The organism is Corynebacterium sp. CCUG 71335 (assembly GCF_024454075.1).
Taxonomy (GTDB): Bacteria; Actinomycetota; Actinomycetes; order Mycobacteriales; family Mycobacteriaceae; genus Corynebacterium; species Corynebacterium genitalium.
On the sequence record NZ_JAGPYY010000003.1, the window covers coordinates 1 to 115,343 of the forward strand.

Annotated in this window: 106 protein-coding genes, 3 tRNA genes and 2 pseudogenes (1 of these 111 running past the window's edge); 80 read left to right on the forward strand and 31 right to left on the reverse strand. The window is 62.3% G+C overall.

Annotated elements, in window-relative coordinates; all coding sequences use genetic code 11:
* Positions 1–77: 77 nt before the first annotated feature.
* Positions 78–839 (reverse strand): annotated as a pseudogene (locus tag KBX19_RS02765) (DDE-type integrase/transposase/recombinase); the annotation flags it as partial.
* A 226-nt stretch (positions 840–1,065) separates the two neighbouring features.
* On the opposite strand from KBX19_RS02765, the gene KBX19_RS02770 reads away from it, so the two are divergent.
* Together KBX19_RS02770 and KBX19_RS02775 are read left to right on the forward strand one after the other, a co-directional pair.
* Positions 1,066–1,455: a CPBP family intramembrane glutamic endopeptidase gene (locus KBX19_RS02770; protein ID WP_255997287.1), complete on the forward strand. Its 390-nt coding sequence runs from the start codon at positions 1,066–1,068 to the stop codon at positions 1,453–1,455.
* Between the two features lie 131 nt (positions 1,456–1,586).
* Positions 1,587–2,336, forward strand: coding sequence for a hypothetical protein (locus tag KBX19_RS02775; RefSeq protein ID WP_255997288.1), 750 nt, complete (start codon positions 1,587–1,589; stop codon positions 2,334–2,336).
* A 7-nt stretch (positions 2,337–2,343) separates the two neighbouring features.
* Here the strand turns inward: KBX19_RS02775 and KBX19_RS02780 are convergent, their stop codons facing one another.
* The 6 genes from KBX19_RS02780 to KBX19_RS02805 all read right to left on the reverse strand — a co-directional run bounded on the left by KBX19_RS02780 (position 2,344) and on the right by KBX19_RS02805 (position 9,656).
* The gene (locus tag KBX19_RS02780) at positions 2,344–3,027 is read right to left on the reverse strand and encodes a type 1 glutamine amidotransferase domain-containing protein (RefSeq protein WP_255997290.1); all 684 of its coding nucleotides are present in this window, start codon (positions 3,025–3,027) and stop codon (positions 2,344–2,346) included.
* A gap of 1 nt (position 3,028) precedes the next feature.
* Positions 3,029–4,645, reverse strand: coding sequence for an alpha/beta fold hydrolase (locus tag KBX19_RS02785; RefSeq protein ID WP_255995933.1), 1,617 nt, complete (start codon positions 4,643–4,645; stop codon positions 3,029–3,031).
* A gap of 165 nt (positions 4,646–4,810) precedes the next feature.
* Positions 4,811–5,458, reverse strand: a complete 648-nt coding sequence (locus KBX19_RS02790; protein WP_255997291.1) for an LUD domain-containing protein — start codon at positions 5,456–5,458, stop codon at positions 4,811–4,813.
* A complete protein-coding gene (locus KBX19_RS02795; protein WP_255997292.1) occupies positions 5,445–7,049 on the reverse strand; it encodes a LutB/LldF family L-lactate oxidation iron-sulfur protein in 1,605 nt (534 codons plus the stop codon). Before KBX19_RS02795 ends, KBX19_RS02790 begins: the two co-directional genes overlap by 14 nt.
* Positions 7,046–7,831, reverse strand: coding sequence for a (Fe-S)-binding protein (locus tag KBX19_RS02800; protein WP_255995938.1), 786 nt, complete (start codon positions 7,829–7,831; stop codon positions 7,046–7,048). Before KBX19_RS02800 ends, KBX19_RS02795 begins: the two co-directional genes overlap by 4 nt.
* Positions 7,832–7,886: 55 nt before the next feature.
* Positions 7,887–9,656: an L-lactate permease gene (locus tag KBX19_RS02805; protein ID WP_255997293.1), complete on the reverse strand. Its 1,770-nt coding sequence runs from the start codon at positions 9,654–9,656 to the stop codon at positions 7,887–7,889.
* Between the two features lie 172 nt (positions 9,657–9,828).
* Here KBX19_RS02805 and argS point away from each other — a divergent pair, with 172 nt between their 5' ends.
* From argS to thrB, 4 genes are read left to right on the forward strand one after another with little or no spacing between them, the layout of a single operon-like run.
* Positions 9,829–11,499 (forward strand): arginine--tRNA ligase, encoded by a 1,671-nt coding sequence (gene argS, locus KBX19_RS02810; RefSeq protein ID WP_040423776.1) that lies wholly within the window; start codon positions 9,829–9,831, stop codon positions 11,497–11,499.
* Positions 11,500–11,557: 58 nt separating this feature from the next.
* Positions 11,558–12,904, forward strand: a complete 1,347-nt coding sequence (gene lysA, locus KBX19_RS02815) for a diaminopimelate decarboxylase (RefSeq protein ID WP_255997529.1) — start codon at positions 11,558–11,560, stop codon at positions 12,902–12,904.
* 11 nt (positions 12,905–12,915) lie between these two features.
* A complete protein-coding gene (locus KBX19_RS02820) occupies positions 12,916–14,292 on the forward strand; it encodes a homoserine dehydrogenase (protein ID WP_255995943.1) in 1,377 nt (458 codons plus the stop codon).
* A 2-nt stretch (positions 14,293–14,294) separates the two neighbouring features.
* Positions 14,295–15,224 carry a homoserine kinase gene (thrB, locus tag KBX19_RS02825; RefSeq protein ID WP_255997294.1) on the forward strand — a complete coding sequence of 310 codons (930 nt, stop codon included), beginning with the start codon at positions 14,295–14,297 and terminating at the stop codon, positions 15,222–15,224.
* A gap of 266 nt (positions 15,225–15,490) precedes the next feature.
* Here the strand turns inward: thrB and KBX19_RS02830 are convergent, their stop codons facing one another.
* Both KBX19_RS02830 and KBX19_RS02835 read right to left on the reverse strand, forming a co-directional pair.
* A complete protein-coding gene (locus KBX19_RS02830) occupies positions 15,491–16,636 on the reverse strand; it encodes a glycerol dehydrogenase (RefSeq protein WP_255997297.1) in 1,146 nt (381 codons plus the stop codon).
* A 19-nt stretch (positions 16,637–16,655) separates the two neighbouring features.
* Positions 16,656–18,395: a long-chain fatty-acid--CoA ligase gene (locus tag KBX19_RS02835; protein WP_255997298.1), complete on the reverse strand. Its 1,740-nt coding sequence runs from the start codon at positions 18,393–18,395 to the stop codon at positions 16,656–16,658.
* A gap of 256 nt (positions 18,396–18,651) precedes the next feature.
* On the opposite strand from KBX19_RS02835, the gene rho reads away from it, so the two are divergent.
* The 21 genes from rho (at position 18,652) to KBX19_RS02940 (ending at position 41,055) form a co-directional block, all read left to right on the forward strand.
* Positions 18,652–20,502, forward strand: a complete 1,851-nt coding sequence (rho, locus tag KBX19_RS02840; RefSeq protein ID WP_255997299.1) for a transcription termination factor Rho — start codon at positions 18,652–18,654, stop codon at positions 20,500–20,502.
* Entirely contained in the window at positions 20,503–21,585 is a 1,083-nt protein-coding gene (gene prfA, locus KBX19_RS02845) for a peptide chain release factor 1 (protein WP_255997300.1), read from the forward strand.
* A gap of 11 nt (positions 21,586–21,596) precedes the next feature.
* Positions 21,597–22,532 carry a HemK/PrmC family methyltransferase gene (locus KBX19_RS02850; protein WP_255997301.1) on the forward strand — a complete coding sequence of 312 codons (936 nt, stop codon included), beginning with the start codon at positions 21,597–21,599 and terminating at the stop codon, positions 22,530–22,532.
* Between the two features lie 13 nt (positions 22,533–22,545).
* Positions 22,546–23,211 carry an L-threonylcarbamoyladenylate synthase gene (locus KBX19_RS02855; protein ID WP_255995955.1) on the forward strand — a complete coding sequence of 222 codons (666 nt, stop codon included), beginning with the start codon at positions 22,546–22,548 and terminating at the stop codon, positions 23,209–23,211.
* On the forward strand, positions 23,212–24,357 hold the full coding sequence (locus KBX19_RS02860; RefSeq protein WP_255997309.1) for an MraY family glycosyltransferase: 1,146 nt from the start codon (positions 23,212–23,214) through the stop codon (positions 24,355–24,357).
* 288 nt (positions 24,358–24,645) lie between these two features.
* A complete protein-coding gene (locus KBX19_RS02865) occupies positions 24,646–28,650 on the forward strand; it encodes a Pls/PosA family non-ribosomal peptide synthetase (RefSeq protein ID WP_255997310.1) in 4,005 nt (1,334 codons plus the stop codon).
* A gap of 164 nt (positions 28,651–28,814) precedes the next feature.
* On the forward strand, positions 28,815–30,116 hold the full coding sequence (locus tag KBX19_RS02870) for a heparan-alpha-glucosaminide N-acetyltransferase domain-containing protein (RefSeq protein ID WP_255997311.1): 1,302 nt from the start codon (positions 28,815–28,817) through the stop codon (positions 30,114–30,116).
* Positions 30,117–30,268: 152 nt separating this feature from the next.
* The gene (locus KBX19_RS02875; RefSeq protein ID WP_255997312.1) at positions 30,269–30,997 is read left to right on the forward strand and encodes a hypothetical protein; all 729 of its coding nucleotides are present in this window, start codon (positions 30,269–30,271) and stop codon (positions 30,995–30,997) included.
* 47 nt (positions 30,998–31,044) lie between these two features.
* Entirely contained in the window at positions 31,045–31,497 is a 453-nt protein-coding gene (locus tag KBX19_RS02880; protein ID WP_255997313.1) for a hypothetical protein, read from the forward strand.
* Positions 31,498–31,832: 335 nt separating this feature from the next.
* Positions 31,833–32,639 (forward strand): F0F1 ATP synthase subunit A, encoded by an 807-nt coding sequence (gene atpB, locus KBX19_RS02885; RefSeq protein WP_005290553.1) that lies wholly within the window; start codon positions 31,833–31,835, stop codon positions 32,637–32,639.
* A gap of 101 nt (positions 32,640–32,740) precedes the next feature.
* Positions 32,741–32,980: an ATP synthase F0 subunit C gene (locus KBX19_RS02890; RefSeq protein WP_255997314.1), complete on the forward strand. Its 240-nt coding sequence runs from the start codon at positions 32,741–32,743 to the stop codon at positions 32,978–32,980.
* Positions 32,981–33,034: 54 nt separating this feature from the next.
* Positions 33,035–33,631 carry a F0F1 ATP synthase subunit B gene (locus tag KBX19_RS02895; protein ID WP_255997316.1) on the forward strand — a complete coding sequence of 199 codons (597 nt, stop codon included), beginning with the start codon at positions 33,035–33,037 and terminating at the stop codon, positions 33,629–33,631.
* Between the two features lie 7 nt (positions 33,632–33,638).
* Positions 33,639–34,481, forward strand: coding sequence for a F0F1 ATP synthase subunit delta (locus KBX19_RS02900; protein ID WP_255997317.1), 843 nt, complete (start codon positions 33,639–33,641; stop codon positions 34,479–34,481).
* A gap of 41 nt (positions 34,482–34,522) precedes the next feature.
* Positions 34,523–36,169, forward strand: coding sequence for a F0F1 ATP synthase subunit alpha (atpA, locus tag KBX19_RS02905; RefSeq protein WP_005290544.1), 1,647 nt, complete (start codon positions 34,523–34,525; stop codon positions 36,167–36,169).
* A 71-nt stretch (positions 36,170–36,240) separates the two neighbouring features.
* Positions 36,241–37,215, forward strand: coding sequence for a F0F1 ATP synthase subunit gamma (locus tag KBX19_RS02910; RefSeq protein WP_005290542.1), 975 nt, complete (start codon positions 36,241–36,243; stop codon positions 37,213–37,215).
* Positions 37,216–37,218: 3 nt separating this feature from the next.
* Positions 37,219–38,742, forward strand: a complete 1,524-nt coding sequence (gene atpD, locus KBX19_RS02915) for a F0F1 ATP synthase subunit beta (RefSeq protein WP_005290540.1) — start codon at positions 37,219–37,221, stop codon at positions 38,740–38,742.
* A gap of 9 nt (positions 38,743–38,751) precedes the next feature.
* Positions 38,752–39,114, forward strand: coding sequence for a F0F1 ATP synthase subunit epsilon (locus tag KBX19_RS02920; RefSeq protein WP_005290538.1), 363 nt, complete (start codon positions 38,752–38,754; stop codon positions 39,112–39,114).
* A gap of 133 nt (positions 39,115–39,247) precedes the next feature.
* Positions 39,248–39,706, forward strand: a complete 459-nt coding sequence (locus KBX19_RS02925; RefSeq protein ID WP_005290537.1) for a DUF2550 domain-containing protein — start codon at positions 39,248–39,250, stop codon at positions 39,704–39,706.
* Between the two features lie 19 nt (positions 39,707–39,725).
* On the forward strand, positions 39,726–40,418 hold the full coding sequence (nucS, locus tag KBX19_RS02930; RefSeq protein WP_005290536.1) for an endonuclease NucS: 693 nt from the start codon (positions 39,726–39,728) through the stop codon (positions 40,416–40,418).
* A 23-nt stretch (positions 40,419–40,441) separates the two neighbouring features.
* Positions 40,442–40,726 carry a hypothetical protein gene (locus KBX19_RS02935; RefSeq protein ID WP_255997319.1) on the forward strand — a complete coding sequence of 95 codons (285 nt, stop codon included), beginning with the start codon at positions 40,442–40,444 and terminating at the stop codon, positions 40,724–40,726.
* A gap of 23 nt (positions 40,727–40,749) precedes the next feature.
* Entirely contained in the window at positions 40,750–41,055 is a 306-nt protein-coding gene (locus KBX19_RS02940; RefSeq protein WP_005290533.1) for a thiamine-binding protein, read from the forward strand.
* Positions 41,056–41,089: 34 nt separating this feature from the next.
* On the opposite strand, the gene glgB is transcribed toward KBX19_RS02940, so the two are convergent.
* Both glgB and KBX19_RS02950 read right to left on the reverse strand, forming a co-directional pair.
* Entirely contained in the window at positions 41,090–43,282 is a 2,193-nt protein-coding gene (gene glgB, locus KBX19_RS02945; protein ID WP_255997321.1) for a 1,4-alpha-glucan branching protein GlgB, read from the reverse strand.
* Positions 43,283–43,309: 27 nt separating this feature from the next.
* A complete protein-coding gene (locus KBX19_RS02950) occupies positions 43,310–45,334 on the reverse strand; it encodes a maltotransferase domain-containing protein (protein ID WP_255997323.1) in 2,025 nt (674 codons plus the stop codon).
* Positions 45,335–45,398: 64 nt separating this feature from the next.
* Here KBX19_RS02950 and KBX19_RS02955 point away from each other — a divergent pair, with 64 nt between their 5' ends.
* The 7 genes from KBX19_RS02955 to KBX19_RS02985 all read left to right on the forward strand — a co-directional run bounded on the left by KBX19_RS02955 (position 45,399) and on the right by KBX19_RS02985 (position 52,262).
* On the forward strand, positions 45,399–46,256 hold the full coding sequence (locus KBX19_RS02955; RefSeq protein ID WP_255997325.1) for an ABC transporter ATP-binding protein: 858 nt from the start codon (positions 45,399–45,401) through the stop codon (positions 46,254–46,256).
* On the forward strand, positions 46,256–47,083 hold the full coding sequence (locus KBX19_RS02960) for an NUDIX hydrolase (RefSeq protein WP_005290527.1): 828 nt from the start codon (positions 46,256–46,258) through the stop codon (positions 47,081–47,083). The genes KBX19_RS02955 and KBX19_RS02960 overlap by 1 nt, the downstream gene beginning before the upstream one ends.
* Positions 47,073–48,269 (forward strand): hypothetical protein, encoded by a 1,197-nt coding sequence (locus KBX19_RS02965; RefSeq protein WP_005290525.1) that lies wholly within the window; start codon positions 47,073–47,075, stop codon positions 48,267–48,269. Before KBX19_RS02960 ends, KBX19_RS02965 begins: the two co-directional genes overlap by 11 nt.
* A gap of 10 nt (positions 48,270–48,279) precedes the next feature.
* Positions 48,280–49,053 (forward strand): electron transfer flavoprotein subunit beta/FixA family protein, encoded by a 774-nt coding sequence (locus KBX19_RS02970; protein ID WP_255997334.1) that lies wholly within the window; start codon positions 48,280–48,282, stop codon positions 49,051–49,053.
* 9 nt (positions 49,054–49,062) lie between these two features.
* On the forward strand, positions 49,063–50,028 hold the full coding sequence (locus KBX19_RS02975; RefSeq protein ID WP_040423771.1) for an electron transfer flavoprotein subunit alpha/FixB family protein: 966 nt from the start codon (positions 49,063–49,065) through the stop codon (positions 50,026–50,028).
* The gene (locus tag KBX19_RS02980; RefSeq protein WP_005290520.1) at positions 50,012–51,118 is read left to right on the forward strand and encodes a cysteine desulfurase family protein; all 1,107 of its coding nucleotides are present in this window, start codon (positions 50,012–50,014) and stop codon (positions 51,116–51,118) included. The genes KBX19_RS02975 and KBX19_RS02980 overlap by 17 nt, the downstream gene beginning before the upstream one ends.
* 70 nt (positions 51,119–51,188) lie before the next feature.
* Positions 51,189–52,262 (forward strand): glycoside hydrolase family 25 protein, encoded by a 1,074-nt coding sequence (locus KBX19_RS02985; protein ID WP_005290518.1) that lies wholly within the window; start codon positions 51,189–51,191, stop codon positions 52,260–52,262.
* On the opposite strand, the gene KBX19_RS02990 is transcribed toward KBX19_RS02985, so the two are convergent.
* The 6 genes from KBX19_RS02990 to KBX19_RS03015 form a co-directional block, all read right to left on the reverse strand.
* Positions 52,252–53,046, reverse strand: coding sequence for a spermidine synthase (locus KBX19_RS02990; protein ID WP_255997337.1), 795 nt, complete (start codon positions 53,044–53,046; stop codon positions 52,252–52,254). The two genes, KBX19_RS02985 and KBX19_RS02990, sit on opposite strands and share 11 nt — an antisense overlap.
* Positions 53,047–53,057: 11 nt before the next feature.
* Positions 53,058–53,807 carry an ABC transporter permease gene (locus tag KBX19_RS02995; RefSeq protein WP_005290513.1) on the reverse strand — a complete coding sequence of 250 codons (750 nt, stop codon included), beginning with the start codon at positions 53,805–53,807 and terminating at the stop codon, positions 53,058–53,060.
* Between the two features lie 2 nt (positions 53,808–53,809).
* Positions 53,810–54,556: an ABC transporter permease gene (locus KBX19_RS03000; protein ID WP_005290510.1), complete on the reverse strand. Its 747-nt coding sequence runs from the start codon at positions 54,554–54,556 to the stop codon at positions 53,810–53,812.
* Positions 54,553–55,470: an ABC transporter ATP-binding protein gene (locus KBX19_RS03005; RefSeq protein WP_005290508.1), complete on the reverse strand. Its 918-nt coding sequence runs from the start codon at positions 55,468–55,470 to the stop codon at positions 54,553–54,555. The genes KBX19_RS03000 and KBX19_RS03005 overlap by 4 nt, the downstream gene beginning before the upstream one ends.
* 81 nt (positions 55,471–55,551) lie before the next feature.
* Entirely contained in the window at positions 55,552–56,238 is a 687-nt protein-coding gene (locus KBX19_RS03010) for a response regulator transcription factor (protein WP_255997340.1), read from the reverse strand.
* Positions 56,238–57,365, reverse strand: a complete 1,128-nt coding sequence (locus tag KBX19_RS03015; RefSeq protein ID WP_255997341.1) for a sensor histidine kinase — start codon at positions 57,363–57,365, stop codon at positions 56,238–56,240. Before KBX19_RS03015 ends, KBX19_RS03010 begins: the two co-directional genes overlap by 1 nt.
* A gap of 107 nt (positions 57,366–57,472) precedes the next feature.
* Between KBX19_RS03015 and mnmA the strand changes: the two genes are divergently transcribed.
* The 4 genes from mnmA to KBX19_RS03035 all read left to right on the forward strand — a co-directional run bounded on the left by mnmA (position 57,473) and on the right by KBX19_RS03035 (position 60,486).
* Entirely contained in the window at positions 57,473–58,576 is a 1,104-nt protein-coding gene (gene mnmA, locus KBX19_RS03020; RefSeq protein WP_255997342.1) for a tRNA 2-thiouridine(34) synthase MnmA, read from the forward strand.
* A 32-nt stretch (positions 58,577–58,608) separates the two neighbouring features.
* Positions 58,609–59,106: a hypothetical protein gene (locus KBX19_RS03025; RefSeq protein WP_005290498.1), complete on the forward strand. Its 498-nt coding sequence runs from the start codon at positions 58,609–58,611 to the stop codon at positions 59,104–59,106.
* Complete coding sequence (locus tag KBX19_RS03030) at positions 59,099–59,989, forward strand: hypothetical protein (RefSeq protein ID WP_005290497.1); 891 nt, start codon at positions 59,099–59,101, stop codon at positions 59,987–59,989. The genes KBX19_RS03025 and KBX19_RS03030 overlap by 8 nt, the downstream gene beginning before the upstream one ends.
* Before the next feature lie 110 nt (positions 59,990–60,099).
* The gene (locus KBX19_RS03035; RefSeq protein ID WP_005290495.1) at positions 60,100–60,486 is read left to right on the forward strand and encodes a hypothetical protein; all 387 of its coding nucleotides are present in this window, start codon (positions 60,100–60,102) and stop codon (positions 60,484–60,486) included.
* Here the strand turns inward: KBX19_RS03035 and KBX19_RS03040 are convergent.
* Complete coding sequence (locus tag KBX19_RS03040) at positions 60,483–61,163, reverse strand: 3'-5' exonuclease (protein WP_255997343.1); 681 nt, start codon at positions 61,161–61,163, stop codon at positions 60,483–60,485. The genes KBX19_RS03035 and KBX19_RS03040 overlap by 4 nt on opposite strands.
* Positions 61,164–61,234: 71 nt before the next feature.
* Between KBX19_RS03040 and KBX19_RS03045 the strand changes: the two genes are divergently transcribed.
* The 5 genes from KBX19_RS03045 (at position 61,235) to KBX19_RS03065 (ending at position 65,691) form a co-directional block, all read left to right on the forward strand.
* Positions 61,235–61,993, forward strand: a complete 759-nt coding sequence (locus KBX19_RS03045) for a MerR family transcriptional regulator (protein WP_255997344.1) — start codon at positions 61,235–61,237, stop codon at positions 61,991–61,993.
* A gap of 22 nt (positions 61,994–62,015) precedes the next feature.
* A complete protein-coding gene (gene ligA, locus KBX19_RS03050; protein ID WP_255997345.1) occupies positions 62,016–64,040 on the forward strand; it encodes an NAD-dependent DNA ligase LigA in 2,025 nt (674 codons plus the stop codon).
* 72 nt (positions 64,041–64,112) lie between these two features.
* Positions 64,113–64,511 carry a hypothetical protein gene (locus KBX19_RS03055; RefSeq protein WP_156774838.1) on the forward strand — a complete coding sequence of 133 codons (399 nt, stop codon included), beginning with the start codon at positions 64,113–64,115 and terminating at the stop codon, positions 64,509–64,511.
* A 198-nt stretch (positions 64,512–64,709) separates the two neighbouring features.
* Positions 64,710–65,189 carry a hypothetical protein gene (locus tag KBX19_RS03060; protein ID WP_255997346.1) on the forward strand — a complete coding sequence of 160 codons (480 nt, stop codon included), beginning with the start codon at positions 64,710–64,712 and terminating at the stop codon, positions 65,187–65,189.
* 328 nt (positions 65,190–65,517) lie between these two features.
* Positions 65,518–65,691 (forward strand): hypothetical protein, encoded by a 174-nt coding sequence (locus KBX19_RS03065; protein ID WP_156774837.1) that lies wholly within the window; start codon positions 65,518–65,520, stop codon positions 65,689–65,691.
* 283 nt (positions 65,692–65,974) lie between these two features.
* Here KBX19_RS03065 and KBX19_RS03070 read toward each other — a convergent pair whose 3' ends face one another.
* Positions 65,975–66,649 (reverse strand): amino acid-binding ACT domain protein, encoded by a 675-nt coding sequence (locus KBX19_RS03070; protein WP_255997348.1) that lies wholly within the window; start codon positions 66,647–66,649, stop codon positions 65,975–65,977.
* Positions 66,650–66,732: 83 nt separating this feature from the next.
* On the opposite strand from KBX19_RS03070, the gene KBX19_RS03075 reads away from it, so the two are divergent.
* From KBX19_RS03075 to KBX19_RS03105, 7 genes are all read left to right on the forward strand, one after another.
* Positions 66,733–67,872: a cytochrome P450 gene (locus KBX19_RS03075; RefSeq protein ID WP_255995161.1), complete on the forward strand. Its 1,140-nt coding sequence runs from the start codon at positions 66,733–66,735 to the stop codon at positions 67,870–67,872.
* Positions 67,873–67,939: 67 nt separating this feature from the next.
* Positions 67,940–68,245: an Asp-tRNA(Asn)/Glu-tRNA(Gln) amidotransferase subunit GatC gene (gatC, locus tag KBX19_RS03080; protein WP_255995163.1), complete on the forward strand. Its 306-nt coding sequence runs from the start codon at positions 67,940–67,942 to the stop codon at positions 68,243–68,245.
* A 3-nt stretch (positions 68,246–68,248) separates the two neighbouring features.
* The gene (gene gatA, locus KBX19_RS03085; protein WP_255997350.1) at positions 68,249–69,703 is read left to right on the forward strand and encodes an Asp-tRNA(Asn)/Glu-tRNA(Gln) amidotransferase subunit GatA; all 1,455 of its coding nucleotides are present in this window, start codon (positions 68,249–68,251) and stop codon (positions 69,701–69,703) included.
* Positions 69,704–69,708: 5 nt separating this feature from the next.
* Positions 69,709–71,010 carry an MFS transporter gene (locus KBX19_RS03090; protein ID WP_255997352.1) on the forward strand — a complete coding sequence of 434 codons (1,302 nt, stop codon included), beginning with the start codon at positions 69,709–69,711 and terminating at the stop codon, positions 71,008–71,010.
* A gap of 10 nt (positions 71,011–71,020) precedes the next feature.
* On the forward strand, positions 71,021–72,052 hold the full coding sequence (locus KBX19_RS03095; RefSeq protein ID WP_255995166.1) for a 6-phosphofructokinase: 1,032 nt from the start codon (positions 71,021–71,023) through the stop codon (positions 72,050–72,052).
* A 20-nt stretch (positions 72,053–72,072) separates the two neighbouring features.
* Positions 72,073–73,002, forward strand: coding sequence for an NAD-dependent epimerase/dehydratase family protein (locus KBX19_RS03100; protein ID WP_255995167.1), 930 nt, complete (start codon positions 72,073–72,075; stop codon positions 73,000–73,002).
* Positions 72,999–73,580: a GNAT family N-acetyltransferase gene (locus tag KBX19_RS03105; protein WP_255997354.1), complete on the forward strand. Its 582-nt coding sequence runs from the start codon at positions 72,999–73,001 to the stop codon at positions 73,578–73,580. Before KBX19_RS03100 ends, KBX19_RS03105 begins: the two co-directional genes overlap by 4 nt.
* Here the strand turns inward: KBX19_RS03105 and KBX19_RS03110 are convergent.
* The 4 genes from KBX19_RS03110 to nadA are packed head-to-tail and all read right to left on the reverse strand — an operon-like array spanning position 73,577 to position 76,900.
* Positions 73,577–74,491 carry a PrsW family glutamic-type intramembrane protease gene (locus KBX19_RS03110; protein ID WP_005290463.1) on the reverse strand — a complete coding sequence of 305 codons (915 nt, stop codon included), beginning with the start codon at positions 74,489–74,491 and terminating at the stop codon, positions 73,577–73,579. The two genes, KBX19_RS03105 and KBX19_RS03110, sit on opposite strands and share 4 nt — an antisense overlap.
* A complete protein-coding gene (locus KBX19_RS03115; protein ID WP_156774835.1) occupies positions 74,491–75,051 on the reverse strand; it encodes a hypothetical protein in 561 nt (186 codons plus the stop codon). The genes KBX19_RS03110 and KBX19_RS03115 overlap by 1 nt, the downstream gene beginning before the upstream one ends.
* Before the next feature lie 36 nt (positions 75,052–75,087).
* A complete protein-coding gene (nadC, locus tag KBX19_RS03120; RefSeq protein ID WP_005290458.1) occupies positions 75,088–75,939 on the reverse strand; it encodes a carboxylating nicotinate-nucleotide diphosphorylase in 852 nt (283 codons plus the stop codon).
* Between the two features lie 7 nt (positions 75,940–75,946).
* On the reverse strand, positions 75,947–76,900 hold the full coding sequence (gene nadA, locus KBX19_RS03125; RefSeq protein ID WP_255995169.1) for a quinolinate synthase NadA: 954 nt from the start codon (positions 76,898–76,900) through the stop codon (positions 75,947–75,949).
* A gap of 63 nt (positions 76,901–76,963) precedes the next feature.
* On the opposite strand from nadA, the gene KBX19_RS03130 reads away from it, so the two are divergent.
* The 4 genes from KBX19_RS03130 to KBX19_RS03145 are packed head-to-tail and all read left to right on the forward strand — an operon-like array spanning position 76,964 to position 80,699.
* On the forward strand, positions 76,964–77,476 hold the full coding sequence (locus KBX19_RS03130) for a mismatch-specific DNA-glycosylase (protein WP_255997356.1): 513 nt from the start codon (positions 76,964–76,966) through the stop codon (positions 77,474–77,476).
* A 46-nt stretch (positions 77,477–77,522) separates the two neighbouring features.
* Positions 77,523–78,518 carry a bile acid:sodium symporter family protein gene (locus KBX19_RS03135; protein WP_050748818.1) on the forward strand — a complete coding sequence of 332 codons (996 nt, stop codon included), beginning with the start codon at positions 77,523–77,525 and terminating at the stop codon, positions 78,516–78,518.
* 49 nt (positions 78,519–78,567) lie between these two features.
* On the forward strand, positions 78,568–80,067 hold the full coding sequence (gene gatB, locus KBX19_RS03140; protein ID WP_255997358.1) for an Asp-tRNA(Asn)/Glu-tRNA(Gln) amidotransferase subunit GatB: 1,500 nt from the start codon (positions 78,568–78,570) through the stop codon (positions 80,065–80,067).
* Positions 80,068–80,069: 2 nt separating this feature from the next.
* Entirely contained in the window at positions 80,070–80,699 is a 630-nt protein-coding gene (locus KBX19_RS03145; RefSeq protein ID WP_255997360.1) for a DUF6226 family protein, read from the forward strand.
* Positions 80,700–80,741: 42 nt separating this feature from the next.
* Here KBX19_RS03145 and KBX19_RS03150 read toward each other — a convergent pair whose 3' ends face one another.
* Positions 80,742–82,145, reverse strand: coding sequence for a hypothetical protein (locus KBX19_RS03150; protein ID WP_255997362.1), 1,404 nt, complete (start codon positions 82,143–82,145; stop codon positions 80,742–80,744).
* A gap of 69 nt (positions 82,146–82,214) precedes the next feature.
* Between KBX19_RS03150 and mgrA the strand changes: the two genes are divergently transcribed.
* Together mgrA and KBX19_RS03160 are read left to right on the forward strand one after the other, a co-directional pair.
* Positions 82,215–83,282: an L-glyceraldehyde 3-phosphate reductase gene (gene mgrA, locus KBX19_RS03155; protein ID WP_255997364.1), complete on the forward strand. Its 1,068-nt coding sequence runs from the start codon at positions 82,215–82,217 to the stop codon at positions 83,280–83,282.
* A 41-nt stretch (positions 83,283–83,323) separates the two neighbouring features.
* Positions 83,324–84,151 carry a DoxX family protein gene (locus KBX19_RS03160; RefSeq protein ID WP_255997366.1) on the forward strand — a complete coding sequence of 276 codons (828 nt, stop codon included), beginning with the start codon at positions 83,324–83,326 and terminating at the stop codon, positions 84,149–84,151.
* 264 nt (positions 84,152–84,415) lie between these two features.
* Here the strand turns inward: KBX19_RS03160 and KBX19_RS03165 are convergent.
* The 4 genes and pseudogenes from KBX19_RS03165 to KBX19_RS03180 all read right to left on the reverse strand — a co-directional run.
* Positions 84,416–85,258 (reverse strand): annotated as a pseudogene (locus tag KBX19_RS03165) (glycosyltransferase 87 family protein); the annotation flags it as partial.
* A 1-nt stretch (position 85,259) separates the two neighbouring features.
* Positions 85,260–87,113, reverse strand: coding sequence for a dihydroxy-acid dehydratase (gene ilvD, locus KBX19_RS03170; protein ID WP_255997368.1), 1,854 nt, complete (start codon positions 87,111–87,113; stop codon positions 85,260–85,262).
* A gap of 12 nt (positions 87,114–87,125) precedes the next feature.
* On the reverse strand, positions 87,126–87,611 hold the full coding sequence (locus KBX19_RS03175) for a PH domain-containing protein (protein WP_255997369.1): 486 nt from the start codon (positions 87,609–87,611) through the stop codon (positions 87,126–87,128).
* 64 nt (positions 87,612–87,675) lie between these two features.
* Positions 87,676–89,145: a mechanosensitive ion channel family protein gene (locus tag KBX19_RS03180; protein WP_255997371.1), complete on the reverse strand. Its 1,470-nt coding sequence runs from the start codon at positions 89,143–89,145 to the stop codon at positions 87,676–87,678.
* 254 nt (positions 89,146–89,399) lie between these two features.
* Here KBX19_RS03180 and KBX19_RS03185 point away from each other — a divergent pair, with 254 nt between their 5' ends.
* The 3 genes from KBX19_RS03185 (at position 89,400) to ilvC (ending at position 92,801) form a co-directional block, all read left to right on the forward strand.
* The gene (locus tag KBX19_RS03185; protein ID WP_370686990.1) at positions 89,400–91,193 is read left to right on the forward strand and encodes an acetolactate synthase large subunit; all 1,794 of its coding nucleotides are present in this window, start codon (positions 89,400–89,402) and stop codon (positions 91,191–91,193) included.
* Between the two features lie 2 nt (positions 91,194–91,195).
* Complete coding sequence (gene ilvN, locus KBX19_RS03190) at positions 91,196–91,723, forward strand: acetolactate synthase small subunit (protein ID WP_005290434.1); 528 nt, start codon at positions 91,196–91,198, stop codon at positions 91,721–91,723.
* Positions 91,724–91,784: 61 nt separating this feature from the next.
* Entirely contained in the window at positions 91,785–92,801 is a 1,017-nt protein-coding gene (gene ilvC / locus KBX19_RS03195; RefSeq protein WP_255997374.1) for a ketol-acid reductoisomerase, read from the forward strand.
* A gap of 129 nt (positions 92,802–92,930) precedes the next feature.
* Here the strand turns inward: ilvC and KBX19_RS03200 are convergent, their stop codons facing one another.
* On the reverse strand, positions 92,931–93,530 hold the full coding sequence (locus KBX19_RS03200) for a hypothetical protein (protein ID WP_255997376.1): 600 nt from the start codon (positions 93,528–93,530) through the stop codon (positions 92,931–92,933).
* A gap of 273 nt (positions 93,531–93,803) precedes the next feature.
* Here KBX19_RS03200 and KBX19_RS03205 point away from each other — a divergent pair, with 273 nt between their 5' ends.
* The 11 genes from KBX19_RS03205 to KBX19_RS03255 all read left to right on the forward strand — a co-directional run bounded on the left by KBX19_RS03205 (position 93,804) and on the right by KBX19_RS03255 (position 107,488).
* Complete coding sequence (locus tag KBX19_RS03205) at positions 93,804–94,667, forward strand: cation diffusion facilitator family transporter (RefSeq protein ID WP_255997531.1); 864 nt, start codon at positions 93,804–93,806, stop codon at positions 94,665–94,667.
* A gap of 15 nt (positions 94,668–94,682) precedes the next feature.
* The gene (locus tag KBX19_RS03210) at positions 94,683–96,431 is read left to right on the forward strand and encodes a DUF262 domain-containing protein (protein WP_255997378.1); all 1,749 of its coding nucleotides are present in this window, start codon (positions 94,683–94,685) and stop codon (positions 96,429–96,431) included.
* The gene (locus KBX19_RS03215) at positions 96,428–97,345 is read left to right on the forward strand and encodes a hypothetical protein (RefSeq protein WP_255997380.1); all 918 of its coding nucleotides are present in this window, start codon (positions 96,428–96,430) and stop codon (positions 97,343–97,345) included. The genes KBX19_RS03210 and KBX19_RS03215 overlap by 4 nt, the downstream gene beginning before the upstream one ends.
* Positions 97,346–97,386: 41 nt before the next feature.
* A complete protein-coding gene (gene serA, locus KBX19_RS03220; protein WP_255997381.1) occupies positions 97,387–98,970 on the forward strand; it encodes a phosphoglycerate dehydrogenase in 1,584 nt (527 codons plus the stop codon).
* Positions 98,971–99,184: 214 nt separating this feature from the next.
* Positions 99,185–101,440, forward strand: a complete 2,256-nt coding sequence (locus KBX19_RS03225; protein ID WP_370686991.1) for a carbon starvation CstA family protein — start codon at positions 99,185–99,187, stop codon at positions 101,438–101,440.
* Positions 101,440–101,643, forward strand: coding sequence for a YbdD/YjiX family protein (locus tag KBX19_RS03230; protein ID WP_255995177.1), 204 nt, complete (start codon positions 101,440–101,442; stop codon positions 101,641–101,643). Before KBX19_RS03225 ends, KBX19_RS03230 begins: the two co-directional genes overlap by 1 nt.
* A gap of 10 nt (positions 101,644–101,653) precedes the next feature.
* Positions 101,654–102,670, forward strand: a complete 1,017-nt coding sequence (locus tag KBX19_RS03235) for a 3-isopropylmalate dehydrogenase (RefSeq protein ID WP_255997385.1) — start codon at positions 101,654–101,656, stop codon at positions 102,668–102,670.
* Between the two features lie 10 nt (positions 102,671–102,680).
* Positions 102,681–104,180, forward strand: coding sequence for a cell wall-binding repeat-containing protein (locus KBX19_RS03240; protein ID WP_255997391.1), 1,500 nt, complete (start codon positions 102,681–102,683; stop codon positions 104,178–104,180).
* Positions 104,181–104,226: 46 nt separating this feature from the next.
* Entirely contained in the window at positions 104,227–106,077 is a 1,851-nt protein-coding gene (locus tag KBX19_RS03245) for a DUF294 nucleotidyltransferase-like domain-containing protein (protein ID WP_255997393.1), read from the forward strand.
* Positions 106,078–106,662 carry an exonuclease domain-containing protein gene (locus tag KBX19_RS03250; protein WP_255997394.1) on the forward strand — a complete coding sequence of 195 codons (585 nt, stop codon included), beginning with the start codon at positions 106,078–106,080 and terminating at the stop codon, positions 106,660–106,662.
* Positions 106,663–106,696: 34 nt separating this feature from the next.
* Positions 106,697–107,488: a fumarylacetoacetate hydrolase family protein gene (locus KBX19_RS03255; RefSeq protein WP_255997396.1), complete on the forward strand. Its 792-nt coding sequence runs from the start codon at positions 106,697–106,699 to the stop codon at positions 107,486–107,488.
* Between the two features lie 16 nt (positions 107,489–107,504).
* On the opposite strand, the gene KBX19_RS03260 is transcribed toward KBX19_RS03255, so the two are convergent.
* Positions 107,505–108,620 (reverse strand): isochorismate synthase MenF, encoded by a 1,116-nt coding sequence (locus KBX19_RS03260; RefSeq protein ID WP_040423755.1) that lies wholly within the window; start codon positions 108,618–108,620, stop codon positions 107,505–107,507.
* A gap of 249 nt (positions 108,621–108,869) precedes the next feature.
* Between KBX19_RS03260 and gltX the strand changes: the two genes are divergently transcribed.
* The 8 genes from gltX (at position 108,870) to KBX19_RS03300 (ending at position 113,525) form a co-directional block, all read left to right on the forward strand.
* Positions 108,870–110,357, forward strand: coding sequence for a glutamate--tRNA ligase (gene gltX, locus KBX19_RS03265; protein ID WP_255997397.1), 1,488 nt, complete (start codon positions 108,870–108,872; stop codon positions 110,355–110,357).
* A gap of 118 nt (positions 110,358–110,475) precedes the next feature.
* Positions 110,476–110,547, forward strand: a tRNA-Gln gene (locus KBX19_RS03270).
* Between the two features lie 47 nt (positions 110,548–110,594).
* Positions 110,595–110,667 (forward strand) — tRNA-Glu (locus tag KBX19_RS03275).
* Between the two features lie 244 nt (positions 110,668–110,911).
* Entirely contained in the window at positions 110,912–111,100 is a 189-nt protein-coding gene (locus tag KBX19_RS03280) for a hypothetical protein (RefSeq protein ID WP_255997398.1), read from the forward strand.
* 88 nt (positions 111,101–111,188) lie between these two features.
* Positions 111,189–111,261 (forward strand) — tRNA-Glu (locus KBX19_RS03285).
* Between the two features lie 452 nt (positions 111,262–111,713).
* Positions 111,714–112,283, forward strand: a complete 570-nt coding sequence (locus KBX19_RS03290) for a DUF6230 family protein (RefSeq protein ID WP_255997399.1) — start codon at positions 111,714–111,716, stop codon at positions 112,281–112,283.
* A complete protein-coding gene (locus KBX19_RS03295; RefSeq protein ID WP_005290396.1) occupies positions 112,273–112,752 on the forward strand; it encodes a DUF6114 domain-containing protein in 480 nt (159 codons plus the stop codon). Before KBX19_RS03290 ends, KBX19_RS03295 begins: the two co-directional genes overlap by 11 nt.
* A 173-nt stretch (positions 112,753–112,925) precedes the next feature.
* Positions 112,926–113,525, forward strand: coding sequence for a hypothetical protein (locus tag KBX19_RS03300; RefSeq protein ID WP_255997400.1), 600 nt, complete (start codon positions 112,926–112,928; stop codon positions 113,523–113,525).
* Here KBX19_RS03300 and KBX19_RS03305 read toward each other — a convergent pair.
* Positions 113,522–113,926, reverse strand: coding sequence for a carboxymuconolactone decarboxylase family protein (locus tag KBX19_RS03305; RefSeq protein WP_255997401.1), 405 nt, complete (start codon positions 113,924–113,926; stop codon positions 113,522–113,524). The genes KBX19_RS03300 and KBX19_RS03305 overlap by 4 nt on opposite strands.
* Positions 113,927–113,969: 43 nt before the next feature.
* Between KBX19_RS03305 and KBX19_RS03310 the strand changes: the two genes are divergently transcribed.
* A complete protein-coding gene (locus tag KBX19_RS03310) occupies positions 113,970–114,929 on the forward strand; it encodes a pyridoxal-phosphate dependent enzyme (protein WP_255997402.1) in 960 nt (319 codons plus the stop codon).
* Positions 114,922–115,343 carry the start of an FAD/NAD(P)-binding protein gene (locus tag KBX19_RS03315; protein WP_255997403.1) on the forward strand. It continues 2,308 nt past the right edge of the window, so 422 of the gene's 2,730 nt are visible here — the first part of the coding sequence; the start codon lies at positions 114,922–114,924; its stop codon lies off the right edge, out of view. Before KBX19_RS03310 ends, KBX19_RS03315 begins: the two co-directional genes overlap by 8 nt.

Here is a 115,343-nt window from a genome sequence, read left to right on the forward strand (position 1 = left end):
GGAAGACGCCTACTATCAACAATCACACGCCCACCCGTTGGGCGTTCAATAAGCGGAACGAAAACCAGGACGCTTCATGTTTGGTGGAAGCGTTCGATTTTGCCTTGGGTTTGTGGGTGGCCTGGCCGGCCGTTTTTCTGCTGGATACGGTTGTCGTTAAGTGTTTTCTCGAATGCGTTTCTGCCGCCTTTGCGTCCGGCTAGTCGGGCGGTGAACACCAGCCCGTTGTCAGTGAGTGTGGATGCCGGTGGGCCGTAGGTGTCGATGAGGCGCTGTAGTTCTGCTGCGACAGCTGGCCCTGTAAATGCTGGCCGGGCGGTGATCGATAGCAGGTAGCGGGAGTGGTCGTCGATGAAGTCGAGGACTTCTACGCGCCTGCCGTCGATGAGGAAGAGGTAGGTGATGTCGGCCTGCCAGCATTCGTTGGGCATGGCCGCTTCAAACCTGATGTAGGAGCTGCGTGGTTTCTTTTGCGGTTGCGGGGCAACAAGTCCGGCTTCAGTGATGATCCGGCGGATCGTCGATGTTGACGGCACACGCAGGCCTTGTTGTCCTAAGTGGAAAGCGATGGTGTCGGGCCCTGCGTCGAAACCTGCTTTGGTGAGTTCTTTGCGCATGTCGATGATGTGGTTGCGCAGGGTCTCCGGCACGGCATTGGGGTGGGTGTGCGGCGCGCGCGATTTGGGGGCGATGGCTTGTTCGCCTCCGGCGTCGAACTCGGAGAGGATCTTGTAGATGCGTTGGCGGGAGATGCCGAATCGTTTGGCGACTTTGGTGACTGGTTCGCCTTGATCGCGGACGGCTTTGACGATGGCGAGATTTCGGTTCGGGCTGTTCATCTGTCAACGATGTCCCGACTGATACCAGCACCGTCACTAAACACGCGGGGGTGGCGGGAGGTGTCAATGATGTCGCGACTGAGGTGTCAACCATCACCCCAGATTGTTTCTACCCCCTAAGTGTCAACAATGTCGCGACTGACCTGTCAACCATCAGGAATGCTGTCCCAGGCACGCCGTGTCAACTATGTCATGACTTCAGACAATCATCATCAGCGCCGGCATTGTGACTTCGATCTTGGGGCCGCTCCTTGGGCTGAACAATGCAGAGGACACGTCGGTCTTGGAAGAAGTGGGTGTCGGGCGTGCTCTTCCCATCATTGTCACTTTGGCGGCCTACTTGCTCGTAGGGCCGTTCCTGGAAGAGCTGGTCTTCCGCCGGGTTCTCATGGGGTACTTCGATACGCTCATGCCTGCCGCGCTGAGCGTGATCCTCAGTTCGGTGATCTTCGGGATCGCCCACGTAAGCCCACCGGCAATTCTGTACACGACCTTCTTTGGTCTCGGGTGCGCCCTTGTCACCCGCTGGCACGGCACCTTATGGGCTGGCTTGATCGCGCACGTTGCAAATAATGCGTTGATCCAGCTCACCACGCTGGCTGTGCTCCTAGGGTGAGTGGGGCCAGCGGTGCCAGAACGGCGTAGCTAAATGGAATCTTCTTTGTAAAAGCTTGCCTCAATCTAAGATTGAGAACTACCCGTCCCGCAGAGCTGTAAGAACACCGAATCACACGAAAAGGAAGCACCATGTTGACATCACGCGCACTGAAAACGATTGGGGCGTCCGTCGCTGCGTCCACGCTGCTGCTAGTGGCCGGGTGCAGCTCGGACGAGCAGGGCAATGCAGAAGGGCCGGCCACGGAAACCCAGGGGGAGAGTGCTGAAGCAGCCCCGTCCGAAGAAACGGCGGCTGAGAACTCCGAGTCGGCCGAGGTGAAAGATCTCTCCCAGTTGTTCGATGGCGTCACCTTCAAGAGCGAGCAGGTGGTCACGCAATCACCGGAGCAGATCAAGGACTTGCTCCAGGTGATGAAGGACGTGCAAGCGGCGGATATGTTCGAGTTCGATCCCCCTGAGTGCGGCGAGGAGTTCCAGAGGAACCAAGACGACTTCAACGATGAAGACGTTTCGCCGGAGACCTTCACTGCGGGTGACGTTCAAACCGACGGTTTCGCAGTGGTTGCCTATGACCTAAGCGTGACCAAGGATCCGGAGCGCGATAGAACGACGCCGGACTTAGAAAAGTGCGGAAACTACTCGTTCACGTCGCCCGCCGGCGCAATGAGCGTCGCGGCTGAGGAGCTCCCCTTCACTGCAGATGCGGATGGGGGCTACGCCGTCATCCAGCGGACCGACTCCGAAATGGAGCAGATGTCCACTTACAACACTGTGGCCGAGAAAAACGGCACGCTCGTCAGCTTGAGCGTCAATGATCCCAGCGAGGAAAACATCAAGGCGGCCGAGGAAACACTGGGCATGATCCTCGACCGCCTGTAGGCGGGATTTAGGAGTCCAGCAGCTCCAGCACAGCCTCGCCGACACCGGCTGCGCTCATCGGGTTCTGCCCGGTGACCAGCTTGCCGTCCACGACGACATGCTTCGTCATGGGCAGCTTAGCGGTGGTGTACTCGCCGGCTTGCTCCTTCAGCTTCTCCTCGAGGCTGAAAGGGACTTCGGCTGTGCGCTGAGCCAGTTTCTCTTCGGCCCAGGAGTAGCCGGTGACGTTGCGGCCGTCGAGAAGCGAAGAACCGTCTGCGAGGGTGACGTCGAGCAAACCGACCGGACCGTGGCACACAGCCGAGACAATCTTGTCGGCGTCGGCGAAGTGGGCCACAGCGGCGGTGACTTCCTCGTTAGTGAAGTCGAACATCGTGCCGTGGCCGCCGATCAAGTAGATCCCGTTATAGGAGTCGAGGTCGACGTCGGTGATGGCGGGGGTGTCGTCGAGAAGCGCCATGAACTCCGGGTCCTTGTAACGCTTGTTCGTGCCGCCCATCTGGATCACCGGGGTTTTCAGGCTCACCGGGTCAATGGGGACAGCGCCGCCATCGACGCTGGCAAGGTCGACCTCGTGGCCGGCCTTGGTCATGACGTCGTAAAAGTGCGTGAATTCTCCGAGCCACATTCCGGTGTGAATACCGGAGCTCTGGTAGCGGTGGACGCTGGTCGACAGTGCGAGGAACTTCATTCTATTGTCCTTGTGCTTCGAAGTAACCGGGCGCGTTGAGGGTGGTTGCCTGGCCGGTGCGCAGGTAATCTACCACGAGGCGATCAACAACGGGGTTGCCGAACGCTACATGGCCATGGCCCGGGCCGTGCACGGTCACTAACTGCGTGCCCATCGTGGAGTGCAGGGTGCCGCGGCCAGCGTACACAGTCTGCGGATCGCGCGTGGCGTTGATCTGCAGGGGACGCACGGCCAGCTTGGAACCGTCGAGATGCGGGCGTCCAACGACCGGTGCAGCTCCGTTGCACATCAATCCGCTCTTGTACATGGCGTTGATGGCGGTGAAGATGTCCCCGGAGATGTAGTTGGTGTACAGGGCCTGCGGGATGAGCGTGTAGTCCGGCGGGGTGATGTTCTCGTTGCAGGTCTGCACGGAGAGCAACTGCTGGGTGTGCATTTGTGACAGCTTGAGCTCTTCGGCGACTGCTGGCGGAGGAACCTCACCGACCTGGTCGGCAGTGCCGTTGGTCATGGTGGCCAGCAGGTGCCACTGGCTCGGCTGCGGGATGAGCAAGCGGGTCATGAGCAGCAACTGGGAGTTGGCCTGGTTTGCGCCGGGGTTGAGAATCATGTTGACCACGTTCTCGCCCTCCACGCGGGCCTTGCCGGTGGCGGTCGAAAGGTCAGCTCCAGCTTGGCCGGAGCTTGCAAGCCCCGGAGGCAGGTCACCCACGCGGGCCGGCGGGGGAACAACCGTCGGGTTCGTGCCGGTCTCGGCGACGATCTGGCGGGACCAGTACTGGTAGGCCTTGAGCGGGGTATCACCCATCTTGTACTTGTCGTCGTTCATAGACAGCCAGGTGAAGTACTCGTGCAACACCGTCTCGTAGCCTCCCTGCTGGGACGCCAGGACGTCGTTCCACGCCATGTTCGGATCCATTGCGGAATCCAGGACGACCTTGTCAGTGTTGGCCGGGTACATCGTGGCGTACACAGACCCGAGGAACGTACCGTACGACAAGCCCATGATGGAGATCTTGTCGTACCCCAGGGCCTGGCGGACCATGTTCCAGTCGCGCGCGTTGTTGTCCGTGGTGATGGACTCCGGGTAACCGGGGCCGCCGGTCTGGCAGCTGCGGCGGACGTATCCGCCCATGTTGGTCACGGAGTCGACCGTGTCGCGCACCACCGCCAGCGGATCTTGTCCGGTCGCCGGGTCTTGGCATTCTAGGGGAGTGGAGTGCGCCAAGCCGCGTGGCTGCACGGCGACCAAGTCCCACTCGTTGCGGATCTCTTGCGGCCAGTTGTACCCGACGTTCTTCGACCCGAAGTAGGTGTAGGCATCGCCGCCAGGGCCGCCCGAGTTACCAAAGAGTACACCGCGCTTCTCTGCTGGCTGCTGCGCCTTGATCTGCAGGAAGCCGAGCGAGATCTTGCGGCCGTCCGGCTGGTCGTAGCGCATCGGAACATCAATCCGGCCGCACTGAGCGCCGGCGACGTCAACGGTGGCGGGGCAGTCTTCCCACGTAATCTTCGGTGCGGGCTGAGCTCCGGCCGCCGGAATGACGGCCATCGTCGCGGCTGCGGCAACTGTCGCAACGACAGTTGCCGCCCGCTTCAAGGAAAATACGGTGAACACTGCGATACCTCCCAGGTAAGAAGAATCCTTTTCAAAACTATGTCGCCCATAATAAATCTTGCGCGCGAGAAAAGCGCGGCACGGGAAATGACAGCAGATCGGCCCGCACTTTCCACTCGGAGGGTGCGGGCCGATTTGTGTTCTGGCTGCGGTTGCAGCCGGTAATTAATCCACCACGAACACGATCAAGTCGCGCGGGCCGTGAACGCCTTCCACACGCACGAGCTCAATGTCGGACGTTGCCGACGGACCAGAGATGAGCGTGGCCGGTTTGTACGGGTCGATCTTGCCGAACATCTCGGGCACGCCGTAGACCACGGTGTCCATGGGCACGATGCACAAGTGGCGGTCGGGCACCAGGGACAGGGAGCGGCGGCCGCAGACGGCGGGGCCGTCCTCTAGAACGTCGGACTGCAGCACGATCGTGCCGGTCTGTGCAGCGGACACGACAGAGCTGGTGACCACCGCATCAGCGTCCCCAAGGGTGCGCGGGTCCACAGAAGACTCGTCCGGGGCAGCAGTGCCGGAGAAACCGTCGAAAAGCGACTTCTCCAGGCCCGGCGCGTAGCGCACGTCGTCGCACTCGCGGTCGTGGAGTACCTCGACGATCTTGCCCGGCAGCTCGTCCGCGGAGCACTGGATCACATCGGCCTTGTAGTCCACGAGCCTGTCGACGAGGATTTCACGCAGCTCGTCGCGGCCCAGCGACGACTCAGTGCGGTACTCGTGGGAGTGCTCGACGCTCGCAGGCGCGTCTGCGAGCTTCTGCGCGTCGCGGATGCGGGAGAGAATTTCCTCTTTAGCGCTCGTCATTGCGGGCCTCCCCTTGGTTGGTCGAGGCATTGTCCTCGATGGTGTCAGCTGCGACGGTGTCAGAATTCGGGTCAGTGTTGCGGGCAGCACCTTGTGCGCGGGCATCCGAGAGCAGCTGCTGCGCCTCATCCGACTCGAACCACTCACGGAAGGACTTCTTCGGCGGCACCGCGGTGTCGCGGTAGTCGGACCAGCCAGACATGAACAGCGGCAGCGAATCAATCACGCCGTTGAAACCGCCGAGGATGCGGCCGGCGGCGGCCATGCGCACCGCCTGGTTCCACAGCTTCTGGTTGCCCATGACAAAGCCAATGGAGGAGAACATCGAACCCTCGAGTGCCGGACGGTGGTTCTTCACCTTCTGGTGGCGCATCTCCAGCAGCACATCGGTGATCGGGATCTTAACGGGGCAGACCTCGTCGCAGCGGCCGCACAGCGAGGACGCGTACGGCAGCGACGCGGTGACGTCATCCGTCGAATCCATGCCCGCCAGCTGCGGGGTGAGGATTGCGCCGATCGGGCCGGGGTAGACCGAACCGTAGGAGTGGCCGCCAGCGCGCTCGTAGACCGGGCACACGTTCAGGCATGCAGAGCAGCGGATGCACTTGAGAGCCTCACGGCCGATCTCGTTGGACAGCGCGGCAGTGCGACCGTTGTCCATGAGGACAATGTGGAACTCTTGCGGGCCGTCGTTCGCGGTCACGCCCGACCAGATCGAGGTGTACGGGTTCATGCGCTCACCAGTCGAGGAGCGGGGGAGAAGCTGCATGAACACGCCGAGGTCGTCGAAGGAAGGCAGGAGCTTTTCGACGCCCATCACCGTGATCAGAGTTTCCGGCAGGGTCACGCACATGCGGCCGTTGCCCTCAGACTCCACGATGGACACCGAACCGGTCTCGGCGATGCCGAAGTTGCAGCCGGAGATAGCCACCTTGGCCTTCATGAACTGGTCGCGCAGGAAGGAACGCGCTGCGTCCGCCAGCTCCGAAGGGTCCTCAGTGAGGTCCTGGCGAGCGCCAGGCATCTTCTCGGTGAAGATGTCGCGGATCTCTGCGCGGTTGCGGTGGATGGCCGGCACAACGATGTGGGAGGGGAAGTCCTCGCCCAGCTGGACGATGAGCTCCGCCAAGTCGGTCTCCTGAACGTGGATGCCGTCTTCGGCGAGGACCTCATTCAGCGCGATCTCTGCAGTCGCCATGGACTTGACCTTGACCACTTCAGTCTCACCGGTGGCTTTGACCAGGTCGGCGACAATCTGGTTAGCCTCGCGGGCGTCGCGCGCCCAGTGGACGTGGCCGCCGCGGGCGGTGACGTTCTCCTCGAACTGCTCGAGCAGCTCCGGCAGGCGAGCCAACGTGTCGCGCTTGATGGTCGAGCCTGCCTCACGCAGCTGCTGCCAGTCATCCAGCTCGTCGACAACGCCCTGGCGCTTGAGACGGATCTGAGTAGTCGCGTGGTGCAGATTCCGGCGCTGCGTAGAGTTGTTCAGCTCGTGCTTCGCGTTCTTCTGGAACTTCTCGTACTCGCGGAAGTGACCCGGCTCGAGCGGGGCATGCGGCGGGGTAGTGGGGGTGCCGAGTGAGACCTTCACAGCATCTTCTCCTTCGAGTATGCGGCCGACGTCGGCGTCCACGGGTGCTCGCGGGTGGACGCGAGAATCTCCGCGATGTGGATCGCGCGGATGCCGGAGTGCTGGCGGGACATAGCACCGCCGATGTTCATCAGGCAGGACGAGTCGCCAGCGGTGACGTACTCGGCCTCCGTGTCCTTAATGTGGCGTACCTTGTCGCTGACCATCGCCGCCGAAACGTCGGCGTTCTTCACCGCGAAGGTGCCGCCGAAACCGCAGCACTCTTCAACGTTGTCCAGCTCGACGAAGTCGATGCCCTCGACGTTCTTCAGCAGATCCGTCGGGCGGCTGCCGACCTTGATCATGCGGCGGGAGTGGCAGGTGGAGTGGTAAGTCACCCGGTGGGGGAAGAACGCTCCCACATCGGTGGTGCCCATGACATCCACGATGAACTCGGACAGGTCAAGGGTCTTGTTAGCGGCGCGCGTTGCACCGTCGACAAGCCCCTTGGAACCGTAACGGTCAGCGATGCGCACGTGCTGCTCGCGGACGGCGCCAGTGCAGGAGCCGGACGGGGTGACAACGTAATCGATCGAATCGTCCGCGAACGCGTCAACGTAGTTCTCAATAATGGGCACCACTTCCTTCTGGTACCCGGTGTTGATGTGCATCTGTCCGCAGCAGGTCTGCTCTTTCGGGAAGACGACTTCGCATCCGAGGCGGGACAAAACCAAGGCAGACGCCTTGTGGGCATCGGGGAACAGGGCGTCCCCGATGCAGGTGGAAAATAGGGCTACACGCACTGGTGGCTCCTTTCTGGGTGGGTTGCCGGCCAGTCAGCGTAGAGGTTACTCCCCTTTAGCCCACAGCGGGCGCTAGGGCACTGAGCACGTTCGTCTGCAGGAAGACCATGGTGCACACAGCCAGCAAGAAGACGAAGGACCAGCCGACGACTTTCTTGAAAAGCTCCGACTCTTTGCCCTCCATGTTCACCGCCGTGGCGGCGATGGCGAGGGACTGCGGGGAGATCATCTTGCCGACGACACCACCGGTGGTGTTGGCCGCCAGCATGAGATCCGGGTTGAGGTCCAGGCGCTCGGCGGCCGTGACCTGAAGGTTGGCGAACAGCGCGTTCGCGGACGTGTCCGATCCGGTGACCGCCACGCCGATCCACCCCAGCATCGGAGCGAGAAAGGCAAACGCGGGGCCGAGGCCTGCGAACCAGTAACCAATGGTCACGGTCTGGCCGGAGTAGTTCATCACGTACGCCAGCGCGAGAACCACCACGATGGTCAGCGCGGACCAGCGCATGCGGTAGGCCGTGTCCACGAATTCTTTGCCCACCTGGGCCCAGTTGAGCTGGTAGCGGCCGTTCTCGTCGAAGATGATGTAGACCAACGCGACGATGAGCCCGGAGATGACCAGCAGGGTGCCCGGGTTGTGCAGGTAGGCGAAGGTGTAGTCGGTCTTGACGTCGGTGCCGGTAGAGCTGAGGATGCGGCCTGTCTCAATCCCCGGCCACGGAATGGCCAGTTTGAACGACTTCAGCCATTCAGGGATCGTCGTGCCCAAGTTGGCAATGCCGAAGATGAACACCACGACGGCATAGGGCATCAGTGCCATCCAGACGCGGTTGCCGGGAAGGCTCTCATCTGCTGCTTCAGCGCGCGTCTTGATCGCGGTGGAACCAGCTACCTCGGTCTCGGCATCGTCGCCGTGGGTTCCTGTCCCCGCGTTCGGTGCTACGTCTGCGTCCGGCTGGTCAAGGCCAAGGCGCTCACGCAGCTCCGGCACACCGACCGGTTTCCAGAACTGCAGCAGAACAAACGCCGCGCCAAGGGCGACGATGCAGGCGATGACGTCGGTGAGCTGGTAAGCGAAGTAGTTGGAGGTCCACCACTGTGCAATACCGAAGGACAGGCCGATGGTGACGGCGGCGGGGATGGTCTCGCGGACGCCGCGTCCGCCGTCTACCAGGAAGGCGATGATGAACGGCACGAAGAACGCCAGGAACGGGGTTTGGTGGCCGACAATCGCAGCGATGTTCTCTGTCTGCTCGAGGGTGCGGCCACCGACCTCACCGGCAGTGGTGATCGGGATGGACACCGCGCCGAACGCAACGGGGGCGGTGTTGGCGATCAGCACAATCGATGCCGCCTTCAGCGGGGGGATGCCGAGGGCGAGAATCATCGTCGCGGTGATGGCCACCGGTGCGCCGAATCCTGCGAGCGCTTCAAGCAGGCCACCGAAACAAAAGGCGATGAGCATTGTCTGGATGCGCACATCTCCGTTGCCCATTTTGTCGAACACCCTGCGAAGGTCTTCGAACCGGCCGGCTGCCACGGTGATCTGGTAGAACCAGATCGCGGTGAGGATCACCCAGACAATAGGGAAGAGTCCGTAGAGCCCGCCGCGGAACGCGGACGATACTGCCATGCCGACCGGCATATTGAAGCCGAGCACAGCAACAAGCAGCGCCACGCCCAGCGCAACCAGACCGGACGTGTGAGCGCGCGCTTTGAAACCCAGCAGCATGACGAAAAACGCCAACAGCGGCAAGACCGACACAAGTGCGGATAGTCCTACGCTTCCCGCTACTGCGTCGGTGTGAATCTGAAAGGTCCCCATTGACCATCTCCTCTGCGAATACTTTGCACGGGCAAAAATAATGCAGTCAAAGTATTCCAGTAGCCGCGTGTGTCCGGAGGAAAACGGAGATTTTCACCCAGTTTCATTAAAGGATGAGCAGCGCACCTGCCAGTTCTGCCGGTGTCCGGCCCCTGATCTAGACTTGCTGCCCATGACCCCTGCTGACCTCGCCGCGACTGTCCGCGCCATTACTACCGAAACGCTCGATGCCCACGGGCTTGATTCCTCCGTCGTCCCGGAGACGGTCACCGTCGAGAGGCCCCGCAACCCGGAGCACGGCGATTACGCCACCAATGTCGCACTTCAGGTGGCCAAGAAAGCAGGGACGAACCCGCGGGAGCTCGCCGGCTGGCTTATCGACGCTCTTGTCGCCCTCCCCGAGATCGATTCCGCAGATGTTGCCGGCCCCGGCTTCATTAATCTGCGCCTTGGGGCTGCTGCCACCGGTGGCATTGTGGCCGACATCCTGGCGAAGGGGGAGGCCTACGGCAGCTCGGACATCTACGACGGGGAGAAGATCAACCTGGAGTTCGTCTCCGCCAACCCGACTGGCCCGATCCACCTGGGCGGCACCCGATGGGCAGCCGTCGGTGACTCGTTGGGCCGTGTGCTGGAATTCTCCGGCGCGGAGGTGACCCGCGAGTACTACTTCAACGACCACGGCGGCCAGATCGACCGCTTTGCCCGCTCCCTGGTAGCTGCAGCCAAGAATGAGCCGACCCCCGAGGACGGTTATGGCGGGGAGTACATCGCCGACATTGCCAGCGCGGTTGTCGCGGAGAACCCGGGCATCCTGGAGGGCGATGCAGCGGTAGTGCAAGAAGCTTTTCGGCGCGAGGGCGTCGAGAAGATGTTCGCGCAGATCAAACAGTCCCTGCACGACTTCGGCACCGACTTCGATGTCTTCTTCCACGAGAACTCCCTGTTCGAGTCCGGAGCTGTGGACCGTGCGATCCAGACGCTGAAGGACAACGGCAACCTCTATGAAAACGATGGAGCGTGGTGGCTGCGCTCGACCGACTTCGGCGACGACAAAGACCGCGTCGTGCTCAAGTCCGACGGTGATGCCGCATACATAGCTGGCGACATCGCGTATGTAGCAGACAAGTTCGACCGCGGACACACTCTGGCCATCTACATGCTGGGTGCGGACCACCACGGTTACATCGCCCGCTTGCGCGCAGCCGCCCAGGCGCTGGGATACAACCCGGAGGCAGTCGAGGTCCTCATCGGCCAAATGGTCAACCTGGTCCGCGACGGCCAACCGGTGAAGATGTCTAAGCGCGCCGGGACCGTGATCACCCTCGACGACTTGGTGGATGTCATTGGCGTGGATGCCGCGCGTTATTCGATGGTGCGCTCCTCGGTCGACTCCACTCTGGACATCGACCTGGACCTGTGGGAGAAGCAGTCCAACGACAACCCCGTCTACTACGTGCAGTACGGCCACACGCGCCTGGCGTCGATCGAACGTAAGGCTGCCGAGGCCGGTGTCGTCCTCGCACGCTCGGACGACGATGAAGAAGTTGATCTGTCCTTGCTCACCCACGAGAAGGAAGGCGACCTGATTCGTACGCTGGGCGAGTTCCCTGCCGTCGTCAAGGCAGCGGCTGAGCTGCGCGAACCGCACCGTATCGCACGCTACGCCGAGGAACTGGCCAGCGTCTTCCACAAGTTCTATGACGCCTGCCAGATCCTGCCCAAGGCAGGGGAGGACCCGCAGCCGATTCATGCCGCACGTCTCACGCTCGCCTCGGCCTCGCGCCAGGTGCTGGCCAATGCTCTGCGCCTGCTCGGCGTGACCGCTCCGGAGAGGATGTAGACCGATGCTCGATCCCGTTCTGAACACTGCCAATTTGTCGCGCGATGACCTGTTGCGCATGCGCCACAATGAGGCCGGGTGTTTCAATGACCTGCCCGCCCATGTGTGGCCACGAAGCGCGCAGCGGCTTGACGACGGTACAGTCACTATCGCCGGCGTGCCGCTGCCGGACATTGCAGCTGAGTACGGCACCCCTGTGATGGTTGTCGACGAGGACGATTTCCGGTCCCGCTGCCGCGACATGGTTCGCGCTTACGGCAAACCGGAGAACGTGCACTACGCCTCCAAGGCATTCCTGACCACTCACATTGCCCGCTGGGTCAACGAGGAGGGACTGTCGCTCGACGTGGCGAGCGAGAACGAGCTTCTCATTGCCCTACACGCGGGATTCCCGGCAGAGCGCATCACCGTGCACGGCAACAACAAGCCCGATTCGCTCCTGCGCCGCTGCGTGCGCGAAGGTGTCGGCGAAGTGGTCATCGACTCCCACCAGGAGCTCGAGGAGCTTGAGCGCATCGCGGGTGAGGAAGGCACGGTGCAGGAGGTGTTCATCCGCGTCAAACCCGGTGTGGAGGCGCATACGCACGAGTTCATCGCCACCAGCCACGAAGACCAGAAGTTCGGTTTGTCGCTGGTATCTGGCTCCGCCTACCGCGCCGCCGTGGCCGCCCGTGAGGCGGACAACGTCCGGCTGACCGGTCTGCACTGCCACGTCGGTTCCCAGGTGTTTGACGCGGAGGGATTCAAGCTCGCCGCCGCGCGTGTACTGGGGCTGTATGCGCAGATCTACCGCGAGCTGGGCCTGGAGCTCGGCTACCTCGACCTCGGCGGCGGTTACGGCATCGCCTACACCAACGAGGAGCAGCCGCTCGCCGTTGATGACGTGGCGAAGGACTTGCTCAAAGCCGTAGCCGAGAAGGCGGAGGAGCTTGGCATCACCCCGCCGGAGGTCATCGTTGAGCCGGGCCGCGCCATTGCCGGCCCCGCCGCTGTGACTGTGTACTCGGTGGGCACGGTCAAGGACGTGCACGTGACTGATGAGGCGACGCGCCGCTACATCGCCGTCGACGGCGGTATGAGCGACAACATCCGCACCGCCCTTTACGGCGCAGATTATGACGCACGTGTGGTCAACCGCCTCACAGGCGGCACTCCGCAGGCCACCCGCATGGTCGGTGCGCACTGCGAGTCCGGCGACATCCTCATCAATAACGCCTTGTGGCCGGACGATATTGCCCGCGGTGATCTCATCGCACTCGCCGCGACGGGTGCCTACTGCTATTCCATGGCATCGAACTACAACTGCTTCGGCCGGCCGGCCGTCGTCAGCGTCAAAGATGGCGTAGTCACTCCGATGGTGCGTAGGGAGACGGTAGAGGACATCCTCGCTCGAGAGGTTTTGTAGACTCGAGAACCATGACTTCACAGACCACTCACAGCGCTGAGGGACACAACGGTAATTACCCGGGCAAGGGCATCGGCCAGCCGGTCGGTGTCGCTGTTCTGGGAATGGGCACGGTGGGCACTGAGGTGCTCCGCCTGATTAGCGAGTTCTCCTCCAATTTGGAGCAGCGCATCGGCGGCCCCATTGATGTTCGTGGTGTCGCTGTGTCTGACTTGGGCAAGCGCCGCGAAGTGCTCGATCTCTTCCCGGACATCGCGCTCACGGACAACGCCTTGGAGCTGATCGACCGCGACGACATCGATGTCGTGGTCGAGGTCATTGGCGGCATCGAGTACCCGCGCCAGTGCGTTCTCGCCGCGCTCAAGGCCGGCAAGTCCGTGGTCACTGCGAACAAGGCTCTCATCGCGGCGCACGCCGACGAGCTTTCCGACGCCGCTAATGAGGCCGGTGTTGACCTCTACTACGAAGCAGCCGTTGCCGCCGCAATCCCCGTCGTGGGAACGCTGCGCCGTTCGCTCGCCGGCGACCAGATCCAGCGCATCTCCGGCATTGTCAACGGCACGACCAACTACGTCCTCGACGCGATGGCGTCGACCGGTATGAGCTACGACGAGGCACTGGCGGAAGCCACCCGCCTGGGGTACGCCGAGGCGGACCCGACCGCCGACGTCGAGGGCCACGATGCCGCCTCTAAGGCCGCCATCTTGGCATCGATGGGCTTCCACTCCCGCGTGACCTACGACGACGTGCACGCGGAGGGCATCACCAACATCACTGCCGAGGACATCGAGGCAGCTAAGGACGCCGGCTTCACCATCAAGCTGCTGGCGATCTGCGAGCGGCTTTTCGACGATGCCGGCAACACCACTTCCGTCGCCGCCCGCGTCCACCCGACGCTGGTGCCGAACGAGCACCCACTGGCGAGCGTCGACAAGTCCTACAACGCTGTCTTCGTTGAGGCCGAAGCCGCTGGCCGTCTCATGTTCTACGGTAACGGCGCGGGTGGCGCGCCCACCGCTTCCGCTGTGCTCGGTGACCTTGTCGGCGCTGCCCGCAACAAGATTCACGGCGGCCGCGCCCCGGCGGACAACCCCTACGCTCACTACCCGGTCGCAGACTTCGGCGATGTGCCGACGCGCTACCACATCGACATGTCGGTCGTGGACCGCGCAGGTGTCCTTGCGGATATTTCTCGCCGCTTCGCTGATGCAGGCATTTCCATTTCGGCTGTTCGTCAGGAAGAGCACGGTGATGCGTCGCGCCTGATCGTCGTCACGCACATGTCGATTGAGCGCAAGCTTGCGGCGATCGTCGAAGAACTGGCCACGCTTGACGACGTCAAGGCCGTCAACTCCGTCATCCGCCTCGACGCCGACGCTGCCGAGTAGTCATGAGCACCGATCTTGAGGTGGGCTTGCGTGCTCGCGTGACCGTGCCCGGTAGCTCGGCGAACCTGGGGCCCGGCTTTGACACACTCGGTTTGGCTTTGGGGATCTACGACACCGTCGAGGTGGAAGTCACCTCCTCCGGCCTTGAGGTGGAGATCTTCGGCGAAGGCGCAGACGACTTGCCCCGCGATAACTCCCACCTGGTAGTCAAGGCGATTCGCCAGGGGTTGAAGGCCGCTGATGTCGACGCGCCCGGGTTGAAGGTGACCTGCACGAACAATATTCCGCAGTCGCGCGGGCTTGGTTCGTCTGCCTCGGCGGCTGTGGCTGGTGTGGTTGCCGCCAATACTCTCGCCGGCGACGTGCTGGACACCGAGGAAATCGTCCAGATGAGTTCCTCGTTTGAGGGCCACCCGGATAACGCCGCGGCCAGTGTGTTGGGCCAGGCCGTGGTGAGCTGGACCGACATCCCCGTCGACGGTGTATCGCATCCCATCTACCGCGCCGTCCAGCTTCCGGTCCACCCGGACATCAAGGCGACTGCACTGGTCCCGAGCTTCCACGCGTCCACAAACGCGGTGCGCAAAGTGCTCCCGTCGCATGTCACCCATACGGATGCGCGTTTCAACGTTTCGCGTACCGCCGTGATGACGGTGGCAGTCCAGCACCACCCGGAGCTGCTGTGGGAAGGCACCCGCGACCGTCTCCACCAGCCCTACCGCGCCGACGTTCTGCCGGTCACGGCTGAGTGGGTCAACCGCCTGCGCAACCGCGGTTACGCCGCGTACCTGTCCGGCGCCGGTCCGACCGCTATGGTGCTCCACCGCGACCCGATCGACCCGAAAATTATCGAGTCCGCGAAGTCGGACGGTTTGCGCGTCCTCGACCTCGAGATCGCCGGGCCGGTCACGGCCGAGCTCTCCCGAGTGTAGGCGCGCAGGGCCGCGTGGGCCCGCAGGGTCCGCGTAGGCTGCGGAAAAGTTGACATCCGCGATCCGGCCTAAACGGCCAACAACTCTCTGACCTGCGTGGACAGTTCTAGGCGGAAATCCGGTTTGTCAACTTTTCCGCACCGGCCGCGCGCACCGGCCGCACCGCTTCGTGCACGGATCGAAAAACCCGGGAATGCCAAAGGGCCGAGGGCATCACGCCCTTGGCCCTTTACTCATGCCCGACCCATGAACGGGGGCGAGCAGCTTTAGTGCTCAGCCACGTACTTGACCGGCTCCGGCAGGCCGCGGTCCTCGCGGACGCGACGGGAGATGGACTCGAGGGAAACGAGCGCATCAACGACCAGTTCTGGGGTGACCGGGAATGGCATGTTGTGGATGGTCTCGTCCTCGGCGGTGGCGGCCTTGGCCACTGCCTTAAGCTCTTCGGTGTCGTCGGGGGAGAGGCCGACTTCGGTCAGGGAGTTCGGCAGGCCCACCTTGGTGGTGAAGGCGATGAAGTCTTCGATCTCCTCGGCGTCAGCGCCCTCCATGATGAGCTGGGCGCACGTGCCCACGTTCACTTTCTGGCCGTGGGTGAGACCGTGGGTCTGCTCGGCCGCGGTCAGGCCGTCGTGAACGGCGTGCGCTGCGGCGAGACCGCCGGACTCGAAGCCCAGGCCGGAGAGCAGGGTGTTGGCTTCGACGACTGCGTCGAGGGCGGGGGTGACCACGCCAGCTTTGACGGAGTCGATTGCTGCGAAAGAGTGCTCCCAGAGAATGTCCCAGCACAGTTTTGCCAATGCGCCACCAGCGCGGGTCGGGTGGCCGCCGTTCATGGTGGTGCCGTTGCCGCGGGCGGCGGCGCGGGCCTCGACCCAGGTGGCCAGTGCGTCGCCGATGCCGGCGATGAGGAATTCCACGGGTGCGCCAGCAACGATCTGGGTATCGATGAGAACGAGGTCCGGGTTCTTCGGGTAGAAGCGGTATTCGTCGAAGGCGCCGTCCTCGGTGTAGATCACGGCCAGCGTTGAGGTCGGTGCGTCGGAAGATGCCGCGGTGGGAACGGATGCCCACTTGATGTCGGCCAGGTAGCCGGCGGCCTTCGCGGCGTCGATAGCGGAACCGCCGCCGACACCGACGATGATGTCGTGATTGTTCTCTTTGATCTTTTCGGTCAGTTCGTCGACCGCCTTGGCGGTGGCGAAACGCTTGAACCCGACGCGGGTCAGCGGCAGGTCTGCTTCTTTGAAGCCGTCGGTGAGCTGCTTTTCGACGATGCCCCACACCGTGTCGTCAGAGACGAGCAGCGGGTTATCGCCGAGCTTTTTCAGGTGGGTGCCCAGTTCGTGGATGGCACCTTTGCCTTGGATGTAGCGGGATGGGCTGGAGAAAATATCCGGTGTTGTAGCCATGCCTCCAGGCTACGCAGATTTATAAGGTCGTGTTTTCGGATTGTTCAGTACTTTCGGCACTGCGGGTTCCCGGCCCAGGTAGAGCGATAATGTCGAATTCGTCACGTGAGAGGTGGCCGCGTAGATCCACCTTGTCGAATTTGCCCACCGAGGTTTTGTCGATGGAGCCCACGAACGTCCAGTACTCCGGCGCCATCCACGTCGGCAGCTCTTGGTGGAGTTCCTTGCGAAGCTTCTTGGCCAAGTCGACGGACGGGGTCACGTCGGCGTGCAGGACTGTCACTGCCAAGGGGCGCTCGCCCCATTTCTTGTCGGGGTAGCCGATGACGGCGCACTCGACGACTTCGTCGGCCTCCATGATGAGGTTTTCCAACTGGGCGGAGTAGATCCACTCGCCGCCGGAGCGGATGACGTCGCGGGAGCGGTCATAGAGCGTCATGAATCCGTCGGAGGTCACCGTGCCCACGTCACCGGTGCGCATCCAGCCGTCCGCGGTAAAGTGCTCCTCATCGTCGTTGGCGTCTTTACCGCGGAAGGACTGTGCCCGCTCGAGCGCCTCCGGGTTGGCGGGCTGGTAGTAGGAGGCGGCGACCATGTTGCCGCGGACCTGGATTTCACCGTTGTTGCGGTCGGTGCGGGAAACGATCTTTCCTTCGTTGACCACTCGGTATTCCAGCCAGGGGGCGAACCGGCCTTGGGAGATGCGGTAGGCCCAGCGGCGCTCGCCACCGACGCCTGACGGTGGGCGGGCTACCGTGCCCACAGTGGAGGTTTCGGTCATGCCCCAGACGTGGATGACGTCCACACCGTAGCGCTCCTCCCACACCTTGATCAGCGCGGGCGGGGCAGGGGAGCCGCCCACGAAGAGCTCAGTCAAGGACATGCGCTCCGGCGGGTTGTGCAGGTAGTGGACCATGAGCTGGATCCACAGGGTGGGCACGCCGTGGGCGACACGCGGGTGGGTGCCGGCGATGAGCTTCGCCAATGTCGGCGCGGACACGTCCGAGTCAGGCAAGACCAGGGGAGTGCCGGCCAGGAACGCGGTGAACGGCACGCTCCAGCTGAGTACGTGGTAGATCGGGATGCAGCATAGGAAGGACTCACCGTTCGCGATCCCCATCGAGTCGGTCGACCGAAGACTGGTAGCAGTCAACCAGATAGAACGGTGCGAGTAGGCGATGCCTTTCGGGGCGCCCGATGTCGCCGTCGAATAGCAAATAGCTGCCGCGGTGTTCTCGGGGAGGGAGGGCCAGGTGTAGATGGTGGACGAGCCGTCGAGAAGCGCCTCGTATGCGTGCACCTCGACCCCGTCGAGTTCGGGGATGTCGCCCAAGCCGGTGAAGCAGACCGCGCGCACCGTCGGGCACGACGGCAAAATGCGCTCCAACTTGCCTGCCAACCGCGGGTCGGCGACGATGACTTCCATCTCGGAGTGGTTGATGATGTAGGCGATTTGATCTTCTAGAAGTTGCAGGTTGAGCGGCACGAACACCGAGCCCTTCGCGGCAACGGAGTACATCACTTCGAGGTGCTCTGCGCAGTTGTACATCAGCGTGCCTACGCGCTGATCCCCGTCAATGCCCAGCTTGTCTTCCAACGCGTGTGCGAACGCAGCGGCGCGCGCTCCAATGAGCTCGAAGGTCGTTTCCTCCGCTTCGCCTGAGCGCCATGTGGTCACCTTGGTGCCACCATGCACGGACGCTCCAAAGTCGAGGATCCGTCCGATGGAAAAAGGCACTTCCTGCATCGTGGAGAGCATGTTGTACACTCTAGCGCGACCACGTTGCCCGATTGTGGTGGGCGTGGGTTACACTAAACGGCAGATCGCGACCCGAGCGGCATTTTCTGCGCTCCCCATACCGCCATTTTTGGCCGTGCGTCCGATCAATCCTTTTCTGGGCTGTCACTTCAAAGTGCGCCTTCAAATGCTTATCGACGTTTGAAGCCCCCGGAAAAACGAGCCACGTCCACACCGCGTGATGCGACGCGGTGAACAATAAGACGAAAGGACATCCGTGACCGATACGGACAACGCAGCGGGCCAGGACCGCCAAGACCTTGCTTCGCTGAAGCTGCCTGAGCTACGCAAGATCGCTGCTGACAAAGGCCTTCGGGGGACCTCCGCCCTGCGCAAGGGCGAACTGATTGAAGCCATCACCACCGGCACCGTGCCGCAGCGCGCCAAGCAGCGCGCTTCCGAGCAGGCAGCCGCAGAGGCATCCGGTGAGCAGCCGACCGGGCGGAACGAGCAGAACGAGCAGAACAACCCGGAGCAGGGGGAGAAGTCTGGCTCCGAGAAGTCTGGTTCTGACAACGATGGCGCAGATTCCGATGAGCAGCGCTACGAGTCCCGCTCCGCAGCGCGCCGTGCACGCCGCAACCGCGCCAAGCACGAGCACCGTGCCGAGCAGCGCGGCGACCGCAACGACCAGCAGGACGAGCAGCAGTCCGACGATCACGGCCAGCGTGACAACCGCGACAACGGTGATAACCGCGACAATCGTGACAACCGTGACAACCGTGACAACCGTGACAATCAGGGCGGCAACAACCGCCAGAACAATAACCGCGATAACAACCGCGACGGTGAGGGTGGCGGCCGCCGGGGCCGCCGCAACCGCCGGAACCGCCGAAACCGCGACGGTAACAACAACCAGGGCGGCGGCAACAACAACCAGGACTTCGATCCGGAGGATCTGCAGGAGATCGCGGGTATCGTCGACATCGTCGACAACAATGCCGCGTTTGTCCGCACCACGGGTTACCGCGCTAGCCAGGCTGATGTCTTCATCAACAACAACCTGGTCCGCCGCTGCGGCCTGCGCTCGGGCGACGCTGTGATCGGTCAGGTCCGGGCTAACGGCCAAGGCCACACGCACGGTTCTGGCCGTAACCGTCAGCGCTACAACCAGCTGGTGCGCGTGGACACGGTCAACGGGATGAAAGTGGACGACGCGAAGCAGCGTGCTGAGTTCCACAAGCTCACCCCGCTGTACCCGAACCAGCGTCTGCGCCTTGAGACGGAGCCGAATATCCTGACCACCCGCGTGATCGACCTGGTCATGCCGATTGGTAAGGGGCAGCGCGCCTTGATCGTGTCCCCGCCGAAGGCCGGTAAGACGACGATTCTGCAGAACATCGCGAACGCGATCGCGCACAACAACCCGGAGTGCTACCTCATGGTCGTGCTTGTGGATGAGCGCCCGGAGGAAGTCACGGACATGCAACGCTCCGTCAAGGGCGAGGTCATCGCATCGACCTTCGACCGTCCGCCAAGCGAGCACACCGCTGTCGCCGAGCTGGCCATCGAGCGTGCAAAGCGCCTGGTGGAGATGGGCCAGGACGTTGTGGTCCTGCTGGATTCCATCACCCGCCTGGGCCGCGCGTACAACAACTCGTCGCCGGCGTCGGGCCGCATCCTCTCTGGTGGTGTGGACTCCAACGCGCTCTACCCGCCGAAGCGGTTCCTGGGTGCAGCGCGCAACATCGAGGACGGCGGATCGCTGACCATCATCGCTACCGCCATGGTGGAGACCGGGTCCGCTGGTGACACCGTGATCTTCGAGGAGTTCAAGGGCACCGGCAACGCTGAGCTCAAGCTCGACCGCAAGATCGCCGAGCGCCGCGTGTTCCCAGCGGTCGATGTCAACCCGTCCGGCACCCGCAAGGACGAGCTGCTGCTCGCACCGGAGGAAGCGCGCGTCATGCACAAGCTGCGCCGCATTCTTTCTGCGCTGGACCCGCAAGCGGCGATCGACCTTATGATCAAGCAGCTGAAGAAGACGAAGAACAACGGCGAGTTCCTCGTCGGCGTGGCGCAGTCCGCGCCGATGGCCGCCGACACGGAAACCGAGGAGTACCAGTAAATGGCAGCTAACACGCAGGTTTCGCTTGTCGACGACTACGTTTCCGAATACCAGGGCATCCAGGCCCAAATGGGTGACCCGGAGGTTGTCGGCGACCAGGATCTCTTCCGCAAGCTGTCGAAGCGCTACGCGCAGCTCCAGCCGATTATCAACGTCAATAACGAGCTGACGCAGGCCCGCGAGGACCTTGAGGCAGCTCAAGAGATGGCGGCCGAGGACAAGGAGTTCGCCGAGGAGGCCACGCGTCTTGAGGGCGAGATTGTCCGCCTCGAAGAGGAGCTGGCTGATCTGCTCGCGCCCCGCGACGAGCATGACGCCGATGACGTGATCATGGAGATCAAGGCCGGCGCCGGCGGCGAGGAAGCCGCGTTGTTCGCTGGCGATCTGGCGCGCATGTACCAGAAGTACGCGGAGAAAGCTGGTTTGTCCTGGGACGTTTTAGACCTGTCCGAGTCCGATCTCGGCGGCGTCAAAGACATGACTGTCGCCGTGAAGGCGAAGAACCCCTCCCGCGACGGTGCATGGTCGATGCTGAAGTTCGAAGGCGGTGTCCACCGCGTGCAGCGTATTCCGGTGACGGAGTCGCAGGGACGCATTCAGACGTCGGCAGCCGGCGTGCTGGTGTACCCGGAGCCGGAAGAGGTCGAAGCCGTCGACATCGACGAGAAGGACCTCCGCGTTGACGTTTACCGTTCTTCCGGTAAGGGCGGCCAGGGAGTCAACACGACTGACTCCGCTGTGCGCATCACCCACCTGCCCACGGGCATTGTGGTGACGTGCCAGAAGGAGCGTTCCCAGATCCAGAACCGCGCTCGCGCGATGCAGGTGCTCCAGGCCCGTTTGGATCAGCTTGAGCGTGAGAAGGCGGAAGCTGAGGCGGCAGAAGGTCGCGCATCCCAGGTCCGCACCATGGACCGGTCTGAGCGCATACGCACCTACAACTGGCCGGAGAACCGCATCTCGGACCACCGCATCAACTACAAGTCGAACAACTTGGACGCGGTGCTCGACGGCAATATGGACGACATCATCACCGCGCTGCAGACCCACGAGCGCCAGGAGCGCCTCGAAGCAGAGCAGTAAGGAGACGCAAGGTGCGCTGGAACTCGTCAGAGCTCGCCAATGCAGTGTCGGCAGCTGAGCGCAGGTTCACCGAGGCAGGGGTCGCGTCGCCGTCCTACGATGCGCGGTTCATTGCCGCATCGCTTCTCGACGTATCCAGCCACATCTCCTTACCATTCACCTCTCCCACGGAGATCCTCGACGGGTTCTTCGCCCGATTCGAGGAAGCCGTTTCGCGCCGAGAGAAACGTGAGCCGCTGCAGCACATCATCGGCACCGCACCGTTCGGGATCCATGATCTGAAAGTGGGCCCAGGGGTGTTCATTCCGCGGCCTGAAACTGAAGTCCTCGCCGAATGGGCGGTGGCGGCGTTCGCGGAGTACCTCGACAGTCTCTCCGACGATGAGATTGACGCCCCTGATTTTCAGCCGGTCGTCGTAGATTTAGGTACCGGCTCGGGTGCGTTGGCAATCTATATTGCGCAACGTGTCGATGCGGATTTGGTCATCGGAGTGGAGAAGTCTCCCGTAGCGCTTGCGGCTGCCCGAGTCAACGCAGACGAGCATGGTGGTCGCGGTGCTGAGATCCAGATCATCTCCGGTGACATGACCGACCCGCACTTGCTGGAGGGGTACTCCGGCAAGGTCGGCCTTGTGGTGGCGAACCCGCCGTACGTGCCGTTTGAAATCGAAGAGTCCGGCGCTTTGCAGCCGGAGATCTATCACGACCCTCCTGAAGCCGTCTTCTCTGGTGCTGACGGAATGGACGCTATCCGGGGTCTCATCCCCGTGGCGGCGCGTTTATTGGCACCGGGGGGAAAGCTCGGGATTGAGCATGACGACTCGACGGCGGGCCGCACGCGTGAGCTCGTCGATAAGCACGGGGCGTTTGAGCGCGTCGAGAACCTTGCGGACTTAACCGGCAGGGATCGGTTTGTCACGGCGAGTAAACTACGAGAAATCGACTAGAAGGGATTCGCACATGCCGAGCAGAGTCTACGACTGCCTCGACCCGCAGGGCCGGAAGGAAGGCATTGAGGCCGCGACGAACGCTGTGCGCGCGGGGCAGTGCGTGGTCATTCCTACCGACACGGTCTACGGCATCGGTGCCGACGCCTTCAACCCGGATGCCTGCGCGAAACTGCTGGCCACCAAGCGCCGCGGACCGGACATGCCGGTGCCTGTGCTCGTCGGGTCGTGGACCACGATTCAGGGCCTCGTGCGCGAGTTCACCGACACCGCGAAGACCCTTGTGGAAGCTTTCTGGCCCGGTGGCCTATCCATCGTTGTGCCGGAAGCGCCCTCCTTGCCGTGGAACCTGGGCGACACGCGCGGCACTGTGCTGCTGCGCATGCCGCTTCAACCAGTCGCAATTGAGTTGCTGCGCGAGACCGGCCCCATGGCGGTGTCCAGTGCGAACATTTCCGGTGAAGCACCGCCCGTGACAGCGCTGGGTGCGCGCAACCAGTTCGGCGAAGCTGTTCAGGTCTACTTGGACGGCGGCAAGGCAGAGGTGGGGGAGCCGTCCACCATCATCGACATCTCAGGGCCGAGCCCAATCATTCTGCGCGAAGGCGCGATCTCGCCGGAACGCATCGGCGGGGTTCTGGGAATGACGCCTGAACAACTCCGGCGGAAAGACCGCTAAATGTCAGGCGCTGGCGTCCCGCTCCGCGAGCTGGGTCTGGTGATCCTCGTGGCCGCGGTGATCACCTACCTGGCTACAGGCCCCGTGCGCTCCATGCTCGTGCGCACCGGACGAGTGGCCGAGATCCGCGAGCGCGACGTGCATACCCAACCCACTCCGAGCCTCGGGGGAGTGGCGATGTTCACCGGTTTCTTGTCCGCGGTATTCCTGGCCATGCAGCTGCCAGCTCTGACCCGCGGATTCGCTCCGGTCACGCCGGAGATGACGGCTGTGGTCATCGGCGCATTCCTCATCGTCGTGGTAGGCGTCATCGATGACCTATACGAGCTCGCGGCTTTGCCGAAGTTCGCCGGCCAGGTGCTCGCCGCCGTGACCATGGCGGTATTGGGGCTGTCGTTCAATGTCATCTACTTGCCTTTCGACGGTGGGACCACGCTCATCCTCGACCAGACGCAAGGCATCATTGTGTCCACGCTAATCACTGTGACTTTGATCAATGCCTTCAACTTCGTCGACGGCATCGACGGCCTCTCCGCTGGGCTGGGGCTCATCGCCGGGGCAGCGATTCTGGTGTTCTCCTTGACTGTCCTGCACGACCAAGGCGGCGCCGTGTCCGCATACCCGCCGGCAATCATCTGTGCCGGTCTCGTGGGCATCTGCGGCGGCATTCTTCCGCACAACTTTGAACCTGCCCGGATCTTCATGGGGGACACCGGAGCAATGCTCATCGGCCTGCTGTTGGCGGCAGCGTCGATCTCTGCGTCCGGCAAGATCAACATGTCTCTGTATGGCACCGCGGACTTCGTGGCACTGATCAGCCCGTTCATTGTCGTCGTGGCCGCGATTGCGCTACCTGTCATCGACCTAGTCATGGCCGTGATCCGCCGCGTATCTCAAGGGAAGAGCCCTTTCTCGGCGGACCGGCAGCACATTCACCACCGACTCCTCGCCCTCGGCCACACCCACCGGCGCACTGTTCTTGTCCTGTATATGTGGGTGACTGCTATCGCGTTCGGTACCGTGAGCTTCTCCATCGTGCCTGCGCGCTACGCGGCGGCATTCACGGCAATCGCGCTCCTGCTAGCAATCGCGGCGACCTCAGTGCCGTGGATGCGAGGAAAGATCGGCCCGCAATCTGAGGGATAGTGCGCCCGAGGGACCTGCATCTTATCAATAACTGGCATTCGCCTAAGGTTCTTCCAAGCAGTTTTAATGATTTGGAGGTATCTTGTGGACATGCAAGGTCCCTCGATGCTCAATGAGTTGATAAACGCAACATTAAACTGCTTTAATAGGCACTCCTTAAATGAAGTCTAAGAGCTGAATAATTGATGTATCAGGTAGCAGTCATCCGTTACGGTTCAGCGTTTCCTAGCTTGAAGTCAACTGTGATGCCTACTGCTGCCGATCGAAACTTGCACTAGGAGGTTTGCGGTGCATACAGAGGACAATCGGACATCGGACGAGTTCGATGATCCGTCACTAGCTATCTACGGTGTCGAGGAAGTCCCTGAACCCAGGACATTGGTCGACATCTTTATGGAAACTGTCAATCAGTTTCCAGATGCCCCGGCACTGTCCGGTTCAGATGGAACGCTGACATACCGGGAGCTTGCCGAGCGAATCGATGAACAGGTCGAGATTCTTGCAAGCTACGGAATCGGTGTCGGTGATCGAATTGGAATCCGCGTGCCGTCGGGAACGACCGACCTCTACGTGGCAATTCTGGCAACCATTTGTGCCGGGGCTGCTTACGTGCCTGTGGACTGGGATGACCCAGATTCACGCGCCACGACTGTGTGGGAAGAAGCCAATGTTGCGGCGGTGTACGGCGCGCGCCTGATGCTCACCATGCACCGTGAAGTCGGCGCACAGGTAGAACCCGGACGCCCGGGTCTCAGCGATGACGCATGGATCATCTTCACCTCCGGTTCCACCGGTAAACCGAAAGGCGTTGCGGTGAGCCACCGCTCTGCAGCTGCCCTGGTTGACGCAGAAGCCCGGATGTACCTTGTGGATGCTCCGCTTGGACCGCAAGACCGCGTCATGGCCGGACTGTCCGTTGCCTTCGACGCCTCGTGCGAGGAAATGTGGCTGGCATGGCGCTACGGTGCGACCCTGGTCGCTGCTCCGCGCGACATTGTCCGCTCGGCAGACGCCCTGGGGCAGTGGATCACTGAGCACGAAATCACTGCGGTGTCTACTGTGCCTACGCTCGCGTCTTTCTGGCCCACCGAGTCCCTAAGCGCAGTACGCCTTCTCATTTTCGGTGGAGAGGCACTACCCAAGGAACTTGTGAACCGCCTTGTCGCGCCTGGGCGGGAATTGTGGAACACCTACGGGCCGACCGAAACGACAGTCATCTGTTCGGGCCACAAGATGGAACGACTTGAAAACGATGAACCGGTCCGCATCGGCCGAGCTACACCCGGCTGGGAACTCGCGGTGATCGATCCTGAGACCGAGCAGCCGGTCGAGTGGGGACAATCGGGCGAGCTGGTTGTCGCGGGAGTCGGCCTTGGTAGGTACCTCGACCCTGCTAAGGACGCAGAGAAGTATGCTCCCATCCCTGCCCTTGGGTGGGACCGTGCGTACCGCACAGGAGATCTTGTCGTCGCCGAGCGAGACGGATTGATCTTCGCCGGGCGCACCGATGATCAGATCAAGTTCGGTGGTCGACGAATGGAGCTCGGTGAGATTGACCGAGCCCTGGCCAGCACGCCGGGCATTTCGGCTGCTGCGGCCGCGAAAAAGACTACTGCGGCCGGATCGGACATCATCGTCGGCTACGTCGTTGCTGAGGGTGAGCTTGACCTCCAGGAGGTTCGCGCTCACCTTTCCACAGTGCTGCCGGGCGGCATCGCACCGTCGATCTGCGTCATGGATTCGCTCCCGATGAAAACGTCGGGAAAGGTGGACAGGGGTGCCTTGCCATGGCCGCTGCCAGACTCCGGAGAAGTGACCGCTGGATTGTCCCCTGAGCTGCACTGGCTCGCAGGCAAGTGGGCAGACCAGCTGGGTCCTGTTCCGCTCGAAGCAGATGCCAACTTCTTTGAGAATGGCGGGTCGTCGGTCGCATTGGCCAAGCTCGCCGTCGACTTGCGTGCGGACTACCCGGCACTCGATATCGGCGCGTTGTACGACAACCCGACTCTCGAGGACATGGCCGCCTACCTTGAGACCTTGAATGCGACGCTGGAACCTCGGCCGACGCCGAAGAAGATTCCTTGGTGGACGGGCATCTTCCAGTTCCTTTGGGTGTGCGGAATCTACCTTGTCAACGCGGCGCGCTACGTGGTCGGTGCGTTACTGGTCGTATGGGCCCTCGACGTATTCCTGGATGCCCCGTGGGTCCCGGCACTTCCTTTCTGGCCGCTGCTCATTGGCTGGATCGTCCTGTTCTCGCTACCCGGCAAGATGGCACAAGCCACGCTTGTTTCACGTTTGCTCACCATCGGTATTCGACCAGGTGAGTATCTCCGCGGCGGGTGGACTCACATGCGAGTGTGGGCTGCTGAGCGGTACGTCACGTACTTGAAGCTCGAGACACTTCTGGGCACCCCGATGGCTCCACTGTTCTTCCGTCTCTTGGGTAATTCGGTCGGACGCGACGGAGAACTGGCGACCATGCCTCCTGTCACCGGTTTGGCCACAATCGGCGACCGAGTGTCGCTGGAACAAGAGGTCGATATCTTGGGCCACTGGATTGAAGGGGACACGTTCATCCTTGGCAGCATCGATATCGAAGATGGGGTCCGTGTCGGCCTTCGCACCTTTGTCACGCCTAACTCCCGCATCGGCGCCAACGCCGAAATCCTCTCGGGCTCGTGTGTTTCCGGTGAGGTCGCTCCGGGTCGCCTTTACGGTGGATCACCACTGGCAGACCGCGGCGAAGCCGGATTGACGTGGCCGGAGCTTTCTCCGGAGGAAGCTGCACGCCGCGGCTCTGTGACACTGGTGAACCGTTTCGAGCGCGGTATCTACTTCGGTGCAGGAATGGCGTGGATGACGCTACTGCCCGTTTTGGCAAGTCTGCCTGGCATCTTGCTGATCTATCCGACAGTGTGGTCCCGCGACCGGTACCAAGATGTGTTTCCGATTCTCGCAGCATGGACACCAGTCTTCATTCTTCTGGTCATGGTGACATGGCTCGCTTTGGTCGTGCTCAGTGTGCGGTTCTGCTCTGTGTTCATCCAGCCCGGGTACTTCCCGCAGCGAAGCACTACTGGCTGGGCGGTGTGGATGACCCACACTCTCCTGCAGAAGACATTGACCTCCACCTACTTCATGTACGCAGGGTGGTTGACCCCGGCATTCCTGCGCATCCTTGGTGCTCGTGTTGGCGAGGACACCGAGATCTCAACCGTCGAGACCATTCCGCACCTGACCTCCATCGGCGACCGATGCTTCCTTGCGGACCACTCACTGTGCAGTGCTGCACGACAAGGCAACGGATGGGTGCACCTCGGAACGACGGTGGTGAGTGACGGCTCCTTCGTCGGTAATTCCGGAATTGTCGGTGCTGATCACGATCTTCCCGAAGACGCCCTCATCGCAGTGTTGTCTTCTTCCCCTTACCGGCCGGGCCGAGGCACCTCGTGGCTCGGACGTTCCATCCGTGAGATTCCCCGCGCCCACGTCGAAGCCGACGTGGCTCACACGTTCAAGCCACCGCGTTATCTCAAGGTGGCCCGCGCAGTCGTCGAGGCGTTCCGCATCGTGCCGATCATGGTGACGGCGCACCTCGATCTGTTCATCGTGTGGGTGCTCACCGAGATCTACATGCGTGCAGGCATGGGTCAGGCTGGATTCAACGCCGTCTTGTTGTGGGTGTTCCCGGTTGTGCTCGCCGCCGGAATCATTGCAAGTATTGTTCCCATTGTTGCGAAGTGGCTGCTGGTCGGACGGTTCAAACCAGGCGACCACACGCTGTTCTCCACATTCGTGTGGCGCGGCGAGCTCGTCGACAACTTCGCCGAGCTGCTTGCTATCCCGTCTTTGATCCGGATGTCGCTGGATTCCCCTATGCACAACTGGTGGCTGCGCATGATGGGCTGCCATATTGGCAAGCACGTTTGGTGTGAATCGTGGTGGCTGCCTGAATTCGACTTGATTAGGCTCGGCGACCGTTCCACGGTCAACCGCGGAACCGTGTTGCAGACCCACCTGTTCCACGACAGAGTGATGGCCTTGGAGACCGTCGAGTTGGGCATGGGAGCCACCCTCGGCCCGAACAGCTTCATGTTGCCAGGATCGTCCCTAGGCGATCGAACGACGATCGAACCGGGCTCCCTGGTCTTGCGCAACGACGGTATCCCCGCGGATACTGTCTGGTCCGGCAACCCGGTCGCGCACGTAGAAGCGCCAGCAGACGAAGCGCCGGCAGACGATCAATCAGGCAAGGCCACTCTCTCAGATGCGCACTATTCCGCCGTTTGATGCAGTTGATGAAGTAGGAAAACAGCAGTATGTCATCATCAGTGAATCCCTCAACTGAGGAATCCGTAGCTCGCCCCACCCCAGGACCAGCGGGAGTCCGGCCCATTTGGGATGGACAAAAGGAGACGCTACCTCCACCGGAGGATGGTCCGAGCCCCGAAGTTTTGGGGCCGTCCAGGGTACGTTGGACCTCTGATCGGGCGTTCGGGCCCAGTGGCAACCCGAAGCGCATCGTCGGCCTCGATGTCGCGCGCGGGTTCGCGCTGCTTGGCATGATCGCGGTGCACATTCTGCCCGCGTACAGCCCCTATACGGGGCGGCCGACCGTGGTCTGGCAGCTCCTAGCGGGTAATGCCGCTGCGCTGTTCGCTCTCTTGGCGGGAATCTCCGTAGCGCTGATTACTGGCGCGAATAACCCGCATCAGGGCCGGCGGATGACGCGTAGCAGGGTTTCCCTTGTTACCCGTGCGATCCTGATCTTGCTGTTGGGCTTGGCCATCAGCGAGCTGCCCCTGCGTGTCTTCAACATCTTGCCGTACTACGGTCTGATGTTCTTGGTAGCGGTGTTGCTCACCGGGATGCGGATCCGCAGTCTCTTGATCACCGCCGGAGGCTTCATCGTTCTCGGGCCGCTCGCGATTTTCGCGTTGAACTCCTTCGTTGATTACAAGGGCCCCGCAAACCCGAACTTCACGTCCTTGTTCACGCAGCCAGTAGAAACCCTTCTGACACTCCTTGCCGGAGGCACTTATCCCGTGATCACGTGGATGGCCTACATCTGCGTCGGCATGGCGCTAGGACGGATGAACCTGCGCTGGTTGCTGACTGAGGCGCGGCTCATTCTCTGGGGCCTTGTGCTCATCGCCATTGGTTCGATCACGTCGTGGTTTCTCATCGACTACCTTGGCGGCTTTGAGGCGCTCTACTACTACACCGACGGTTATGACGCGGAAGACATCATCGACACGATCGATTACGGTCCCTCGAAGCATCTTCCTACCGACACGTTATGGTGGCTAGCCATTGACGGCCCGCACACGAACACGCCTTTCTCGCTGGTGAAATCACTCGGCTTCGCGGTGCTGTTCCTCGGGCTCACGTTGGTTATCTCGCAGGCACTGCGCCACGTGCTGTTCCCGCTGATCGCGGCTGGATCGATGACGCTGACCATTTATGTCACCCACCTGGTCTCATTCGCCTACTTCACCGACTCGATCAAGGCCTACTGGACGGAATGGTTCCTGGGTCAAGTAATATTCTTCCTCATCTTCGCCAGCTTCTGGCATCTTGCATTCGGCCAGGGGCCCTTGGAGCGCATCATCGCTAAGACGTGCAAGGGCGTGAGTAAGCGGCTGGTGCCGAAGAATGCGCCAGTCAGCGAAGACCGCTCCACTGCGGCGCCGGCTGATACAGGTGAGAACACCCACACCCCAACAGATGCGGAGCAAAGCAACCCTAGAGAATAAACCTTCAACAATGAGGTACCCCAGACATGAAGAAAACTAAAAAAGTGGGCCGCGTACGACACGTGGCGCAACGAGCTATCCTCTCGGTGATCACCGCCGTCGGGGTGGGGCTAAGTGCTGCCGCCTGTAGCAGCGGGGCACACCCGGAGCCTATGACCCCGCGAGACGGAAAAGAATCGCTGAAGCCCATCGGTAGCAAGAGTGGGGAAGCTCAATCTGAGGAAAGCCCTGTCGACAACGATGGTGAGCTGAATGACGGCGCTGAGCAGTCGAACGAGCCCGCGCCAAAGATCCCCGAGGTTCTTTACCCGAACGGTGTGGAAACGAGACTGACTCCACCGGGGACAGAATTGCCCTTCGGTGAGCCCGCGATTGTTGCGAGCGCTGATGCTGAAGGCCGTCTGCTGGTCTGGTCCGTGACCCCGTACCAGGGAATTGACCTTGCCCCTGAGCAGGTCGCACTGGCCCCGGCCACGGCCGCCGAAGGCAACAAGGAGTACGTGTGCTTCGCCTACGACATTGCGTACCTCGGCGCGGTCGCCAAGGCTTCTGGTCGCGATGATGTCGTCCCCGGAGTGGGTGACATCAGCGGGGCGGCTGTAGTGCCCCCGGAACTGTTGCCCGGCACCACCGAAGGCGAAACGACAATGCGACTTGTCGGCGGTGCGGACGACGCTTGCGGCATCCCCCCGGCATCGCGGGTGCCGGTGGCCCAAGCGGGTTTGGTTATGAACTACCCATACGCGCGCGCTGCTGTAGCCGCCGTCGAACTGGGCCGCAAAGATGCAGCGCGGCCGGCGACGTTGATGTACCCGTTCGACTACGGTCTTCCCGGTGTTGCCGATGCCGGTAATACCGTGGAGCCGATTATCTGGGGTTAGCAGCGGAGCGTCGAGAAGCACCTGGGCCTTCTGTAATATCAGGGTCCGTGAACACTTCCGACGCCCGAACATCCGGCCACGCCGTGAACGATATTTCTGAGTTCCAGGACCACCGCCGCCCGCTCATCCGTGCTTTCAAAGCAGGCGGATGGGCGCTACTTGTCATGACCGTCATCTCGCTGGCGATCTGGGGGAGCATCCGGGACCTGCCGGGCATTTGGGGCGTGCTCATCGGTGCGGCGATCGGCGGCGGGTTCGTCCTATTGACCGTCGCGTCAGTTCTGGCGACGTCGGGTACATCCCCCTCAACAACCATGGCGGTCGTCCTGGGCAGCTGGTTGGTCAAGCTCATCGTCTTGATCCTGGCGCTCATGTGGCTGCGCACCATGGACTTCTATGACACTGCCGCGCTCGGTGTGACTGTCATCCTCGCGCTCATTGTCGTTCTCGCCACCGAAGTATGGGGCGTGATGACTACGAACGTGACGTATGTGGGGTGACGCACGGGGCGTCGACAAGCGCGCGGGGGAGCTGTTCTGCCCCCTGTGCTCCGTCTGTGACTGAGGTAACAGGCGCATGAAAATCGCCTACACCTGCCATAATGTGACGGCTGTGAGCCAGCAGGTAAATCGGCGAAGACTACCTCCCCCCAACATGCACGTTTTGGGGGTCCTGCTGATAGGCTAATCGCGGGTCTCACCCCTGTCCCGCGGTAGCTGATGTGCGACGGAGTCCGCCGCGGTAGGCAGAACTTCAAGACGTCCATCGCACCGCGAATCCCGACAGGTTCGCGGCCCGAGAACGGGAGAGAACGCTGAGCGTTACAACTTTGGCCATGAAGGGTAGCTTCCACGCGCCTGAACTTGGCCCAGAATTTTTCCCGGGGCAAACATACAATGAGGGCCTACACATCATCGGGGAAAACTTCCTCGGTGGTTGGTTCGCGCTGGACCGCATCATGATCGTCCGTCTTCTGATGGCGCTCGTGCTTGTGGTCCTTTTTGCTGTCGCCTTCCGGAACCCCAAATTGGTTCCGTCGGGCCTGCAAAACCTTGGTGAGATCGCCGTGGACTTCGTCCGCGTGCAAATCGCCGAAGACATCTTGGGCAAGAAGGAGGGGAAGCGGTTCCTGCCGGTTATCGCCACCATCTTCTTCACGGTCCTATTCATGAACGTAGCCACGATCATTCCGGGGTTGAACATCTCGCCGAACTCTCGCATTGGCATGCCGATTGTGCTGGCGCTGGTGGGATACATCGCCATGATCTACGCGGGTGCCGCCCGCCACGGCTTTGGCAAGTACGTGAAGCACTCCCTTGTGATTCCGAACTTGCCGCCGGCTCTTCACCTTCTGGTGGTGCCGATCGAGTTCTTCTCGACGTTCATTCTGCGTCCGGTCACGCTGGCTCTTCGTCTCATGGCGAACTTCCTTGCGGGCCACATCATTCTCGTCCTGTTGTACTCCGCCACGAACTTCTTCTTCTGGCAGCTCAACGCATGGACGGCAGTGAGTGGTCTGACTGTGATCGCAGCGCTGTTGTTCACCCTGTACGAGCTGATCATCATCTTCCTGCAGGCGTACATCTTCGCCCTTCTGGTCGCGGTGTACATCGAGCTGTCGCTGCACGCAGATTCGCACTAGTCAGGCGCGAACTGACTGACAGGCCAACTGAATAACCCCACACATTTCGTCACCGTCCGGGCCAGCAACGGGCCGGACATCAAGAAAGGGAACGACTTTCCATGAACGACATCATCCTCGCCCAGGCAACCGAGCAGACCGTGACCGGTCTCGGCACCATCGGCTACGGCATTGCCACCATCGGTCCGGGCCTCGGCATTGGCATCCTCGTCGGCAAGACCGTCGAGGGCATGGCACGTCAGCCGGAGATGGCTGGCCAGCTGCGCACCACGATGTTCCTGGGTATCGCCTTCGTCGAGGCACTGGCCCTGATCGGCCTGGTCGCCGGCTTCCTGTTCTAAAAGAACACTTCGCACAAAAGAAGTTTGTAAGACCTTTTAGATCAGGAGTAACCAATGACGAACGTCATTCACCTACTTGCGGCTGAGGGCGGCGAGAAGCTGAACCTCGAGGGAGATCCCGCTGGTGCTTCTCCGAGCATTCTGCTCCCCGCGCCGTACGACATCGTCTGGTCCCTCGTCGTCTTCATTGTCGTCTTCATCCTCTTCTGGAAATTCGTTCTGCCGAAGTTCCAGGAAGTTCTGGCTGAGCGCGAAGACAGGATCAAGGGCGGTATCGAGCGGGCTGAGTCCGCTCAGGCACAGGCAAAGGCTGCTCTGGAGAAGAACAACGCTCAGCTGGCACAGGCACGCGCCGAAGCTAACGAGATCCGCGAAGCTGCCCGCGAAAAGGGCAAGGAAATCGAAGCACAGGCACGCGCCAACGCTGAGACTGAGTCCCGTCGCATTGTCGAAGCTGGTGAGAAGCAGCTGATGGCCTCCCGTGAGCAGGTCATTGCTGAGCTGCGCAACGAGATCGGCCAGAACTCCATCAACCTCGCAGAGGAGCTCCTCGGCGAGGAACTGTCGGATTCCACCCGCCGTTCCAACACCATCGACAGTTTCTTGAGCCAGCTGGACACCGTGTCCGCACGCTCGGCATCCGGAAAGTGAGGCGTCGATGAGAGCAGCTAGCCGCGAAGCACAGTCGGCCGTCGCAGAGAAACTGGACGCGATCATCCGCGACAAAGCCGACGCAGGCGAGTCCGTATCCGTCGCAGCCCAGGTGGGCACCGAGCTGTTCCTTGTTGTGGACCAGCTGGACAAGAACCGTGCGCTGCGCATCGCCGTGGCTGACTCTTCGCTCGCCGAAGAGCAGCGTGTTGGCATCATGAGCGACATCTTCAGCGGCAAGGTCGCTGAAGCAACGCTTGAGGTGCTGCGCGAGTCAAGCGCACGCGAGTGGTCCGCCCCGCGCGAATTCCGTGAGGGACTCGTGCACTTGGGCCGCAGGGCACTCCTGCGCGGCGCAGAGAGCGAGAACAAGTTGGGCGAGGTCGAATCCGAGCTCTTCCAGCTGTCTCGTCTCTTTGAGCGCGAGAGCGAACTCACCCAGCTGCTGTCTGACCGCACCGCCACCACGGACCAGAAGCGTCAGCTTTTGGCCAGCGTGCTCTACGGCAAGGTGTCTATGTACACCGAGGCGTTGGCGCTGCAGGTGGTCGGCCGCCCAGAGGACAACCCGGTCGACGACATCGCAGGCATCGCACGCGAGTCGGCCGAACTGACAGGTCGGGAGTTTGCGGCAGTGACCGCTGCAACTGAGCTGACTGATTCTCAGCGCGAGGCACTGGCAGAAAAGCTTGGACAGATTTACGGCCGCGAGATGGCCATTCACACTGAGGTTGACCCCAGCCTCCTCGGCGGTGTGACCATCCGCGTTGGCGATGAACTCATTGACGGCTCCACGCGCGGAAAACTTGAGCGCATGCGTGCCGACATGGCAGCCAACACGGCTTACTAAAACGAAATTGCTGGAAGAATCTACCGAGAGCAGGAAAGATTATGGCGGAGCTGACGATCTCCTCCGATGAGATCCGTAGCGCGATAGCGAACTACACCTCGAGCTACTCCGCGGAGGCCTCCCGTGAGGAGGTCGGCGTGGTGACGTCGGCTGCAGATGGTATTGCCCAGGTTTCCGGGCTGCCGAGCTGCATGACCAACGAGCTGCTTGAGTTCTCCAACGGCGTCATCGGCGTCGCACAGAACCTCGACACCGACACCGTCGGCGTGGTGGTCCTGGGTGACTTCGAGACGATCTACGAAGGCGACAAAGTTTCCAGGACCGGTGAGGTCCTGTCCATCCCGGTCGGGGAGGCATTCCTCGGCCGCGTGATCAACCCCCTGGGCCAGCCGATTGACGGCCTGGGTCCGATTGAGGCTGACGAAGAGCGTGTGCTCGAGCTTCAGGCAGCAGGCGTGCTCGACCGTCAGCCGGTTGAGGAGCCGATGCAGACCGGCATCAAGGCGATTGACGCCATGACGCCGATCGGCCGCGGACAGCGCCAGCTGATCATTGGTGACCGTAAGACCGGTAAGACTGCGGTCTGCATCGACACCATCCTCAACCAGAAGGCCTACTGGGAGTCCGGTGATAAGACGAAGCAGGTCCGCTGCATCTACGTTGCCATCGGCCAGAAGGGCTCGACCATTGCTGGTGTGCGCCGCACCCTCGAGGAGCACGGCGCACTCGAGTACACCACCATCGTTGCCGCTCCGGCATCCGACTCCGCAGGCTTCAAGTGGCTGGCACCGTTCGCCGGTGCTGCTCTGGGCCAGCACTGGATGTACCAGGGCAACCACGTTCTGGTGGTCTACGATGACCTGACCAAGCAGGCTGAGGCCTACCGCGCCATCTCGCTGCTGCTGCGCCGCCCGCCGGGCCGCGAGGCATACCCGGGTGACGTCTTCTACCTGCACTCCCGTCTGCTGGAGCGCGCTGCCAAGCTTAACGACGAGCTCGGCGCCGGCTCTCTGACGGCCCTTCCGATCATCGAGACCAAGGCGAACGATGTCGGTGCCTTCATTCCGACCAACGTCATCTCAATTACGGACGGTCAGTGCTTCCTGCAGTCCGACCTGTTCAACCAGGGTGTCCGCCCGGCCATTGACGTCGGTATTTCCGTCTCCCGTGTCGGTGGTGCCGCACAGACCAAGGGCATGAAGAAGGTCGCGGGTAACCTCCGTCTGGACTTGGCCGCATACCGCGACCTCGAGTCTTTCGCAGCGTTCGCGTCCGACCTGGATGACGCTTCCAAGCGCCAGCTCGAGCGCGGCCAGCGCCTCGTCGAGCTGCTGAAGCAGCCGGAGAACTCCCCCCAGCCGGTCGAGTTCCAGATCATCTCCATCCACCTCGCTAACGAGGGCGCATTCGACTCCGTTCCCGTCGAAGATGTCCGCCGTTATGAGGCAGAGCTGCACGAGACGATCCGCGCTGAGGCCCCTGAGGTCTACGAGCAGGTCGACGGCGGCGCAGCCCTGTCCGACGAGTCGAAGGAGACCCTGGCCCGCGTCAACGAGAGCTTCGCCCAGAACTTCCAGACCTCCGGCGGCGAGCGTGTCGTGCGCGAGCCGGAGGCTGATGCTATGGACGAGAGCGACATCTCGAAGCAGCAGCTCAACGTCTCTCACAAGTCGCAGAAGAAGGATTAGTTCAGACTCGCGCTGTTCTGGGCTAAAGAACCTAGAGAAACACGACTTAAGAGAGAGGAGGAGCACACACTATGGCAACACTTCGCGAACTGCGTGACCGCATCAAGTCGGTCAACTCGACAAAGAAGATCACCAAAGCCCAGGAACTGATCGCAACATCGCGCATTACCAAGGCCCAGCGTCGCGTGGAGGCGGCTCAGCCGTACGCCAACGAGATGCAGGATGTCATGGAGCGGCTTGTCGCTGCGACCAACCTGGACCACCCGATGCTTCGCCAGCGCGAAAACGCCAAGGTCGCCGCAATGCTGGTGGTCACCTCTGACCGCGGTATGGCCGGCGGTTACAACCACAACGTGCTCAAGAAGGCTGGCGAGCTGGAGCGCATGCTCCGCGACGCCGGCTACGAGGTTGTCCGCTACGTCACCGGCGGCAAGGGTGTGACCCACTACGACTTCCGTGATCAGGAGATCGCGGGGGAGTGGACTGGTTGGTCCCAGGACCCGACGTGGGAGGGTACGCACGACGTGCGCCACCACATGGTCGGCGGTTTTGAAGCCACCTCGGAAGGTGAGGTCAAGTGGCGCGAGGGCATCCGCGCGCCGGAAGGCCAGGCCATTCGAGGCTTCGACCAGGTCCACGTGGTTTACACCAAGTTCGTCTCCATGCTGTCGCAAGAGGCAACGGCTCACCAGCTGCTGCCCATCGAGCCCGTCTTCGAGGACGTCGAGTTCGAGCAAGAGGACTTGTTCACCACGTCAGGCGAGACCATGCCGGACATGGAGTTCGAGCCGGACGCTGAGACGCTCATGGAGAGCCTTCTCCCAGCGTACGTGTCCAGGACGCTCTACTCGATCTTCCTGGAGGCGTCGGCGGCGGAGTCTGCATCGCGCCGTACCGCGATGAAGAATGCGACGGACAACGCGACGGAGTTGGCTAACGGGCTGTCCCGTGAAGCCAACCAGTTGCGTCAGGCAAAAATTACTCAGGAAATCACCGAGATTATCGGCGGCGCTGGAGCGTTGTCCGGTAGCGGAGAAAGTGACTAAATCATGACTACAGCTCTATCTCACGATGAGCGTAACGACGAGCCGACCGGGGCTGAGGACAACGTCGCAGCCTCCGGTGCCGCCAACCAGGCTTCCGCTGATGAGCGCAAGCCGGCTGGTTCGGATAACGGCCGCGTCGTCCGCGTCATCGGTGCAGTCGTCGACGTGGAGTTCCCGCGCGGCGAGCTGCCTGAACTCTACAACGCACTCGAGGTCGACATTGAGCTCGATGCAGTGGCTAAGACTGTCATCCTCGAGGTGGCACAGTTCCTCAACGACGGCCTTGTCCGCACGATCGCCATGGCTCCGACCGATGGCCTCGTCCGTGGCGCGCAGGTCCGCGACTCCGGTAACCCGATTTCGGTTCCGGTTGGTGACCAGGTTAAGGGCCACGTCTTCAACGCGCTCGGCGAGTGCTTGGATGATCCTTCTGTGGGCAAGGACGGCGATCGTTGGGGTATCCACCGTGAGCCGCCGGAGTTCAAGGACCTCGAGGGTAAGACCGAGATCCTGGAGACCGGTATTAAGGTCATCGACCTGCTCACCCCGTACGTCAAGGGCGGAAAGATCGGCCTGTTCGGCGGTGCCGGTGTGGGTAAGACCGTTCTGATCCAGGAGATGATTACCCGTATCGCTCGCGAGTTCTCGGGTACGTCGGTCTTCGCCGGTGTCGGCGAGCGCACCCGTGAGGGTACGGACCTCTTCCTGGAAATGGAGGACATGGGCGTCCTTCCGGATACCGCCCTTGTCTTCGGCCAGATGGATGAGCCGCCGGGGGTTCGTATGCGCGTGGCCCTGTCCGGCCTGACCATGGCGGAGTACTTCCGCGATGTGCAGAACCAGGACGTGCTGCTGTTCATCGACAACATCTTCCGTTTCACCCAGGCAGGTTCTGAGGTGTCCACGCTGCTCGGCCGCATGCCGTCCGCTGTGGGCTACCAGCCGACGCTTGCCGACGAGATGGGTGTCCTCCAGGAGCGCATTACCTCCACCAAGGGCCGTTCGATTACGTCCCTGCAGGCCGTTTACGTGCCTGCGGATGACTACACCGACCCGGCCCCGGCGACGACCTTCGCCCACCTGGATGCGACGACCGAGCTGTCGCGTTCCATCGCCTCGAAGGGTATTTACCCGGCTGTGGACCCGCTGACCTCGACCTCCCGCATCCTGGAGCCGGGTATTGTCGGCGAGCGCCACTACGGTGTCGCTCAGAAGGTGATCAACATCCTGCAGAAGAACAAGGAGCTGCAGGACATCATCGCCATCCTCGGTATGGACGAGCTGTCCGAAGAGGACAAGATCACCGTTATGCGCGCTCGTAAGATCCAGCGCTTCCTCGGCCAGAACTTCTTCGTTGCGAAGAAGTTCACCGGCGACGAGGGCTCGTACGTCCCGCTCGAGGAGACCATCGAGGCCTTTGACAAGCTGGCTGAGGGCGAGTTCGACCACTACCCGGAGCAGGCCTTCAACAACCTTGGTGGCCTCGAGGACGTCGAAGCTCAGTACAAGAAGCTGCAAGAGAAGTAGGAGAAGCTCATGGCTGAAATCACCGCAGAACTGGTCTCCGTTGATCGCATGCTGTGGTCCGGCGAGGCATCCATTGTCACCGTCCAGACCACCGATGGTGAGATCGGCTTCATGCCCGGCCACGAGCCTTTCCTTGGCCAGCTCAAAGAAGATGGTGTAGTGACCATCAGCCCGGCCGACGGCGACAAAGTCGTCGCCGCTGTCCAGGGCGGGTTCGTTTCCGTGGTGGGAAACAAGGTCACCGTCTTGGCTGACTCCGCGAAGTTCGCCTCTGAGGTGGACAGCAACGAGCAGTTCGACGACGAGGATCCGGCCCAGAAGGCGCGCCGCGATTCTGAGCAGGCTGCTCTTCGCCGCATTGGCAGCGCGTAGTACGCGCACTCGCGATTTATCGGGTTGAACCCCCGTCCAGGTCAGTCTGGACGGGGGTTCACCCTTTGCGTGCGGGGGTGGTCAAACTTTCGTCTATTCACTGTGAACAATCTGGCGGTTACACTGGCTCTTTATGAAGATCGTCGGGTACCTGCTTATCGTGGTGGCGGTCATCGCCGTCTGCGCGGCGGTGTGGCGGTTTCTGACGGTGCGCAACAACGGCACTCAGGCGCTGATCCGGGTGCTACCGGCGCAGGGGACGCACGGTTGGCGCCACGGCGTGATCACGTACTCCGGCGACCACATGCGCTTTTACAAGCTGCGCTCCCTGTCTTTCGGGGCGGATGAGGTACTCACGCGCAGCGACATTTCCATTACGGGACGCAGAAAAGCCACTGAGACCGAGCGGGATTTCATGCCCGGGGTCGAGGTGGTTGTTCTTTTTTCTGCGGATGGCAACGACTACGAGTTCGCCACGGAGTGCCATGCGTCGATGGCGCTGATCTCATGGCTGGAGTCTGCCCCGGATAAACGCCATGTGCGTGCTGATATCGAGCACCTGCGCAACCGCGCTTTCAAGGCGCAGACCTAAGCCCGCTAGGCTGGAACCCATGCGTCTCGTTATTGCCCGTTGCTCTGTGGACTACGTCGGCCGCCTCGACGCACACTTGCCCTTGGCGGACCGGTTGATCATGATCAAAGCTGACGGGTCGTTGTCGGTGCACGCGGACGACCGTGCCTACAAGCCGCTGAACTGGATGACTCCGCCGTGCACGATTACAGAAGAGCCGATTCTCGACGTCGACGACGAGGACACGGGGGCCCAGTTGTGGGTGGTGGAGAACCCGAAGGGCGAGCAGCTGCGCGTGACTCTCGAAGAGATCCACGAGGACTTGTCCTACGACTTGGGCACCGATCCGGGGTTGGTCAAGGACGGCGTGGAGGCGCATCTCCAGGAGCTTTTGGCAGAGCACATCACTACACTGGGCGACGGTTTCACCCTGGTCCGCCGCGAGTACCCAACCCCGCTCGGTCCGGTGGACATCATGGCCCGCGACGGCGAGGGTATAGCGGTCGCCGTGGAGGTTAAACGCCGCGGCGGCATCGACGGCGTCGAGCAGCTCAGCCGCTATTTGGACATGCTCGGCCGCGACAGCCTCGTCGGGCCTGTCAAGGGCGTGTTCGCCGCGCAAGAGATCAAACCGCAGGCGAAAACACTGGCCGAGGATCGCGGCATTCGGTGCGTCACGCTCGACTATGACGAACTGCGCGGCATCGAATCCAACGAACTGCGCCTGTTCTAGGACCGCGAGGTAGGAAGCAGCCCATGCCACGGAGAAATCGGCGCGACAGGGGAGCGTACATGCCGGGCCGCAGCCTCCCTCGCGACGGCGGCACCTATTGGGGCACGCGGGAGGAAGAAGGCCCGCACGGGGACATCTACTTGGTGCGCCATATCGGATCCGCCTCAGCGACGAAGTTCTACGTGTGCCCCCGCTGCAATCAGAACATTCCGCCCGGGGTGGCGCATATCGTCGCATGGCCGCGCGACACCGGCAGGCAAGGGGATGACCGGAGGCATTGGCACCGGCATTGCTGGGAGCGCAGATAAGCGATCCCGCTAAGCTTAGGGCCATGATTCTCGCGTTCTCCGTTGCCCCGACCGAAACTCCCGACAACACTGCCGCGATGTCTGAGGCGGTCTCACGCGCGGTGAAAATCGTGCGCGATTCGGGTCTGCCTAATGAGACGAACGCGATGTTCACGCTCGTCGAAGGAGAGTGGGACGAGGTGATGGACGTGGTCAAACGCGCCACTGAAGCCGTGCAGGAAGTGTCTCCGCGCGTGTCGCTGGTGATCAAGGCCGACATCCGCCCTGGGTACACGGGGCAGATTGAGGGCAAGGTGGCTAGCGTCGAAAAGCATTTGGGCGAGGGTTAACTCACGTCCCTCGCCCTGCTTACCTCACCCGCGCTTACCGCAGCGTGTAGTACTGCACGCTCATAGCCGGGATGTGGAAGGTTGCGGACTGCTCGAAGGTGTCCCATTCACGGTCCTCGGTGGCGACAGTGTCCGGCAGCTCATTACCAGCACCCTTGTACTTCGCGTCGTCGGTATTGAGGATGAGTTCCCACTCGCCAGCGCGGGGTAGACCAAGGCGGTAATCCGTCTGCGGGGCGCCGGACAGGTTGACCACGGCCAGCACCGGCACAGAGTCCACGCCCCAGCGGATGTAGGCCAGGACGTTGTGCTCTGCGTCGTCGCCCTTGATCCACTGGAAACCCATGGGGGTATTGTCCTGGCTGAACAGTGCCGGGGTGTCCTTGTACAGGTGGTTGAGGTCGCGGACGAGTGTGCGGATGCCCTCGTGGTATTCGGCGCCCCAGTCTTGCAAGTTGTCCCAGTTGACGGAGCCGGCTTCAGCCCATTCGGTCTGCTGGCCGAACTCGCAGCCCATGAACATCAGCTGCTTGCCCGGGTGGGAGAACATGTAGCCGAACAGGGTGCGCACACCGGCGGCCTTGTTCCACTCATCACCCGGCATGCGCTCCCACAGGGATCCCTTTCCATGGACCACCTCGTCGTGGGAGAAGGGGAGCACGTAGCTCTCGGAGAAGGCATAGACGAGGGAGAACGTGACCTCGTTGTGGTGGAAGGAGCGGTGTATCGGGTCGAGGGAGAAGTACTCGAGGGTGTCATTCATCCAACCCATGTTCCACTTCAGGGAGAAACCCAGGCCGTCGGCAGAGGTCTGCGCCGTGACACCCGGCCACGCAGTGGACTCTTCGGCGATGGTGAGCACACCGGGGTGGGAACGGTGCACGGTGGCGTTGAACTCCTGGAGGAACTGAACTGCGTCGAGGTTCTCGCGGCCGCCGAACTCATTGGGCAGCCACTCGCCCGGCTCGCGGGAGTAGTCCAGGTACAGCATCGATGCCACTGCATCGACACGCATGCCGTCGAGGTGGAACTCCTCGAACCAGTACAGAGCGTTGGCCACGAGGAAGTTGCGCACCTCGTTGCGGCCGAAGTCGAAGACGTAGGTGCCCCAGTCTTTCTGCTCGCCGCGGCGCCAGTCCGGGTGCTCGTAGAGGGCGGTGCCGTCGAAACGCCCCAGGGCCCAATCGTCCTTCGGGAAGTGCGCGGGCACCCAGTCAACGATCACGCCGATGCCGGCCTGGTGGAGAGTGTCCACGAGGTAGCGGAAGTCGTCCGGGGTGCCCCAGCGCGCGGTCGGTGCGTAGTAGCCGGTGACCTGGTACCCCCAGGATCCGCCGAAGGGGTGCTCGGCAACGGGGAGGAACTCCACATGGGTGAAACCGTTCTCCACCAAGTAGGGGACAAGCTCCTTGGCCAGCTCGCGGTAGCCGTAACCGACGCGCCAGGAGCCGACGTGGCACTCGTAGACGCTCATCGGGGCGTTCGTAGCGTCAATGCCCGGGCGGGCTGCCATCCACTCGTGATCGCGCCACTCGTAGGTGCTCTCGCCGGCGATGACCGACACCGTCTCCGGCGGGGTCATTGTCTGCTTGGCCAGCGGGTCGGCCTTGTCGCGTGCGACACCATCCACACCCTGGACAGTGAACTTGTACTGGGTGCCCGGCGCGAGGTCCGGAATGAAGATCTCCCACACGCCCGTCGAGCCCAGGGTGCGCATCGGGTACTGGTTCGGGTTCCAGTTGCAGAAGTCACCGACGACGGCAACGCCCTGTGCGTTCGGGGCCCATACAGCGAACGAGGTACCGGAAACATCGCCCATCGGGGTGTGGTAGGTGTGCTGGTTCGCGCCGAGGACTTCCCACAGGCGCTCGTGGCGGCCCTCACCGAGAAGGTGCAGGTCGAACGACGTGAGCGTGGGCAGGAAGTGGTACGGGTCCGCCGTGATCACCGGGTCGCCCTCCGGGTAGGTGATCTGCAGGCGGTAATCCGGCGCGAGGTCATCTTCGAGCCCGAGTACCCAAATGTCGTCCCCGATGGGGGTCATGGGCAGGCCTTGGTTGTGGATGAGCACGTCCACTGCGGTCGCGCCGAGCACGCGGGCACGGATCACGGAGCCGGATGGTGTCGAGTGCCAGCCGTAGAAGTCGTGGGGAGCGTGGTGCTTGCACTCGATCAGGCGCTGACGGTCTGCCTCGGGGATGAGCAGCTGCGGATCGGGGGAGGTCATGGTAGTCCTTTGTCGGGGTTTAAAGCGTTAGGGGCGGTAGTCAGCGTCTGCGAGATCGCGGAAGGCGAGGCGCTCGCGCAGGGATGCATCGATAAGCGGGAGCCTGAAGATGTGCGCGACATTCTCCATCGGGCTCAAGCGCACGTAGTTGCGCATGGTCCACTCGTAGTCGGCGCCAGAGACGAGGTCGTGCACCGGGAACGTGGCGCTGGGTGTCAAGCCGAGGGCCTCCATGTTCAGCGTGACGTTGCACTCCTGCGGATAGGTCGGGTCGAGGTTGACCACGACGAGGATGCAGTCGCCGGTGGCTGCATCGAACTTGGAGTACGCAATGACCTGGTCGTTGTCTGCGGTGTGGAAGTGCAGGTTGCGCAACTGCTGCAGGGCAGGGTGGTCCTTGCGGATCTGGTTGAGCAACGTGATGTACGGGGCGAGCGAATCCCCGCGCTGCTCAGCACCAGCGAAGTCGCGCGGGCGGAGCTGGTACTTCTCGGAGTCCAGGTACTCTTCGCTGCCGGGGGCGACCGGCTCGTGCTCGTACAGCTCGAAACCGGAGTACATGCCCCACAGCGGGCTCAAGGTCGATGCCAAGGTGGCGCGGATGGCAAACGCCGCGCGGTTTCCGGTCTGGATGAACGCCTGGAGAATGTCCGGGGTGTTCACCCAGAAGGACGGGCGAGAGATGTCGGCGAAGCGCACGCAGTCTTGTGCGAAGCCGGTCAGCTCCTTCTTCGTGGTCTTCCACGGGAAGTAGGTGTAGGACTGCGAGAACCCGGCCTTGGCCAGGCCGAGCAGGCGCGGCGGGCGGGTGAACGCCTCGGCCAAGAAGATCACCTCAGGGTGTGTCTCGTGGACTTTGGCGATCAACCAGTGCCAGAAGTCAACCGGTTTCGTGTGCGGGTTATCCACGCGGAAGGTGGTGATGCCCAGGTCCACCCACGTCATCAACGCGCGGTAGATTTCCTCGTAGATGACATCAGAGGCGTTGTCGAAGTTGATGGGGTAGATGTCCTGGTACTTCTTCGGCGGGTTCTCGGCAAACGCGATGGTGCCGTCCGCCAGCACGGTGAAGAAGTCAGGGTGCTCCTCGGCCCACGGGTGGTCGGGCGCGGCCTGGAGAGCGAAGTCGAGCGCGATTTCCAAGCCCAACTCTTCAGCCCGGTCCAACAGCGCCCGCAGATCCTCGGTCGTACCCAGCTCCGGGTGGACCGCGTCGTGGCCGCCCAATACGGAACCGATCGCCCACGGGGAGCCCACATCGCCGTCCTCAGCCACCAGAGTGTTGTTCGGGCCCTTACGGTTGACTTCACCGATGGGGTGGATCGGCGGGAAGTAGACGGTGTCAAAGCCCATCGCGGCGACGCGCGGCAGAGCCTCCGCAGTAGTGGCGAAAGTGCCGTGGACGGGGCGGCCTTGTTCATCCCACCCGCCGGTGGAGCGGGGGAAGAGCTCGTACCAAGAGCTGAACAGGGCCTTGCTGCGCTCGACGAGGATTTCGCACTCCGGGCCCTGGGTGATCAGGTCGCGGACGGGGCGGGAGTGGAGGGACTGGGCAACATCGTCGGCGAGCGCCGGGGCAAGACGCTCACGCAACGGTGCATCGGACGACAAGGCTGTTGCGGCAGCGGTGAGCAATTCGCGCCGGGAGGAATCGCCCTCGGCCGCTGCACGCTCGAAAAGCTCAGCGCCGTGGATGAGGTCGTTCGACATCTCTTCGGCGGACTGGCCTGCTGCGGACTTCTTGGTCACTGCGTTGCGCCACGTTGCCACCGGATCAGACCAAGCCTCAACCCGGAAGCGCCACAGGCCTTCCATATCGGGGGTGAACACCGCGTGGCAGTAGTCGGGGCGGTTTTCCTCCGGTGTCATGAGCACGGAGCGGGACGAACCGTCCGGGGCAGTGATCACCACTGTCGCCGCGATAGCGTCGTGCCCCTCGCGCCACACCAGCGCGGAGATCGGCACGACCTCCCCAACAACTGCCTTCGTCGGTAGTGCCCCGTCGGTGGTGCGGGGCCTCACATCGTCGATACCCAAGCGTCCGATAGCCATGGCTCCCACACTAGCGAAGTCAGGGTCACACCACCGGGCAGGAAAATACGCCACAATAGGGGGCGTGACTGATCAAACTGCCCAGAATCGACCAGAGGAACCCCAGACGGATCCAGACCTGCTCATCGACTTCCGCGGAGTGGATTTCCGCCGCGGCGGCAACGTGTTGGTAGGGCCCGTGGACTGGAAAGTTGAGCTGGATGAACGGTGGGTCGTCATCGGGCCCAACGGCGCGGGAAAGACGTCGTTGATCCGGATGGCGGCAGCCCAGGAGCATCCGTCCTCAGGCACCGCCTTCGTGCTGGGGGAGCAGCTGGGCAGAACGGACATGCGCGATCTGCGCGCCGTGATCGGAATGACCACCTCTGAGCTGGGTGATCGTGTTCCCGCCGACGAGCTGGTGGAAGATCTCGTGCTCTCCGGCGGCTACGCCGTTGTGGGCCGCTGGCGCGAGGAGTACGGCGAGGTGGACTATGAGCAGGTCCACGACTCCCTCGACCACGTCGGCGCGTTCCACCTGCTGGGCCGCCGCTGGGGCACACTGTCGGACGGTGAAAAGAAGCGCGTCCTCATTGCGCGCGCGATCATGGTCAACCCCGAGCTGCTCATCATGGATGAGCCGGGAGCGGGACTTGACCTGGGTGGCCGCGAGGATCTCGTGGCGTATTTGGGTGATCTCGCGCTCGACCCTGATGCCCCGGCGATCGTGATGATCACCCACCACGTTGAGGAGATTCCCTACGGCTTCACCCACGCGATGCTGCTCAGCGAAGGCGATGTCGTTGCGCAAGGGCTGGTCGATGACGTTCTCACCAGTGAGAACCTGACGAAGGCCTACCACCAACCGATCACGTTGACGAAGGAAGACGGCCGTTTCTTCGCCCGCAGGACCCGCCGTGCTGGAGCGCACCGGAGGGCATAATGGGCTCACGCAACGAGGAGGACATGAAGGGGATCAACTACGGCCGTTTGGCGGCCACAGTGATCCTCGTGCGCGACGGCATTGCGGGCTTAGAGGTCTGGATGCAAGAGCGCGTTCTCACGATGCGCAATTACCCCGGTATGACGGTCTTTCCCGGCGGTGGAGTGGATATCCGCGACTTCCCGGCCGACAAGGAGGACGCGAAAGAACTCTGGTCCGGCCGTAGCGTGCACGACTTGGCCAAGCAACTCGACGTCAAGCCGCGCCAAGCCCATGCGCTCATGTTCGCCGCTGTGCGTGAGCTTTTCGAGGAAACCGGCACGCTGTTGCTTGTCGACGACAACGACAAACTCCTCCAAGACGCCCGCCCCTTCCACCAAATCCGCAAGCGGTTGGAAAGCCACGAACTCTCCTTCACAGAAGTGCTCGAAGAAACCGGCCTGGATGTCGATGCGACCTTGCTCAAACCTTCTGGCCGCTGGGTGGGCAAGAGCGAGAAAGGCACGTGGTTCGACACATTCACCTTCGTCGCGGAGCTTCCGCACGGTCAAGAGCCTGACGTAGCCACGGGCGAGGCAAGTGATGCGAACTGGTTCCCGCCGAGCTTGCTCATTGACGGGTGGCGCCAAGGCCTTGTCCGCTTCGCCCCGTCGACCTGGGCGCAGCTGTACGACATCTCCGAATTCGCCTCCGTCGACGAAATCATGGACAACGTCAAGGGCAAAGAGATTGAAGCGGTTGTCGGCGACCCCGTCGACATTCCCCGCTACCGGGAGCTGTTCGAGTCCAACCCGGTCAACCGGATGGGCAAGAAATTTGAGCTTTAACCCCGAGGAGGTCCGCTTCCTCGCCAGCCGGCTCGACGCGATCGCCGACGCAGCGGGGGAGTTGGAGCTGACGAAGAAGTCCGTCCTTGCTGACCGCCAGAGGCTCCAGCCTGTCTTCGGCGAGCACTCCCGCGCCGTCATGGAACTGGTGACCGCCCAGCGCGCGCTCGCTTCAAAGCTCCCCGACGCAGCCAACGCAGCATCCTGGCTGACCGATACGGATGCGGCTCAGCAGGCCACCCCGCACACTGTCGCCCAGGTGCGCGCTGAGCGCATCGCCCGCGCCGGGGCTTCGTTGGTGCACGACGTGACGTGTTCCATCGGCACCGAAGCCCCCGCTGTCACAGCGCAGGGCATGGATTGGCTGGGCACAGACATCGACTTCTCGCGCGTGCTCATGGCACGCCACAACGTGGGGCCGCATGTGGCTGTGGCTGATGCGCTGCATCCCGTCACCACTCCCGCGAGCAGTGCGGGCCCGACGCGCCGGATGTGCAGCGGCTCTGGTCCAGGACGCGTCATTGTCGCCGATCCCGCCCGGCGCAAGGACGGACGCCGGATCACCGACCCGGCTAAGCTCATCCCGCCGCTGCCGGACCTGCTTGAGGCCTATCCCTACGCCGAAATGGCCGTCAAATGCGCACCCGGCATCGATTATTCGCAGTGGCCCGGCCTGGTCAGTATCGTCAGCGAGAACGGGGCCGTGAAGGAAGCCTGTCTCTACACTCCCGGCCTTGACCCCGCGAAACGGGAAGCAGTGGTGATCCAGCCGGGGTTCACCGAACGGATCACGGATGGGGCCGGGGAGGCTGTGGACGTCGGTACGCCGCGGCGCTTCATTATCGAGCCCGACGGTGCCGTCATCCGCGCTGGCCTGGTGCGCCACTGGGCGGCCAAGCACGATCTGGCGATGCTCGATCCGCACATCGCGTTCCTCACGGGCGATCGTGTGCCGGAGCACCACTCCGGATTTCCATTCATCGAGGAAGTGCCGCTGAAGAAGCTGAAACCGGCCCTGCAGGCTCATGGTGCGGGCGCACTGGAGATTCTCGTGCGTGGTGTCGATGTTGACCCTGACCAGCTGCGCAACAAGATGAAACTCAAGGGCAGCACACCGATGGCGGTGGTCATCGCGCGCATCGGCGACACGGCCACTGCATATCTATGTGGTGCGCGTGTGCGCTAGGCTCGCACCCATGTCCACTATTGCCGTTCTAGTGAAAAACGTGCCCGACACGTGGTCGACAAAGACCCTCGCGGCCGACAACACGCTCGACCGCTCCAGCGCCGACAACGTGCTCGACGAGATCAGCGAATACGCCGTCGAGGCTGCCCTGCGCCTGCGCGACGAAAACGATGGTTACAAGGTCATTGCCGTCACGATGGGGCCGGAGGGCTGCGAAGAAGCATTGCGCAAAGCGATCGCAATGGGCGCCGATGACGCCATTTCGCTTATCGACGACTCCTTGGCCGGCTCCGACGCCATCGCCACTGCATGGGCCCTGAACAGTGTGCTCAGCACCATCGAGGATCTCTCTCTGGTGATCATGGGCAACCAGTCCTCCGACGGCTCCACCGGTGTGCTGCCCGGCATGCTCGCCGAGTACCGCCAGGTGCCGGCGCTGACGCAGGCGTACAACCTGCGCATCGAGGCACAACAGATCCACGGCACCCGCGATGACGAGCGCGGAACCTGGGAGGTCGCAGCAGCGCTTCCGGCAGTGGTGGCCGTCACTGAGCAGTCCGACAAGCCGCGCTTCCCCAACTTCAAGGGAATGAAGGCTGCCAAGAAGCACGAGATCACTCGCTACAGCGCCGCCGACATCGGCCTGGAGGCTGTTCCGTCCGCTACCGCCGTCACCAGCGCGACCGAGGTGCCGCCGCGCACTGCCGGTGAGCTGCTGGAAGGCCCTGCCGACGACATCGCAGCTCAGGTGGTTGAGCACCTGGCCGCCCGCAACCTGATCTAAGGAGCCCACATCATGCACGTGTACGTACTTGCAGAACACGCCGGCTCGGAAGCGGGCCGTGAACTCAGTCCCATCACCGGCGAGCTGATCACCGCCGCCCGCGACCTGGGGGTCGTGTCCGTCGTGGTCGTTGGCAAACCTGGCGTCGCCGAGCACCTTGCGCCAGAACTCGCTCGCCTCGGTGCCGCCCAGGTCATCGATGCATCCACGGAGGATTACGAGGAGCGCTTGATCACCCCTGAGGTCGACGCGCTGCAGGCCCTCGGTGCCGCCAACCCCGCGCCGATCGTCATCGCGGCGACGGTGACCGGCAACGAGATCGCCGGCCGCCTCGGCGCGCGACTCGGCGCCGGTGTGCTGGCCAACGTCACCGGTATCGAGACGAACAAAGCCGGCCACCACGAGATCTTCGGTGGCAGCTACACCACCACCGCCGTGGCCGGGGGAGAGACCCCGATCTTCACCCTGCGCCCCGGCTCCGTGAAAGCGCAGCCGCAAGAGGCTGCGGGTGAGCTTGCTCCTATGCCGCTGCCGGCCAAGACCGACCGCGATGTGACCGTGAAGGGCTTCACCCCGAAGGCTCGCGCTGACCGTCCGGAGCTCACCACCGCGTCAACGGTCGTCTCCGGCGGCCGCGGTGTCGGCTCGGAGGAGGGTTACAGCGATTACGTGGAAAAGCTGGCCGACGTGCTCGGCGCCGCCACCGGCTCCACCCGCGACATCGTCGACCTGGGCTGGGCCGCCCCTGAAACGCAGATCGGACAGACCGGCGCGACTGTCTCCCCGGACCTGTACATTGCCCTGGGCATTTCCGGTGCGATCCAGCACACCTCCGGTATGCAGACGTCCGGAACGATCGTGGCTGTGAACCAGGAGCGCGACGAGCCGATCTTCGCCATTGCGGACATCGGTGTCGTCGCCGACATCGAGGACTTCGTTCCCGAGCTCATCAAGGCCCTTGAGAACCGCCGTTAGGTACTTCGACCACGCCGCCACCACGCCCATCCGGCAGGTGGCGGTGGATGCTTGGGCCGAGCACGCCCACCTACTCAATCCGGCTTCGCAATACGGTTCCGGCCGCGCCGCGAACGCTGTCCTGTCCGAGGCGCGAGAGACTATTGCGGCGCTGCTCGGCGCTGACCCGATCGAGGTCATCTTCACCGGATCCGGCACGGAAGCAGACAACCTGGCCGTACAGGGGTTGTTCCACGCCAGCCCGTCCCACCGCGTCATCTCGACGGGGATTGAGCATCCGGCGGTGCGGGAAGCCGTCGAAAAGCTGCCGGGTGCTGATGTCGAGCTACTCCCGGTCGGCTTCTCCGGCCACGTCGAGCCGACCGAGATTCTCGATCAGCCCGCCGCCCTGGCGACGTGCATGTGGGCGAACAACGAGACCGGGGCAATCCAGCCTGTAGAGGACATCGCGGCGCGTGCCACGGCCGCCGGCACTCCTGTGCACGTCGACGCGGTGCAAGTCGTGGGGCATATACCCGTCGACTTTCACGCGCACCAATTCAGCACGCTGGCGGCATCCGCCCACAAATTCGGCGGGCCACGTGGCGTGGGTCTTCTGCTTGCCCGCCGCAGCCCGAAGCTCGAACCCGTCATCCACGGCGGGGGACAGGAACGCGGGATCCGCCCCGGCACCGTCGACGCGGCATCTGCGATCGCTACCGCGGCGGCGCTGAAAGAAGCCGTCGGGGAGATGGACAGTGAACGCGCGCGAGTCAGTTCACTGCGAGACCGACTGGTCAGCGGTGTCACGGCAGAGATAAGCACCGCACGCGTGACGACGACCGAGCCCGCCCTTCCTGGGCACGCCCACTTCACGTTCCCCGGTGCGAACGGCGATGCAATGATCATGCTTCTCGACGGCCTCGGCATCGAAGCTTCCACCGGTTCCGCCTGCAACAGTGGGGTGAACCAGCCCAGCCACGTGCTCGAGGCGATGGGTGTGGGATCTGACGGCGCGTTGCGGTTCACACTTGGGCGGACGACAACGCAAGAGGATGTAGACGCTGTGGTGGCTGCTCTCCCAGAGGTCATTGAGCGCGCCACGTTTTAATTCATGGGTCACAGGTAAATTTGCGTGTCGCATGTGAATCTTGTGACGTTTGTGGTTTACCGTTGCACCTATGATGACTCGATCCTTGCGTCCTGCTGCCCTTTTCGGTGCGGTTGCCCTGTTTGCCACAGCGCTCGTGGCCGGCCCGGTCAACGCCAACACCGACGCCAACTTCGTCAACGGCGTGGATGTCTCCAACCACCAGAACACCGGGGGAGAGACCCCGATCGACTGGAACGCCGTCAAGGGCGACAACCAGCGCTTCGCCTTCATTAAAGCCACCGAAGGCACGGACTTCACGGACAAGTCTTTCCACAAGTTCGCGCAGGAAGCGGCCGACACTGGCCTCTCCGTCGGCGCGTACCACTTCGCCCGCCCGGCGCGCGATGCCTCTGCCCAGGCGCACCACTTCTCCAACGTGGTCAACACCGGCCCGCAGACCGCGCTGCCGCCTGTGCTCGACCTTGAGGTCGATGAGGACCTGAGCCCTAAAGAGCTCCAGGACTGGACGCGCACCTTCCTTCAGATCGTGGAGAGTGAGACCGGCCGCACCCCGATCATCTACACCTACCGCTACTTCTGGGAAGAGAAGATGGGGGGCACAGAGGAGTTCTCCAACTACCCGCTGTGGTTGGCGGCGTGGCAGAACAAGGCGCCGCGTCCCGTCGGCGGCTGGGACAAGGTGGACATTTGGCAGCGCTCCGACAACGGCCGCATCTCCGGCATCAACACCCCGGTGGACACCAATATGTTCAACGGCAACCAGGGCCAGTTCGCGCGCTTCAGCGCCGGCGAACTGAACGCCACTGGCGGCGTGCTCGAGCAGTTCCAGGACACCAAGATCGAAAGCGAGATCTCTGACTCGCTAGAGGTGCTGGAGAAGAACAATACTGCACTCGTCGCTGCGATCCTGGGTCTGACCACTGGCATTGTGGAGGGCCAGCAGGTGGAGGACGCTGCGAAGACATTCGGCTTCGACGCCCAGGACGCCCGCAACATCGCCGACACCGCCCGCATCCAGGTGGAGAACGGCGAACTGCCGGTCGAGGACTTGAACAACATGATGCTCGATAGCGAGTACTCCGTCGGCGACCTGCTCATCCTGCTGGACAACGCCAACAATCAGCAGGGTTCTAGCGAATAGGCGGATCCCGCCGCACTGCCCCCGAAGCAGCGAGGTTCCGCGCCCACGAGTCATCCTTGAAATGGGCCGGGACAGCACCCCCGAGCAACCGTTTGGTCAGCTCGGGGGTTTCTTCTATCTCCGCAGCTGAACCGAGCAGCACGATGTTTCCGTACCGCCGCCCTTTGAGCATCGGCGGATCCGCGATCACGGCCAGATGCTCGAAGACCTCCGCCATTCCAGCCAACTCCTCGCGCGCTTCCTTCAGGTCGCCGTGGGAGCCGCAGTTAGCCACGTACAGGCCGTCCGCGGAGAGGGAACGTGAGCAGGCCTGATAGAACTCGACCGTCGTCAAGCTGCGCGGTGTGGTCGCGGACTCGAACACGTCGCGGATGATCACGTCGCGGCTGGCGTCGACGAAACCGTCGGTCTCTTCGCGGGCGTCACCGACACGGATTTTCACTGCGGGTTTGTGCGGGATGTCGAACTTCTCCCGTGCCAGCACCGCCAAGTCCATGTCCCATTCCACGACCGTGTTGCGCGAATGCGGCCACACGTGCGCGAAGTAGCGCGCGAGCGTGCAGCCCCCACCGCCTAGATGTGTTAGCCGCGGCTTTTCCCAGCTCCTGGTTTCCACTGCCGCAGCGATCCACCGCATGTACTCGAAGTCAAGGCGCTCCGGCTCACCCGGGACAATGTGCGAGCTGGGCACCCCGTTGACCATGAGCAGCATCGACCCGTCCGGCTCGTGAACGATCTCCGCGACGCCGGTGTCGATCTCATGGAATTCGCTGTCGTGGGCCATGAAGGTCGAGACTACAGGCGCGCATCAGTTCTGCGCAGATACGTGGTAGCCGCCGCCCAGGCGATGCTCGCGAGAACGATCGAGGCAAGGAGTACCTTCAGGATTCTGCCGACTTCAAGCGCTCCTGCATACACGACGGCGGTGCTTCCCAGCCACATTGTGTCCGTGAGCAGAGCTTGGGGCACGACGAACTGCATACCCGGCGCACCGGAGGAGAGAACTCCGAATGCGACTATGCTCGCGACGAGCCCGATGGCGATTGGCACTGCAAAGCTGCGGATTGTCATCGATAGCAACGACTGCCATGACGCGACAGCGACGGCTGGTATGAGCGAGAACAACGCGGCCCCGACCAGGCTTGCTGGCGGCGGCCCTGAAAGCCCCGTCAACCAGCCCGCTCCGATACTTAGAACCAAGAAAACGAGCTGCATAAGTATCGTCAACGTCATGATGGTGGCGAGTTTAGAGGTGATCAGAGCTGCGTAAGAGCGCGGTGAAGTAAGCAACGGTGCCCAGTTACCGCCCCGATGCTCAACCCGCCACACCGCCGCCGTGAGAATGGCGATGCCCATGCCCATGAATAACATTCCGTAGAACAGCAGTGCTTGGGACCAGTAGCTGTCCCACCCTTGGTCAAGAGTCTCTAAGTTGGCTGCGTAGTTGCCGGCTCCGAATGCGACAGCAATGAAAGGCACGCCTAGAACGACCGTCCATATGTAGGAGCGGTGCAGTTTAAGCATGTCGTTGAGGTACAACTGCATGGCTAGACTTCCTTTCTATTGAGTCGGCAGGTTAACGCCAAGAAACCGACAGTGATCAGTGTTAAGTACGCGAGCCACGCCATCCAGCTTGGATCAGTGGCGGAGATGCCCGAATCTGAGAAACGGTAGGGAGTCGTAACCGCGAAGTATCCGAATGGGTTCACCGCTGCGAGCCACGGCGGAGACAACATCGCGCCAACCCCGAGGAAACCTCCGACGACTCCGAGCGCTAGCACTCCGACTTGGGATTCGGTCACGCCAGAGAGAATCAGCATCACGGCAAGCACGAGAATGCTCGTGATCACGCTGGCCGCGTAGAAGCCAAACCACGCTAGGGCAGCTTGTCTAGGAGGCAGCGGGGCCCCAAGCAGAATGGGAAGCGAAAAGGACAAACTGAACTCGAGAGTCTTCAACGCGGTGACCAACGGTGCGGTTACGAGCAGTTTGCGGCGTAGAAGTGAGCCGGTTGGCACACCAGCCATCGCGTTGAGCATCCACCCTCCACTCGCGTGTTCGGTATCCACAGCGCGGCTGGCAATGAGGGCAAGCTGTAGCGGGGACATCAGCGACAGCGAGATGGCAAGGACGACCAGGTGGCTGCCCCAAGCATTGTCGGGAAAGGCTGAGAAGTAGCCCACGGACTTTTCGGCGAAGAGATTTATGCAGGAGAAGAGCAGGACTGCAATAGATGTCAGCAATCCAAGCAGGATCACTTTCGTGCGTCGCAGTTTCGCGATTTCAACTATCATGCGCTCAACCCCTCCGTTCCGGTTAGTCCAATGAAGACTTCCTCCAAACTGCGGCGTTTACGAACAACTTGGTAAAGCGGCACACCGTTGCCGACAAGCCGGGCGCAGATTTCGGCAACTTGTTGGTCGGTTACTCCAGCGAGTTCAATCCCGTTGTCACCGCGCACCGGTCGGAACGCGGCCAGAAGATCTGCGGCGATGTCCTCGGATGGGGTTTGGATGAAGAGGTCGGGCAGTTGAGCGTTGTAAAGCTGCTCTTGCGAACCTTGGAAGATGAGCCTGCCGCGGTCGATGATGGTCAAATTCGTCGCCATCTTTTCTATTTCCGAAAGTAGGTGGCTGGAAACGAGCACCGTGCGGCCTTCATCTCGGGAAAGGCTGACAATGAGCTGACGGATCTCTTCGATGCCGGCGGGGTCGAGACCATTGGTGGGTTCGTCGAGTATGAGAAGTTGCGGGTCCCGAACGAGCGCCATCGCAATTCCGAGACGCTGTTTCATGCCGAGCGAATAGTTCTTCACTAGCTTGTCCATGTGCTTGCCCAGACGCACGAGTTCGATTGCACGCTGCGTGTGAACTGGATCGGCCTCGAACAGGCGGGTGGCGATCTGGATGTTCTCACCGCCTGTGAGGTGCGGATACGCCGAGGGCGCCTCAATTAGAGAGCCGACACCGCGGAGAACCTGCTGCCGCGTTTGTCGATTCATCGGCTGTCCGTGGATCTTGATTTCACCGCTAGTTGGAGTGACAAGTCCGAGAAGCATCTTCATGGTCGTGGATTTGCCTGAGCCATTCGGGCCAAGCAGACCGTGCACGGTGCCAGCTGTCACTTTGAGATTGAGGGAGTCAACGACAGTCGTGGAACCGTAGGTCTTTGTTAACCCCTGTGTTGCAATGATCGATGATGTATCCATGCCCTCAAGGCTTCCGCAGGACAGGGGCTGTGCGCGTCGGCGCGGGGCACGATCTTCTGCGTGATACCCGGGTATGAGGGCTTAGGAATCTAGCAAATCGGAGCGCGAGACCAACCCGGTCCGGTAGGCAAAGAGTGCGGCATGCACGCGGTCACGCGAATGCGTCTTCATTAAGACACGGCCAACGTGCGTTTTCACCGTCGGCATGGAGATGAACAGTCTTTCTGCGATTTCCGTGTTGGTCCATCCGCGTCCCACCGCAATGAGGATCTCGTGCTCCCGCTCAGTCAACTCTTGAATGGCGCGGCGGTCGGCCGTGGAGAGGGGAATGGTTTCAGCTGGGGCTTCGCTGAGCTTGGCGACGATCCGGTTGGTTGCCCGCGGTGAAATCACAGCATCACCTGTGGCGACGGTGCGTATGGCGTCGAGAAGTGTTTCGGGCTCCGCATCCTTGAGCAGAAAACCGCTGGCGCCGGCGGCGAGTCCGCCCATGACATAATCCTCGTCGTCGAAGGTGGTGAGGATAATGACCTTGGCACCAGGAAATCGTTTCAAAAGCTGGCGGGTCCCAGAAATGCCGTCGAGAACAGGCATCTGCACATCCATGAGCACGATGTCCACCGGATGTTCGCTCATCGCGGCCAGCGCTTCCTCGCCGTTACCGGCGATCCATTGGACGTCCATGTCTGGTTGCGAGTTCACGACATTGCGGATGCCATGGAGGAACAGTGCTTGGTCATCGACGAGGCCAATGGAATGAATCTTCATCAGCGCACCTCGCTGGTGATGCTCAGAGGCAGTCGAGCGTTCATCACCCACGTGTTGCCACCGGCAGGGGCGGAACTGAGGGAGCCGTTGATTAATGACGCGCGTTCGCGCATGCCAGGCAAGCCATGCCCGGGGCCGGGTCGCGCTCCCGGCGCGAACCGGTTGTCCACGCGAATGTCCACCTCGTCAGCGGCCCATGACACAGTCAGGTGTGCGTGCCCGTCGCCGTGTTTGAGCGCATTGGTCAGCGCTTCTTGCACGATGCGGTGCACCGTCAGTGAAGTAGCGGGATCGAGTCGAGTGGGTTGTTCGCCACTGACATTCACGCTGACGTCGAGGCCGCCGGCGCGGCTGGTTGTGACGAGTTCGTCGATGTCGAGCTTCGTCGATAACGGCGTAAGCGGGCGGGGATCTGGATCGCGCAACAGCCCCACTACTCCGCGCATCTGACGCAGTGACTCGCGACTGACAGTGCTGATAGTGCGCAGCGCACCGTCCCGGTCGGAACCGTAGAGTGCGCCGTCGGCTTGCGCCACAATGACGGTGAGTGAATGGGTCACAACGTCGTGGATCTCCCGGGCGAGGTGAGCGCGCTGCTCCGCTGAGGCGCGTTCGAATTCATCGCGCTGGCGTTCGAGCTGGAACTGCATGTCCTTTTCTGCGGTCTCTATCGCGCGGCGTCGGAGCTCGCCCATGAGTAGTCCGACGACCAGTAGAGTCACGCTCCATGCGATGTAGGGCACGCGCTGCGAGAATGGCATCGCGACGAGTGGTGCGGAGATGAACGTCGTAGCTATAACTACCCCGCTAAGCAGAGCCACCGTGGCGAAGTCGCGAAGGGGCGAAGATAGGTGGCGACGTGCGATATAAGCCGTGAAGACTACAACCGACACTGTTCCAATCGGCAGTTCGGGTTGGAATGCGCACGCTGCGAGCGGTGCAACAGCGACACCAACTGTGAGCAGAGGCCACCGCCATCGTGTGAACGGTGCGGCTGCCGCGCACACAGCGAGCGCACCATCGATGATGCTCGGGCCGTTAGTAAGAGGGCCTATCTGGCCGAAGGTGACAAGCAGTAAAGCCAGCCCGACATCGCGCAGGCTAACGTGGCTCGACTGGATCTTCATGACTTACCACCGTAACTTCCGTCCGAGCCGAATACGTCGTACCCGGGTACCACTTCGCCGGTTCAGCCGTTTCGTCTCCACGACGTGGGGGACTACACTCTCGCACCGTGCGAGTTTTGGCAGCAATGAGCGGCGGCGTCGATTCCTCTGTGGCGGCGGCGCGGCTTGTCGACGCCGGACACGATGTCGTCGGTGTCCACCTCGCCCTATCGAAGGACGCGCAGCAGACCCGTGAGTCCGCCCGCGGCTGCTGCTCGCTGGAGGACTCTGCCGATGCGCGCCGCGTGTGCGACAAGCTGGGCATCCCGTTCTACGTGTGGGATTTCTCCGACCGCTTCAAGGAAGACGTCATCGACGACTTCGTCGACAGCTACGCCCGCGGCGAGACACCGAACCCGTGCCTGCGCTGCAATGAGAAGATCAAGTTCGCGGCCCTGCTTGAGCGCGCTGTGCAGCTCGGCTTCGACGCGATCGCGACAGGGCACTACGCACTCATTGACGATGCTGGGAACCTGCGTCGGTCCATAGACCCGCAGAAGGACCAGTCTTACGTCCTGGGCGTGATGACCCGCGACGAGCTCGACCGCTGCATCTTCCCGGTCGGGGACACCGAGAAGCCCCAGATCCGCGAGGAAGCTGCCGCCTACGGCTTCTCCACCGCTTCGAAGCCGGACTCCTACGACATTTGCTTTATTCCGGACGGGAACACCCAGGCCTTCCTCGGCCGATCCATTGGCATGCGCCCCGGCATGATCGTCGACGAGTCGGGTGCGGAACTCAAGGAGCACGACGGCGCTTTCCAGTACACGATTGGCCAGCGCAAGGGCCTGAACATCCGCGTTCCCGCCGCTGACGGCAAGCCGCGCTACGTCACTGATATCGACGCCGCGACCGGCACAGTCACTGTCGGCCCGCGCGCCGCACTCGACGTGCGCACGATTCACGCCGACCGACTGAAAATCCTGCACGAGGCCATGTCCGCAGCTTCCCAGTGCAGCGATCCCATCGCTGCACACGTGCAGATCCGCGCGCATGGGGGAGTTGTGTCCTGCACCGCCCATGTTGACCTGGACGCTGACACGATGACCCTCGAGCTGGCCGAGCCGCTCTCTGGCGTGGCACGCGGCCAGGCCGCCGTGCTCTATCTCCCGGATCCTGACGGTCAGGGCGATGTCGTGCTCGGGTCCGGTACGATCTGCGGCACGGAATAGGGGGCTGACCCAGCTCCGCTATCCTCACTAACGTGGACAAGCATCTCATCTGGATCAACCCCCTGTCGCTTCCGTGGCGCCTGGGTCTGCTGGGGGCACTCGTGCTCATCGCGGGCGGGGTCATCGCACTCATGGCCACGCAGGGGTTACCAACGGTCATCGGCATCCTCCTTCTGCTTCTCGTCGCCGTGGTGACCACGGTGGTCCATCGCATCGGCACCTTCCTCCACGTTGACGGGGGCGTGCTCCGGTTCGGCCGCTACCCGCGCCCCCAAGACGAGATTCCGCTCACCCGCATCAAGGGAGCGCGCGTGGAAGACCTCTCCGCAGACGAGCGCGTGACAAAGCCGTGGGGGACGCTCGCGCCCGACGCGTCGACGACGCTTGTCGACGTCAACCGCTCCACCCGCGCCGTCGTGCTTTCCCTTCGTGATGGGCGCACCGTCAAGATCGGTGTCGGCAGCCACAGCCCCAGCGCCGAAGATTTCGTAGCTGGCTTGCGGGAGCAGAACAGGAGCATCCATGGCTGATCCTGCCGGTGCCACTCCCACAGCCTTCGGACTGGGCCCTGTCCCCGGCACCGACCTCGTCGCAGCGGCGGACGTGGTGCTGTCCGAAAGCCCGCTGCCGCACATTCCCCACCTCCCGGAGCGCGGAGCCGGATCTGATGTCATCGGCCGTACTGCCGCGTTGCTTCCCCTCAACGTCGACATTGGTCCGCGCAGTTGGCAGATTCACGCCCGCCCGCAGATTGCGACCATGCGCGCCCGCGACCAGTGGATGCGCGATCTCGACCTCCTTGAGGAACTGTGGGCGGGCAAAGTGCCGGAGCTCAAAATCCAGCTGGTTGGCCCATGGACGCTTGCCGCTGAGATTGAGATGCCGAACGGGCATCGCATGATCACGGATCACGGGGCTCTCCGCGACATCACTGACGCGCTGGTGGAGGCTGTGGGGGAGCACAGACGGGACGTCGAAAAGCGCATGGGTGCAACGACTGTATTGCAGCTCGATGAGCCGAAGCTCGACGCGGTGGTGCGCGGTGCGTTGCAGGGAACGACGGACTATGAGGACATCCCGCCGGTGAGTGAAGACGACGTCCTCGAACGCTTGGGGGTGTTCGGTCCGCACCTGCTCAACGCGTCGCGGCCGATGTATGGTGCGGATTGGTTCACCGTTGGGCGTGCGGTGGATACCGACGGGCTGGGCGAAGCGCTCGACCGCGGCGCCCGGACTGTGTTCCCGGTGATGGAACCGAACGACGTCTTCGCGCTCTTCGACCGGATGCAGCTCGACCCGGCGCAGCACGGGTTCGACGTGTACGCCGATCCTGCCCCGACCTTGCTCTCAACTGCCCACAACTATCGCGCTGCGGTGGAGATGGTGGAGGCTCTGGCCCCAAGATCTAGTTGACATAGGTGCCGCGGAAACGTCGTAAAAGACCAGGTCATAGTTGCATGACGTGGCAATGATGCAATCGAGATCTCGGGCAGGTTCCGTCGTTGACCGGTAGTCTGTCTTCCATGAGCGACGCAAAGCTCTCGTGGGAAAAGAGCCAGAATCACATGTGGGTGCTCGCGCTTATGGCGGTGCCGCTATTTCTCGTCTTAGGGGAGTTGCTTGATAGCTACATCATTGCTTTTCCCATCGCAATGGGCTTTGCGTTGCCGTTCTTCTTCTTGGGTTCTACCCGTTATGCGCGCCTCGATGCCACAACCTTGAGCTACAGCAACGGTAGCGAGGAGAAGACCCGTCCGGTGGAGGACATCGCCCGGATCACCCAGGAACCGATGTCTGGGTCGTTGATTTTCGAGTTCACTGACGGCACGAGCGACTACGTCGAAAACGGCGGTGACGAACAGGGCGTCAGTGAGTTCGTCGGTAAGGCGCAGCAGTACCTAGGCACCTAGCTGAGCATCGGCCACGCTGTGGTGATGCCCTTGGTGTCCCGCCCGCGTGATTCGCAGAATTTACGGAACTCCGTTTGAATTTCGAAGTGCTGCACGGCCTGGAACTCCATGAGTTCGTCGAGTTCCATCTGGGACAGCTGCGGCCAGACCTTGTTCACCTGTTTCCACGCGATGCGCGCGGCGGCGGTGGCATCCGATGTCGCCTCGTGCGCGTTGTCTAAGCGCACCCCGTAGAACTCCGACAACGCACCCAAGTTTCGCTTACCGCCCTTGCGGTACCGGTCCATCGCGCGGTCAATGAGCAGTGGGTCGAACACCGGCCCCGTCACCGTGAAGTCGCCGGTGAGTGCGCGCAGCACGGACAGGTCATAGGGCGCATTGAAGACGACCAAGGTCAAGCCTTCATCCCACGCTTGCTTGATCGCGGCTACCGTCTCCTGGAGCACGTCGTCATGGGGCCGCCCCTCAGCGCGTGCTTTTTCCGTGGTGATGCCGTGGATGCGCGCCGCCTGTTCCGGGATGTCTACACCTGGGTCGGCGAGGGTTTCGTTGGCGGTCATGGAAGAGCCGTCGATACGCACCAGCGCTGAGGTGACAATTCTCGCTTCGCGCGGGTTCGCGGACGTGGTCTCCAAATCAAAGGAGAGCATGCGCGAGGCGTTGAAGGTGGCAGCCATGCCCATCATTCTAATGAGCATATGGACAACCCCATTGACCTTGCCCCAAGGTCAAGGTTCACACTTGTCGTATGAGCTACTCCATCAGCGAAGTCGCAGACATTGTGGGCGTGAGCGCCAAGGCCTTGCGCCACTGGGAGAGCCTTGGCCTACTGGCACCAGAACGCACGAGTGCCGGCTACCGCGAGTACTGCGACGCGGACATCGAACGCGCGGCCGCAATCGCGCTCTACCGCGGTGTCGGCATCGCGCTCGAGAGCATCGCAATGCTTATCGACGCCCCCGCCCACACCCTTCACACTGCGCTCCTGAAACATCGTGACGTGCTGGGTGGGCAGCTCAGCGCCATGCGTGAGCAGATCGCTGCAGTGGACAAGTTGATTGCGCAATCTGAGAACGGGACCGTCGACATGGACGCCATGACGGCGTACCTCGGGAAGAAGATGCCGGAGTACCAGGAGGAGGCAGAGCAGCGCTGGGGTGACACGGCCGAGTGGGCTCAGTCCCAGGAGGTGTTGGCCGGCATGGGGGAGGAGGACTTTGCCCGTCTGCAGCATGAACAGGAAGAGTTCGCAGCTGATCTTGTCGCCGCCCGCGATGGCGGGGTCGCGCCGGGATCCGCGCAAGCGCGGCAGATCGTCGACCGACACCGGGCGATGATCGGCCAGTGGTACGAGGCGACACCGTCGCGCCAACTCATCCTCGCGCGGATGTACGTGGCCGATGCACGCTTCCACGATGCCTACGCAGGCGCGCAGGACTTTCTTCTCGAGCTGGTCGAGGCGCAGGCTGCTGCGGAAGGCGTTGACGTTAACGACCCTCAGTGGTGAGTCATCTCTACACTTGAATTCCGTGACTGAAGCTCAAGTTAGTGAAGATCTGTTGCGCCAGTGGACCGAGCTGGCGAAGGAGGTCCGCCACCACCGCGATCTCTACTACAACGGCGACCCCGTGATCACGGACGCGGAGTTCGACGAGATGTTCCGCCGGCTGCAGCAGCTGGAGGAGGATCACCCGGAGCTCGCTGTGCCTGACTCGCCGACAAAGGAAGTCGGCGCGGCACCCACGAGCACGGCATTCGAGGATGTCGAGCACCTTGAGCCGATGATGAGCTTGGACAATGTGTTTTCCGCCGAGGAGTTGTCCGACTGGTTGACCAAGACTCCAGGCCCGTATCTCACCGAGCTGAAAATCGACGGTGTGTCCATTGACTTGGTTTACGAAAACGGCCAACTTACCCGCGCTGCCACTCGCGGCGATGGCAGGGTGGGGGAAAACATCACCGCTAACGCCCGCGTCATCGACGACATTCCGCACGAGCTCACCGGTGACTTCCCGGCATTGTTGGAGGTCCGCGGTGAGGTGTTCATCCGCCCGGAGGACTTCCCGGAGCTCAACGAGCTGCGCCAGAAAGAGGGCGGCAAGCCTTTTGCTAACCCCCGCAACACGGCAGCCGGCGGCCTGCGTCAGAAGGATCCGGAGAAGGTCCGCAACCGTAAGCTGCGCATGATCTGCCACGGCATCGGCGCCCGCGAGGGGGTTGAGTTCTCCTCGCAGCATGATGCCTACGAGAAGCTCGCGGCGTGGGGTCTGCCCGTCAGTGAATACACCAAGCGAGCGGAGACTGCCGAGGAAGTGCAGAAAACCGTCGAGTACTGGGCCGATCACCGCCACGACGCGATCCACGAGATGGACGGCTTGGTGATCAAGGTCGACGATCTAGCTGCCCAGCGCCAGCTCGGCTTTACTTCCCGCGCCCCGCGCTGGGCGATCGCCTACAAGTACCCGCCGGAAGAGGTGACCACAAAACTCAAGGACATCGCCGTGTCCGTTGGCCGCACCGGCCGCGCTACGCCGTTCGCGGTGCTCGAGCCGGTGTTTGTGTCCGGATCGACGGTATCCATGGCCACGCTGCACAACCAGCACGAGGTCAAGCGCAAGGGCGTGCTGATCGGCGACACCGTCGTCGTCCGCAAGGCAGGGGAGATCATCCCGGAGGTCCTTGGCCCTGTCGCCGACCTGCGTGACGGCACTGAGAAGGAGTTCGTCTTCCCGGAGAATTGCCCGGTGTGTGGCACGAAGCTCGCTCCCGCCAAGGAAGGCGATGCTGACTGGCGCTGCCCGAACACCCGCTCGTGTCCCGCTCAGCTCGGCCAACGCTTGGAGTACCTCGCATCCCGCGGCGCGTTCGACATCGAAGCGCTCGGTGAGAAGGGTGCGCAAGACCTCATCGCTTCGGGCGTGCTTATCGACGAAGGCGACCTTTTCACCCTCACCGAATCCGACCTTGAGAAGTCCTCGGTGTACACCACCAAGGCCGGCACAGTGAACGCTTCCGGCAAGAAGCTGTTGGCCAATCTCGAGCAGGCCAAGGAAAAAGAGCTGTGGCGTGTCCTCGTCGCGTTGTCGATCCGCCACGTCGGTCCGACAGCTGCCCGGGCGCTCGCATCGCGCTACGGAAGCATGGGAAAGCTTCTCGACGCTTCCGTCGACGACCTCGCCGACACCGACGGCGTGGGCGGAATCATCGCCGAGTCGTTCAAGGAGTGGTTCGAGGTCGAGTGGCACCGCGACATCGTGCGCAAGTGGGGGGCCGCCGGTGTGAACATGGAGGACGAGGCCTCCGATCTCGAGCAGACCCTCGAGGGGTTGACGGTTGTGGTGACCGGATCGCTGGAGAACTTCAGTCGCGACGGTGCGAAAGAAGCGATCCTCTCGCGCGGCGGCAAGGCGGCTGGCTCCGTGTCGAAGAAGACTGACTACGTAGTGGTCGGGGAGAACGCGGGGTCCAAGGAGACAAAGGCGCGGGACCTTGGCATCACAATCCTCGACGAAGATCAGTTCCGGACACTCCTTGAGACCGGTGATGCAGAATAGCAAGGAGTAAATAATTGTGGCGAATGAGTGTTTCTGTTGTTGAAGTGACAAGTGTCTGGTAATTTCATGGGCATGAAGAAGAAGTTGCTTTCCCTTGTCATTGCTGGATCTCTCGCGACTGGAGCAGCGGTCTCGGTTCCGGAAGCCGATGCCCAAGCTCAAAGTAGCCTCGGTATCGCCCTCGCTGTCATTGCCGGAACTGCCGCAGTCGTCGGATTGGGAGTCGCTGCCTCGTCCGCCATGGATAACACTGCGGTGCCGCCGCAGCCAGAGCCCGAGCAGCCTCCGGTGCCGGAGGAACCGGTCGAGGAACAGCCTGCCGTTGAGCAACCCGCTGTCGGGCAGCCCGTTGTCGAGCAGCCTGTCGCCCCCGCTCAGCCTGCGGCGCCAATTGAAACTCCGCGTCAGCCCGTGCAGTCTGTTCAATCTGGCGCGACCGAGAAGACCCCCTTGGTTCCCGCCTACATCTAAACCGTATCGAGGTTAGTTAAAGGGCCCGGCTCCGGACTATCCGTACCTGGCCCTTCTGGCGCACTCGACGCACGCTGGCGAAATCTTGCAAATCGCTGAGTAAATGTTGATGAGCTGTTGACCGTCTGATAGATTCTGGATCGTTTAAAAGGAAACCTTCCACATCACGCACGCCCGATTAAGGGATTAAGGAATGAGATGAGAAATAAACTCGTTGCCGCCACCGTCGCTTGCACTTTGTGTCTGGGTAGCGTCGCAAACGTCGCTGCTGCTCCAGAGAGTCACGCCGACTCTCGCCGCATTGGTGTAATCATTGGTATCACCGCCGGCGCCCTGGCTCTCGCTGGATCCAGCTTCGCCGCGGGTGCCGCTTTGAGCTCTGAAGGTGGCTTCGAGCCGCCGCAGCCGCCTCAGCTGCCGCAACCGCCTCAGCTGCCGCAGCCAGCACCGGCCCCTGCGCCCGAGGAGGTGCCCGCACCCGCTCCGGAGCAGGCCCCGGCGCCTGCTCCGGAAGATGCCCCAGCGCCCGCGCCTGCGGATGCGCTTCAGCCGGCACAGCCTGTACAGCATCCCGCAGAAGCGCCGGCTCCGGCACAGGCGGAGGCACCCCGGCAGGAAATCGCATCCGTGAAGTCCGGTGCGACGGAACTTGCGCAGGGTATCGCCCGCTTCATCTAAGGCATTACCCAAAGGGGGATCGGGGCGGACGTGCTCGTTCGCCCCGCTGGTTTTCTGTCCGCCGCAGTTCCAAGCGCGCTTCGGCGCGCTTTTTGTTTATTTGCTGATTGTTACGCGACGATTCCTTACTTGTCGAGTGTGGAACATCAAAATTCTGACAGATCGGAAACGGATTCTATTGGCGTGGAACGCCGAGAACCGAGGGATCGTTTAGAGGCAGTCGAAACACGCGTCGCCGCGTTCGAATCAGTTGCGCCCCGTCACACGTCCTCCGGAGACTTCTGGGGCGTGGACGGCATCGAGTCCTTGAACCGGTCCAACGCGCCAAATGAAACGAGCCTCGGTTCCGTCGTCTTTGGGGGTTCTGTATGTCTTGGGCCGCGAGTGCTCCTACCAGTGGGAGCGCGGCGCTGACTCACTCATCGGTCACGGTTGGGACGAATCTGTCGAACGCATCGCCGCCATTACGCATCCCGTCCGTGGTGCGATCCTGCGTCGTTAGTTCCGCCGGTGCCGGCTACCACCACGTCGGCTCGCTTCATGACACTGGCTGGATCGCAAAGCTTGACGGTCGCTACGAAGTCCGCCGCTCCCGCGTTATCTCCCTGCTGACCATGAGCAGCGTCATTCTCGTCGTCTGTCTTTTGGCGCGAAGAGCGAGCTGGAATGGCGATGTCCCAGTGTTCATTTGGTGGTTGCTGGCTGCGTGGTCCGCTGTACTCGTCGGCATACAAGCTTCGCGATGGGGTAAGGCGGGCGTCTGCCTTAAGTAGACGTAGCTCGCGCTAGCGGACGAGCGCGCCCACAATCGCCCCCAGGTCCCCAATGTGTGTCACCTCGGAGGCGAGGAAGTCCGGCCCGCCAGTGCGGCCGATGACAAGGAAAAGGCCCGACGATGCCAGCGGTGTGATCGCCAAGGTGGAGTCCAGCAGCCACCAGGATTCGGGCACCCACGTGTCAATGTCGTCGCGGAGGATGCGGGCCTCGGGTGCGTCGATAAGCGCCGGCACAGAGCCGTCGTCCGCGGGAGCCGCCTGCGAGCCCGCAACGCGCTCAATCCCGTCCTCGGTCTCGCGCAGCACGACGGCCCACGAAGACGTCAACGCCTGCGGCATGACGGACACGAGTTCCTCCATGGCCTGCGGGAGGTTGTGGACTTGTCCTGCGACGCGCGCGAGCATTTCAACCTGACCGCGGCGATCGACGCGTCCCGTGAACGGACGAATGGAATCGACCTCAACGCCGTCGAGAGCAGCTGCGGCAGTGATGATCGAGTCGACCATGCCGCCGGTGGGAAGATCTACGACGATATCGTCGGTGACCACCGGCTGGCCGTCCACGTAGGTGGATTCCACGATATCCACGGATTTGATGTTCGCATCGGCCATGCCGAAAGCCTCCGCCAGCTCACCAAGGCTGCCAGGGGTATCGGGGAGGACGACGCGGATTAGGTAGGACATGGCCTCATTTATATCAACTCGCAAAATCGTGGGCGGGCGTACGATCGAGATTGAGACACACTCAACCGCATGAGAGGTACAAGATGCAGCCCCACGAACTGCACGAATCGACGCTTGCAGGAACCGAACCCCGACAATATGCAGACGCCCTCCACAGTGCTGGGAACAAATTGGCGAAGGACGGCGATGAGGTCGTTGTCGCCGGCCACGACCTCGCCCGCGAAGTCGCTGAGAATCCCGAACATTACTCATCCGCAGTGTCGCGCTTCATGCAGCTGCCCAACGGGCTCGACGGCGAGCAGCACGCTAAAGTCCGCGCAATGATCGAGCGCTACCTGGATGCCCCTGCAGTCGAAGGGCTCGAACCCGTTCTGCGGGAGATCGCACGCGAGATCATCAATGATGCGCTCGCGCACGGCACTGCAGATGCGGTAGGAGACCTGGGCACGCAGTACGCAGTGCGCGCGATGACGGCCTGGCTTGGATGGCCTTCTGCAGTCAACGACGAGCTCGTCGTATGGGTGGCAGATAACAACGCTGCCACCCGCTCCGGGCAACTCGAGCGCACGGCCGAAGTCGCACGGCGTTTCGATGACATTATTCGTTCCGTCGTCGAACCGTTGCGAGAGAATCCCGATGATTCTGTGACCTCACGCCTTGTTCACGACGAGAGTTTGGGGCGCCCGCTGGAGTTCGAGGAGGTCGTCTCCGTGCTCCGCAACTGGACGGCTGGCGATCTGAGCTCTATGGCCTACTGCATAGGGGTTATCGTGGAGGCCCTCCTCGCCCGCCCAAAGTTGCAGGAGCGTCTGCGTCAGGGTGTTTCTCGCGTCGAGTTCACCGCGATGGTCGATGAGATGCTTCGCGCAGACTCCCCGTTTGTGAGCAACCGCCGCGTCACCACGTGCCCGGTCTCCCTTGGCGGGGTCGATCTTCCTGAGGGGCAGCGCGTGCGCATTCACTGGACTGCCGCGAACCGCGACCCCGAGACTTTCTCTGACGTTGACGGCTTCGACCCCGAGGCGAACGCGGGGGAGAATCTGGTGTGGGGTGCTGGACCGCACGCCTGCCCCGGCAAGGAGCTTTCGGTGGTGGAGCTACAGGCGTTGATTGAGGAGCTGTGCGCCACGGCGGAGCTTTCGCCAGCAGGCGAGGGGGAGCGGGAGGTTCACCCGGTGGGCGGATGGGCATCGCTTCAGGTGCGGCTTACCGCTCGCGGATGATGAACCCAGCTTGACGTAAGATGAGGCGCGTTAACCACAACCCGAAGATTGAAGAAGGTGGGACAACGTGGCTGAAGCCTCAGGAATTTCCCGCGACGAGGTCGCAGGCATCGCGCGTCTGGCACGCATCGCCGTGAGCGAGGAAGAACTGGATCAGCTAGCAGGCCAGCTGGACACCATTGTGGAAGCCGTGTCAGCAGTGCAGGCCGTGGACACTGAGGGCGTGGAGCCGATGAGCCACCCGCACTCCATCGACGCGGGCATGCGCCCCGACATTGTGCGCCCCACCCTGACTCAAGAGCAGGCACTCGACCAGGCGCCAGAGGTCGAAGAAGACCGCTTCATGGTTCCGCAGATTCTGGGGGAGGAGTAAACAATGGCGAACTGGACCGAACTGTCCGCACACGAACTGGCAGAAAAGATCCAAGCTGGTGAGGTGACCTCCCACGAGATCACGCAAGCGTTCCTGGACAAGATCGCCGAAACTGACGGTGACATCGGCGCCTTCTTGCACGTCGGTGCAGATGAAGCGTTGCAGGTCGCTGATGAGGTCGACGCGCAGGTCGCCGCCGGCGAGAAACCAGCCTCCCCGCTGGCTGGCGTGCCGCTGGCGCTGAAAGACCTGTTTGTCACCACCGACGCTCCCACAACTGCGGCCTCGAAGATGCTCGAGGGCTACATGAGCCCGTACGACGCCACGATCGTGACCAAGATCCGCGAGGCAAAGATCCCGATCCTGGGCAAGACGAACCTCGACGAGTTCGCCATGGGCTCCTCGACCGAGAACTCCGCGTACAAGATCACCCGCAACCCGCACGACCTGGAGCGCACTCCAGGCGGTTCCGGCGGCGGCACAGCTGCAGCGCTGGCTTCCAACCAGGCTCCGCTGGGCATCGGCACCGACACCGGCGGCTCGATCCGCCAGCCGGCGTCGCTCACCGGCACTGTCGGTGTGAAGCCGACCTACGGTGCTGTATCCCGGTACGGCATGATCGCCAATGCCTCCTCCCTGGACCAGTGCGGCCCATGCGCCAACTCTGTTCTCGACGCGGCGCTGCTGCACGAGGTCATTGCCGGCCACGACGAGTACGACGCGACCAGCGTGGACCGCCCCGTCAGCTCTGTGGTCGAAGCTGCGAAACAGGGTGCGTCCGGCGACCTGTCTGGCGTCAAGGTGGGCCGCGTGAAGCAGTTCGGCGGTGAGGGCACTCAATCTGGCGTCGTCGAGGCTATCGACGCAGCATTCGCTCAACTGGAGAAGCAGGGCGCGGAGATTGTCGAAGTAGACTGCCCGAATTTCGAGCACGTCATGGGCGCGTACTACATCATCCAGACCTCCGAAGTTTCGTCGAACCTGGCCCGTTTCGACGGCATGCGGTACGGCCAGCGCAGGGGAGAAGGCTCTGCAGAGGAAGTCATGGCGCGCACCCGCGGCGAGGGCTTCGGTGACGAGGTCAAACGCCGCGTCATCCTGGGCACCTACGCACTTTCTGTCGGCTACTACGATGCCTACTACCTGCAGGCCCAGCGCATTCGCACGCTTGTTGCGCAGGATTTCCAGAAGGCCTTCGAACAGGTCGACGTGATTGCCGGCCCGGCCACCCCGACGACAGCTTTCAAGCTCGGTGACAAAGTGGATGACCCGCTGGCGATGTACAACTTCGACCTGTTCACGCTGCCGCTCAACCTCGCGGGCCTGCCCGGCATGAGCGTGCCTGCCGGCACCGCCTCCGACAGCGGCCTGCCGGTGGGCCTCCAGCTCATTGCGCCGGCCTTCGCCGATGAGCGCCTCTACCGCGTCGGCGCCGCTTTTGAGGCCGGCAGGGCGTAGGTTTCTTGCACGGTTCGCGGCCCTGGTTCGCGCTGTCGGCGCTGACGATCGGGTACTTCCTGATCATGTTCGATCAGGGCCTCATGCCGGTGATCACACCGCACCTTCCGGCTGAAGTGTCCGGCGCGGTGTGGCTCACCAGCATCTACCTGTTGTGCACGGTCGTGCCGATGCCGGTGACCGGCAGGCTGGGGGACAAGTACGGTCAGCGCACTGTCTACCTCGCTGGGTTGGGCACGTACGCAGCCAGCCTGGTGCTCGCGGCGGTGTCATGGTCGTGGCCGGTCATTGTGATAGCCCGTGCGCTGCAAGGCCTTGGTTCCGCGATTTTCCTGCCGCAGGCATTCGGCTTGATCAATCGCATTTTCCCTTCCGACGGCAGGGGTAAGGCATTCGGATTCTGGGGCGTTGTCGGCTCGGTCGGATCGCTGCTCGGCCCTATTGTTGGCGGAGTTTTCGTGGGCAGTTTCGGTTGGCGCTCAACCTTCATCCTGCAGGCCGGCATTGCCGGGGTCGGCCTCGTCCTGGCCGCCTTCTGGCTTCCGCGTCTCGCTCCAACTTCCGCACTCATCCCTGTCGGCGCTGCGGCGATGTCTTTCGTCGGCCTTGGCGCGTTGGTGTACGGCATCCACTTCGGCTCGTGGATCCCGCTGGTCGGGGGCGCGATCGTGGTGCTTTTCCTGGCGCGATCGTCTTCATTTGTTCCCCGTGAGCTCTACCGTGACCGCAACTTCGTCCTGGGCACCTCTGCCATTGTCGCCATGGGTTTCGCGGTCGCGGCGATGTTCATCCCGGTCATGTACTGGCTGCAAACCGTCGCAGGTGTCAGCGCACAGACCGCCGGCCTACTCACGGCCCCGATGTCGGTGGTGGCCATGCTGCTCACCCCGTGGGCCGGAGCGCTGTCAGACAAAATCAGCGCCAGACTTTTGTGCACTGCGGGCTTTGCGACGATGGTGGCCGCTCTCATCATCGCCTGGTCCATCACAGTTTCTGCTGCCGACTACCGTTGGTTCGCGCTTGTGACCGCGCTGTTGGGACTTGGCAGCGCCTTCGTCTGGGCGCCCAATGCCACCACGACGATGCGCAATGTGCCGGATTACGCCGCCGGGGCGGCCAGCGGGGTGTACAACACGCTGCGCCAGATCGGCAGCGTCGTCGGCGTGGCGTTGACCGGCGCAGTCCTTGCCTCCGGCCAGGTCGCTTCTACCGCTGGACCTGCGATCTTGCTGTCGGCGATCGTGCTGGCCATCGGGGCGGCCGCGTCGGTCTTTCTTCGTACGGACATCCCCGCGCAATCGCGCTAGTGTGGAGCGCATGCGCCTAGCCACTCTCACCTCCGGCGGCGACTGCCCCGGCCTCAATGCTGTCATCCGTGCCATCGTCCGTACCGCCAGCTCAGAATTCGGGTCCACGGTCGTCGGTTACCAGGACGGCTGGGTGGGTCTCATGGACGACCTGCGCACGGACTTGTACGACGACGCGTTCATCGACTCTATCCTGCTGCGCGGCGGCACGATCCTGGGCACCGGCCGCCTCCACCCGGATAAATTCAAGGCGGGCATCGACCAGATCAAGGCGAACCTCGACGACGCGGGCATCGACGCGCTGATCCCGATCGGCGGCGAAGGCACGCTCAAGGGTGCCAAGTGGCTCTCCGACAACGGCATTCCGGTGGTGGGCGTGCCGAAGACGATCGATAACGACGTCAACGCCACCGACTACACCTTCGGCTTCGACACCGCGGTGTCGGTGGCCACGGACGCGATCGACCGTCTGCACACCACGGCGGAATCGCACAACCGCATCCTCATCGTCGAGGTGATGGGCCGCCACGTCGGCTGGATCGCCCTGCACGCGGGTATGGCCGGCGGCGCGCACTACACGGTGATTCCTGAGGACCCCTTCGATATCGAGGACATCTGCAAGGCGATGGAGCGCCGCTTCCAGATGGGGGAGAAATACGGCATCATCGTCGTCGCCGAGGGCGCCGTGCCGAAGGAAGGCACGATGGACGCGGGACTTGGCGAAGAAGACGAATTCGGCCACAAGACATTCACTGGCATGGGCCAGATCATCGGCGACGAGATCCACCGCCGCCTGGGCTACGACGTGCGCACGACGGTGCTCGGCCACACGCAGCGCGGCGGCACGCCGACGGCCTACGACCGGGTGCTGGCGACACGTTACGGCGTGCACGCCGCGCGCGCGGCGCACGAGGGCAATTTCGGCACGACGGTCGCGCTGCGCGGCGAGGACATCACGCTCGTCCCGCTCGGCGATGCGGTGGAGAACCTCAAGCGCGTGCCGGAGCGCCGTATCCGCACGGCGCGGTCCATGTTCGGATAGCCGTCAGTTAGAATCACCGCGTGCGAACTCTCGTCACCGGCGGTGCCGGCTTCATTGGATCTCATCTCGTCGATCAGCTCGTCATGGCAGGCCACGAGGTCGCCGTGCTGGACAATTTGAGCAGCGGTCGGCTCGAAAACATCAGCCACCAGACTGCAGTCGAGCTCGTCGAGGGGGACGTGGGGGATAAGGGGCTAGCAGATGTCGTCGATAAGCTTGCTCCTGAAGTGATCTTCCACCTCGCCGCGCAGATCGACGTGCGCAAATCCGTCGAAGACCCGATCCTCGATGCGCAGGCGAATATTCTGGGCACGATCAATGTCGCGGAAGCCGCGCGGAAGGCTGGCGTGCGCAAGATCGTGCACACCTCGTCGGGCGGCTCGATTTACGGCACACCCAGCGAGTTTCCCGTCGACGAGTCCTTCCCGGTCGACCCGCACTCGCCGTATGCCGCGTCGAAGCTCGCTGGTGAGCAATACCTGGGCATTTATCGCCATCTGTACGGAATGCAAGCGAGTTTCATCGCGCCGGCGAATGTGTACGGCCCGCGGCAGAACCCGCACGGCGAAGCCGGGGTCGTGGCGATTTTCTCGGAGAACCTCTTGCATGGCCGTCCGACGAAGATTTTCGGCGGCGGCACGAACACGCGCGACTATGTTTACGTGGGCGATGTCGCGCGCGCATTCGTCCTCGCGGCGGGTGAGCGCGGCGACGGGGTGCGCTTCAATATCGGCACCTCTGTGGAGACGACTGACCGCGAATTGCACACGTTGGTAGCCAAACATGCGGGCGCGCCCGATGCGCCCCAGAATTTCCCGCCGCGGCTTGGCGACGTCCCCCGCTCCGCCCTCTCCGCCGCCCGCGCGAAGGAGATACTCGGGTGGGAGCCCACCGTCAGCCTCGACGAAGGCGTGGCACGGACCGTCGACTATTTCCGGAGGACGCAGTGAATTTTTGCGACAACCCCACCCTGAGCAACCAGTGGGTCACTCTCGAACCGTTGAGCCTCGATCATGCGGCGGCTCTGGCGTTAGCCGTCGGGGACTTGTGTGACCTGTGGTACCAGGACCACATTCCCACGCCTGGCGGCGTGCCGGAATACATCGAGAAGAACCTCGCCGATCAGGAGCGCGGCGAGCGCGCCCCGTGGGCGATCGTCGACCCGGCCGGCAACGCCATCGGCGTGACCACGTTCCTGCACCCGGATCCCGAGAACCGAAGCATCGAGATCGGGTCGACGTGGATCACTAAAGACGCTCAGGGTGCGCCGTTCAATAAAGCGGCGAAGCTCCTCATGCTGCAGCGCGCGTTCGAGGACCTGGGGTGCCTGCGCGTGGAGATCCGCACGCACTTCATGAACCGGCAGTCGCGCGCCGCGATCGAGAGCCTCGGTGCCAAGCTCGACGGGGTACTACGTCGCCACAAGATCCTCAAAAGCGGCCTCGTGCGCGACACGTGCGTCTACTCCATCTTGGACACCGAGTGGCCCGAGGTTAAGACCGCGCTTCAGGCGCGGCTGCGCGCTTAAGACCGCTGCCTGGCTTCTCGGGCTGAAACTTCCTCAACAGTCGCTGCGGAAGCTCCATGCGAGGCGGATTCAGTCCCCTCAGTCGTCTCCGCGATGTCTCGGCGGCCGATCTTGCGGGTGTGTAGGTAGAGCCAGATTCCGCCGATCCAGGTGAACGCAATGACCGCGATCAACGCCACCAGCGGGACGATCTCGCCGGGTAGCTCGGTTGAGGCGTTGAAGATCGAGTGAATGGCGAATCCGAGGAAGTACCAGATGACCAGTTGGCCGATGCGCCAGCCGAGAGATTTGTCCGTGCGGCACAAGAAGACGCCGAGGCCCCATGCCGAGAGACCGAGGTAGAGCGAGTGGCCCCATGGTCCAGGGACGGTCCGGGCGGCATACCCCATGAGCGAGCCCTCGACATCGGAGTTGAGGTTGTCGAGCGCCGCTTTCAAGATGTAGGTGGCGTTCTCCAGCGCCGCGAAGCCGAAACCGACGGCAATCGCGATGGTCACGGCCTCAATGGGGCGGCGGATGCGGAAGATCATGGTGCTCAGGATGAACACCGTGGCGAATTTGAATAACTCCTCGGCTGTGGGGCTCAGCAGAGCGAATCCCAAACTGCCCAAGCCCAGCCAATCCTTGAAGGCGATGATGGATTCATTCGTGGTCACTGAAGGGGCGCACAGAGCCATACCTGAGACGAACCCCGCGAAGATGAAGGCGGGAGAGGAATGAACAGGGCGACCCGGGTGGTTGCGCAGCAGAAGCCACGCCAGCAGTAACCACAGCGCCGCGAGCAATGCGCTCATTGCCGCGATCGTTGCGTTGAAGGGGAGCTGGCTGAAGTAGATAACCGACCAGACAGCGGAGGCGAGGAGGATCAGGATTCCTGCGATGCGGAGGATGAGGTTCATTTTGTCGGTCACTAGTCGCCCTCCGTTTCCTCGGAATCGTCAGCGGAACTATCAGTGTTCACGTCAGCGGAGTCGATCAAACGTTGGGCGAGCTCTTCTGCGTCGTCCCCGCCGAAAGAGAAGTAGCGGGTGGTCTGCCCGTCGGCAATGGAGACGGCCACGAGATGGCGTTCGGCGTCTGCCTCGGTGCGCTTCACATGCACGCCTTCACGCGGGGACCCGACGTTGCCGGTTTCCACGTTCCGGTCGAGTGTCACTCTGCGGTAGAAGCGGGCGAGGGCTTTCTCTGCGTTGTTGGGTGCCGGTTCGGAGCGGCCAAGAATGCGCGTCGAATCGCAATCCCACGCCTTCGTGCTTTCCGCGAAGCCCGCCGGGTTGCTGCACACAAGCTGCCCGCCGTTCTCGTCGGGCACGCCAATGCTGCCCAACTCCACAGGGTTGTCGGGCACCTGGGACTCTTCGGGTGTCGTGGTGGCGTCGACAACGCGCGGAAAGGCCAGCGCGGCGGCGACGAGGAATAAAAGAATAAGCCCGAGCACGATCGGTGCCCGGGAGGATTTCAAATCATTCATAACGCCGATCATGATACATAACGGCGGCTATCACTGCTATACGGCGTCCAGTCCGATGTCGAGGATGGCAACCGAGTGCGTGAGCGCGCCGACCGCGAGAAAATCCACGCCGGTCTCCGCGTAGGCGCGGGCTCGGTCGAGCGTCAATCCGCCCGAGGATTCCAGCTTCGTCCCGGGGGACAGGGCATCGCGCTTATCGACGGCTTCCCGTGTCGCCTCCACGCCGAAATTATCCAGCATGACCAGATCTGGTGTGAATGCCAGGACTGCTTCAAGCTGGCCGAGGTCGTCGACTTCAACTTCGCGGGGCAGGTCCGGGAAGGCGGCGGTGGTGCGCCGGTACGCTTCTGCCACGGTTCCGACGCTGGCAACGTGATTGTCCTTGATGAGAACGGCGTCGCCCAGGCTCATTCGGTGGTTGACTCCGCCGCCGCACCGCACCGCGTATTTAGCTAGGTCGCGGTATCCGGGCAAGGTCTTGCGGGAATCGCGGACTCTGGTGCCGGTTCCTGCGAGCTGTCGGGTCCACTCGTGCGTGCGGGTAGCGATGCCGCTGGCGTAGGTGAGCAGATTCAGTGCCGTGCGTTCAGCAGAGAGGATCGACCGCGCGGGGCCGGAGACTGTCGCGAGACGGTCGCCTGGCGCGACTAGGTCGCCGTCGGCCGCGTGGACCGCCACGTCGATGTCTGGGCTGACTTCGTGCATGGTCCACGCGACGGTGTCCAGGCCCGCGACCACGCCGGGTGTGCGTGGGACGACGATGGCGGTGAGGTGGGCGTCGGCGTCGACAGTCGCCTCGGTCGTGGCGTCGGGGCCGTGCGTGAAATCTTCCTCGAGGCCGAGGCGGATGAGGCGCAGCGCGGCGTCTTTATTCAGTGGTGCACTCATCCGCGGGTCACTCTCCGCTGCCCGGGTTGCCGATGGCGATCATGCGCTCCAGCGACTGGCGCGCCTTCGCGGCGGTCTCCTCGGGCACAGTGACTTCGTCGCGCATGTCCCGAAGGCTGGCCACGAGTTTCTCCGGGGTGATCATTTTCATGTATTTGCAGGAGGCCTGGGGGTTGACGGGCTGGAAGTCCGCCAGCGGGGATTTCTTCTGCAGTTGGTGGAGCATGCCCACCTCGGTAGCCACGAGGACTGTGCCTTCAGTGTCCCGGTCCGCCTGGTCCAGCATGCCGCCGGTGGAGAGCATGTGCACGCGCTCCGGGGCGATGACGCCCTCGCTGGCGAGATAGATCGCTGAATTCGCGCAACCGCACTCCGGGTGGATGTACAGGGGAGCATCCGGGTGCGCGGCTGCCTGGTCGGCGAGCTCCTTGCCGTTGATGCCGGCGTGCACGTGGCATTCGCCGGCCCAGATGCGGATATTCTCGCGGCCGGTTTGCCGTTTGACGTGCGCGCCGAGGAATTGATCCGGACAGAAGAGGATCTCTGCGTCGGGGTCGATGGAATTGACCACGTCGACGGCATTGGAGGACGTGCAGCACACATCGGTGAGGGCCTTCACATCCGCTGTGGTGTTGACGTAGCTGACCACCACGGCGCCCGGGTGCTCGGCCTTCCACTCGCGCAGCTGCTCGGCGGTGATCGAATCGGCGAGGGAACAACCGGCGGCTTCGTCCGGGATGAGCACGGTCTTGTCGGGGCTGAGGATCTTCGCGCTTTCCGCCATGAAGTGCACGCCGCAGAAGACGATGACATCGGCGTCCGTGTCGGCCGCAATCCGGGACAGCGCTAGGGAATCGCCGGTGAAATCCGCGATGTCCTGGATCTCCGGGATCTGGTAGTTATGCGCCAGAATAACGGCGTTTCGTTCCTTCTTGAGTTTTTGCACTTCATCGGTCCACATATGTTCAATGTAGCGCTCATGGCCGCAGTGAAATAACGGAATGCCGCACTAAGGTCGGAAAACATGCATGACCGGATTCCCAATCCTTGCCGTCTGCTCATCGTGGGCATCAATCCCGGAACGCTGTCCGAGGAAGTGGACGCGCCGTTCGCACACCCGGGCAACCGCTTCTGGCCTGCGCTCGACAAAGCGGGCATCACCCCGTACCGGGTGTACGCCAGCGAGGGGTTGTCGGAACAGGACGCAAAGATGCTCGCAGAGCGGGAGATCGGCTTCACCAACCTCGTTGCCCGTATGACACCGAAAGCGTCCGACCTGGCCACAGAAGAGTTGGTGGAGGGAGGGGAGAGGCTTGAGGCTGTCGTCGATAAGCATCGCCCTGGCGCCGTGATGTTCGCGGGCATCGGTGCGTACCGCGGCGCATTCGGGAGGAGGAAAGCGCAGCGCGGGTTGCAAAGCGGGATGATCGCGGGCGTGCCCGTGTGGGTGGTGGGGAATCCGAGCGGGCTGAACGCGCATGAGACCGTCGAATCGCTTGCGGCGAGCTACCGCGAGGTGTGGGAGGCAACGGCTTGACCCCCTGTTGCAGGAATCCCGCTATATGGACGCTATAGTCCACAGTATGGAATCTATGAATCTTGCCCAGAGCCGGCGCGCGGAAGAGCGCTCGGCGTTCGTCGCCACCCTCGGCTTCCCGTTGCTGGTGATCGCCGGCGGCGTGATCGGCTTCGCCGCGCCCGGGGTCGTTGAACCGATTTCCGGGTGGACGACGTGGCTGCTCGGCGTGGTCATGTTCGGCATGGGTCTGACGCTGACGGGCAACGACTTCGTGTTCGTGGCCAAGAAGCCTCTGCCGGTCGTGATCGGCGTGGTGGCGCAGTTCGTGATCATGCCGCTTGCTGCTGTCGCGCTGACGTGGGCGCTGCGCCTGCCGCCGGAGATCGCCGCGGGCGTGATCCTGGTCGGCTGCGCGCCGGGCGGAACCTCGTCGAATGTGGTCTCCTACCTGGCGCGCGGCGATGTCGCGTTGTCGGTGACCATGACATCGGTGTCGACGCTGCTCGCGCCGATCTTCACGCCGCTGCTCACCCTGTGGTTGGCGGGCGAGCACATGGATGTCAGCGCTGGGCCGATGGCGTGGTCGATCGTGAAGATGGTCATCCTGCCGGTCGGTCTCGGCCTGCTCGTCCGTTTGCTGGCACCGCGATTTGTCGCGGCGGTCTTGCCGGCGCTGCCGTGGGTCTCCGTGTTGGCGATCGCGGCGATCGTGGCCATCGTCGTGGCGGGCTCCCGCGACAAGCTCGCGCAGGCGGGGCTCATCGTGCTTCTCGCCGTCGTGCTGCACAACGGTCTCGGCTACATCCTCGGCTATGTCACCGGCAAGGTGACGGGCCAGCCGGAGGCATCCTCGCGCACGATGGCCGTGGAGGTCGGCATGCAGAATTCGGGTATGGCGGCCACCCTCGCCGCGGCGTATCTCAGCCCGCTGGCCGCGCTGCCGGGCGCGGTGTTCTCCGTGTGGCACAACATTTCCGGCGCGATCCTGGCGCTGCTTTTCCGCGCAAAGGACAAAAAGGAGCAGTCCGGGCAGCCAGACAAGGCGCAGGTGGAAGCGTAAGAGGAGCTATCGTCTCGGCGAAGGGCTAAGGGCACTACACTTGGCAACCATGACTGCGTACGACCTGATGGATTACAGCGACGTCCTGGAAAAGTACGACCCAGTGATGGGTCTCGAGGTGCACGTGGAGCTGTCCACGGAGACCAAGATGTTCTCCACCTCCTCGGCCCACTTCGGTGCGGAGCCGAATACCAATATCGACCCGGTGTCGCTCGGTCTGCCGGGCGCTCTGCCGGTGGTCAACGCCAAGGGCGTGGAATGGGCCATCAAGATCGGTCTGGCGCTCAATTGCAAGATCGCCGAGTCGTCCCGCTTCGCGCGCAAGAATTACTTCTACCCGGACCAGCCGAAGAACTACCAGATCTCGCAGTACGACGAACCGATCGCGCACGACGGCTACCTCGACGTCGTGCTCGACGACGGCACCGAGTGGCGCGTCGAGATCGAGCGCGCCCACATGGAGGAGGACACCGGCAAGCTGACCCACCTGGGTTCCGCGTCGGGCCGCATCTCCGGCGCGACGGCGTCTTTGGTGGACTGCAACCGCGCGGGCATCCCGCTGATCGAGATCGTGACCAAGCCGATCGTCGGCGCCGGGGAGCGCGCTCCAGAGGTCGCCCGTGCGTACGTCGGTGCGCTGCGCGAGCTGGTCAAGGCGCTCGGCGTGTCCGACGCGCGCATGGACCAGGGCTCGATGCGCTGCGATGCGAACGTCTCCCTGCGCCCCAAGGGCCAGGAGGAATTCGGCACCCGCACCGAGACGAAGAATATTAACTCGCTCAAGTCCGTCGAGCAGGCGGTGCGCTACGAGATGCAGCGCCACGCAGGTGTGCTCGAAGCCGGCGGAGAGATTGTCCAGGAGACCCGCCACTACCAGGAGACTGACGGCTCCACCTCCAAGGGCCGCCCGAAGGAGGAGGCGAGCGAGTACCGCTACTTCAACGACCCGGATCTGCCGCCGGTGATTGCGAAGCCGGAGTGGGTCGAGGAGATCCGGGCGACTCTGCCGGAGCTGCCGTGGGTGCGCCGCGCGCGCATCCAGGAGGAGTGGCAGCTGCCGGAGAAGGAATTCCGCGACCTGGTCAATGCTGGCGCGCTCGATCTCATCGTCGACACCGTCGAGGCAGGTACGACGCCGGACGAAGCCCGCGCATGGTGGGTGTCCTACATCGCCGGTAAGGCCAACGAGGCTGGCCGCGACTTGGACTCCCTCGGTGTCGAGCCCGCCGATGTGGCTCGGGTGGTGCAGCTGGTGAAGGAAGGCAAGCTGACCACCAAGCTTGGCCGTCAAGCCATTGACGGTGTCATTGCGGGTGAAGGCCGCGTGGACGAAGTCGTCGACAAGCGCGGGCTCGAGGTCGTGCGTGACGACGGCGCAATCGAAGCCGCAGTCGACGAAGCTCTCGCGGCGAACCCGGATATCGTGGAAAAGTACAAGGCCGGCAACACGAAGGTCACCGGCGCGATTGTGGGTGCGGTCATGAAGGCGACCCAGGGCAAGGCCGACCCTAAGTCGATCAACGAGATCATCGCGAAGAAGCTCGCGTAGCCGTGGAACGCTACCAGCGTCCGTACATCGGGCCTGTCGAGATTCGCGATGAGTCAGGGCGCGTAATTCCCTACGGACGTAGGTGGGAGGGTTCGCCGCCGGATGAATCCTACGAGCTGCTGACGCATCCGGAACGGTTCGCTCCGCTGCACCCTGTCGCTGACGCTCTGGTGGATTACCTCATTGCTCAATACAACGTGGCGGTAGATCACTACCCCCTGCTGGATTCTCTTCATCAACAGCCAGCTCCCACCGTGGTGCGTGCCGTGCGTTTGACACCGTTGGCACCGCAGACCGCGCCGTTGACTTTCGTCTATTCCGGTCTACCGGGCATTCATCTTCACGCCGGCGCGGTTTCCTGCTGGCCTTTCCCGTCCTGCGGTTGCGACGCCTGCGACGAGGTGTGGGACGAGGCAGCTGATCAGCTCGAGGAGATCGTACGACACGTGGTCAGCGGGCGCTTTGCCGAGCGTTTACGACACCAGGGATCGTCATGGTGCATGGAAAGCACTAACGTCTTTTCTGACGGCGACAGCTGGGCAAGCACCCAGGTCAACCGCGAGACGCTCGCAGATGTGCAGCGCCGTATGGCAGGTGTGCCCGAGAAGTGGCGCCCCTGGCCGCGGCTGTAACTTCGGTGGCACCCAGGGTAGGGCCGACTAAACGTCGACCTCCTACCTCGTGTCGGGGTTGACCGCGGGGAACTCGCCGGTCTTGTACATCTCTTCGTAGGACTTCCAGTGAATTTCATCGCCCGGGGTCTCGGGCGCGCCGTCGTAGGCATCCGATTCCGGGTCGAGAGCGGGGACGTCGGCTAGTGCGAAGTCGCTGGAGTCATCCGCGTCGAGATCAGCTGCGACCTCTTCCTGCACGGACTGCCACAATTCTTGGTCGCCGACATGGGAGTCGGATGCCAGTTCTTCGACCTCGGCCCGTTCCTCGTGCGTGAGGTCGTCCGAGTCCGGGTCGAGCTGTGTTTCCGCTAGCTCGGCGAGGCGCTCGCGGCGCCCAGCCTCATCCTTAATGTTCTGGCGGTCGCGGAACCACGCCACACCCATGATGATCGCCAGGATGAGACCGAGGTACCCCAGGACTGGGTAGACCCATCCGACCAGGTCCGCGAAGCCGATGAAGGACAGGGCGAAACCGATGAGCACGACGATGAAGTAGTAGGGGCGGAACTTCGCCGGTTTGTCGTGGCTGAGGCGACGGCCGAGCGCGTAGAAAAGACCGACGGCAGTGTTGTAAATCATCAGGTAGATGACCACGGAGACCACGGTGCCAACAGTTGGGTGCATGGAGTCGAAGACCTTTAGCAGCGGCAGGTCCGCATCCATGACGTGCTCCATGTTGAAGAAGAGCACGAACACCAAGATCATCAGCAACACAGCGAACATGATTCCGCCGAGCAGGCCGCCCTTGCCGGCCTGCGCCGGGTTGAGGTGGGAACCGGCGAACACCAGCATCATGGAGGCGTCCATGATGAGCACCAGCGTGGCGTAGTTGAGTGCGGTGACAAGCCAGTTACCGAAGGTTCCCGAAGCGTGCTGGTTCTGCTGCGCGAGCTCGTTGATGCTGCTGAGGTTGTCCGGCATGTTCATCACGGTGATCACGAACGCGCCGAGGAGACAGATGATCAGCAGCGGGGTGATGAAGGAGATCACGTTGGTGAGCTTGTCGATGTCCAACAGGCCCGACAGCAAGAGCAAAACCACCATGATCGCGGAACCGACCCAGGTGGGGAAGCCGAACTGCTGCTCCATGTTCGAGCCGGCACCGGCCACCATGACGAAACCGATGCAGAACAAGGTGAACATTGTGGTGATGTCCATGTAGCGCGCCACCCATGGGCGCGAGACGCTGCGGAAGACCGCACTGTGGTCCTCCGCTAGGTAGTAGGACCCGAGCTGGTAGATCCAGGCACTGAAGACGGCGATGGTCACACCGGCTACGGCGGCACCCACGATGCCCCAGTAGCCGAAAGAGAGGAAGTACTGGATGACTTCTTGTCCGGAGGCGAAGCCGGCTCCGACAGTCAGACCGACAAGGGCGAGCGCCATTTTGAATGATTTCTGCATGAAAAGCCTTATTTTGAGGGAGAATTCGAGCGGTCCGAGAGTACCAGATGTCTGGCACAATTGGTGAGCATGAGTTCTTACACAGCAGACCCTGACCGCTATGCCCGCGGAGGCGAGAACTGGTTCAGGCGGTGCGGCAACTCTGGGTTGAAACTGCCGCCTGTGTCGCTGGGGTTCTGGCACAACTTCGGCGATGACAAACCGCTAGAGACGCAGCGTGCCATTATGCGCCGCGCGTTCGACCGCGGTGTGACCCACTTCGATCTGGCCAACAACTACGGTCCGCCGAACGGCTCCGCAGAGATCAACGCCGGCAGGATCCTCCGTGAGGATTTCAGCAGTCACCGCGACGAGTTGATCATCTCGTCGAAAGCTGGCTGGAACATGTGGGACGGTCCCTATGGATTCGGCGGGTCCCGCAAGTACCTCATGTCGTCGCTGGATCAGTCGCTTGAGCGTCTCGGGCTGGACTACGTGGACATCTTCTACCACCACCGCCCGGACCCGGACACGCCACTGGCGGAGACGATGTATGCGCTGCGCGATATCGTCGCGTCTGGAAAAGCGTTGTACGTCGGCATTTCGTCCTACGGCCCCGAGCTGACAGAGGAAGCCGCTGAGTTGATGGCGGGGGAGGGGTGCCCGCTGCTTATCCATCAACCGAGCTACAGCATCTTCAACCGCTGGGTGGAGGATGGTTTGCTAGGCACGGCCGCCGAGAATGGTTTGGGCGTGATCGCGTTCTCGCCGCTGGCGCAGGGTCTACTCACCGACCGCTACCTCGACGGGATCCCGAAAGATTCCCGCGCGGCTGCGGGCAAATCCATTCGCGACGGAATGCTTTCCGAGTCCAACCTCGAGGCGGTGCGCAAGCTCAACGCTATCGCTGAGAAGCGCGGCCAGACGCTGGCACAAATGGCTATTGCCTGGGTTCTGCGCGACCAAGGCGAACGCAGTGTGACCAGCACGCTCATCGGTGCGTCCAGCGTTGCGCAGCTCGACGACAACCTCGACGCGGTGAATAATCTCGCGTTCAGCGATGAGGAGCTTTCGCTTATCGACGATATCTCCTCGACCGTCGACGGTACTTCCATCAACATCTGGGGTGGCGCTACAGCTTCACGCACACGCGGTTAGCTTCGCGGGTTTGGGGCCAGTGCTGGCCTAGATTGAAGTGCATGACTGATTCAGGCAGCACCTCCTACCGCAAGAACCTCGAGCCCGTGAACGAGCTGGATGACTTCGGTGACGTTCCCGAGGCTCCCTCTGTGTATGACCGGACGGGCAAGGCCGCGCCCACTGAGGTGTTTCCGTCGGCACCCACGCCGCAGCCGGAAACTCAAGTGGGCGAGCCAGTGGCAACGCCTCCCGCCGTGGGGGAGCCTGCCAGTACCGGTGCCAGCGAGCCGTTGGCTCAGCCGGTCGACGTTGAAGTCAACGGCCCCGCGGCTCCGGTCGGCACGGTGCCTGCAGCTCCAGCGGTTGTAGAACCCGCGGCCGAAGCACCTGTCGGACGCGGAACGATCGATGTCGGTGTGTTGATTCTCCGTCTTGTCCTCGGTGCACTGTTGATCATCTCGGGCGTGGAGACCTTCTTCCAGCTGGGCGGCAACCCAGGTCTGCCGGGGCTAGAGGAGCAATTCGCCGGGTACAGCTATCCGGGCATCCTCGCCATCGCCTTGCCAACGCTGCAGTTGGCGGCGGGCGTGTTCCTGGTACTCGGTCTGCTCACCCCTGTCGCCGCGATGCTTGCCATTGCTGCCACTGGTTTTGAATCCCTTCACCTGATCACGGCGTCGGAGAACGGTGCGAACGCGTTCACCTGGAACCCTGCTGTGTGGCTAGCGATTGGCCTTCTGGGCATGGCTGCGTCCGTCCAGTTCACCGGACCGGGCCTGTTCAGCGTCGACTTCGGCCGCAGCTGGGCACGCCGCCCCATGACCAGTTCCTGGATCTGCGCCGCCTTCGGCGTCGCTGCGGCGTTCCTTATGTGGTGGTTCCTGTAGCGCTACCGCCAAGTAGGCGATGAAGACCGTCAACCCCATTAACCCGATGATGTTGGTGTTGAGCCATAGTGGCCACGCCCACACCTGCGCCTCGCTCTCGTCGATAATCGTGTAGCTCGGCGAGATCAGCGCACCTGCTGCAACCGCGAGTAGGACGCGCATGTTCTTCTCCCGGGCAGCGAAGATGAGCGGGAGGATGAGAATGACGCCCACCCAGTGGTGCGAAACCGCGATCGGTGCGCCCAGCGAAATGCCCAGCACCACGACGAGGAGCGCTTCGACACTGCGGCCGCGCTGCTCGAGGCGGTACGCAATGAAGATCGACAGCAAGGCGAATGTCAGCAGAATGAAAGGTGCGAGCGACTCGACGGTCCCTGCGCTGAGTAAACCGCGCGAGAGCATGCCGCCGACACCTTGGTTGGGCGGGTAGAACACGTCGCCGCCACGATCGGTGGCGAAAAACTGCTCCGTCCAGAAGTAGATGGACTCCTTTGGCCGCAGAGCGAACCCGATCAGCGCCGTGAGAGCGAAGAACCCGGCGGAGCGCGCCACAGACCACCAGTCTTTGCGCACCAGAAAAATGACACCGTACGCGGCCGGGGTGAGCTTGATCCCGGCTGCGATGCCCACGCCAATCCCGCGAATCTTCTTCGGGGTGTACCCGAGCACATCCGCTGCCACCAGCAGAATCAAGAACACATTGATCTGGCCGTAGTAGAGATTCATGTACACGGTGTCCAGCAGCGTGGACAACCCCGTCAGCCCGATCGCCCACATCCACCATCGCTCCAGTCCGAGGCGGTGGCAGGCCATCCCGATGATGGCGAAGATGGCCAGAATGATCGCGGTGTTCCAGGCAATGTCCATCGCGACCTCGGGCAGCCAGGTCAGCGGAACGAACAGCAACGCGGCAAACGGCGGGTAGATGAAGGCGAAGCCCGAGCGGGTGGGAAAACCGTCGTAAAGCGGATCGCCGTTGACTAACGCATTGCCGGCGTCGCGGAACACACCGACATCGAGAAGCGTCTCGTTCGCCGCCAGGTAAAAGCTGTGCCCGAGGTTGATTGCGCCGATGAGCGCGCCGAGCAGGACGAAAACTACAGGCATGCTAATCGACGCGCCGGACAGCGCCCTTGTCTGCAGACGTGGCCATCTTGCTGTACGCCCGCAGCGCCTTCGTCACATGCCGGGTGCGGGTAGGTGTCCACGGGTTCTCCGAAGCCTCCATGTCCTGGCGGCGGCGATCCAGCTCATCCTCGTCAACATCAAGAGTCAGCTTGCGGTCACGCACAGAGATGGAAATCTGGTCACCGTTTTCAATCAAACCGATCAATCCGCCGTGCGCGGCCTCGGGGGAGATGTGGCCGATGGACAACCCCGACGTGCCGCCGGAGAAGCGGCCGTCGGTGATCAGCGCGCACTTCTTCCCCAAGCCGGCGCCCTTGAGGAAGGACGTCGGGTGGAGCATTTCCTGCATGCCGGGGCCACCCGCCGGACCCTCGTAGCGGATCACCACGACCTCACCCGGCTGAACCTCGCGGGACAGGATCATTGAGACAGCCTGTTCCTGCGAGTCAACGACACGGGCGGGGCCGGAGAACTCCCAGAGTTCCTCCTCCACGCCAGCGGTCTTCAAAACTGCCCCATCCTCCGCGAGGTTGCCGCGCAGGACCACCAGTCCGCCATCAGCGCTGAAGGGGTGGTCGAAGTCGTGGATGACGCCATTGACCGAGTCGGTGTCCAGTTCGTCCCAGCGGTTGGACTGGGAGAACGCTTCGGTGGAGCGCACACCGCCGGGGGCAGCGAGGAAGAGTTCCTTAGCTTCGTCGGTCGCTTTGCCGCCGCGGATATCCCAGTCGTCGAGCCAGTCCTGCAGGTTCTCATAAACGACAGAGCGAACGTCGGTGTGCAATTTGCCGGCGCGGTTGAGCTCACCCAAGATGGCGGGGATGCCGCCTGCACGGTGGACATCTTCCATGTGTGCGGTGCCGTTCGGGGCGACCTTCGAGATGCAGGGAATCTCGTGCGACAACTCGTCGATGTCCTTGAGGTCGAAGTTGACCTCGCCCTCCTGAGCTGCAGCCAAGGTGTGCAGGATGGTGTTGGAGGATCCACCCATAGCCATGTCCAGCGCCATGGCGTTGCGGAAAGCATCGCGGTTAGCAATGCTGCGCGGTAGCACCGACTCATCGCCCTCGCCGTAGTACTGACGGGTGATGTCCATGATGGTGCGGCCGGCGCGTTCGAAGAGCTGGCGGCGGGCAGTGTGCGTGGCCAAGGTGCTGCCGTTGCCCGGCAGGGAGAGGCCAAGAGCCTCGGTCAGGCAGTTCATCGAGTTCGCGGTGAACATGCCGGAGCAAGAACCGCAGGTGGGGCAAGCGGACTCCACGATGCGGTCCAAGTCCTCATCGGAGATGTCGTCGTTCGCCGAATAGGAGATCGCGTCAACAAGGTTAGTCTTCTTGCCCGACTGCGCCACGCCGTCAATGACGACAGCCTTGCCGGCCTCCATCGGGCCGCCGGAAACGAACACGGCGGGGATATTCAACCGCATGGCGGCGTTGAGCATGCCTGGGGTGATCTTGTCGCAGTTGGAAATGCACACCATCGCATCGACAGTGTGGGCATTGACCATATACTCCACGGAGTCGGAGATGATCTCGCGACTGGGCAGAGAATAGAGCATGCCGCCGTGGCCCATGGCAATCCCGTCGTCCACCGCGATGGTGTTGAATTCCTTGGGCACACCGCCAGCTTCACGCACCGCCTCAGCGACGATGTCACCGACGTTCTTCAGGTGCACATGCCCGGGCACAAACTGGGTATAAGAGTTCACAATGGCCACGATGGGGCGGCCGAACTCGTTGTCCTTCGTGCCTGTGGCTTTCCACAGAGCACGGGCACCGGCGGCCTGACGGCCAGCGGTGGTGACCCGAGAACGAAGGGGGATCGCGTTAGACACGTGCTTGCTCCTTTAGCTGTCGTGTGCGTTGTCTCGGCGCTCGTATTCCTCTTTCGTGATGAGCACCGAGTTGCCTTCCTGGTCTGTAACTTCGACCATCCCGTCTGCGGCTTCAGCGGCTTCGGTGATCACGTCGGTGATCCGTCCGCCGGAGGCCTCTGACAGCGCGGGCAGTGAGTTGAACGTTACTCCTGGCATGGCGTACTGGCTGCCGTCGGCCACAGTTGCTTTCGCACCGGCACCTTCGAAACTGACACCCTCCAGGTCGTCCCAGTCGATGGAGACGTTCTTCCTGAACAGGTACGTCAACTCCAGCCCGCGGTCACTGACATGAGTCTTGGCAGTGAAGACCCACGCCAAGAACAGAATGGGGAAGATGAGCAGCCAGCCCAGGTACTGCGGTGCCCAAGAAATGCCGATGAGAGCGATACCCATGATGAGCCCGACCGCGAGCACGTGGGTGCGTTCGGGTGTGAAGGTGCGGCCTTCGGAAGTCATGGGAGACATGCTATCGAATGCCCCGGACAGTCTCTAAAACACAGCCAGGTACCGGTAGGGTCAGCTAGTTCTGTGTCTGCTCAGTCTGCTCTGCCTCTTGCGGGGCGCCAGTCGGCTGGGACGGGGCTTCGCTGGGCTGCTGCTGAGTGGGCTGCTGCGCGGGTGTCGTGGTCGGCTGTTGCTGGTTCTGCCGTTGTTGTTGCTGCTGCTCCGACGTCGGCGCCTGGGTCTGCTCGGTTGCCGGTGTCTGCTCTGTAGTCGTCGGTTGCTGCGTTTCAGTCGGCGTTGTTGATTCTTCCGGCACAGTTGATGTCGGGTTCACCCGTGGCGGGGCGAGAACACCGGATCGCGCTTCGCTATCTTCGGCAGCGGACATGGTCAACCCGCGGAAGATGAGCAGCACGATGAAGGCTGTGATGAGCGCTCCGGTGGACGCGCGGACGCGTCCGCCGAGTGTGCCAAGCGCGTGCCTGCGTTGAGTCTGATCTTGGGCAGCTGGGTCGTTGTCTGCCTCCGGAATCTCCGTGTCACCGGCGGTGATGCCGGTTCGGTTCGCGGGGATCACTGTCGTGTGAGCCTCTTCAGCGCCTTCGAGGCCCCAGTCCGAGGCGTAGCGTTTCGACGCGAATGCGGGTGCGAAGGCGGACGTCTTTGGGTTGTCAGGGTCATCCGTGGTCTCGCCGCTGACGGGGGTAGCTGAACCGTACTCATCGAAGAACTCTTCGAGAACATAGACGTTGATGGCTCGCTCGATGGGGAACTGGTCGCCAGGGGAGCAGCGGATCATATACCGGATGTCCAGTGTCCACGGCATTCCCACAGTCGTGGGAGCGTTCAAGTTCAAACCCGGTTGGGAGAGCAGTTCGCCCCGGATGAGCGGTTCGATCTCCGGGTCGGCGATGGCGCGGCGGGCGGCGCTGTCGGCGCGTGCGATGACTTCCTCGGTGTCGCGCGAACCCAGCAGCGGGACCGGGACGACGACTAGCGCCCGCGACCAGTGGTTGGAATTGTTAATGCACACCTGGGCGGCGGAGTTCGGGATGGTCACCGTGTACTCCTCCAGCGTGCGCACCTGCGTGGAGCGCATGGTGATCTGGATGACGGTGCCCGTGAGATCCACGCCGTTGCCCTGGAAGGTGACGAGGTCGCCCACGCCGTACTGTTTCTCGGACAGGATGAAGAACCCTGCGACGAAGTCGGCGATGATCTGCTGCGAGCCGAAACCGACAGCGGCGGAGATCACGGTGGCGGGGATGGCAGCGCCGGCGAGCGAGAACCCGATCTGCTGCAAGAGGAAAACCAGGATGAGGAAGTAGGCGATGATCTGGATGATGTAAATGCCTACTCCGGCAATTGCCAGCGAGGACTTGCCCTCGTCTTCGTCCTGGGAAGCTTGGATCCGCTTCTCGACGATCCGGTTTGCCAAACGCCCTGCACGCGGCACGAGCATCGCGAGGATGATCAGGAGCGCAAGGTTGATGCCTGTGTCGGCGATCCAGCTCCACACCTGGTTGAAAATTAGTTGAAACGGCATAGCAGTTTTAACCCTATCCCGTTATTGCCTATAGAGACCTGGGAGATGTGTATGATCTAGGCATGTTCACATTCGACCTAGTGGTAGTACCAGCGCGGCGCTCGGCCTACGCGTGAAGTACGTCACTGCCTGAGGTCGGAAACGACAAGCGCCCCCGCTAATCTAAAGCGGGGGTTTTGTTCTGGTAGACACCGCACAACTCATAAAGGAGTTCGAGAAAAGTGGCAGCGTCACAAAGCAAACAGTCGGAGAGGATGACGGGAGCGGAAGCGATCGTCCGCAGTCTCGAAGAGCTCGGCACTGAAGTCATCTTCGGTATCCCGGGCGGAGCAGTGCTGCCGCTGTACGAGGCTTTGTTCTCCGCTGAGAAACTGCGCCACGTTTTGGTGCGGCACGAACAGGGCGCGGGTCACGCCGCAGAAGGTTACGCCTGGGCATCCGGCAAGGTCGGTGTGTGCCTGGCCACGTCAGGACCGGGTGCCACCAACCTCGTCACCGCGCTGGCGGACGCGTACCTGGACTCCGTGCCGCTTGTCGCCATCACCGGTCAGGTCGGTTCCTCGCTGTTGGGCACCGACGCCTTCCAGGAGGCGGACATCCGCGGGATCACCATGCCGATCACCAAGCACAACATCATGGTGAGCCACCCGGACGAGATCCCGGGTGCGCTCGCCGAAGCGTTCCACCTCGCCAGCACCGGCCGCCCGGGCCCGGTCCTGGTCGACTTTCCGAAGGACGTGCAGAACGCGGAGCTCGACTTTGCCTGGCCCCCGGCTGTGGACCTGCCGGGCTACAAGCCCACGACAAAGCCGCACTCGCGCCAGATCACCCAGGCGGCGAAGCTGATCGCCGAGGCGAAGAAGCCGGTGATCTATGCCGGCGGCGGCATCATCAAGGCGGGCGCACACAAGGAGCTGCGCGAATTCGCCGAACTGACCGGCGTCCCGGTTGTCACCACGCTCATGGCTCTCGGGGCTTTCCCGTCCCACCATGAGCTGTTCATGGGAATGCCGGGCATGCACGGCACCGTTCCGGCGGTAGCCGCGCTGCAGAAGGCTGACCTGCTCATCACTATCGGCGCGCGTTTCGACGACCGTGTGACCGGCGACCCGGACCGCTTCGCTCCCGACGCGCAGGTCATCCACGCCGATGTGGACCCGGCCGAAATCGGCAAAATCCGGGCTGTGGACGTGCCTATCGTGGGCGATGCCCGCCAGGTGCTCTCCGAGTTCACGGATGTCTTCAAGAAATCGAAGAAGATTTCCGCTCCGAAGATCGACGAGTGGAAGGGTTACCTGGGCGACATGAAGCAGCGCTTCCCGCGCGGATACGACCCGCAGTCGGACGGGTCTCTGTCCCCGCAGTACGTCATTGAGACTTTGTCCAAGGAAGTCGGGCCCGAAGCCATCTACGTTGCTGGTGTGGGCCAGCACCAGATGTGGGCTGCCCAGTTCATCGACTTCGAGCACCCGCGGACCTGGCTCAACTCCGGTGGCCTGGGCACCATGGGCTTTTCTGTTCCGGCAGCGCTCGGTGCGAAAGCCGCGTGCCCGGACAAGGAAGTCTGGGCGATCGACGGTGACGGTTGTTTCCAGATGACCAACCAGGAGATCACCACTGCGGCGGTGGAGGGCTTCCCGTTCAAGGTCGCCCTGATCAACAACGGCAACCTGGGCATGGTCCGTCAGTGGCAAACGCTGTTCTACGAGGGCCACTACTCCCACACGAAGCTGCACCAGGACACCACGTACGTGCCGGATTTCCTGGGTCTCGCGTCTGCGCTCGGTGCTGAAGCGATCCGTGTGACCACGGAGGATGAGGTGCTGCCCGCGATCCAGCGCGCCCGCGAGATCAATGACCGTCCGGTGGTCATCGACTTTGTGGTGGGCGAGGACGCTCAGGTGTGGCCGATGATTTCCGCCGGTAGCTCGAACTCTGAGATCCAGTACGCGCGTGATCTGCGCCCGCTTTTCGACGAAGAAATCTCCGCCGGTGAATCACCCGCCGACATCCACGAAACCGTGCAAGAAGTGAACGAGGAGAACTAGCAATGACTACCAACGATCTTTATGACGATGTGACCCGCAGCGTCCTGTCTGTGCTGGTTCAGGATGTCGACGGAATCATCACCCGCGTCACCGCCATGTTCACCCGCCGCGGCTTCAACCTGGTCTCCTTGGCCACAGCCAAGACGGAGACTGAGGGGATCAACCGCATCACGGTGGTTGTGGACGCCTCCGAACATGCCGTGGAGCAGATCACGAAGCAGCTGCACAAGCTGATCCACGTGATCAAGGTGATCCGCCTGGAAGAGGACAAGTTCATCGCGCGCTCCCTGATGCTGGTGAAGGTCAACGCGAACAACAGCAACCGACCGCAGGTTGTCGATGCCGCAAATATTTTCCGCGCCCGCGTGGTGGATGTGTCGCCGGATTCGGTGGTCATCGAGGCGACCGGTACGTCGAGCAAGCTGAAGGCTCTGCTTGAGGTGCTCGAGCCCTTCGGTATCCGCGAACTGGTTCAGTCTGGACGTGTTGCGCTCAACCGCGGCGCGAAGACGCTGGCACCCTCTAAGTAAATTTGAAACGCCCCTCCCGTATAGTGGGATAGGCACATATCCCGACGAAAGGTTTCTCACCATGGCTATTGAGGTCTTCTACGACGACGATGCCGATCTGTCCATCATCCAGGGTCGCAAGGTCGCCATCATCGGCTACGGCTCCCAGGGTCACGCGCACGCTCAGAACCTGCGCGAGTCTGGTGTCGAGGTCGTCATCGGTCTGCGCGACGGCTCCAAGTCCGCTGATAAGGCAAAGGAAGCTGGTTTCGAGGTCAAGTCCAACGCGGACGCAGCTGCTTGGGCTGACGTCATCATGCTGCTGGCCCCTGACACCTCCCAGGCTGAGATCTTCAAAAACGACATTGAGCCGAACCTCAATGAGGGTGACGCTTTGTTCTTCGGCCATGGCTTGAACATTCACTTCAAACTCATCGAGCCGGCAGAGAACATCACCATCGGCATGGTCGCGCCGAAGGGCCCGGGTCACCTGGTCCGCCGCACCTTCGTCGACGGCAAGGGCGTGCCCTGCCTGATCGCCGTCGAGCAGGACCCGAACGGCAAGGGCCGTGAGCTTGCCCTGTCGTACGCAGCCGCGATTGGTGGCGCACGTGCGGGCGTCATCCCGACCACCTTCGAGGCTGAGACCGTCACCGACCTCTTCGGCGAGCAGGCTGTGCTGTGTGGTGGCCTGGAGGAGCTGATCATGAACGGCTTCGACGTCCTGACCGAGGCTGGCTACGAGCCGGAGATGGCGTACTTCGAGTGCCTGCACGAACTGAAGCTGATCGTTGATCTGATCTACGAAGGCGGCATCGGAAACATGAACTACTCCGTTTCGGACACTGCCGAGTTCGGCGGCTACCTCTCCGGCCCGCGCGTCGTGGACGAGGGGGCTAAGGACCGTATGCGTGAGGTGCTCAAGGACATCCAGTCCGGCGAATTCACCCGCCGCCTTGTCGCCAACGTCGACGGCGGCAATAAGGAGCTCGAGGGCCTGCGCGACCAGATCGCACAGCACCCGATCGAGACGACCGGCGCTAAGCTGCGCGACATGATGAGCTGGGTCAAGAGCCCCCTGACAGACACGGCGCAGTAACCCGCTTCTCGACGACAATGAGCTCCCCGGTAGGGGAGCTCATATTTGTTTGTCAGTTTTCTTTGGGTTTCAGATACGACAACGCCCCGCTCCCCAACGACAGGGGAGCGGGGCAGAAGCCTTTCGCGCTTAGTTGGTGGCGTTCTCTACGGCGTCACCGGCAGCGTCCTCAGCCTCATCAGCAGCGTCGCCTGCGGTGTCGGCAGCGTCACCAGCGGCATCGCCAGCGCTATCAGCAGCGTCGCCTGCGGCATCACCAGCATCGCCGGCAGCGTCCTCAGCACCCTCAGCCGGGCTAGCCTCGCCAGCCGGAGCCTCGGTGGTGGTCTCGTCGACGGTGGTGGTGCCAACGGTGGTGGTGGACGGGTCAGCGTCGCCCTCGTCGCCGTTGCCGGAAACCAGAGCGTAGATCAGCCAGCCGAGCAGCAGCAGGGCGAGCAGACCCAGCAGCCACTTCCACCAGTTGCCGCCGCCGTTCTCGGTCTCCTGAGCGGCGGTGGAGCCACCGGTCGTGGTCGCCGGACGGTTTGCCGCAGCGGTGGTCTCGGTGCGGGCGGTGTTCTCCTCGTCCGGGACGATGCGGGACTCGCTGACGCGGGTCTCGTCGATCGGGTCGCCGCGGCCGATGCGGTCCTCAGCGTTACCGATGCGCTCGGTCGGCAGGTTGTTCGCGTCGTGCGGCAGCTTGTTCGGGTCGTTCGGGTTCAGGTTCGGGTTCTTGGAGGTCATCTCGACACCTTTCTAAATAACGCATCTCGTTAACGTACAAGTAACCAGGGTAACAACTTTTCCGGTGACGTGACGGAAGGGGGTGAAACAAGTTGGGGATGTGTCACCTAGCTTCTTGAGCTTACTCCCAGGTGAGAAACAGTTTTCGTCGATTTCCAGTTTTCAATAGAGTTTCAATAAGAGCCAAAGTGTCATAAAGTGGTGACCGTGAGGGAACACAAGCACGACCATGGACACCATGGGCATGGTCACCAGCACCATGATTCCGCGCCCATGTGGGCGCTCGCGGTCGCGCTTGGGATCACCGCGATTGTGTTCCTCGCGGAACTTGCCGGCGGCTGGCTGTCCGGGTCCATGGCGTTGCTCGCAGACGCGATGCACATGCTGTCGGATGCCACCGGTCTCATCATCGCACTCATCGCAGTGCTGATTGGCCGGCGGAAAGTCTCCGCGTACGCGACCTTCGGATACCGCCGGGTGGAGGTGCTCGCGGCGGCACTGAACGCCGTCACCGTTGTGGTCATCTCCATCGGGATCGTTGTGGGGGCGGTGCGCCGTCTGGGCAGTGGGGAAGAGGTGCACACGGCCACCATGATCACAGTGGCATTCGTGGGTCTGGTGGCCAACATCCTTTCGGCGGCAGTGCTCTATTCCCAGCGGAAGCACTCCATCAACGTGGAGGGTGCGTTCCTTCACGTGATGGTGGACTTGCTCGGATCAGTCGCGGTCATCGTGGCGGGTCTGGTCATTGCCTTCACGGGGTTTCAAGCTGCAGATGTCATTGCGTCCCTTCTGATTGCAGGGATGGTGCTCCCGCGGGCGTGGGAGTTGCTCAAGACGTCGATAAGCGTGCTGCTGGAACGAGTGCCAGCACACATTGACCCTGCTGAAGTCGAGGCCGCACTGTTGTCGATTGCCCATGTGGAGGGCATTCATGACCTGCATCTGTGGTCAATGAGTGGGAACAACGTGCTGTGCACTGTTCACCTCATCACACGCGGCGATCAGGGGGTGCTGCTTGACCGTGCGCAGGCGCGTCTGCGCGAATTCGGGATCGACCACGCCACCATTCAGCTTGAGGGGCCTGAGCACTCAGCTCACGAGGTATTCTGCGCCCCTCATGAACACGCGCAGTGATCTAGAGTTGTGGCCATGGGGTTTACCACGCCGAGCTACTCCTTGACCGACCTGTTTGCGCGCATTGATCGTGGCGAACTGCAGATTCCTGACTTTCAGCACACATATCTGTGGGATGTGGATCGCACGCGCACCTTGATTTCCTCTGTGCTGCGCGGATACCCGGTGGGCACCTTGCTGGCGTTGGATACCCGCAATGAGCCGATGCGCTTCAAGCCGCGCACGCTTCCTGGGGCGCCGGAGACAGACAACGAGCCGGGTCTTCTGCTTCTCGACGGCCAACAGCGCCTCGCCTCTCTCTACCTTGCCCTGCAAGGTGACGGCCGTCTGGAGGTGCTGGATTTCCGTCAGCGCCGGATCCATCGCCGCTACTTCGTTGATGTGCGTGCGGCGGTACGGGCTGAGCCGATCCCAGAGGAGGCCATTTTCGCCGTGGATGATGAGGGAGTGATTCGCTCCCACTTCGGTCCGGACATTCCCGGCGGCATCACTGACCGCCAGACGATGGTGGACAATTACGTCGTGCCGGTGTCGGCGCTGCTGTGGGAGGAGGGAAATGATCTCCTGTTCGATATGGCGGCCAATGCGGAGGATCCGTCGTTACGCGAGGATGTGAAAGCTTTCCACCGCAGCATTGTTCGTCCGCTGGCCGCTTACGACTTGCCGATGACCCGTCTTGAACGCGGCACATCCCAAATCGGTGTCGGACAGATTTTCGCGCAGGCGAACTCCCAGGGCGTGTCGATGGACGTGTTCGAGCTGCTCACTGCAGTGTTCGCGCTGGAGAACCCGGACTTCTCATTGGCAGCTCACTGGGAGGAGTGCGAGGGGGTGCTCCACCAATACCCAGCACTGCGATCGGTGACGCGCGTGCGTTTCCTGCGCGGTGTTTCGCTGCTGGTATCCGGCATGAACGGTTTCGCGCGCGGTCACCGCGGTGACATTCTCAACCTGAAACTGGATGAGTACCTGTGGGCCTCCCGCGATCTGCTCGCCGCGTTCGAGCGCGCTGCGCAGTTCCTTTCGGACCGTTGCATCTTCAGCGTCGACCAGGTGCCCTATAACGGCCAATTGGTGCCGCTGGCCGTGATTCTCGCGCGCCTGTCCTACGAAGACGGTTGCCTGGACAAGCCGGCGACGTGGGACCGCATTAACCAGTGGTACTGGAGCGGGGTGTTCGGAGAACTGTACGGAGCGCACTCGCCGTCGATACGCGCGGGCTCGGACGTGGACCAGGTCACCCCATGGGCGAAGGGCGAGACCGAGGTTGTGCCCAAGACGGTTCAGGATGCAGAGTTCGTCGAATCCCGTCTCATCACCGCTGACGAAGACTCGGGCGTCTACCGCGGTCTTTTCTCACTCCTCATGGCGCGCGGTGCGAGGGACTGGCGCACGGGCAAGCTTTTCGACGGAACCACCGTCGCCGAACTTCAACCTGGCTTCTATCAAGTTTTCCCGCCCGGTTTCTGCCGCGTGCACAATGTCGACCCGCAATTGGCGGCCTCCGTGCTCAACCGCACACCGCTGGGTAAGCGGACAGAAAGCGTCATGGAGGGCAATGACCCGAAGCGTTACCTGTCCCGGCTACAGTCCAAAGCCATCATGGAAGATGACGAATTTGATGCGCTGCTAGCCACCCACGAGATTGAGCCGGAGTACCTGCTCACGTCGAACTGGCAGGCGTTTTTCGCGGACCGCCACGAGCGGTTCCTGGGCATGATCGAGTACGCCATGAACAAGCCGGCGCAGCGAGACCGCGTATGAAGCTACGTCGCAGCCTCGCTGTTTTCGGCTCGTGCATTGTGCTCGCCGGCTGCACATCCGAGAGTCCTGGCCCTGAGGCGGACACGTCCACCACTGGCAGCACGAGCAGCACAAGCAACACGGCAAACAAGGACCCCGAACTCCAGGAAGCCCGCACTGTGAATTCTTCCCGCCACGTGGCGGAGCAATTTGAGGGCCATCCCGTCGTGCTCGACGATCCGCATGGGTTCGCAGCGACCGAATTGTTCTTCGAATCCTCCGAGATTCTGATTCTCTCGGACGGGGACATGCATTCGCAGCTGCGCGCGGCATCCGTGGCTGCGGTCGCACATGCCCCGATGGTCATTTACGACAGCGACCACCACAATCAGGTCATTCAGGAAATTGAGCGACTCGGCGCGCACACTATCTTTGCGGTGGGTTATGTTCCGGTGCTCAACTACACGGAGGATCTCGTGATCGTGCGTGACCCGGGCGGGCTGGAGGCGCTTGAGCAAGCGACGTCTTTAAAATTCACCGAACACGTCGTGGAATCGCCAGGCGATGCCGCTGTGGCGGTGGCGGACCTCAACGCCTCTGAACCCACATGGCTGCGCGCGGGATTCCCCGGGGAGCAGAAGGTTCCGGAGAACGCGGAAAGCGGGACGGTGCCTCTTCAGTCGCGGCTGGATGCAGAGATGGCGCCGCAGGTCATCGCACTGGACAGCGCTTCTGTTCCGGCGATCGCTACTGCCCGGGCCTACGGAGCAGCGGTGACCGTGGTGCCGGATCCGGATCCCCGGGCCGCACGGGAAACCCTGCTTGCCACAGCCGGTTTGGCGGACAAACCCTTAGTCGCCCTCGGGCGTGACTTTGGAACGGGAGAGGAGCTGGCAGACCGCATCGCGGAAGCGGAAGCGGGGGCGCTAAACTAACCAGCGCTGCTGATACCCCGTTTCCAAGGAGAGTACCCACCGTGTCTAAGCCCGTCGTTCTCATCGCCGACAAGCTCGCCCAGTCCACTGTTGATGCCCTCGGAGACGCAGTAGAGGTGCGGTGGGTTGATGGCCCGAACCGTGCGGAACTGCTCGCAGCTGTGCCCGAGGCTGAGGCTCTTCTCGTGCGTTCTGCAACGACTGTGGACCGTGAGGTTCTCGAGGCTGCTCCGAACCTGCGCATCGTGGGCCGCGCTGGTGTCGGCCTGGACAACGTCGACGTGCCGACGGCCACGGAGCGCGGCGTGATGGTCGTCAACGCACCAACCTCCAACATTCACTCTGCTTGCGAGCATGCAATCGCGCTGCTGCTGTCCACTGCCCGCCAGATCCCGGCTGCCGACAAGACCCTGCGCGACGGCGAGTGGAAGCGTTCTTCCTTCAAGGGCGTGGAGATCTTCGGAAAGACCGTCGGCATTGTCGGCTTCGGCCACATCGGTCAGCTGTTCGCGCAGCGACTGGCCGCCTTTGAAACTGAGATCATTGCGTATGACCCGTACGCGAACCCGACGCGTGCCGCGCAGCTCGGTGTTGAGTTGGTCGAGTTGGAGGAGCTGGTCTCCCGTGCAGACTTCGTCACCATTCACCTGCCCAAGACGAAGGAAACGCAGGGCATGTTCAATGCTGAGCTGCTGGCAAAGGCGAAGGAAGGCCAGATCATTGTCAACGCGGCTCGCGGCGGGCTTGTCGACGAGCACGCGCTTGCCGACGCGATCACAAACGGACCGATTCGCGGTGCAGGTTTCGATGTGTACTCCAGCGAGCCGTGCACTGACTCCCCGCTGTTTGAGCTGGAGGAGGTCGTGGTGACCCCGCATCTGGGAGCGTCGACTGCGGAGGCACAGGACCGCGCTGGCACTGATGTCGCAGACTCTGTGCTCAAGGCTCTCGCGGGCGAATTCGTCCCGGACGCGGTCAACATCATCGGCGGCGCGGTGAACGAAGAAGTGGCTGTGTGGCTCGATCTGTCCCGCAAGCTCGGTCTGCTGGCCGGCAAGCTTCTCGACGACGCACCGGTCTCCCTCAAGGTCACCGCCCGCGGCGAGCTGTCCCACGAGGATCCGGCCACGTTGGCGCTGTCTGCCGAGCGCGGTCTGTTCTCTGGCATCGTCGAAGAGCCCGTGACTTTTGTCAACGCCCCGGCCATTGCGGAGGCCCGCGGCCTCAATGTCGAATCCGGTGTTGCTTCCGAATCCCGCGGCCACCGTTCCTCCCTGGAGGTTCAGCTCGTGTCCGCCTCCGGTGACACCGCCACCGTCGAAGGGGCGCTGACGGGACTGGAGCACGTGGAGAAGATCGTTCGCATCAACGGCCGCGGTGTGGACATGCGGGCAGAGGGCCGCAACTTGTTCCTGTCCTACACCGACCAGCCGGGCGCTCTGGGCAAGGTCGGTTCCCAGCTGGGCGAGCACGACATCAATATCGAAGCTGCCGCGCTGACCCAGTCCGCAAAGGGTGACGGCGCGTTCCTCATTCTCCGAGTCGAGTCCGAGGTGCCTGCTGATCTTGAAGCTTCCGTCGCGAAGTCCATCGAAGCGGACTGCTTCCAGCTGGTGCTCGACTAGCTCATGCGCGTATATATTCGTGGCTGATTAGGTCATCTCGCTCGACCGATACGCTCCAGCGAAAGAAACTTATCCCGGATGTGAATTAATCCGGGATTTTTTCTGCGCCCGTCTCCGCGCATATGCGAGTATTTACGCACTTCATTTTCTTAGCCTAATTAAGGGGGCGAACTTGACCACCGCAGTTGAACGCGACGAGTCGCAAGCGGGCGCAGTGCCGCGCGAAAGGCTCGAAATCACCACGACACCCGACGGGAAAGAGCACGTCGTCGGCGTGACGCCGAAGAAAGCCATCGGCGCCGTCGAGCGTGTCGTCATTGGTTTCGCGGCAGTGCTCACCGCGCTCGGTTGGGGCGCGATCGCGTTGCACCGCGGCGAGACCATCAATTCGGTGTGGCTCGTGCTCGCCGCCATTGGCACATACATCATCGGGTTCAGCCTGTATGCCCGTCTCGTCGAGTACAAGGTGGTCAAGCCGCGGAATACCCGGGCGACACCGGCCGAGTATGTCAATGACGGTTCTGATTTCGTTCCCACCGACCGCCGCGTGCTCTTCGGCCACCACTTCGCCGCGATCGCCGGCGCCGGCCCGCTCGTCGGCCCGGTCATGGCCGCGCAGATGGGGTACCTGCCCAGCACGCTCTGGATCATCATTGGCGTCGTGCTTGCCGGCGCGGTGCAGGACTACCTCGTTCTCGCCGTGTCCCAGCGCCGCCGCGGCCGCTCCCTGGGGCAGATGCTCAAAGAGGAAGTCGGCCAGGTCGGCGGCGTCGCCGGCAGCATCGCCACCATGGTCATCATGGTGATCATCATCGCCGTGCTGGGCCTGGTCGTGGTCAACGCCCTGGCGGAGTCTCCGTGGGGCGTGTTCTCCATCGCGATGACCATCCCGATCGCCTTGTTCATGGGCGTGTACGGCCGTTTCCTTCGGCCGGGCCGCGTTGCGGAAGTCTCCGCCATCGGCGTGGTGCTGCTCATGGCGGCGATTCTCGGCGGCGGGTACGTCGCGGAGACCTCCTGGGGTGCGGAACTGTTCACCCTGTCCAAGGCCACGCTGGCAGTCTGCATCCTGATCTACGGTGTGGTCGCCTCCATCTTGCCGGTGTGGTTGCTGCTCGCCCCGCGCGATTATCTGTCCACCTTCATGAAGATCGGCGTGATCGTCATGCTGGCGCTGGCGATCCTCATCGACCGGCCCGAGGTTCACATGCCGGCGATCACATCCTTCGGCCTAGAGGGCGGCGGCCCGGTATTCTCCGGCAACCTGTTCCCGTTCCTGTTCATCACCATCGCCTGCGGCGCGCTCTCTGGTTTCCACGCATTGATTTCTTCCGGCACCACCCCGAAGCTGCTGGAGAAAGAGACGCATGCACGCGCGATCGGGTACGGCGGCATGCTCATGGAATCTTTCGTGGCCATCATGGCGCTGATCACCGCTGTGGTGCTCGACCGGCACATCTACTTCGCCATCAACTCCCCGAAGGCAAAAACCGGCGGGGAAGAAGCTACCGCGGCTGAGTTCGTCAACGGCCTGAACATCCCGGGGCAGGGAGTCTCCGCAGAGCAGCTGACGGCCCTCGCCGAGGCAGTGGGGGAACCGAGCATCGTGTCCCGCACCGGCGGCGCACCGACCTTCGCCATCGGCATGTCCGAGATCATGACCAATATCTTCAGCCACCCGGGCATGCAGGCATTCTGGTTCCACTTCGCCATCATGTTTGAGGGCCTGTTCATCCTTACCGCCATTGATGCCGGCACCCGCGTCGCCCGCTTCATGATGGGCGACATCATCGGCAATGTCTCTGGCCTGGAGAAGTTCAAGGACCCGTCCTGGCGCGTGGGCAGCTGGGTGTCCACCGTTCTCGTCTGCGGTATGTGGGGCGCGATCCTGGTCATGGGTGTGACCGACCCGCTCGGCGGCATCAACGTGCTCTTCCCGCTGTTCGGCATAGCCAACCAGCTGCTGGCGGCGATCGCACTGTGCCTTGTCACCGCGATCGTGTTCAAGAAGGGGCTGTTCAGGTGGGTGTGGATCCCGGTGGTTCCGCTGGTGTGGGACCTGATCATCACCATGACGGCGAGCTGGCAGAAGATCTTCAGCGACGATCCTGCGATCGGCTACTTCGCGCAGCACTCGAAGTACAAGGATGCGCGCAACCAGGGCCTGGAGACATTCCAGGCGGCGGGCAGCCCGGAGGAGATCGACATTGTCGTGCGGAACACGATGATTCAGGGCATTTTGTCCATCTTCTTCGCAGTGTTGGTGATTGTCGTGGTCGTGGCGACGGTGGTGGCGTGCGTGCGTGCGGTGCAGGTGCACAAACGCGGAGAAGAGATCGAGACCAACGAGGAACCCGATGTCCCGTCCACCCTGTTCGCCCCGCGCGGGATGCTCGCCACGGCGGAGGAGAAAGCAGTGGCGAAGGAGTACGGGCTCGAATTGAATTCACCGGCGGAAGCGGGGCATTAATGGGTGCGATCGCGCATGGTGCCGTCTCGGCATTCAAGTGGACGAGTTGGTACATCAAGGAGCTGATGGGCGATAACGACTACGCGAAGTACTGTGCGCATCAGCGCGCCCACCACCCGGACGCAGAATTGATGACGGAACGGGAGTTCTGGAAGACGCGGTGGGCACACCAAGAGGCGAATCCGGGGAGCCGTTGTTGTTAAGCTGAGCTGCATGAAAATTGCGGTTATTGCAGGGGACGGCATTGGTCCCGAGGTGATGGAAGAAGGTCTCAGAGTTCTGCGCGCGGTGCGCGGAGACGTGGAGCTCACCGAGTACGACCTCGGCGCTCGCCGCTACCTGCGCAACGGCGAGCTGCTGACCGATGAGGACTTGGACAGCTTGCGGGAGCACGACGCGATCTTGCTCGGCGCGATTGGCGACCCAGACCGCGTTCCGGCAGGCGTGTTGGAGCGCGGTTTGCTGTTGCCGCTGCGCTTCAAACTGGACCATTTTGTCAACCTTCGCCCATCGAAGCTGTACCCGACGGCGGTGAGCCCGTTGGCTAACCCTGGGGATATCGACTTTGTCGTTGTGCGCGAAGGAACAGAGGGCCTGTACTGCGGAAACGGCGGCACCCTGCGCCAGGGCACCCCCGCGGAGGTTGCCAGCGAGGTCTCCCAAAACACCCGCTACGGTGTGGAGCGCCTTGTCCGCCACGGTTTCGAGACCGCCATGGAGCGACGCAAGAAGCTCACTCTCGTGCACAAGACGAACGTGCTCACCAACGCCGGTGCGCTATGGCAGAACACCGTCAACGATGTCGCCCGCGAGTACCCGGAGGTGAACGTCGATTACAACCACATCGATGCCGCGACGATCTACATGGTCACCGACCCGTCGCGCTATGACGTGATTGTCACCGACAATCTCTTCGGCGATATCCTCACCGATCTTGCTGGTGCTGTCGCCGGTGGTGTTGGTTTGGCGTGCTCGGGCAACATCGATGCTTCCCGCACCAACCCCTCCATGTTCGAGCCGGTCCACGGATCCGCACCGGATATTGCGGGCAAAGGCATCGCGGATCCGACCGCGATGATTCTCTCCGTCGCCATGATGCTGCGCTGGCTTGATGATGAAGATGGAGCCTCCCGTATCGAGGCTGCTGTCGCCAACGACGTGTCTGCACGGGGCGGGGAGGAGATCTCCACGGAGCGCGTCGGCACCCGCATCGCGGAGGCTCTCAAGTAGACTTCGGCCTATGTCTTATAGGCCAGTCACGGCTGCCGTCCTGGTAGCGTCCGCTCTCGTTCTCTCATCCTGCACCGACGACGGCCAGGATGCAGACCCAGAGCTCAGCCGCGAGGAGCAGCTCGCAGCTGATCTTGTTTCGGACGGTTCGGTGGTGATCGCTGATTCGGACGACACAGGCACCGAAGTATCCCAGCAGTTCTTTGAATCCTCCGACACCGTCGTGGTGTCTTCTGCGGAGAAGGACGACCAGCTGCAGGCTGCGGCGATCGCCATTGATCTGGGTGCGCCGATGCTGACACAGCAGGAGGAGTCCAGTTCGGCCGTCGACGCTGAGGTGCAGCGCCTGGGGGCGGAGCGTGTGATTGAGGTCGGCACCGGATCCGAGCAGGACGACGAGGATTTACAGGCGATCGAAGACACCGCTGCGCTGACTGCAGAGGACGGCCACGAGGTTGCTGCGGTGGCTGAGGCGGGGGAGCAGACCCACGATGGCGGGAGCAGCACGCCGATCTTCGTCACTGAGCTGACGTCTCGTGCCGCAGCTGCGACCGCAGCAGCGTCAAAGCTTCCGCTTACCGTGCTGCCGTACGCAGATCCCCGGGTGACTAGTGAATCCATCGCGCAGGTCGATGGCCACGACGCGGTCGCGCTGGGCCAACAATTCGGCGACACCGAGCATTTCCGCGACGTGATTTCTCTTGCCGGCAACGGTGAGCTTCCCGGCGGTGGCGGGTTGGTGTTCCCGGGACGCCGGATGATCGCGCTGTACGGCCACCCGTCTGGTCCCGCACTGGGTCAGATGGGTGAGCAGCCGCCCGCGGAATCTGTTGATGTGGTCAACCAGTATGTGGAGGAATACAAAGCGTTCTCCGACGAGCAGGTCATTCCTGCCTTCGAGATCATCGCGACTGTCGCGTCGGAACACCCAGGGGACGACGGCAACTTCACAAACGAGTTCGATCCGGCCGAGCTGGAACCGTACATCGACGCGATCGTGGATGCCGGGGGATACGCAGTCATTGACCTGCAACCGGGTCTGACCACCTTCAAGGAGCAGGCACTTCTCTACGAAGACTTGCTCAAGCGCCCCAACGTCGGCCTGGCGCTCGACGCGGAGTGGAAACTTCAGCCAGGCCAGGCGCCGGCCGCGCAGGTCGGTTCTGCTGAAGCGGCGGAGATCAACGAGGTCACCGAGTGGCTCGCTGATCTGACCCGCGAGAATAACCTGCCGCAAAAGGCGCTCATCGTGCACCAATTCCAGGTGGCTATGTTGCCGGACCGTGAAAACATTGACACGTCCCGCCCGGAGCTGTCCTTCATTCTCCATGCGGACGGTCACGGCTCCCCGGGCCAGAAGTACGACACCTGGAATGTGTTGCGTGAGGGCTTGGACCCGGGCTTTTTCCTGGCGTGGAAGAACTTCATTGACGAAGATGAGCCGATGTTCACGCCGGAGCAGACCTACAACGAGGTCGATCCACGCCCCTGGTTTGTGAGCTACCAGTAACTCTAAACTGCTTTATCCGGGCTAACTTTCTGGCAACGTTAGCCCCATGACAGTTGAGCTCGACGAAGTCCGCAGCTTCCTTGCCCAGCACGAGCCCTTCTCGCACCTGCCAGAGGAGACCCTTCGTGAGCTGCCGCGGCACATGCGGATCATTTACGTCCGGCGCGGTGAGACGGTTGTTGACTACGGCCAGGTGAACGACAACCTGTACATCATCCGGTCGGGAGCGGTGGATATTCTGGCCGAGGGGGACGCCCTCATTGACAGGCGCGATTCCGGCCGCAACTTCGGATACTCAACACTTGTCGATGAGCCTGAGTCCAGATACGCCATGGTCGCCATCGAGGACAGCATTTTGCTCGTGCTCCCGCGCGCACCGTTCACCCAGCTGATCACTGACAACCCGGACATCAAGCGGTTCTTCGAGTCGCTGTCCCGCCGTGTCGCTGTGCACGCCCACGAGATCAATGACCCCGGCAATTCCGATACCCTGCGCATGACCGTCAGCGACATGATCCGGATGGGGAACCTGGTCACCGCGCGTTTCGATGAGTCTATCCGCGCAACCGCAGTGAAGATGGTTGAGGCGAACGTGTCCAGCATCGTCATCTGCGGCGGCGCGGAAACAGGCATTCTCACCGACCGCGACTTGCGTAAACGTGTGGTAGCGAAAGGTCTGGACACCTCGGTACAGGTGGCGGAGGTGATGACAGCGCCGGTGCGCACGATCGCCCCGGACACGAAGTTGTTTGAAGCCATGCTCATCTTGAGCGAGTTGGGCATTCACCACCTCCCGGTGACCCAAGACGACCAGATCGTCGGTGTGCTGACCAGTTCGGATGTCATGCATCAGCTCCAGTCCGACCCGATCTACCTCGCCGCAGACGTGGCGGGAAGCAGCAGGGAGGAGCTCAAAGATGCTTATCGACGAGCCGCCGCCGTGGCGGCCCGCTTCCTGGACAGGGGCTCGTCGGCACGCGAAGTGCAGCAACTCCTGACCAGCATCGCTGATGCGATCGCACGCAGACTCGCTGAACTGGCGGCTGAAGAGCTCGGTCCCGCGCCCGTGCCGTACGCGTTCGTCGCAGTGGGCTCCCAGGCACGCCGTGAAATGGGCCCAGCGTCGGACCAAGACAACGCTCTGGTGCTGGATAACTCCTACAACGAGGCCGAGCACGGCGACTACTTTCGCCGCTTCACGGAGTTCATCTGCACCGGACTGGCCGAAGCTGGCCAGGCGTTGTGTCCGGGTGAAATGATGGCTTCCCAGCCGCAATGGCGGATGACGGAGGACGAGTGGAACGCGACCTTCCACACGTGGATCACCGCTCCCGAGTCCGAGGCGCTGCTTAACGCGCAGATCTTCTTCGACTTCCGCTGCCTGTTCGGCGACGAGGAGATGGCGCAGCGCGTCCACGACAACGCAGTGGTCGCCGCGCATGGTTCAAAGCGCCTGCACGCGCATCTCGCGGCGCTCGCGACGCGGCGCGAACCCCCGATCGGATTCTTCCGCGGCTTTGTTGTGGAGCGGTCCGGCGAGTACGCCGCCACCCTCGACGTGAAGAAGGGCGGCACTGCGGCGGTGGTGCAGATGGCGCGACTTTATGCGATCCTGGCGAGCGCTACCGACGTGGGCACGCAGACGCGCATTGAGGCATCGGCAGGGCAGAGCATTTCTCCGCGGGGCGCCGAAGATCTCTTGCGCGCCTACGACTACATTTCCAACCTCGCGCTGCGGCACCAAGCGAATCAGGTCCGTGCGGGTGACGAACCGAACTACCGTATCGACCCGACCCAGCTGTCCAGTATTGACCGTGACGCCCTGCGTGACTCCTTCCGCATCATCAAGGGACTGCAATCCGCGATGGCGTCGAAATTCCCGGTTGGGTCGATCTAGATGCTCGGTCTGAAAGGCGGCGGCCTGTTCGGTCCGCCCAAGCGAGACATCGTCGACGGCCAGCTGCTGGCGGTGGATGTGGAGACTACCGGGCTGAAACCGGATAAGCACCACCTCGTCTCCATCGGGTGGGTGCCGGTGACGGACCGAGTGATTGATCTCTCCGGTGCCGGCTATTTCGTGTTGGCGGGGGCGTCAGTAGGCGACTCTGCAACGGTGCACGGGGTCACTGACGACGACATCGCGCGCGAGGGTGTGGATGCGCAGGTCGCTCTCGATGCTTTCCTGCAGGCTATCGAGGGGCGCGCGCTGCTGGCGCATTTCGCGCAAATGGAGACTGGCTTCATTGATGCACTGCACAAGAGGGTGTATGGAAAGCGCTTCCGGCTTCGTGCGGACGAAGTCGTAGACACTCTCTCCCTCGAACGCCGCCATATGGAGCGCATGGCCACCTATCCACGCGGGGAGGATCTGCGTCTCGCTCGCGTGCGCAGCCGGTATAACCTGCCCGATTACGGTAACCACAACGCGTTGACTGACGCGCTCGCCTGCGCGGAACTCTATCTGGCGCTGACAGCCAAATAGCCCTGAATATTTTTCGTCGCGTATGCTCAACCCCATGCGTTTTGGACGAATTGCGACACCCGAGGGAATGACTTTCGCAGTCATCGACGATGACGGCACGACCGCCAAGCAGATCGCCGGTACTCCGTTCACTGAGCCGGAATACACGGGCAAGGAGTGGCCGCTTGAGGACGTACGCCTTCTCGCCCCGATGCTGCCCAGCAAGGTGGTGGCCATTGGCCGCAACTACGCCGACCACGTCGCCGAGGTGTTCAAACAGTCCGCAGAGCACTTGCCGCCGACTCTCTTCCTGAAGCCGCCGACAGCCGTGATCGGACCGGAGGCGGCCATCAAGATTCCCGAGTTCGCCACCCGCGTCGAGTTCGAGGGCGAGCTCGCATTGGTCATCGGAACACCATGCAAGAATGTCAAGGCTGAAGACTGGAAGTCCGTCGTCCGCGGCGTCACGATCGTCAATGACGTTTCCTCCCGCGATCTGCAATTCGCTGACGGCCAGTGGGCGCGCGCCAAGGGCATCGACACTTTCTGCCCGCTGGGCCCGTGGATCGAGACCGACCTGGACAAGTTCGACTTCGACGACCTGTCCATCAAGGCGCACCTGACCCACGACGGTGAGACCGAGACCAAGCAGGATTCCAACTCCAACCAAATGATCTGGAAGCTGGGGAAGATCATCGAGTTCATCACCTCCGCTTACACGCTGCTCCCGGGCGACGTCATTTGCACCGGCTCCCCAGCAGGAACTGCTGAAATGGTTCCGGGCGACCGGATTGAGGTGGAAATTGCCGGAATCGGCTCGCTGGCCAACCCGGTTGAGCGCGCGTAACAAGCGCTATCGCTGACTAGAGGCCCAGCGCACGCTGGATGGTGAGGAGCTTCGCGGTTGTTTCCGCGAGCTCCTCTTCTGGTTTCGAGGCTGCCACTAGGCCGCCGCCGGCCCACGCGCGGGCAGCAGTACCGTCACCATTGACCTCGGCGCAGCGGATGGACACCATGTATTCACCGTCACCGTGGGAATCGCACCAGCCAACCGTTCCTGCGTAGAACGATCGGTCCGTCTCCGCGGTGGTGATCAACGCTTCCGCAGCGTACTGCGGGGATCCGCAGACAGCGGGAGTGGGGTACAGGCGGGTGGCTAGGTCGAGTGCGCTGGGGGCGGGGTCGTAGAGCACGCCTTTGATCGGTGTGGCAAGGTGCCACATCTCGTTCGTGCGGTCGAGAACGGGCCGGTCCGGAATGGTCAGCTCCCGGCACAGCGGAGTGAGAATGTCTCGAATGTGCTCGACGACGTAGGAGTGCTCGTCGAGATCCTTTGTAGAGTTGTACAGCTTCTCGCCTGCTGCACGGTCAGCATCCTCATCGTCGAAAATGCGGGGTGCGGAACCGGCAAGGGGATATGAGGTGATCTCCAGCCCCTGCTTCCGTATGAGGAGCTCGGGGGAGGAGCCGACAATCATGTGTCCGGGCTTTCCAGCGGGAGTCAGGTCGGCGATGAACCCGTCGCGGGTGGAGGAAAGTTCAATCAATCGCGCTGCAACAAGGCGTGGGTCGACAGGGGGATCGAAGACGAAGTCGACGGACCGGGCCAGTACTACCTTGTCCAGGATCGAGTTGCAGATTGTGTCCACCGCCGCCTCCACACGGCGTAGGTGTTCGTGGGGTTCTGGGTCATACCCGGCAACCGCCGCGTGGAGTTGAGCGCCCGGCCCTTCGCGGTAGTACGAGTGCGGCTGTAAGGTTCCCGCCTCGGTAATGATCTGCTCTGGCACAGTGAGGGCGGCTGGCGCATCCCGGTCGAACGGGAGTGCTCCCACCACCATGTTCACCTCTCGACGCTGCAGAGCAGCTACCGCATCCCACGGTTCGATGAATGTCGAGGTGGTTCCCTGAGTGCGCACGGAACCGCTGGCCCGCGACAACAGGAAGTCGGGCGCAGTTTCAGGGCGGGGTGAGGGCATGAGCAACGATTTTAGCGTCCCCGGCAAGCACCGCATCCGCCGGGTTGACAGGCAAGTTGGGTTCCGCGTTGAGCAAATTAGTGCGTGCTACTCAAGTGGCATGTGTGTCCCGCGGGATGCTCCAAGCCGACGCAGAGAGTCAAGGTGCAAGGCTCCGGCCACAACTGGTGGTACGACCCGTCGGCAGCTAACGACATGTGGGCGGTGCTCTCGCGCGTGCACAAGTAGCCGCCCGCTACAGTTGGGGGCATGACTGATGCCCCTGTGAGAGTTCGTTTTTGCCCGTCGCCGACCGGAACGCCCCACGTGGGAATGGTCCGGACGGCGCTTTTCAATTGGGCGCACGCCCGCCACACCGGCGGCAAGCTCGTTTTCCGCATTGAGGACACTGACGCAGCCCGTGACTCGGAGGAGTCCTACCAGGCCATCATCGATTCTCTGACCTGGCTGGGTTTGGATTGGGACGAAGGCGTGGTCACTGGTGGCCCGCACGAGCCGTACCGTCAGTCGCAGCGCATGGACATCTACAAAGAAGTTCTGGACAAGCTGATTGATGCCGGTGAAGTGTACCCGGCGTACTCCACAGCAGAGGAAGTCAAGGAGCGTCACATCGCGGCCGGCCGCGACCCGCAGTTGGGATACGACAACTTCGACCGCGAGCTCACCGAAGAGCAGGTCGCGGCCTACAAGGCAGAGGGACGCGAGCCGGTGTGGCGCCTGCGCATGCCGGAGAAGGACTGGGCGTGGAACGACCTCGTCCGCGGAGAGATGGAGTTCAAGGCCGCGACGCAGCCAGACTACGTTGTCGCCCGCTCTACCGGTGCGCCGCTGTACACCCTGGTCAACCCTGTCGATGACGCGCTCATGGGCATCACGCACGTGTTGCGCGGTGAGGACCTGCTCTCGTCGACCCCGCGCCAAATCGCTCTCTACGAGGCACTGCAGCGCATTGGTGTCGCTGAAATCACTCCGGAGTTCGGTCACCTGCCGTTCGTCATGGGGCAGGGCAACAAGAAGCTGTCCAAGCGCGACCCCGAGTCGAACCTGTTTAACCACCGCGACAACGGCATCATCCCCGAGGGAATGATCAACTACCTCGCGCTGCTGGGGTGGTCCTTGTCCGCAGACCAGGATGTGTTCTCCGTCGATGAGTTCATCAAAGCCTTCGATATCAATGACGTGCTATCAAACCCTGCGCGTTTTGACGAGAAGAAGCTCGAAGCCATCAACGCTGACCACATTCGCATGCTGGAGCCTGAGGATTTCAAGAACCGCCTGCGTGACTACCTCACCGAGTACACGGACTTCCCGGCCGACTACCCCGAAGATAAGTTCGCTATCGCTGCGGATCTTGTGCAGACGCGCATCAAGGTGCTTGGTGACGCATACGGTCTGCTCAAGTTCTTGGTCACACCGGATGGAGAATTGGAGCTCGACGAGAAAGCTGCGAAGAAGAACCTCAAGGAAGATGCCGCGGAGCCGCTCGACGCCGGCCTTGCGGCACTTGAAGCAGTTGGGGAGTGGACCACCGTGAACATTGAAGCGGCCTTGAGCAAGGCGCTTATCGACGATCTCGGCCTCAAACCCCGCAAAGCCTACGGGGCCTTGCGAGTGGGCATCTCGGGTGAAGCTATCTCCCCGCCGCTGTTTGAGTCTATGGAGCTCCTCGGACGTGAATCGACCATGGCGCGTTTGCGTGCAGCGCGCGAGCAGACCCCGTTTGCTGCCGGGCAATAGCAAATGACAGCGCCGTAATTTGCTGGCATCACCAGCGGATTTGGTGCTCATTGCGCACCGTGGTTATAGTTATCGACGTTGTTCAGTGCGGCTGACAAGCAGCCGCACAGTATGACGATGGCCTATGGTGTAATTGGCAACACTACGGTTTCTGGTACCGTCATTCTAGGTTCGAGTCCTGGTAGGCCAGCTGCAGTCCGCTTCAAGTAGTGAACTGCAGGACAGAAAAGTCCTAATGCCCCGTTCGTCTAGCGGCCTAGGACGTCGCCCTCTCACGGCGGTAACACGGGTTCAAATCCCGTACGGGGTACAGCGAGAAGACCCTTTCATTCCACAGTGGAGTGAAAGGGTTTTTCTATATGTCTGAATATCTTGGCATTGAGAACAACTTTGTGACTCTTATTGTCGCGGTTGCAATCGGGGCGGCGGTGTTCACGGCGGTCTACAACGTGGGTCGAAAGCCTAAGGGAGAAGTGGAGACCTAGGTTCGTGTAACGGAGGGGGTTTGCGGAGCAATTAACAAACGAAACCGATTACTCACATGGAGGGGAATTATGGGTAAGAGAATCGCCGGCTTTTCTGTCGCGGTCGTTATCGCTATGGCGTGGGCAATTGTCTCCGCGCAATACGGCATTGAAAACCAAATTGTTTCGGCCATTGTCACCGTTGCTATGGGACTGGTTGTTTTTCTGGCGATCTTTTCCGTGGGCACCAACGGAAAGCCCCTGTTCAAAGAAAGTTAGAAGCGAACGCTTAGCCGCTTGTTGACCTAGGGATTTGGCGTTCGGCGCCATCACCATTTAGAGTGAGCAAGTCGCAACAAGCGAGCGCGCCCCGTTCGTCTAGCGGCCTAGGACGTCGCCCTCTCACGGCGGTAACACGGGTTCAAATCCCGTACGGGGTACAAAGCTAAAACCCTTTCATTCCATACCGGAGTGGAAGGGTTTTTCTTTTGTTCAAGAAGCCCTGTGCACATTGGCGTAACGAATCCCGGTTGAATCCTGATTAGGTCAGTGAAACGAGATGCCAATGGAGGGGTTGTCATGGTTAGAAATATTGTTGGTCTGTTGCTCGCGCTGTTCGCCGCTACGGTTTGGACAGTTGTCGCCGTTCGGATCGGGGTGGAAGATTCTCTCATGCGGACCATGATTTCGTGTGCGCTAGCGGCGACCATATTCTGCGCATTCTTCTTTTCGGGCAACAAGCCCGATGAGCCAGAAGCTCCTGCGGCTACCTAACCGTGACCGATCCACGCCCCGGCGGTTCTTTGCAAACCGCCGGGGTTTTGTCGTGTTTCGCTGACGTAGCGTCCGCTCAGGAGTAGTGTTTGCTGCACAAACATAAAGGAGCGTGGGCATGGGACACACCAAGAAACTCCGGTTTGCTGTTATCACCGGTGTGGGGCTGATCATTCTCGCCGGTGAAGGTGTGGCGATGGCGCAGAACGGGCTCACCGCTGGTCTCGCATTGTCGAATGTGATCTTCACCCAGCAGGTCGGCGGCATTGAGGCCGACAACTTCAGCCTCTTCGTCGACCGAGAGACCTTGAAGGACAGTGAAGTAGCCGTGTCTCGCCTCAAGCTGGAGGACGCGACGATCACCGACCTATGCATGTCCGCGCCGATTAAGCTCCCCGGTTTGGGGGATCGTCGCTTCCAAATGAAGGCCCCGGGGGCAAGCACGAAAGCTACCAACCTGGTCATCGGCGCCAAGGAACTCAACGGCACCATGACAATGACCAACCCGCAGATCGGTGTGGACGCCCAGCAGTTGTCCGATAAGGCTGAGCCGGGCTCCTTCGGTATTTCCATGACGCACCTGTCTGCAAAGAACCAGCTGATCTACGCCACGTCCCTGTCCGCTGACAAGCTCACAGCCGCCGGCGGGCAGATTAAGGTGGTGAAAGAGGGCGAAGGTGAGTGCTAATTCACGTGGGCCGGAGCACGGGGGCATCAACGAACTCTTCGACGGTCCCACCAACGTCCCCGGCACGGCGGAGGGTCCCGCCGACACAGATGACAACGTCGAGAAGATCAATCGCGGTTTCGCGGGATGGCGCGGCGGACGGCCGTTCGGCGCGGGGCTGTGCATGATCATCGCCGGTGTGATCATCCTCATGCCGGCCTACCTCTCCTTCGAGGTGTCTAACATCATGATCCAGATCAGCACGATCTCGGGCGTGTCCACCTTGCTCGTGGGTGTTCTGCTCATCGTTTGTGGCTTGATGACGTGGGGGCAGCCGCAGGCCCGCATTCTCACTGGGGTGACCGCCATGCTGCTCGGATTCATTGCTTTGCCCACGTCGAATTTCGGCGGTTTCATCATCGGCACCCTCTTCGCTCTCATCGGCGGGGCGTGGGCCTTGTCCTGGGCGCCAGGGGAGAAAACCGCATGAAAGTCAGGGGACAAGTAGCAGCTGCACTCACGGCCGCAACCATGGTCGTGGCCGCGCCGCAGGTCGCTGTCGCGCAGTTTCCTCCCGTGCCTCCGTTGCCTTCGTTGGAACTGCCACCGCCGCCGCCCCTTCCAGCACCGTCATCACTGCCCCCATTACCTCCACCGCCGCCGGTGCTTCCAACCCCCGAGCTTGAAGGCCTTGACCTTCCACCGCAGCTGTCGGGTCGCGGTGTAGTGCCCCGGCAGATCGGCGGTTTCGACTTCGACCCGCCGGCGCCGATCGAGAATATGATGACTCCCTCGGGGGAGACATACACGGTCCAATCGGACTCCACGAAGCTGCTGGGCGACGTCAAGATGTCCTACGTCCAGGTGAACACGATGCAGGGGTCCAAACCCGCGATCCGCATCGATTGCAACCGTGTGGAGTTGGACAACCTGCGTGTTCGGTTCCCCGGTGCTTCCGCCGGTGTGGAGGATATCTGGCAGCGGTCCGGCCCAGGGGTGATCACCACTCTCAACGGGAACTTTCACATCCTCGTGGCCAGGATGACCATCACGTCTCAGATCGCAGGCGTGACTCTTCCCATTCCCATCACGATTGACGCGTCGTGGGCACCGGAACAGATCCGTGCCGAGCTCAGCAAAGCCGGTGCAGGGCTGCCCGATGACATGTCCAACCTCATGGTCGTGGTCGACGGAACGATGGAAACGTACTACATCTCTGCAGATGACCTGCGTGCTGAGCAGGGATTGAGCATTAAGTCTTAGGCCTTCGGGCCGAGCTCGTTCTCGAGCACTTCTTGGGCCACCTTCATCGCAGAAAGCGCTGCGGGGGCGCCACAGTAACCGGAGGAGTGGATGATCGCCTCGGTGATCTCCTCGCGCGTGAGGCCGTTGACAAGTGCGCCGCGGACATGGCCACGCAGCTCCTCAGTGGCGCGCAGTGCGACCAGCATGCCGATGTTGAGCAAGCTGCGGTCGCGGCGGGAAAGTCCGTCGCGCGTCCATACCGAGCCCCACACGGTGGCTGTGACGTGGTTTTGCAGTTCTTCGCCGTCTTTGCCGGTGTTGCGCTCGAGCGCCGCGTCGACAAAGTCATCTCCCATGACGTCGCGGCGCACGGCCATGCCAGCGACGTAACGGTTGTCCTGAGTAGTGTTGTCGCTCATGCGCCCAAGCCTAACCCCACCCGCTTCACATAAGCTGGCGGGCATGATTGAAAACCGTCGGTTGCTCGACACCATAGGTTCCACGCCCCTCATACGTCTCGACACCGGCGACGGGGCCTCCAGTGGCCGGCGGGTATGGGGAAAACTGGAATCGTTCAACCCAGGTGGCAGCGCGAAAGACCGTACAGCGCGGGCTCTGGTGAAGGCCGCAGAAGAACAGGGGCTCGTCGGCCCCGGTGTGACGGTGGTCGAGTCGAGTTCCGGCAACCTCGGTGTCGCTCTCGCGCGTGAGGCCGCTGTCGGCGGGTGGGATTTCCACTGCGTTGTGGACCAACGCACGAACTCGTCAACGGTGGCGCACATGGAGGCGCTCGGTGCGACGATCCATGCGGTCACGAAACCGGATCCGGTCACGGGGGACTGGCTGGCGGCGCGGAGGATCAAGGTCGCGGAGCTCGTCGATAAGCTCGGCGCGGTCAACTTGGACCAGTACTCCAACCGCGCGGCGTTCACTGCGCACAGCGAGGGCACGATGCGCGAGATCGTGGACCAACTTGGGCACGCGCCGGACTACTTGGTCGTGGCAGTGAGCACGACAGGCACTGTCGGAGGATGTCTGCGCTACATCGAGGAGCACAGCATGGACACCACTGTCATTGCTGTCGACGCAGAAGGGTCGGTTCTTTTCGGCGGTGAGCGCGGCGAGCGGCTGCTGCCTGGCTTTGGCGCTGGCGTGGTTCCGGATCTCGCCGGCGACGTCACACCGCACGAGGTCGTGCGGGTCAGCGCAGCTGATTGCGTGGCGGCCGGTCGCCGCCTGGCCGCCACGACGGGATTCTTGCCGGGGGCGTCTGGGGGAGCGGTGGCTGGGTGCGTCGAAAAGCATGCGGAACTAGAAGGCGATGTCGTGGCGATCTTCCACGACTCTGGTGTCGCGTACCTGGACACGATGTACAACGACGAGTGGGTGGCAGAGAAGCTGGGAGTGGATTTCAATGGGTAGAACAGTTGCGATCATCGGTGCCGGACCGCGCGGACTGTGGGCTGCTGAAGAGCTCTTCGAACTCGCCCGCCAGCGCGGCGTGGCTATCGATCTCACGGTGTTCTCCTCCGGCACGGTGGGCGCGAGGAACGCGTACGAGCTGGATCAGCCTGAGCAGTGGGTGCTCAACGTGCCGCACCGCGCGATCCGGTCGCACAGCTCCAGTTTCGAGGACTTCAGTCGTGAAGATGAACCCGCCTCGCGCAGCACCGCTGGTGACTTCCTCGGAAAAGCTTGGGGCGATCTGCAGACATTCGCGCCGCGTACGTGCACGATCGACTGGCGGCGCACGTGGGTCAAGGACATTCGTCCCCGCGGTGAGCAATGGGAGGTCGAGGGCACGCTTTTCGACGACGTCCTGATCACCACCGGCCA

Coding starts and splice junctions, on each gene's coding strand:
- KBX19_RS02820 (WP_255995943.1), top strand. CDS start 12,916: ATGACTTCACAGACCACTCACAGCGCTGAGGGACACAACGGTAATTAC.
- KBX19_RS03035 (WP_005290495.1), top strand. CDS start 60,100: ATGAGCGACGCAAAGCTCTCGTGGGAAAAGAGCCAGAATCACATGTGG.
- KBX19_RS02790 (WP_255997291.1), bottom strand. CDS start 5,458: ATGACGAGCGCTAAAGAGGAAATTCTCTCCCGCATCCGCGACGCGCAG.
- KBX19_RS02900 (WP_255997317.1), top strand. CDS start 33,639: ATGAGAGCAGCTAGCCGCGAAGCACAGTCGGCCGTCGCAGAGAAACTG.
- KBX19_RS03260 (WP_040423755.1), bottom strand. CDS start 108,620: ATGCCCTCACCCCGCCCTGAAACTGCGCCCGACTTCCTGTTGTCGCGG.
- KBX19_RS03290 (WP_255997399.1), top strand. CDS start 111,714: ATGGGACACACCAAGAAACTCCGGTTTGCTGTTATCACCGGTGTGGGG.
- KBX19_RS03205 (WP_255997531.1), top strand. CDS start 93,804: ATGTGGGCGCTCGCGGTCGCGCTTGGGATCACCGCGATTGTGTTCCTC.
- KBX19_RS03060 (WP_255997346.1), top strand. CDS start 64,710: ATGAGAAATAAACTCGTTGCCGCCACCGTCGCTTGCACTTTGTGTCTG.
- KBX19_RS02805 (WP_255997293.1), bottom strand. CDS start 9,656: ATGGGGACCTTTCAGATTCACACCGACGCAGTAGCGGGAAGCGTAGGA.
- KBX19_RS03030 (WP_005290497.1), top strand. CDS start 59,099: ATGGCTGATCCTGCCGGTGCCACTCCCACAGCCTTCGGACTGGGCCCT.
- KBX19_RS03150 (WP_255997362.1), bottom strand. CDS start 82,145: ATGCAGAAATCATTCAAAATGGCGCTCGCCCTTGTCGGTCTGACTGTC.
- KBX19_RS03075 (WP_255995161.1), top strand. CDS start 66,733: ATGCAGCCCCACGAACTGCACGAATCGACGCTTGCAGGAACCGAACCC.
- KBX19_RS02925 (WP_005290537.1), top strand. CDS start 39,248: ATGAAGATCGTCGGGTACCTGCTTATCGTGGTGGCGGTCATCGCCGTC.
- KBX19_RS02855 (WP_255995955.1), top strand. CDS start 22,546: ATGCCGAGCAGAGTCTACGACTGCCTCGACCCGCAGGGCCGGAAGGAA.
- KBX19_RS03015 (WP_255997341.1), bottom strand. CDS start 57,365: ATGAAGATCCAGTCGAGCCACGTTAGCCTGCGCGATGTCGGGCTGGCT.
- KBX19_RS03115 (WP_156774835.1), bottom strand. CDS start 75,051: ATGAATGATTTGAAATCCTCCCGGGCACCGATCGTGCTCGGGCTTATT.
- KBX19_RS03230 (WP_255995177.1), top strand. CDS start 101,440: ATGGGTGCGATCGCGCATGGTGCCGTCTCGGCATTCAAGTGGACGAGT.
- KBX19_RS02995 (WP_005290513.1), bottom strand. CDS start 53,807: ATGCAGTTGTACCTCAACGACATGCTTAAACTGCACCGCTCCTACATA.
- glgB (WP_255997321.1), bottom strand. CDS start 43,282: ATGACCTCCCCCGATCCGCAGCTGCTCATCCCCGAGGCAGACCGTCAG.
- KBX19_RS03065 (WP_156774837.1), top strand. CDS start 65,518: ATGAAACGAGCCTCGGTTCCGTCGTCTTTGGGGGTTCTGTATGTCTTG.
- KBX19_RS03235 (WP_255997385.1), top strand. CDS start 101,654: ATGAAAATTGCGGTTATTGCAGGGGACGGCATTGGTCCCGAGGTGATG.
- atpB (WP_005290553.1), top strand. CDS start 31,833: ATGAAGGGTAGCTTCCACGCGCCTGAACTTGGCCCAGAATTTTTCCCG.
- KBX19_RS03305 (WP_255997401.1), bottom strand. CDS start 113,926: ATGAGCGACAACACTACTCAGGACAACCGTTACGTCGCTGGCATGGCC.
- KBX19_RS02780 (WP_255997290.1), bottom strand. CDS start 3,027: ATGAAGTTCCTCGCACTGTCGACCAGCGTCCACCGCTACCAGAGCTCC.
- KBX19_RS03010 (WP_255997340.1), bottom strand. CDS start 56,238: ATGAAGATTCATTCCATTGGCCTCGTCGATGACCAAGCACTGTTCCTC.
- KBX19_RS03215 (WP_255997380.1), top strand. CDS start 96,428: ATGAAGCTACGTCGCAGCCTCGCTGTTTTCGGCTCGTGCATTGTGCTC.
- KBX19_RS02990 (WP_255997337.1), bottom strand. CDS start 53,046: ATGGCCCACGACAGCGAATTCCATGAGATCGACACCGGCGTCGCGGAG.
- KBX19_RS02775 (WP_255997288.1), top strand. CDS start 1,587: ATGTTGACATCACGCGCACTGAAAACGATTGGGGCGTCCGTCGCTGCG.
- KBX19_RS03210 (WP_255997378.1), top strand. CDS start 94,683: ATGGGGTTTACCACGCCGAGCTACTCCTTGACCGACCTGTTTGCGCGC.
- ilvC (WP_255997374.1), top strand. CDS start 91,785: ATGGCTATTGAGGTCTTCTACGACGACGATGCCGATCTGTCCATCATC.
- KBX19_RS03135 (WP_050748818.1), top strand. CDS start 77,523: ATGGAATCTATGAATCTTGCCCAGAGCCGGCGCGCGGAAGAGCGCTCG.
- prfA (WP_255997300.1), top strand. CDS start 20,503: ATGGCAGCTAACACGCAGGTTTCGCTTGTCGACGACTACGTTTCCGAA.
- mgrA (WP_255997364.1), top strand. CDS start 82,215: ATGAGTTCTTACACAGCAGACCCTGACCGCTATGCCCGCGGAGGCGAG.
- atpD (WP_005290540.1), top strand. CDS start 37,219: ATGACTACAGCTCTATCTCACGATGAGCGTAACGACGAGCCGACCGGG.
- KBX19_RS02890 (WP_255997314.1), top strand. CDS start 32,741: ATGAACGACATCATCCTCGCCCAGGCAACCGAGCAGACCGTGACCGGT.
- KBX19_RS03045 (WP_255997344.1), top strand. CDS start 61,235: ATGAGCTACTCCATCAGCGAAGTCGCAGACATTGTGGGCGTGAGCGCC.
- KBX19_RS03130 (WP_255997356.1), top strand. CDS start 76,964: ATGCATGACCGGATTCCCAATCCTTGCCGTCTGCTCATCGTGGGCATC.
- KBX19_RS03245 (WP_255997393.1), top strand. CDS start 104,227: ATGACAGTTGAGCTCGACGAAGTCCGCAGCTTCCTTGCCCAGCACGAG.
- KBX19_RS02895 (WP_255997316.1), top strand. CDS start 33,035: ATGACGAACGTCATTCACCTACTTGCGGCTGAGGGCGGCGAGAAGCTG.
- thrB (WP_255997294.1), top strand. CDS start 14,295: ATGAGCACCGATCTTGAGGTGGGCTTGCGTGCTCGCGTGACCGTGCCC.
- KBX19_RS02960 (WP_005290527.1), top strand. CDS start 46,256: ATGGGCTCACGCAACGAGGAGGACATGAAGGGGATCAACTACGGCCGT.
- nucS (WP_005290536.1), top strand. CDS start 39,726: ATGCGTCTCGTTATTGCCCGTTGCTCTGTGGACTACGTCGGCCGCCTC.
- KBX19_RS03250 (WP_255997394.1), top strand. CDS start 106,078: ATGCTCGGTCTGAAAGGCGGCGGCCTGTTCGGTCCGCCCAAGCGAGAC.
- KBX19_RS03175 (WP_255997369.1), bottom strand. CDS start 87,611: ATGACTTCCGAAGGCCGCACCTTCACACCCGAACGCACCCACGTGCTC.
- KBX19_RS03000 (WP_005290510.1), bottom strand. CDS start 54,556: ATGATAGTTGAAATCGCGAAACTGCGACGCACGAAAGTGATCCTGCTT.
- atpA (WP_005290544.1), top strand. CDS start 34,523: ATGGCGGAGCTGACGATCTCCTCCGATGAGATCCGTAGCGCGATAGCG.
- KBX19_RS03280 (WP_255997398.1), top strand. CDS start 110,912: ATGGGTAAGAGAATCGCCGGCTTTTCTGTCGCGGTCGTTATCGCTATG.
- gatB (WP_255997358.1), top strand. CDS start 78,568: ATGACTGCGTACGACCTGATGGATTACAGCGACGTCCTGGAAAAGTAC.
- KBX19_RS02985 (WP_005290518.1), top strand. CDS start 51,189: ATGATGACTCGATCCTTGCGTCCTGCTGCCCTTTTCGGTGCGGTTGCC.
- nadA (WP_255995169.1), bottom strand. CDS start 76,900: ATGTGGACCGATGAAGTGCAAAAACTCAAGAAGGAACGAAACGCCGTT.
- KBX19_RS03255 (WP_255997396.1), top strand. CDS start 106,697: ATGCGTTTTGGACGAATTGCGACACCCGAGGGAATGACTTTCGCAGTC.
- KBX19_RS03095 (WP_255995166.1), top strand. CDS start 71,021: ATGCGCCTAGCCACTCTCACCTCCGGCGGCGACTGCCCCGGCCTCAAT.
- KBX19_RS02830 (WP_255997297.1), bottom strand. CDS start 16,636: ATGGCTACAACACCGGATATTTTCTCCAGCCCATCCCGCTACATCCAA.
- KBX19_RS02860 (WP_255997309.1), top strand. CDS start 23,212: ATGTCAGGCGCTGGCGTCCCGCTCCGCGAGCTGGGTCTGGTGATCCTC.
- KBX19_RS03185 (WP_370686990.1), top strand. CDS start 89,400: ATGACGGGAGCGGAAGCGATCGTCCGCAGTCTCGAAGAGCTCGGCACT.
- KBX19_RS02875 (WP_255997312.1), top strand. CDS start 30,269: ATGACCCCGCGAGACGGAAAAGAATCGCTGAAGCCCATCGGTAGCAAG.
- KBX19_RS02920 (WP_005290538.1), top strand. CDS start 38,752: ATGGCTGAAATCACCGCAGAACTGGTCTCCGTTGATCGCATGCTGTGG.
- KBX19_RS03055 (WP_156774838.1), top strand. CDS start 64,113: ATGAAGAAGAAGTTGCTTTCCCTTGTCATTGCTGGATCTCTCGCGACT.
- KBX19_RS03070 (WP_255997348.1), bottom strand. CDS start 66,649: ATGTCCTACCTAATCCGCGTCGTCCTCCCCGATACCCCTGGCAGCCTT.
- KBX19_RS02835 (WP_255997298.1), bottom strand. CDS start 18,395: ATGCTCTCCACGATGCAGGAAGTGCCTTTTTCCATCGGACGGATCCTC.
- KBX19_RS03005 (WP_005290508.1), bottom strand. CDS start 55,470: ATGGATACATCATCGATCATTGCAACACAGGGGTTAACAAAGACCTAC.
- KBX19_RS03180 (WP_255997371.1), bottom strand. CDS start 89,145: ATGCCGTTTCAACTAATTTTCAACCAGGTGTGGAGCTGGATCGCCGAC.
- KBX19_RS03310 (WP_255997402.1), top strand. CDS start 113,970: ATGATTGAAAACCGTCGGTTGCTCGACACCATAGGTTCCACGCCCCTC.
- gltX (WP_255997397.1), top strand. CDS start 108,870: ATGACTGATGCCCCTGTGAGAGTTCGTTTTTGCCCGTCGCCGACCGGA.
- KBX19_RS03040 (WP_255997343.1), bottom strand. CDS start 61,163: ATGGCTGCCACCTTCAACGCCTCGCGCATGCTCTCCTTTGATTTGGAG.
- KBX19_RS03160 (WP_255997366.1), top strand. CDS start 83,324: ATGACTGATTCAGGCAGCACCTCCTACCGCAAGAACCTCGAGCCCGTG.
- KBX19_RS02940 (WP_005290533.1), top strand. CDS start 40,750: ATGATTCTCGCGTTCTCCGTTGCCCCGACCGAAACTCCCGACAACACT.
- KBX19_RS02950 (WP_255997323.1), bottom strand. CDS start 45,334: ATGGCTATCGGACGCTTGGGTATCGACGATGTGAGGCCCCGCACCACC.
- nadC (WP_005290458.1), bottom strand. CDS start 75,939: ATGAGTGCACCACTGAATAAAGACGCCGCGCTGCGCCTCATCCGCCTC.
- KBX19_RS02970 (WP_255997334.1), top strand. CDS start 48,280: ATGTCCACTATTGCCGTTCTAGTGAAAAACGTGCCCGACACGTGGTCG.
- ilvN (WP_005290434.1), top strand. CDS start 91,196: ATGACTACCAACGATCTTTATGACGATGTGACCCGCAGCGTCCTGTCT.
- KBX19_RS03240 (WP_255997391.1), top strand. CDS start 102,681: ATGTCTTATAGGCCAGTCACGGCTGCCGTCCTGGTAGCGTCCGCTCTC.
- gatA (WP_255997350.1), top strand. CDS start 68,249: ATGGCGAACTGGACCGAACTGTCCGCACACGAACTGGCAGAAAAGATC.
- lysA (WP_255997529.1), top strand. CDS start 11,558: ATGCGCCACAATGAGGCCGGGTGTTTCAATGACCTGCCCGCCCATGTG.
- KBX19_RS02910 (WP_005290542.1), top strand. CDS start 36,241: ATGGCAACACTTCGCGAACTGCGTGACCGCATCAAGTCGGTCAACTCG.
- KBX19_RS02935 (WP_255997319.1), top strand. CDS start 40,442: ATGCCACGGAGAAATCGGCGCGACAGGGGAGCGTACATGCCGGGCCGC.
- KBX19_RS03200 (WP_255997376.1), bottom strand. CDS start 93,530: ATGACCTCCAAGAACCCGAACCTGAACCCGAACGACCCGAACAAGCTG.
- argS (WP_040423776.1), top strand. CDS start 9,829: ATGACCCCTGCTGACCTCGCCGCGACTGTCCGCGCCATTACTACCGAA.